This window comes from Streptomyces sp. NPDC127108, assembly GCF_042677545.1.
In the GTDB taxonomy this organism is placed as follows: domain Bacteria; phylum Actinomycetota; class Actinomycetes; order Streptomycetales; family Streptomycetaceae; genus Streptomyces.
In genome coordinates, this window is record NZ_JBHXTE010000023.1 from 1 (window position 1) to 113,234 (window position 113,234).

The 113,234-nt window shown below is 72.1% G+C and carries 96 protein-coding genes, 4 tRNA genes and 2 pseudogenes (1 of these 102 running past the window's edge); 28 read left to right on the top strand and 74 right to left on the bottom strand.

Annotation, left to right across the window (positions count from 1 at the left end; translation table 11 throughout):
- Window positions 1-196: 196 nt before the first annotated feature.
- The 11 genes from ACFVHO_RS20520 to ACFVHO_RS20570 form a co-directional block, all read right to left on the bottom strand.
- Window positions 197-688 (bottom strand): excalibur calcium-binding domain-containing protein, encoded by a 492-nt coding sequence (locus ACFVHO_RS20520; protein ID WP_385716321.1) that lies wholly within the window; start codon window positions 686-688, stop codon window positions 197-199.
- A 192-nt stretch (window positions 689-880) separates the two neighbouring features.
- Window positions 881-1,897 carry an AAA family ATPase gene (locus ACFVHO_RS20525; RefSeq protein WP_385716323.1) on the bottom strand — a complete coding sequence of 339 codons (1,017 nt, stop codon included), beginning with the start codon at window positions 1,895-1,897 and terminating at the stop codon, window positions 881-883.
- A 160-nt stretch (window positions 1,898-2,057) separates the two neighbouring features.
- On the bottom strand, window positions 2,058-3,149 hold the full coding sequence (aroB, locus tag ACFVHO_RS20530) for a 3-dehydroquinate synthase (protein ID WP_385716326.1): 1,092 nt from the start codon (window positions 3,147-3,149) through the stop codon (window positions 2,058-2,060).
- Complete coding sequence (locus ACFVHO_RS20535; RefSeq protein ID WP_385716633.1) at window positions 3,146-3,628, bottom strand: shikimate kinase; 483 nt, start codon at window positions 3,626-3,628, stop codon at window positions 3,146-3,148. Before ACFVHO_RS20535 ends, aroB begins: the two co-directional genes overlap by 4 nt.
- An 89-nt stretch (window positions 3,629-3,717) precedes the next feature.
- Window positions 3,718-4,902 (bottom strand): chorismate synthase, encoded by a 1,185-nt coding sequence (aroC, locus tag ACFVHO_RS20540; protein ID WP_385716329.1) that lies wholly within the window; start codon window positions 4,900-4,902, stop codon window positions 3,718-3,720.
- Window positions 4,903-5,076: 174 nt separating this feature from the next.
- Entirely contained in the window at window positions 5,077-5,907 is an 831-nt protein-coding gene (locus ACFVHO_RS20545) for a shikimate dehydrogenase (RefSeq protein ID WP_385716332.1), read from the bottom strand.
- The gene (gene mltG, locus ACFVHO_RS20550) at window positions 5,904-7,715 is read right to left on the bottom strand and encodes an endolytic transglycosylase MltG (RefSeq protein ID WP_385716335.1); all 1,812 of its coding nucleotides are present in this window, start codon (window positions 7,713-7,715) and stop codon (window positions 5,904-5,906) included. Before mltG ends, ACFVHO_RS20545 begins: the two co-directional genes overlap by 4 nt.
- A gap of 125 nt (window positions 7,716-7,840) precedes the next feature.
- Window positions 7,841-8,305, bottom strand: coding sequence for a Holliday junction resolvase RuvX (ruvX, locus tag ACFVHO_RS20555; protein WP_385716636.1), 465 nt, complete (start codon window positions 8,303-8,305; stop codon window positions 7,841-7,843).
- A 23-nt stretch (window positions 8,306-8,328) separates the two neighbouring features.
- Window positions 8,329-10,998, bottom strand: a complete 2,670-nt coding sequence (gene alaS, locus ACFVHO_RS20560; RefSeq protein ID WP_385716338.1) for an alanine--tRNA ligase — start codon at window positions 10,996-10,998, stop codon at window positions 8,329-8,331.
- A complete protein-coding gene (locus ACFVHO_RS20565; protein WP_385716341.1) occupies window positions 10,998-11,351 on the bottom strand; it encodes a DUF6167 family protein in 354 nt (117 codons plus the stop codon). The genes alaS and ACFVHO_RS20565 overlap by 1 nt, the downstream gene beginning before the upstream one ends.
- Before the next feature lie 7 nt (window positions 11,352-11,358).
- Window positions 11,359-11,787, bottom strand: coding sequence for a DUF948 domain-containing protein (locus ACFVHO_RS20570; protein WP_030360489.1), 429 nt, complete (start codon window positions 11,785-11,787; stop codon window positions 11,359-11,361).
- Between the two features lie 205 nt (window positions 11,788-11,992).
- Here ACFVHO_RS20570 and ACFVHO_RS20575 point away from each other — a divergent pair, with 205 nt between their 5' ends.
- Entirely contained in the window at window positions 11,993-14,194 is a 2,202-nt protein-coding gene (locus ACFVHO_RS20575) for an ATP-binding protein (RefSeq protein ID WP_385716344.1), read from the top strand.
- A 22-nt stretch (window positions 14,195-14,216) separates the two neighbouring features.
- Here ACFVHO_RS20575 and rpsD read toward each other — a convergent pair whose 3' ends face one another.
- From rpsD to ACFVHO_RS20590, 3 genes are all read right to left on the bottom strand, one after another.
- The gene (gene rpsD, locus ACFVHO_RS20580; RefSeq protein ID WP_030360491.1) at window positions 14,217-14,831 is read right to left on the bottom strand and encodes a 30S ribosomal protein S4; all 615 of its coding nucleotides are present in this window, start codon (window positions 14,829-14,831) and stop codon (window positions 14,217-14,219) included.
- 385 nt (window positions 14,832-15,216) lie between these two features.
- Window positions 15,217-16,569 (bottom strand): replication-associated recombination protein A, encoded by a 1,353-nt coding sequence (locus ACFVHO_RS20585; protein WP_385716347.1) that lies wholly within the window; start codon window positions 16,567-16,569, stop codon window positions 15,217-15,219.
- Between the two features lie 81 nt (window positions 16,570-16,650).
- On the bottom strand, window positions 16,651-17,304 hold the full coding sequence (locus ACFVHO_RS20590; protein WP_385716350.1) for a vitamin K epoxide reductase family protein: 654 nt from the start codon (window positions 17,302-17,304) through the stop codon (window positions 16,651-16,653).
- 137 nt (window positions 17,305-17,441) lie between these two features.
- On the opposite strand from ACFVHO_RS20590, the gene ACFVHO_RS20595 reads away from it, so the two are divergent.
- Genes ACFVHO_RS20595 through ACFVHO_RS20610 form a run of 4 tightly spaced genes read left to right on the top strand, consistent with a single transcriptional unit; the run spans window position 17,442 to window position 21,134 of the window.
- Window positions 17,442-18,323 carry an ABC transporter ATP-binding protein gene (locus tag ACFVHO_RS20595; RefSeq protein ID WP_385716353.1) on the top strand — a complete coding sequence of 294 codons (882 nt, stop codon included), beginning with the start codon at window positions 17,442-17,444 and terminating at the stop codon, window positions 18,321-18,323.
- Complete coding sequence (locus tag ACFVHO_RS20600; RefSeq protein WP_385716356.1) at window positions 18,320-19,207, top strand: ABC transporter permease; 888 nt, start codon at window positions 18,320-18,322, stop codon at window positions 19,205-19,207. Before ACFVHO_RS20595 ends, ACFVHO_RS20600 begins: the two co-directional genes overlap by 4 nt.
- A complete protein-coding gene (locus ACFVHO_RS20605; RefSeq protein ID WP_385716359.1) occupies window positions 19,204-20,511 on the top strand; it encodes a histidine kinase in 1,308 nt (435 codons plus the stop codon). The genes ACFVHO_RS20600 and ACFVHO_RS20605 overlap by 4 nt, the downstream gene beginning before the upstream one ends.
- Entirely contained in the window at window positions 20,508-21,134 is a 627-nt protein-coding gene (locus tag ACFVHO_RS20610; RefSeq protein ID WP_087883319.1) for a response regulator transcription factor, read from the top strand. Before ACFVHO_RS20605 ends, ACFVHO_RS20610 begins: the two co-directional genes overlap by 4 nt.
- Before the next feature lie 93 nt (window positions 21,135-21,227).
- On the opposite strand, the gene hisS is transcribed toward ACFVHO_RS20610, so the two are convergent.
- Window positions 21,228-22,490: a histidine--tRNA ligase gene (gene hisS, locus ACFVHO_RS20615; protein WP_385716362.1), complete on the bottom strand. Its 1,263-nt coding sequence runs from the start codon at window positions 22,488-22,490 to the stop codon at window positions 21,228-21,230.
- 13 nt (window positions 22,491-22,503) lie between these two features.
- Entirely contained in the window at window positions 22,504-23,208 is a 705-nt protein-coding gene (locus ACFVHO_RS20620; RefSeq protein WP_380852997.1) for an MBL fold metallo-hydrolase, read from the bottom strand.
- Between the two features lie 191 nt (window positions 23,209-23,399).
- Here ACFVHO_RS20620 and ACFVHO_RS20625 point away from each other — a divergent pair, with 191 nt between their 5' ends.
- Together ACFVHO_RS20625 and ACFVHO_RS20630 are read left to right on the top strand one after the other, a co-directional pair.
- Window positions 23,400-24,227: a peptidylprolyl isomerase gene (locus ACFVHO_RS20625; protein ID WP_385716366.1), complete on the top strand. Its 828-nt coding sequence runs from the start codon at window positions 23,400-23,402 to the stop codon at window positions 24,225-24,227.
- Between the two features lie 133 nt (window positions 24,228-24,360).
- A complete protein-coding gene (locus ACFVHO_RS20630; protein ID WP_385716369.1) occupies window positions 24,361-25,593 on the top strand; it encodes a DUF349 domain-containing protein in 1,233 nt (410 codons plus the stop codon).
- 81 nt (window positions 25,594-25,674) lie between these two features.
- On the opposite strand, the gene ACFVHO_RS20635 is transcribed toward ACFVHO_RS20630, so the two are convergent.
- The 11 genes from ACFVHO_RS20635 to pdxS form a co-directional block, all read right to left on the bottom strand.
- Window positions 25,675-28,266, bottom strand: coding sequence for a RelA/SpoT family protein (locus ACFVHO_RS20635; protein WP_385716373.1), 2,592 nt, complete (start codon window positions 28,264-28,266; stop codon window positions 25,675-25,677).
- 251 nt (window positions 28,267-28,517) lie between these two features.
- Window positions 28,518-29,066, bottom strand: a complete 549-nt coding sequence (locus ACFVHO_RS20640) for an adenine phosphoribosyltransferase (protein ID WP_385716376.1) — start codon at window positions 29,064-29,066, stop codon at window positions 28,518-28,520.
- The gene (gene secF / locus ACFVHO_RS20645) at window positions 29,063-30,211 is read right to left on the bottom strand and encodes a protein translocase subunit SecF (protein WP_385716379.1); all 1,149 of its coding nucleotides are present in this window, start codon (window positions 30,209-30,211) and stop codon (window positions 29,063-29,065) included. Before secF ends, ACFVHO_RS20640 begins: the two co-directional genes overlap by 4 nt.
- A 1-nt stretch (window position 30,212) precedes the next feature.
- On the bottom strand, window positions 30,213-32,021 hold the full coding sequence (gene secD, locus ACFVHO_RS20650; RefSeq protein WP_385716381.1) for a protein translocase subunit SecD: 1,809 nt from the start codon (window positions 32,019-32,021) through the stop codon (window positions 30,213-30,215).
- A 186-nt stretch (window positions 32,022-32,207) separates the two neighbouring features.
- Window positions 32,208-32,684 carry a preprotein translocase subunit YajC gene (yajC, locus tag ACFVHO_RS20655; RefSeq protein WP_385716384.1) on the bottom strand — a complete coding sequence of 159 codons (477 nt, stop codon included), beginning with the start codon at window positions 32,682-32,684 and terminating at the stop codon, window positions 32,208-32,210.
- Window positions 32,685-32,862: 178 nt separating this feature from the next.
- Window positions 32,863-33,936, bottom strand: a complete 1,074-nt coding sequence (ruvB, locus tag ACFVHO_RS20660) for a Holliday junction branch migration DNA helicase RuvB (protein WP_030360506.1) — start codon at window positions 33,934-33,936, stop codon at window positions 32,863-32,865.
- Window positions 33,937-33,968: 32 nt separating this feature from the next.
- The gene (gene ruvA, locus ACFVHO_RS20665) at window positions 33,969-34,577 is read right to left on the bottom strand and encodes a Holliday junction branch migration protein RuvA (RefSeq protein WP_385716387.1); all 609 of its coding nucleotides are present in this window, start codon (window positions 34,575-34,577) and stop codon (window positions 33,969-33,971) included.
- Window positions 34,574-35,194: a crossover junction endodeoxyribonuclease RuvC gene (gene ruvC, locus ACFVHO_RS20670; protein WP_385716389.1), complete on the bottom strand. Its 621-nt coding sequence runs from the start codon at window positions 35,192-35,194 to the stop codon at window positions 34,574-34,576. Before ruvC ends, ruvA begins: the two co-directional genes overlap by 4 nt.
- A 116-nt stretch (window positions 35,195-35,310) precedes the next feature.
- On the bottom strand, window positions 35,311-36,063 hold the full coding sequence (locus ACFVHO_RS20675; protein WP_385716392.1) for a YebC/PmpR family DNA-binding transcriptional regulator: 753 nt from the start codon (window positions 36,061-36,063) through the stop codon (window positions 35,311-35,313).
- 46 nt (window positions 36,064-36,109) lie between these two features.
- On the bottom strand, window positions 36,110-36,718 hold the full coding sequence (gene pdxT, locus ACFVHO_RS20680) for a pyridoxal 5'-phosphate synthase glutaminase subunit PdxT (RefSeq protein WP_385716395.1): 609 nt from the start codon (window positions 36,716-36,718) through the stop codon (window positions 36,110-36,112).
- Between the two features lie 3 nt (window positions 36,719-36,721).
- Window positions 36,722-37,645 carry a pyridoxal 5'-phosphate synthase lyase subunit PdxS gene (pdxS, locus tag ACFVHO_RS20685; protein ID WP_289953473.1) on the bottom strand — a complete coding sequence of 308 codons (924 nt, stop codon included), beginning with the start codon at window positions 37,643-37,645 and terminating at the stop codon, window positions 36,722-36,724.
- 335 nt (window positions 37,646-37,980) lie between these two features.
- Between pdxS and ACFVHO_RS20690 the strand changes: the two genes are divergently transcribed.
- Window positions 37,981-38,229, top strand: a complete 249-nt coding sequence (locus ACFVHO_RS20690) for a hypothetical protein (protein ID WP_385716399.1) — start codon at window positions 37,981-37,983, stop codon at window positions 38,227-38,229.
- 101 nt (window positions 38,230-38,330) lie between these two features.
- Here the strand turns inward: ACFVHO_RS20690 and ACFVHO_RS20695 are convergent, their stop codons facing one another.
- The 4 genes and pseudogenes from ACFVHO_RS20695 to pgsA all read right to left on the bottom strand — a co-directional run bounded on the left by ACFVHO_RS20695 (window position 38,331) and on the right by pgsA (window position 41,945).
- The gene (locus tag ACFVHO_RS20695) at window positions 38,331-38,879 is read right to left on the bottom strand and encodes a hypothetical protein (RefSeq protein ID WP_385716402.1); all 549 of its coding nucleotides are present in this window, start codon (window positions 38,877-38,879) and stop codon (window positions 38,331-38,333) included.
- A gap of 241 nt (window positions 38,880-39,120) precedes the next feature.
- The gene (locus ACFVHO_RS20700; protein WP_385716405.1) at window positions 39,121-40,287 is read right to left on the bottom strand and encodes a glycosyltransferase family 4 protein; all 1,167 of its coding nucleotides are present in this window, start codon (window positions 40,285-40,287) and stop codon (window positions 39,121-39,123) included.
- Entirely contained in the window at window positions 40,284-41,219 is a 936-nt protein-coding gene (locus ACFVHO_RS20705; RefSeq protein ID WP_385716408.1) for a phosphatidylinositol mannoside acyltransferase, read from the bottom strand. The genes ACFVHO_RS20700 and ACFVHO_RS20705 overlap by 4 nt, the downstream gene beginning before the upstream one ends.
- A pseudogene (gene pgsA / locus ACFVHO_RS20710) lies at window positions 41,216-41,945 on the bottom strand (phosphatidylinositol phosphate synthase). Before pgsA ends, ACFVHO_RS20705 begins: the two are co-directional and overlap by 4 nt.
- A 205-nt stretch (window positions 41,946-42,150) precedes the next feature.
- On the opposite strand from pgsA, the gene ACFVHO_RS20715 reads away from it, so the two are divergent.
- Window positions 42,151-44,358 carry an elongation factor G-like protein EF-G2 gene (locus tag ACFVHO_RS20715; protein WP_385716410.1) on the top strand — a complete coding sequence of 736 codons (2,208 nt, stop codon included), beginning with the start codon at window positions 42,151-42,153 and terminating at the stop codon, window positions 44,356-44,358.
- A 224-nt stretch (window positions 44,359-44,582) separates the two neighbouring features.
- On the top strand, window positions 44,583-46,238 hold the full coding sequence (locus ACFVHO_RS20720) for a hypothetical protein (RefSeq protein ID WP_385716413.1): 1,656 nt from the start codon (window positions 44,583-44,585) through the stop codon (window positions 46,236-46,238).
- 108 nt (window positions 46,239-46,346) lie between these two features.
- Here the strand turns inward: ACFVHO_RS20720 and ACFVHO_RS20725 are convergent, their stop codons facing one another.
- Window positions 46,347-46,907 (bottom strand): HIT family protein, encoded by a 561-nt coding sequence (locus ACFVHO_RS20725; RefSeq protein ID WP_385716416.1) that lies wholly within the window; start codon window positions 46,905-46,907, stop codon window positions 46,347-46,349.
- Between the two features lie 58 nt (window positions 46,908-46,965).
- Here ACFVHO_RS20725 and ACFVHO_RS20730 point away from each other — a divergent pair, with 58 nt between their 5' ends.
- Entirely contained in the window at window positions 46,966-47,661 is a 696-nt protein-coding gene (locus ACFVHO_RS20730; protein ID WP_385716419.1) for a potassium channel family protein, read from the top strand.
- Between the two features lie 16 nt (window positions 47,662-47,677).
- Here the strand turns inward: ACFVHO_RS20730 and thrS are convergent, their stop codons facing one another.
- The 3 genes from thrS to ACFVHO_RS20745 form a co-directional block, all read right to left on the bottom strand.
- Window positions 47,678-49,660, bottom strand: a complete 1,983-nt coding sequence (gene thrS, locus ACFVHO_RS20735) for a threonine--tRNA ligase (RefSeq protein WP_385716422.1) — start codon at window positions 49,658-49,660, stop codon at window positions 47,678-47,680.
- Window positions 49,661-49,831: 171 nt separating this feature from the next.
- Window positions 49,832-51,061 (bottom strand): hypothetical protein, encoded by a 1,230-nt coding sequence (locus ACFVHO_RS20740; RefSeq protein ID WP_385716638.1) that lies wholly within the window; start codon window positions 51,059-51,061, stop codon window positions 49,832-49,834.
- Entirely contained in the window at window positions 51,058-51,624 is a 567-nt protein-coding gene (locus ACFVHO_RS20745; RefSeq protein ID WP_030360522.1) for a DUF4365 domain-containing protein, read from the bottom strand. Before ACFVHO_RS20745 ends, ACFVHO_RS20740 begins: the two co-directional genes overlap by 4 nt.
- A gap of 167 nt (window positions 51,625-51,791) precedes the next feature.
- On the opposite strand from ACFVHO_RS20745, the gene ACFVHO_RS20750 reads away from it, so the two are divergent.
- Window positions 51,792-52,517 carry a 3'-5' exonuclease gene (locus ACFVHO_RS20750; RefSeq protein ID WP_385716425.1) on the top strand — a complete coding sequence of 242 codons (726 nt, stop codon included), beginning with the start codon at window positions 51,792-51,794 and terminating at the stop codon, window positions 52,515-52,517.
- Between the two features lie 73 nt (window positions 52,518-52,590).
- On the opposite strand, the gene ACFVHO_RS20755 is transcribed toward ACFVHO_RS20750, so the two are convergent.
- The 4 genes from ACFVHO_RS20755 to ACFVHO_RS20770 form a co-directional block, all read right to left on the bottom strand.
- Window positions 52,591-52,662: transfer RNA gene (locus ACFVHO_RS20755), tRNA-Val, on the bottom strand.
- 39 nt (window positions 52,663-52,701) lie between these two features.
- Window positions 52,702-53,148: an SRPBCC family protein gene (locus ACFVHO_RS20760; protein WP_385716428.1), complete on the bottom strand. Its 447-nt coding sequence runs from the start codon at window positions 53,146-53,148 to the stop codon at window positions 52,702-52,704.
- Between the two features lie 210 nt (window positions 53,149-53,358).
- Window positions 53,359-53,430 (bottom strand) — tRNA-Val (locus tag ACFVHO_RS20765).
- An 84-nt stretch (window positions 53,431-53,514) separates the two neighbouring features.
- A complete protein-coding gene (locus ACFVHO_RS20770) occupies window positions 53,515-53,961 on the bottom strand; it encodes a TIGR02611 family protein (RefSeq protein WP_385716431.1) in 447 nt (148 codons plus the stop codon).
- Between the two features lie 191 nt (window positions 53,962-54,152).
- Here ACFVHO_RS20770 and ACFVHO_RS20775 point away from each other — a divergent pair, with 191 nt between their 5' ends.
- Together ACFVHO_RS20775 and ACFVHO_RS20780 are read left to right on the top strand one after the other, a co-directional pair.
- Window positions 54,153-54,566: an SsgA family sporulation/cell division regulator gene (locus ACFVHO_RS20775; protein WP_003959770.1), complete on the top strand. Its 414-nt coding sequence runs from the start codon at window positions 54,153-54,155 to the stop codon at window positions 54,564-54,566.
- A gap of 236 nt (window positions 54,567-54,802) precedes the next feature.
- A pseudogene (locus tag ACFVHO_RS20780) lies at window positions 54,803-55,384 on the top strand (CGNR zinc finger domain-containing protein); the annotation flags it as partial.
- Between the two features lie 69 nt (window positions 55,385-55,453).
- Here the strand turns inward: ACFVHO_RS20780 and ACFVHO_RS20785 are convergent.
- The gene (locus tag ACFVHO_RS20785) at window positions 55,454-55,645 is read right to left on the bottom strand and encodes a hypothetical protein (protein WP_385716434.1); all 192 of its coding nucleotides are present in this window, start codon (window positions 55,643-55,645) and stop codon (window positions 55,454-55,456) included.
- Window positions 55,646-55,982: 337 nt separating this feature from the next.
- On the bottom strand, window positions 55,983-56,444 hold the full coding sequence (locus ACFVHO_RS20790; RefSeq protein WP_385716437.1) for a hypothetical protein: 462 nt from the start codon (window positions 56,442-56,444) through the stop codon (window positions 55,983-55,985).
- A gap of 195 nt (window positions 56,445-56,639) precedes the next feature.
- Here ACFVHO_RS20790 and ACFVHO_RS20795 point away from each other — a divergent pair, with 195 nt between their 5' ends.
- Complete coding sequence (locus tag ACFVHO_RS20795) at window positions 56,640-57,158, top strand: DsbA family protein (RefSeq protein WP_385716440.1); 519 nt, start codon at window positions 56,640-56,642, stop codon at window positions 57,156-57,158.
- 13 nt (window positions 57,159-57,171) lie between these two features.
- On the opposite strand, the gene ACFVHO_RS20800 is transcribed toward ACFVHO_RS20795, so the two are convergent.
- The 3 genes from ACFVHO_RS20800 to ACFVHO_RS20810 form a co-directional block, all read right to left on the bottom strand.
- Window positions 57,172-57,996 carry a GNAT family N-acetyltransferase gene (locus ACFVHO_RS20800; protein WP_385716443.1) on the bottom strand — a complete coding sequence of 275 codons (825 nt, stop codon included), beginning with the start codon at window positions 57,994-57,996 and terminating at the stop codon, window positions 57,172-57,174.
- A gap of 96 nt (window positions 57,997-58,092) precedes the next feature.
- Complete coding sequence (locus ACFVHO_RS20805) at window positions 58,093-58,914, bottom strand: aminotransferase class IV (RefSeq protein WP_385716446.1); 822 nt, start codon at window positions 58,912-58,914, stop codon at window positions 58,093-58,095.
- Window positions 58,911-60,047, bottom strand: a complete 1,137-nt coding sequence (locus ACFVHO_RS20810) for a chorismate-binding protein (RefSeq protein ID WP_385716450.1) — start codon at window positions 60,045-60,047, stop codon at window positions 58,911-58,913. Before ACFVHO_RS20810 ends, ACFVHO_RS20805 begins: the two co-directional genes overlap by 4 nt.
- Window positions 60,048-60,203: 156 nt before the next feature.
- Between ACFVHO_RS20810 and ACFVHO_RS20815 the strand changes: the two genes are divergently transcribed.
- Together ACFVHO_RS20815 and ACFVHO_RS20820 are read left to right on the top strand one after the other, a co-directional pair.
- A tRNA-Gly gene (locus ACFVHO_RS20815) sits at window positions 60,204-60,276 on the top strand.
- 42 nt (window positions 60,277-60,318) lie between these two features.
- Window positions 60,319-60,392, top strand: a tRNA-Cys gene (locus tag ACFVHO_RS20820).
- 143 nt (window positions 60,393-60,535) lie between these two features.
- On the opposite strand, the gene ACFVHO_RS20825 is transcribed toward ACFVHO_RS20820, so the two are convergent.
- The 4 genes from ACFVHO_RS20825 to ACFVHO_RS20840 all read right to left on the bottom strand — a co-directional run bounded on the left by ACFVHO_RS20825 (window position 60,536) and on the right by ACFVHO_RS20840 (window position 62,759).
- Complete coding sequence (locus tag ACFVHO_RS20825) at window positions 60,536-60,829, bottom strand: zf-TFIIB domain-containing protein (RefSeq protein WP_380852941.1); 294 nt, start codon at window positions 60,827-60,829, stop codon at window positions 60,536-60,538.
- 69 nt (window positions 60,830-60,898) lie between these two features.
- The gene (locus ACFVHO_RS20830; RefSeq protein ID WP_385716453.1) at window positions 60,899-61,843 is read right to left on the bottom strand and encodes a phosphotransferase family protein; all 945 of its coding nucleotides are present in this window, start codon (window positions 61,841-61,843) and stop codon (window positions 60,899-60,901) included.
- Between the two features lie 246 nt (window positions 61,844-62,089).
- Window positions 62,090-62,293, bottom strand: a complete 204-nt coding sequence (locus ACFVHO_RS20835) for a hypothetical protein (RefSeq protein ID WP_016644343.1) — start codon at window positions 62,291-62,293, stop codon at window positions 62,090-62,092.
- A 229-nt stretch (window positions 62,294-62,522) separates the two neighbouring features.
- On the bottom strand, window positions 62,523-62,759 hold the full coding sequence (locus tag ACFVHO_RS20840) for a hypothetical protein (RefSeq protein ID WP_385716456.1): 237 nt from the start codon (window positions 62,757-62,759) through the stop codon (window positions 62,523-62,525).
- Window positions 62,760-62,955: 196 nt separating this feature from the next.
- Here ACFVHO_RS20840 and ACFVHO_RS20845 point away from each other — a divergent pair, with 196 nt between their 5' ends.
- Window positions 62,956-64,389, top strand: a complete 1,434-nt coding sequence (locus ACFVHO_RS20845) for a protein kinase (protein ID WP_385716641.1) — start codon at window positions 62,956-62,958, stop codon at window positions 64,387-64,389.
- A 15-nt stretch (window positions 64,390-64,404) separates the two neighbouring features.
- Here the strand turns inward: ACFVHO_RS20845 and ACFVHO_RS20850 are convergent, their stop codons facing one another.
- The 10 genes from ACFVHO_RS20850 to ACFVHO_RS20895 all read right to left on the bottom strand — a co-directional run bounded on the left by ACFVHO_RS20850 (window position 64,405) and on the right by ACFVHO_RS20895 (window position 78,987).
- Window positions 64,405-65,223 (bottom strand): TrmH family RNA methyltransferase, encoded by an 819-nt coding sequence (locus ACFVHO_RS20850; protein ID WP_385716459.1) that lies wholly within the window; start codon window positions 65,221-65,223, stop codon window positions 64,405-64,407.
- A 112-nt stretch (window positions 65,224-65,335) separates the two neighbouring features.
- Complete coding sequence (gene cobA, locus ACFVHO_RS20855; protein ID WP_385716462.1) at window positions 65,336-66,571, bottom strand: uroporphyrinogen-III C-methyltransferase; 1,236 nt, start codon at window positions 66,569-66,571, stop codon at window positions 65,336-65,338.
- A gap of 199 nt (window positions 66,572-66,770) precedes the next feature.
- Window positions 66,771-71,507 (bottom strand): nicotinate-nucleotide--dimethylbenzimidazole phosphoribosyltransferase, encoded by a 4,737-nt coding sequence (cobT, locus tag ACFVHO_RS20860; RefSeq protein WP_385716465.1) that lies wholly within the window; start codon window positions 71,505-71,507, stop codon window positions 66,771-66,773.
- A 320-nt stretch (window positions 71,508-71,827) separates the two neighbouring features.
- A complete protein-coding gene (gene cbiE / locus ACFVHO_RS20865) occupies window positions 71,828-73,057 on the bottom strand; it encodes a precorrin-6y C5,15-methyltransferase (decarboxylating) subunit CbiE (protein WP_385716467.1) in 1,230 nt (409 codons plus the stop codon).
- A gap of 392 nt (window positions 73,058-73,449) precedes the next feature.
- Window positions 73,450-74,100, bottom strand: coding sequence for a GNAT family N-acetyltransferase (locus tag ACFVHO_RS20870; protein ID WP_385716470.1), 651 nt, complete (start codon window positions 74,098-74,100; stop codon window positions 73,450-73,452).
- 206 nt (window positions 74,101-74,306) lie between these two features.
- On the bottom strand, window positions 74,307-75,131 hold the full coding sequence (locus ACFVHO_RS20875) for a MetQ/NlpA family ABC transporter substrate-binding protein (protein ID WP_385716473.1): 825 nt from the start codon (window positions 75,129-75,131) through the stop codon (window positions 74,307-74,309).
- Window position 75,132: 1 nt separating this feature from the next.
- Window positions 75,133-75,966, bottom strand: coding sequence for a MetQ/NlpA family ABC transporter substrate-binding protein (locus ACFVHO_RS20880; RefSeq protein ID WP_385716475.1), 834 nt, complete (start codon window positions 75,964-75,966; stop codon window positions 75,133-75,135).
- 94 nt (window positions 75,967-76,060) lie between these two features.
- Window positions 76,061-76,855, bottom strand: a complete 795-nt coding sequence (locus ACFVHO_RS20885) for a methionine ABC transporter permease (protein WP_385716478.1) — start codon at window positions 76,853-76,855, stop codon at window positions 76,061-76,063.
- Window positions 76,852-77,922: a methionine ABC transporter ATP-binding protein gene (locus ACFVHO_RS20890; protein ID WP_385716480.1), complete on the bottom strand. Its 1,071-nt coding sequence runs from the start codon at window positions 77,920-77,922 to the stop codon at window positions 76,852-76,854. Before ACFVHO_RS20890 ends, ACFVHO_RS20885 begins: the two co-directional genes overlap by 4 nt.
- Window positions 77,923-78,339: 417 nt before the next feature.
- Window positions 78,340-78,987 carry an HAD family hydrolase gene (locus ACFVHO_RS20895; protein ID WP_385716482.1) on the bottom strand — a complete coding sequence of 216 codons (648 nt, stop codon included), beginning with the start codon at window positions 78,985-78,987 and terminating at the stop codon, window positions 78,340-78,342.
- Between the two features lie 90 nt (window positions 78,988-79,077).
- Here ACFVHO_RS20895 and ACFVHO_RS20900 point away from each other — a divergent pair, with 90 nt between their 5' ends.
- Both ACFVHO_RS20900 and ACFVHO_RS20905 read left to right on the top strand, forming a co-directional pair.
- Window positions 79,078-79,437: a hypothetical protein gene (locus ACFVHO_RS20900; RefSeq protein ID WP_385716485.1), complete on the top strand. Its 360-nt coding sequence runs from the start codon at window positions 79,078-79,080 to the stop codon at window positions 79,435-79,437.
- Window positions 79,418-79,945 carry a hypothetical protein gene (locus tag ACFVHO_RS20905; protein WP_385716487.1) on the top strand — a complete coding sequence of 176 codons (528 nt, stop codon included), beginning with the start codon at window positions 79,418-79,420 and terminating at the stop codon, window positions 79,943-79,945. The genes ACFVHO_RS20900 and ACFVHO_RS20905 overlap by 20 nt, the downstream gene beginning before the upstream one ends.
- On the opposite strand, the gene ACFVHO_RS20910 is transcribed toward ACFVHO_RS20905, so the two are convergent.
- The 3 genes from ACFVHO_RS20910 to ACFVHO_RS20920 all read right to left on the bottom strand — a co-directional run bounded on the left by ACFVHO_RS20910 (window position 79,942) and on the right by ACFVHO_RS20920 (window position 82,358).
- Window positions 79,942-80,445, bottom strand: coding sequence for a GNAT family N-acetyltransferase (locus tag ACFVHO_RS20910; protein WP_385716490.1), 504 nt, complete (start codon window positions 80,443-80,445; stop codon window positions 79,942-79,944). The genes ACFVHO_RS20905 and ACFVHO_RS20910 overlap by 4 nt on opposite strands.
- Window positions 80,446-80,485: 40 nt before the next feature.
- Window positions 80,486-81,043, bottom strand: a complete 558-nt coding sequence (locus ACFVHO_RS20915; protein WP_385716493.1) for a sigma-70 family RNA polymerase sigma factor — start codon at window positions 81,041-81,043, stop codon at window positions 80,486-80,488.
- Window positions 81,044-81,176: 133 nt separating this feature from the next.
- Window positions 81,177-82,358 (bottom strand): glycerophosphodiester phosphodiesterase, encoded by a 1,182-nt coding sequence (locus ACFVHO_RS20920; RefSeq protein ID WP_385716496.1) that lies wholly within the window; start codon window positions 82,356-82,358, stop codon window positions 81,177-81,179.
- Between the two features lie 423 nt (window positions 82,359-82,781).
- Between ACFVHO_RS20920 and ACFVHO_RS20925 the strand changes: the two genes are divergently transcribed.
- On the top strand, window positions 82,782-83,453 hold the full coding sequence (locus ACFVHO_RS20925) for a 1-acyl-sn-glycerol-3-phosphate acyltransferase (RefSeq protein WP_234310970.1): 672 nt from the start codon (window positions 82,782-82,784) through the stop codon (window positions 83,451-83,453).
- A 66-nt stretch (window positions 83,454-83,519) separates the two neighbouring features.
- Here the strand turns inward: ACFVHO_RS20925 and ACFVHO_RS20930 are convergent, their stop codons facing one another.
- The 5 genes from ACFVHO_RS20930 to ACFVHO_RS20950 all read right to left on the bottom strand — a co-directional run bounded on the left by ACFVHO_RS20930 (window position 83,520) and on the right by ACFVHO_RS20950 (window position 89,707).
- Complete coding sequence (locus ACFVHO_RS20930; RefSeq protein WP_385716498.1) at window positions 83,520-85,064, bottom strand: MFS transporter; 1,545 nt, start codon at window positions 85,062-85,064, stop codon at window positions 83,520-83,522.
- The gene (locus tag ACFVHO_RS20935) at window positions 85,061-85,612 is read right to left on the bottom strand and encodes a TetR/AcrR family transcriptional regulator (protein WP_385716501.1); all 552 of its coding nucleotides are present in this window, start codon (window positions 85,610-85,612) and stop codon (window positions 85,061-85,063) included. Before ACFVHO_RS20935 ends, ACFVHO_RS20930 begins: the two co-directional genes overlap by 4 nt.
- A 176-nt stretch (window positions 85,613-85,788) precedes the next feature.
- The gene (locus tag ACFVHO_RS20940) at window positions 85,789-86,757 is read right to left on the bottom strand and encodes an aldo/keto reductase (RefSeq protein ID WP_385716504.1); all 969 of its coding nucleotides are present in this window, start codon (window positions 86,755-86,757) and stop codon (window positions 85,789-85,791) included.
- A gap of 233 nt (window positions 86,758-86,990) precedes the next feature.
- Window positions 86,991-88,421 carry an argininosuccinate lyase gene (gene argH / locus ACFVHO_RS20945; protein ID WP_385716507.1) on the bottom strand — a complete coding sequence of 477 codons (1,431 nt, stop codon included), beginning with the start codon at window positions 88,419-88,421 and terminating at the stop codon, window positions 86,991-86,993.
- Between the two features lie 92 nt (window positions 88,422-88,513).
- Window positions 88,514-89,707 (bottom strand): argininosuccinate synthase, encoded by a 1,194-nt coding sequence (locus tag ACFVHO_RS20950; RefSeq protein WP_385716510.1) that lies wholly within the window; start codon window positions 89,705-89,707, stop codon window positions 88,514-88,516.
- Between the two features lie 185 nt (window positions 89,708-89,892).
- Here ACFVHO_RS20950 and ACFVHO_RS20955 point away from each other — a divergent pair, with 185 nt between their 5' ends.
- The 6 genes from ACFVHO_RS20955 to ACFVHO_RS20980 all read left to right on the top strand — a co-directional run bounded on the left by ACFVHO_RS20955 (window position 89,893) and on the right by ACFVHO_RS20980 (window position 102,881).
- Window positions 89,893-90,480 carry a pyridoxamine 5'-phosphate oxidase family protein gene (locus ACFVHO_RS20955; protein ID WP_385716513.1) on the top strand — a complete coding sequence of 196 codons (588 nt, stop codon included), beginning with the start codon at window positions 89,893-89,895 and terminating at the stop codon, window positions 90,478-90,480.
- Window positions 90,481-90,543: 63 nt separating this feature from the next.
- Entirely contained in the window at window positions 90,544-95,523 is a 4,980-nt protein-coding gene (locus ACFVHO_RS20960; RefSeq protein WP_385716515.1) for a caspase family protein, read from the top strand.
- Entirely contained in the window at window positions 95,520-95,897 is a 378-nt protein-coding gene (locus ACFVHO_RS20965) for a hypothetical protein (protein ID WP_385716518.1), read from the top strand. The genes ACFVHO_RS20960 and ACFVHO_RS20965 overlap by 4 nt, the downstream gene beginning before the upstream one ends.
- Window positions 95,894-96,562, top strand: coding sequence for a hypothetical protein (locus tag ACFVHO_RS20970; protein ID WP_385716521.1), 669 nt, complete (start codon window positions 95,894-95,896; stop codon window positions 96,560-96,562). Before ACFVHO_RS20965 ends, ACFVHO_RS20970 begins: the two co-directional genes overlap by 4 nt.
- Before the next feature lie 97 nt (window positions 96,563-96,659).
- Window positions 96,660-97,643 (top strand): bile acid:sodium symporter family protein, encoded by a 984-nt coding sequence (locus ACFVHO_RS20975; protein ID WP_385716523.1) that lies wholly within the window; start codon window positions 96,660-96,662, stop codon window positions 97,641-97,643.
- 183 nt (window positions 97,644-97,826) lie between these two features.
- Window positions 97,827-102,881 carry a caspase family protein gene (locus tag ACFVHO_RS20980; protein ID WP_385716526.1) on the top strand — a complete coding sequence of 1,685 codons (5,055 nt, stop codon included), beginning with the start codon at window positions 97,827-97,829 and terminating at the stop codon, window positions 102,879-102,881.
- A 17-nt stretch (window positions 102,882-102,898) separates the two neighbouring features.
- Here the strand turns inward: ACFVHO_RS20980 and ACFVHO_RS20985 are convergent, their stop codons facing one another.
- The 7 genes from ACFVHO_RS20985 to ACFVHO_RS21015 form a co-directional block, all read right to left on the bottom strand.
- A complete protein-coding gene (locus tag ACFVHO_RS20985; protein WP_030356315.1) occupies window positions 102,899-103,444 on the bottom strand; it encodes an arginine repressor in 546 nt (181 codons plus the stop codon).
- A gap of 7 nt (window positions 103,445-103,451) precedes the next feature.
- Window positions 103,452-104,669, bottom strand: coding sequence for an acetylornithine transaminase (locus ACFVHO_RS20990; RefSeq protein WP_385716529.1), 1,218 nt, complete (start codon window positions 104,667-104,669; stop codon window positions 103,452-103,454).
- Window positions 104,666-105,592 (bottom strand): acetylglutamate kinase, encoded by a 927-nt coding sequence (gene argB / locus ACFVHO_RS20995; protein WP_385716531.1) that lies wholly within the window; start codon window positions 105,590-105,592, stop codon window positions 104,666-104,668. Before argB ends, ACFVHO_RS20990 begins: the two co-directional genes overlap by 4 nt.
- Before the next feature lie 63 nt (window positions 105,593-105,655).
- The gene (gene argJ, locus ACFVHO_RS21000) at window positions 105,656-106,807 is read right to left on the bottom strand and encodes a bifunctional glutamate N-acetyltransferase/amino-acid acetyltransferase ArgJ (RefSeq protein ID WP_385716533.1); all 1,152 of its coding nucleotides are present in this window, start codon (window positions 106,805-106,807) and stop codon (window positions 105,656-105,658) included.
- 55 nt (window positions 106,808-106,862) lie between these two features.
- Window positions 106,863-107,891: an N-acetyl-gamma-glutamyl-phosphate reductase gene (gene argC / locus ACFVHO_RS21005; protein WP_385716536.1), complete on the bottom strand. Its 1,029-nt coding sequence runs from the start codon at window positions 107,889-107,891 to the stop codon at window positions 106,863-106,865.
- Window positions 107,892-108,234: 343 nt separating this feature from the next.
- Entirely contained in the window at window positions 108,235-110,454 is a 2,220-nt protein-coding gene (locus tag ACFVHO_RS21010) for an NADP-dependent isocitrate dehydrogenase (RefSeq protein WP_385716538.1), read from the bottom strand.
- Window positions 110,455-110,576: 122 nt separating this feature from the next.
- The gene (locus ACFVHO_RS21015) at window positions 110,577-111,032 is read right to left on the bottom strand and encodes a MerR family transcriptional regulator (protein WP_385716540.1); all 456 of its coding nucleotides are present in this window, start codon (window positions 111,030-111,032) and stop codon (window positions 110,577-110,579) included.
- Window positions 111,033-111,094: 62 nt separating this feature from the next.
- On the opposite strand from ACFVHO_RS21015, the gene ACFVHO_RS21020 reads away from it, so the two are divergent.
- Window positions 111,095-112,063, top strand: coding sequence for an SDR family NAD(P)-dependent oxidoreductase (locus ACFVHO_RS21020; RefSeq protein WP_385716543.1), 969 nt, complete (start codon window positions 111,095-111,097; stop codon window positions 112,061-112,063).
- Between the two features lie 10 nt (window positions 112,064-112,073).
- Here ACFVHO_RS21020 and ACFVHO_RS21025 read toward each other — a convergent pair whose 3' ends face one another.
- Window positions 112,074-113,234, bottom strand: partial view of an alpha/beta fold hydrolase gene (locus ACFVHO_RS21025; protein WP_385716546.1) — the 3' portion only. 501 nt of this gene lie beyond the right edge of the window; the window shows 1,161 of its 1,662 coding nt (coding positions 502-1,662); the start codon falls outside the window, past its right edge; the stop codon is at window positions 112,074-112,076.

Sequence of the window (113,234 nt, forward strand, 5' to 3'; positions counted from 1 at the left end):
CCCCGTGTGCTGCCGGGGCCGGGCCCCGTAAGGGGCGCGGGGAACTGCGCGACCAGCCACAACAAAGCCGCAGACGCGTCTGCCGGGATCTCCGCAGACGCTTCTGCGGCTTTTCGCGCGCTGAGCGCGCAGTTCCCCGCGCCCCTTACGGGGCCCGCCCCGGACGGCGGGGGCCGTCCCGAGAAGCGGCCAGCGATCACGTGTCGCAGCCGACGCCGTCCCCGTCGCGGTCGAGGTGACGGCCGTAGCCCGGCTCGCCGCGGTGCACGGGCGCCGCACCCGCCGCGCGGGCCGCGGCGCAGTTCGCGTAGTAGGCGGCACCGCCGCCGGAGCCGCTGCCCGAGCCGTCGTCGCCGGAACCGCCGGGGTCGTCGTCGCCCGAGCCGCCGCTCGGAGGCCGCACCGTGACGGTGGCCTTCACGGTCTTCGTCGTGCGCACGGTGACGGTCTCCGCCGGTTCGGGCTCGGCCTTCTCGACCTTGGCCTTGGGGGTCACCGTCGTCGTCGCGGTGACCGTGGACCGTGCGGCGGCCTGCGTGGACTTCGTGTCGCCCTCGGAGGCGTCGCCGCTGGCGCCCGCACCGATGCCGATCAGGAACGCGAGGGCGAGAGCGGGGAGCACGAAGCGCTTCCGTGCCCACTTGGGCGCGGTACGGGGCGTGGCTGGTGGTACATGCGGAGTGGTCATCTCGTCCCCCGATCTTCCGGGCTCTGATACCGCCGGGCCCCGACCGTAGCGCCGTGCCCTCGGGGGTGAAGGAGCTTCGGAGGCGGGGTGACCTACTCGTGACTCATGAGCCGCGCGGCTGAGGCGGCTGAGGCGGCTGAGGCGGCTGAGGCCACCGCTACCGTGCCGTCGGACGCCCGCGCCCCGCCGCCCCTACCACTGGGGCGGACTCGCGATCGCGCGGGCCAGGACGTCGTCCAGGAGACGGGCCGTGGCGGGGACGTCGAGCTGGGAGTTGTCGATGATCGGCAGCCCCGAGCCGTACCACCCGGCCATGCGGCCGTGGATGCGGGCCACCTCTTCGTCCGTGAGGCGACGGTTCCCGCTGCGCTGGGCGTTGCGCTCCAGGACGACTTCGAGTCCGGGCAGCAGGACGACCGGGAGCAGACCGGGGCCGACGTGCCGCTTCCAGCCGCCGAGGCCGACCACGGGCCGGTCGGGGAAGACGGCGTCGTCGAGGATGCAGGAGATGCCGTTGGCCAGGAAGTTCCGCGCGGCGAAGCCGCAGGTGCGCCGCGCCAGGCGGTACTGCGCCTCGGAGTGGTCGTTCCAGCCCGACTGGGGGTCGGCGAAGCCCGAGCGCACCCATTCGCGTACGTCGTCGAGGCTGATGTGGGACGTCGGCACGCGCCGGTGCTCGGCCCAGAACTTCGCGACGCTGGTCTTGCCCGCGCCCGCGGGGCCGATGAGGAGCACGGCGAGCGTGGTGGAGCCCGTGTCGGCGCGGGCCGTGCCGGGCGGCGGGCTCGGCATGGCGACGGGGCCGCCGGGCGGGAGCTGGATGTGGCCGGTGGTGTCACGGGCGGGCGGCGCGGGGGCGTGGTGCGCGGCGGGGCCGGTCTGGGCGTGCCCGGCGGCTGCGGGGTGCGGGGCGTGACCGGGAGCGTGCGGGGCCGGTCCGGGCGCGTGCGCCGTCGGCCCCGGAGCGTGCGGAACGCCCGGGACCGGTCCCGGGGCGTGCTGCGATCCTGGCACGTGCGGAGCCGGTGCGTGCGGCGCGCCCGGTGCGTGCGAGGCACTCGGCGTCCCGGGCACGTGCGGCGGCGGGGAACCCGGAGCGGCACCCGGCGGCGGACCGCTCGGGTGGTGTGCGGCCGGGGACCAGCCGGTGGCCGGTCCGTGCCCCGGCTGAGGGGGCGGCGGCAACGGAGACCCCACAGCGTGCTGCATCCGGTGCCACTCCGTCTCGTACGACTGCTGATGCGGGCGGCAGCCGGGGCCACCCTTACCGAACGGTACCGTCCCCGGCCGATGTTGTGTGAACGGCCGGGGCGGCCGAGAAGTGCCCATGGCTGATTTCGGTCCGCCCCGAACAGGGCGGACCACGCGGTCAGTCGGCGACTTCCCCGTACGCGGCGAGCAGCACCGCCGGGTCCGGGCCCTCCAGGACGGTGGGCTTGGCGAGACCGTCGAGGACGATGAAGCGCAGCAGGTCACCGCGGGACTTCTTGTCGACCTTCATGTTCTCCAGGAGCTTGGGCCACTGGTCGTAGCGGTAGCTCAGCGGCAGCCCCACGGACTCCAGGACGGTGCGGTGACGGTCGGCGGTCGCGTCGTCAAGGCGGCCCGCCAGGCGGCCGAGTTCGGCCGCGAAGTGCATGCCGACGGCGACGGCGGCACCGTGCCGCCACTTGTAGCGCTCGTTCTTCTCGATGGCGTGCGCCAGCGTGTGCCCGTAGTTGAGGATCTCGCGCAGGCCGGACTCCTTGAGGTCGCCGGAGACGACCTCGGCCTTGACCTTGATGGAGCGCTCGATCAGTTCGGAGGTGTGCGGCCCGGTGGGCGTACGGGCGCCCTCCGGGTCGGCCTCGATGAGGTCGAGGATCGCCGGGTCGGCGATGAAGCCCGCCTTGATGATCTCCGCGAGCCCGGAGACGTAGTCGTGCACCGGCAGCGAGTCGAGCGCCGCCAGGTCGCAGAGCACGCCCGCGGGCGGGTGGAAGGAGCCCACCAGGTTCTTGCCCTCGGCGGTGTTGATGCCGGTCTTGCCGCCGACCGCCGCGTCGACCATGGCGAGCACGGTCGTCGGCACGGCGATCCACCGCACCCCGCGCAGCCAGGTCGCGGCCACGAATCCGGCGAGGTCGGTGGTGGCACCGCCGCCGACGCCCACGATCACGTCGGTGCGCGTGAAACCGGACTGCCCGAGCGCCTTCCAGCAGTACGCGGCGACCTCGGCGGTCTTGGCCTCCTCGGCGTTGGGCACCTGCACGGCCACGGCCTCGTACCCCTGGTCGGCCAGGTCCTGGCGCAGCGCGTCGCCGGTCTCGGCCAGCGACTCGGGGTGGATGACGGCGACCCGCTTGGCGGCGTCGCCGATCAGGGCGCCGAGTTCACCGAGCAGCTGCCGCCCGACGAGCACCTCGTACGGCTCGGTGCCCGCCGTGCCGCCGACGTGGATGCGCGTCACTGCCTCGCTCATGCTTCCTTCAACTCCAGTGCGTCGAGGACCGCTTCCGCGACCTCTTCGGGGGTGCGGTCGTCCGTGGCGACGACGGCGCGGGCGACTTCTTCGTACAGATGGCGGCGCGCGTCCATCAGCTCGCGCCACTGCTTGCGCGGGTTGACCAGGAGCAGCGGCCGGGCGGTGTTGAGCCCGACCCGGCGGACCGCCTCGTCGACGTCCATCGCGAGGTAGACCACGGGCAGGCCCCGCAGCAGCGCGCGGGTGCCCTCGTCGAGGATCGCGCCGCCGCCGAGGGCGAGGACGCCGTCGTGTCCCGCGACGGCGGCCCGCACCGCCGCGCGCTCACGCTCGCGGAAGTACGGCTCGCCCTCGTCGAGGAAGAGGTCGGCGATCTCGCGGCCCTCGGCGGCCACGATGTCGGCGTCGGTGTCCCGGTAGGCCACACCGAGCCGGTCGGCCAGGAGCACGCCGACCGTGGACTTGCCCGAGCCCATCGGGCCCACGAGCACGACGCGCGGCCGGTGCGTGGACCCGGCGGCGGCGTCCGTCGACCCCTCGGCCACCGGTCCGGCCTCGCCGCCCGTCACCGGATCTGGAGGTTGTCGAGGTACGAACGGACGTTGCGGCGGGTCTCGGTCACGCTGTCACCGCCGAACTTCTCCGCGACCGCGTCCGCGAGCACCAGCGCCACCATGGCCTCGGCCACGATCCCGGCCGCGGGGACGGCGCAGACGTCGGAGCGCTGGTGGTGCGCCTTGGCCGCCTCGCCGGTGGCCACGTCGATGGTCGCGAGGGCGCGCGGCACGGTCGCGATGGGCTTCATCGCGGCGCGCACCCGCAGCAGCTCACCCGTGGAGAGGCCGCCCTCGGTGCCGCCGGACCGGCCGGTGGCGCGCTTGACGCCGTCGGCGGTGGCGATGATCTCGTCGTGCGCCTTCGAGCCCGGCACCCGCGCGAGGTCGAAGCCGTCCCCGACCTCGACGCCCTTGATTGCCTGGATGCCCATGAGGGCGCCCGCGAGCCGCGCGTCCAGGCGCCGGTCCCAGTGCACGTGCGAGCCGAGCCCCACCGGCACGTCGTACGCGAGCACCTCGACCACACCGCCCAGGGTGTCGCCGTCCTTGTGGGCCTGGTCGATCTCCGCGACCATCGCCTTCGACGCGTCGGCGTCGAGGCAGCGCACGGGGTCGGCGTCGAGCTTCTCGACGTCGGCGGGGGTCGGGTACACGCCGTACGGAGCCTTGGCCGCGGCCAGCTCCACGACGTGGCTGACGATCTCGATCCCGGCCGTCTCCTTCAGGTAGGAGCGGGCGACCGCGCCGAGGGCCACGCGGGCCGCGGTCTCGCGGGCGGAGGCGCGCTCCAGGATCGGGCGGGCCTCGTCGAAGCCGTACTTCTGCATGCCCGCGAGGTCGGCGTGGCCGGGCCGGGGCCGGGTCAGCGGGGCGTTGCGGGCCAGCTCGGCGAGGACGCCGGGGTCGACCGGGTCGGCCGACATGACCTGCTCCCACTTGGGCCACTCGGTGTTGCCCACCATGACCGCGACGGGCGAGCCCATGGTCAGTCCGTGCCGGACGCCGCCGATGAACGTGACCTCGTCGCGCTCGAACTTCATGCGGGCGCCGCGCCCATAGCCGAGGCGCCGCCGGGCGAGGTGGTCCGCCACCATGTCCGTGGTGATCGGGACGCCGGCCGGAAGGCCCTCCAGCGTCGCCACCAGTGCGGGTCCGTGGGACTCCCCCGCGGTCAGCCAGCGCAACCTGCTCAACGGTGCTCCTCATGCTCGCGCCTGGAACTGCTTGTCGGCGCGACCGGGTGCGCGGCCCTGGCCCGCCACCCCTGATCCTCCCACGTCCCGGGGCGTGACCCGGCGCCCGGTCCATCTGACGGACGCCGGGACGGACTCCGCTGCGGCACGCCCCCGTCCGCCCGCTGTCGGCCGTCAGCGCCCCGCGAGCGCCCGCTCCCCCGCCTTGCGCATCACGTCGAGGGGTCCGGGGGTCCGCCCCGTCATCTGCTCGACCTGCAGCACCGCCTGGTGCACCAGCAGGTCCAGCCCGCTGACGACGGCGCCGCCGTACGCCGACCAGCGCGCCGCGAGCGTCGTGGGCCACGGGTCGTACAGCACGTCGAAGAGCGTGGTGGGCCGCTCCGGCACGGCGTGGGACAGCTCGTCCGTGGTGCCCGCCGGGGTGGTGGCGATGACCAGCGGCGCGTGCAGGGCCCGCTCGGCGTCCGCCCAGTCGGCGGTGCGCACCGCGATGTCGAGCCGTTCGCCCCACTGCCGCATCTCGGCGGCGCGGGCCTCGCTGCGTACGTACGCGACGACCTCACCGGTGCAGATCCGGGCGAGCGCGGCGAGCGCGGAGGACGCCGTGGCGCCCGCGCCGAGGATCGCGGCGGAATCGACCTGTTCGATGCCGCGCTCCCGCAGGGCGGCGACCATGCCGGGGATGTCGGTGTTGTCGCCGGTCAGGCGCCCGTCGTCCGTCCGCACGACCGTGTTGACGGCCTCCACGGACGCGGCGGTGTCGCTGACCGAGTCGAGCAGCGGGATCACGGCGCGCTTCAGCGGCATCGTCAGGGAGAGCCCCGCCCACTCGGGCCCGAGCTGTTCGAAGAACCCGGGCAGCGCGTCCTCGTCGACCTCGAAACGGTCGTACGACCAGTCGCTCAGGCCCAGTTCCCGATATGCGGCGCGATGCAGCACCGGGGAGAGCGAATGGGCGATGGGAGAGCCGAGCACTGCCGCTCGGCGCACGTGTGCGCTCATTGACCGTTCTGTTCCTGGAGGTTCTGCTCGTACTTCTTGCGGTTCCGGTTCTGCTCTTCGTTCGTTTCCGCGAAGAGCGTCTCGTCCTCGCTGACGGAGACGAAGTAGTACCAGTTGCCCTTCGCCGGATTCAGCGCGGACTTGATCGCGACTTCGCCCGGGTTGCCGATCGGTCCGGGCGGCAGGCCCTTGATCTTGTAGGTGTTGTACGGGTCCTTCAGCTTGCGGAGTTCGTCGACGGAGCCGATGGCGAGCTTGGACTGGCCCTTCAGGTAGTTCACCGTCGAGTCGAAGTCGAGGAGGCCGTACGTCTCGGTGTTGCCGGGCTTCAGTCGGTTGTAGACGACCGTCGCGACCTTCTCGAAGTCGTGCTTGTACTTGCCTTCCGCCTGCACGAGGCTCGCCACCGTGACGACCTCGAGCGGGTTCTTCAGGCCCAGTTGCGAGGCCTGCGCCTCGACGCCCATCGAGTCGTACTTGGCGGTGGCTTCGGCCACCATCTTCCGCAGGACGTCCGCGGGCTTCTGCCCCTTGGCGACGGGGTAGCTGGAGGGGTAGAGGAAGCCTTCCAGCGGGTCCATGGCCTCACTGGACATGTTGGCCGTGGCCCACTTGGGCAGGCCGAGTTTCTTCCATTCCTTGTGGGCGATGTCCTTCGTGGTGCCCTTCTTCAGCTGCAGCCGCTCATCGATCTCGTTGTACACCCAGACATTCCGCTTGCCTTCCGGAATGATGAGGTTGTTACGGCTCTTCGGGCTGAGCATCAATTCGACGGCGGACGCGGCCGACATCTGTTTCTTCAGGGTGTAGACGCCCGCTTGGATTTTCTGTCCGTCCGGGTTCTTGCCCTGTGCGGAGACGAATGCGTCGACGCTCTTGACGACTCCGGCGGCCTTGAGGCGGTTGCCGATGTCATAGCCACCTGAACCCTTTTCGATGGTGACGGTGACATTCGACGCGGTGCCGTCGCCGGAATAGTCCGGGGCCGTGCCGAAACGATCCTGGTAGAACTGGTAGCCGAAGTAGCCGACGCCGCCGAGTACACCGGCGAAGACCACGGTCACGCCCAGGCAGGCGCAGCCGCTGCGGCGTTTCTTGGGTTTCTTGCCGCCGCGGCCCCGGCGGTCGCCGCGGCCGCCGTCGCGCCCCGGTTCGTCGTCGTCCTCGTCGGCGCCGTCCGCGAAGAAGGCGTGCTCGCCCTGGTCGGGCCCGGGGTCCCAGTCGGTCTCCGGCTCCGGTTCGGGTGCGGGGCGCCGACGTCCCGGCGGCTCGGGCGGCGGGTAGGCCTCCGAGGTGCCGTAGTAGTCGGGGCGTTCCTCGGCGTAGGGCGCCTGCTGCCCGCCGTAGGGGTCCACCGGGTCGCCGCCGTAGGGGACCTGCCCGTTCTGCCCGGTGTCCCAGCCGCCGTCGCCGGGCTGGCCGCCCCCGCCGTACTGCGCCTGGGCGGGCGCGTATCCCTGCTGGTCATAGCCCTGCTGGTCATAGCCCTGGGAGCCGTAGGCCTGGTGCTGGCCCGAGTTCCAGTCGCCGTAGGGAGCCTGCTGCTGCGGGTGCTGGGCCTGCTGGGGGTGAGCCTGCTGGTGCGGGTACTGCCCTTGCTGCGGGTGGGGCTGGTGGTGCGACTGCTGGGGGTGCTGCTGGTGCGACTGCTGGGGGTGCTGCTGGTGCGGCTGCTGGGGGTGGTACTGCTCCTGGCCGCCGTAGGGGGACGGGCCATTGCCCTGCTGTCCTCCCCATCCGCCGTCCCCGTACAACGGGTCCTCGGGATGCCACGGTTCGGAGCCTGGGCCCCGGCCATACTCAGTCATCGATCCCCTACGAGCCGCGAGGCGGGGGCCGCCGACTGGATATCAGGGCAACCGTTCCGCCTCTTGATGCTGTGCGTCGGCTGTTCGAACGCCGCCGCATCGCGCGGAACGTTACCGTATCGCGATCAGATGACCACTTCGACGCCCTCGCCGGGTGCCCTTCCTGACGCCCGTTCGGACTCCAGCGCCTGCTGCAGAATCACCACGGCCGCCGCCTGATCGATGACAGACCTGCCCTTTTTGGACTTCACGCCGGAGGCGCGCAGGCTCTGACTGGCCGTCACTGTGGTCATCCTCTCGTCCACGAGCCTCACCGGAACGGGGGCGATCCCGGCGGCGAGCTCCTGGGCGAAGCCGCGGACCTTCACGGCGGCCGGGCCCTCGCCCCCCTTGAGGGAGCGAGGGAGCCCGACGACGACCTCGATCGGCTCGTACTCCTCGACGAGTTGCTTGAGCCTGCGCTGGGCGGCCGGGACGTCACGTCCCGGCACGGTCTCCACCGGTGTGGCGAGGATCCCGTCGGGGTCGCACGAGGCGACCCCGATCCGGGCGTCCCCGACGTCGATCGCGAGCCTGCGCCCGCGACGGATGCCTTCGGTCATCGGGGCGGGCCTCAGGCCGTCTCGGTGACGAGGCGCTCGACGGCGGCGATGGCGTCACCGATGGCGGCCACGTTCTGGCCGCCGCCCTGGGCGACGTCCGGCTTGCCGCCGCCTCCGCCACCGAGGGTCTTGGCGGCGGTGCGCACCAGGTCACCGGCCTTGAGGCCGCGCTCGCGGGCGGACTCGTTGGTGGCGATGACCGTCAGCGGACGGCCGTTGGCGGTGCTGAACAGGGCCACCACGACCGGACGGTCGCTCGGGATGCGGCCGCGCACGTCGAGGACCAGCTTGCGCAGGTCGTCGGCGGTGGTGCCGTCCGGGACCTGGCCGGTGACGAGCGCGACGCCGCGCACGTCCTTGGCGCCCTGGGCGAGACCGGCGGCGGCCTGGAGGACCTTCTCCGCGCGGAACTTCTCGATCTCCTTCTCGGCGTCCTTCAGCTTGGCGAGCATGCCGGAGATCTTCTCGGGCAGCTCCTCGGGGCGGCCCTTGACCAGCTCCTGGAGCTGGGCGACGACCGTGTGCTCCTTGGCCAGGAAGTTGTACGCGTCGACGCCGACGAGGGCCTCGATGCGGCGCACGCCCGAGCCGATGGAGGACTCGCCGAGCAGCTTGACCAGGCCGAGCTGGGCGGTGTTGTGCACGTGGGTGCCGCCGCACAGCTCCTTGGAGAAGTCGCCGATGGTGACGACGCGCACGCGCTCGCCGTACTTCTCGCCGAACTCGGCGATGGCGCCCTGCTTCTTGGCGTCGTCGATCGACATGACCTCGGCCTGGACGTCGAGCTCCCGCGAGAGCACGTCGTTGATCCGCTGCTCGACGTCCGTCATCACGGTCGTGGGCACGGCGGACGGCGAGCCGAAGTCGAAGCGGAAGCGGCCGGGCTGGTTCTCCGAGCCGGCCTGGGCGGCCGTCGGGCCGAGCGCGTCGCGCAGCGCCTGGTGGGTGAGGTGCGTGGCGGAGTGGGCGCGGGCGATGGCGCGGCGGCGGTGGGAGTCGATCGAGGCCCACACCGGAGCGCCGACGGTGATCTCGCCGACCTGCACGACGCCCTTGTGGACGTGCACGCCCGGCACCGGCTTCTGGACGTCGCGGACCTCGACGACGGCGCCGCTGTCCAGGCGGATGCGGCCGGTGTCGCCGATCTGGCCGCCGCCCTCGGCGTAGAACGGGGTGCGGTCGAGGACGATCTCGACCTCGTCGCCCTCGGTGGCGGCGGGCGAGGAGACGCCGTCGACGAGGAGGCCGACGATCACGGCCTCGTTCTCGGTGGCCGTGTAGCCCGTGAAGTCGGTGGCTCCGGCGTTGTCGGCGATCTCGCGGTAGGCGCCGAGGTCGGCGTGGCCGGTCTTCTTGGCCTGGGCGTCGGCCTTGGCGCGCTCCCGCTGCTCCTTCATCAGGCGCCGGAAGCCGTCCTCGTCCACGGTCAGGCCCTGTTCGGCGGCCATCTCCAGGGTGAGGTCGATCGGGAAGCCCCAGGTGTCGTGGAGCAGGAACGCCTTGTCGCCGGGCAGCACGGTGGAACCGGCGGCCTTGGTGTCGGTGACGGCGGTGTCGAGGATGTTCGTGCCGCCCTTGAGGGCCTTGAGGAAGGCGGCCTCTTCGGCGAGGGCGACGGTCTCGATGCGCTTGCGCTCGGTGAGCAGCTCCGGGTACTGCTCGCCCATGGTCTTGATGACCGTGTCGACCAGCTCGGCGACGACCGGTCCGGAGGCGCCGAGCAGGCGCATGTTGCGGACGGCGCGGCGCATGATGCGGCGCAGGACGTAGCCGCGGCCCTCGTTGCCGGGCGTGACGCCGTCGCCGATGAGCATCACGGACGTGCGCATGTGGTCGGCGACCACGCGCAGCGAGACGTCCGAGCCGTGCTCGGCGCCGTAGCGCACGCCGGTCAGCTCGGTGGCCTTGTCCATGACGACGCGCAGGGTGTCGGTCTCGTACATGTTCTGTACGCCCTGCAGGATCATGGCGAGGCGTTCCAGGCCGAGGCCCGTGTCGATGTTCTTCGACGGCAGGTCGCCGAGGATCGGGAAGTCCTCCTTGCCCGTGCCCGCGCCGCGCTCGAACTGCATGAAGACCAGGTTCCAGATCTCCACGTAGCGCTCGTCGTTGACGGCCGGGCCGCCCTCCTCGCCGAACTCGGGGCCGCGGTCGTAGTTGATCTCCGAGCACGGGCCGCAGGGTCCGGGGACGCCCATGGACCAGAAGTTGGGGCCCATGCCCAGGCGCTGGATGCGCTCGGCGGGGACGCCGATGACGTCGCGCCAGATGCGCTCGGCCTCGTCGTCCTCCTTGTAGACCGTGATCCAGAGCTTCTCCGGGTCCAGGCCGTAGCCGCCCTTGTCCTGGGGCTCGGTGAGCAGCTCCCAGGCGAGCTTGATGGCGCCTTCCTTGAAGTAGTCGCCGAAGGAGAAGTTGCCGCACATCTGGAAGAACGTGCCGTGCCGGGTGGTCTTGCCGACCTCTTCGATGTCGGGCGTGCGCACGCACTTCTGCACGCTGGTGACACGAGGGGCGGGCGGCTTGGCCTCGCCCAGGAAGTAGGGCTTGAAGGGGACCATGCCCGCGGGGACGAGGAGCAGCGTCGGGTCGTCTGCGATCAGCGACGCCGACGGCACGACCTTGTGCCCACGCTCCTCGAAGAAGCTCAGCCAGCGGCGGCGGATTTCAGCCGACTCCATCAGTGGTCCTCATTCCGGTTGTACGAGTACATCGTGTCCGTCGACTTCGCGAGGGACTTGGGGGTCTTCTTGGTGGCGGGCTCGACGAGCGCGAAGCGACGCTGTGCGGGCAGTTCGGGGTCGACCGGGGCGTTCACGCCGAGGGCGTCGCCCAGCTCGGCCTCGCGCTCGGCCATGCCGTCGCGGACGTCGAGCGCGAAGTCCTTGAGCCGGTGGCCCGCTTCGAGCGCCTTGTCGGCGGCCCTGGCGGCGAGGCTCTCCGGCGTCAGCTGCTTCAGCTTGCGGTTGACCTTGGTGGTGGCCCAGACGCCGGCGGCCGCGCCCGCGGTGAACCAGAACGTACGTCGGAACATCGCTGCGTCAGTCCTTCTTCCGCTTGCCCCGCCGTGCGGACGGGAGGGTGCGGCCCACGATCACCGTACGACGCGACGGCTTGGCGGGCACTTCCTTACGACTGAGGGCCCGGCGCACTCCGTAGCCGAACGCCGCCACCTTGACCAGCGGGCCGCCGAAGGTGGAGGCCACGGTCGTGGACAGCGCCGACGCGTTCGACGTGACTTCCTGGACATCCGTGGCGATGGCGTCCACGCGGTCGATCTGGGTCTGCGCGGAGCGCACGGCCGTCGAGGCGTCGGCGAGCAGGGGCACTGCCTGCTCGGTCACGTCCGCGACGAGCTTGGTGGTCGCCCTGAGCGTCTGCGCCAGCCTTGCCAGCGCCACGGCCAGGAAGGACACCAGAATCGCCCAGAAGACGGCCACCAGGATCCCGGCCACCTCGCCACCGGACACCGCTCACCGCTCCCTGAGACATCGCCCTGGATTCGCTGTGGATCCCAAGGTCGTCGAACGTCGAAAAGTCGTCCTCCGACCCTATCGCGCCGGGGCCCCGGCTCCGTACCGCATTACCGCATGCGGCACTTGGGCGCGGCAGTACGCGCGAGCTCGGGCCAACTGATTGTACGGAACGCTTACGTCTGAGTACGCTCCGTACCCCATGCGACGCTCTCAGCGCCCCGACGACCGTCGGAGCGACTCCGCCGGCTCCCGCGGCTGCCCGCCCGCCATGGGGAACCTCCCGGCCGAGCTGACCGCCTTCGTCGGGCGCACCGCCGAACTGGCGGCCCTGCCCGCGGCCCTGGCCTCCGCGCGTCTGGTGACCGTGACGGGCGTCGGCGGCGTGGGCAAGTCACGGCTCGCGGTGCGGGTGGCGGCGGCGGGCGGGCCGCGGGACGGGGCCTGGCTGGTGGAGCTCGCGGGGGTGCGTGACCCGCAGCTCGTGGAGCACGCCGTGGCCAGTGCCCTGGAGCTGACGGACCACACGAGGCGCTCGCCGCGGCAGGTGCTGCTCGACCGGCTCGCGGGGCGTGAACTGCTCCTCGTCGTCGACGGGTTCGAGCACCTGGTGGACGCGACGGCGTCGCTGGTGCGGGATCTGCTGCTGCGCTGCCCGGGCCTTCGGGTGCTCGCGGCGGGCCGCAGGCCGCTCGGCACGGCCGGTGAGCGGGTGCTTCCGCTCGCGCCGATGCCGGAGGCGGACGCGGCCGCGCTGTTCACGGACCGGGCGGCGGCGTGCCTGCCGGGCTTCGCGCCGGACGAGCGCGACCTCGCCGACGTGCGGGAGCTGTGCCGCCGTCTCGACGGCATCCCGCTCGCCCTGGAACTGGCGGCGGGTCGGCTGCGGGTGCTCTCCCCCGGGCAGCTCCTGACCCGCCTCGACGACCGGTTCCGGCTGCTCGCCGGTACGCGCCGGGACGTGCCGCCGCGGCATCAGACGCTGCGGACGGCGATCGGCTGGAGCCATGAGCTGTGCACGGCGCGGGAGCGGCTCCTGTGGGCGCGGCTCTCCGTCTTCTCCGGGCCGTTCGACCTGGAGTCGGTCGAGTACGTGTGCAGCGGCGACGGGCTGCACGCGGACGACGTCCTGGACGTGCTCGACGAGCTGCTCGCGCAGTCCGTGGTCTCCCGCGAGGAGAGCCCGACGGGGGTGCGCTACCGGATGCTCGACACGGTCCGCGCGTACGGCGCGGAGTGGCTGGAGGCGGCCGGCGACGCGGCCCGGATGCGGCGCAGGCACCGCGACTGGTACATGGGACTCGCCACGTGGTGCGAGCTGGACTGGTTCTCGCCCCGGCAGGCCGAGGTGGCCACGCTCGTCGAGTGCGAGCTGCCCAATCTGCGCACCGCCCTGGAGTTCTGTCTGACCGAGCCGGACGAGACGCACCTGGGCCAGTATCTGGCGGGCACGCTCTGGTTCTGCTGGGTCGGCTGCGGGCGCCTCGCGGAGGGCAGGCACTGGCTGGAGCGGGCCGTCGAACTGGACGGCGCGCACGAGGAGTCGCGGCTCAAGGCGCTATGGGTCCTCGGGTACGTGGCGATCCTCCAGGGCGACACGGTGCCCGCGCTGTGCGCGCTCCAGGAGTGCCAGGACACGGCCGAGCGCACCGGCAGCGCCGTCGCGGCGGCGTACGCGGTGCACCGCCTGGGCTGTCTGGCGCTGGTCACGGACGACATGCCGCGCGCGGAGCGGCTGCTGCGCACGGCGCTCGACCAGTACCGGCGGATCGGGGAGCTGAACAGCAACGTCCTGATGGGCCAGGTCGAGCTGGCGATGGCGCTGGCCTTCCAGGGGTCGCTCGGGGACGCGGTGGAGCTGTGCGAGGACGCCCGGCAGGTCTGCGAGGACCACGGGGAGCGCTGGGCACTGGCCTACGCCCTGTACGTCCTCGGCTACGCGGCCTGGACGCACGGCGAGCACGGGCGGGCGCGGGACCTGGTCACCCGGTGTCTGGACCTGGACCACGCCTTCCACGACCTGCTCGGCACGGCGCTCGCCGTCGAGCTGCTCGCCCTGTTCACGGTGGCGGAGGGCGACGCGGCGGAGGCGGCGGTGCTGCAGGGTGCCGCGGCGCGGATCTGGCCGTCGGTGGGGCTGCCGCTCTTCGGCTCGGAGCACTTCGGCGGGCCGCACGCCCTGTGCGAGGCGCAGGCCCGGGAACGGCTCGGCGACGAGCGGTACGAGGCGTGTGTGCGGGCGGGCACCGAGCTGAGCCCCGATGTGGCGGTCTCGCGGGCGCTGGGCCGACGCGCGGAGGTGACCGGGGAGCGCCGCCCGGGCCGTGGTGAGGCGCCGGTGCCGCCGGAAAAGCGCGAACCCGCCGTCTCCCCGACCACGTGGGGCGGGGAGACGGCGGGCTGAAGCAGGTGAGGCTACGTCCGGGTCAGCGGGCGTAGTACTCGACGACGAGCTGCTCGTCGCAGATCACGGGGATCTCCTTGCGGTTCGGCTCGCGGTCCAGGCGGAAGGCCAGGGCCTTCAGGTTCACCTGGAGGTAGCGCGGGGTCTCGCCGTCGGCGGCGAAGCCACCCTCGCGCGCGACCTCGAACAGCGGCTTCTGGCGGCTGCGCTCGCGGACCATGACGACGTCGTCCGGCTTCACGCGGAAGGACGGCTTGTCGACCTTCTGGCCGTTGACCTCGATGTGGCCGTGGACGACCATCTGGCGGGCCTGGTAGATGGTGCGGGCGATGCCCGAACGCAGAACCAGGGCGTCGAGACGACGCTCCAGCTCGATGACCAGGGCCTCACCGGTCTTGCCCTGGGTCTTCGCGGCACGCTCGTAGGCGCGGACGAGCTGACGCTCGGACACGTCGTACTGCGCGCGCAGCCGCTGCTTCTCGAGCAGACGGACCTTGTAGTCCGAGTTCTGCTTGCGGCCACGGCCGTGCTCGCCCGGCGGGTAGGGGCGGGCCTCGAAGTACTTGACGGCCTTCGGGGTCAGCGCGATGCCGAGGGCACGCGACTTCTTGACCTTGGGGCGGGACTGGTTCGGCATGAACCAAACACCTCTGTTTTCTGTACGGAATCGGCTTCACCAGGGTTAGGGGAGGTCGCATCCGCAGCCTGGGAAACCCGGTGGGGCCGGTCGGTCGGACCCACCTGGCAGCCGTTCCCTGGTCTGGGCACTATGTGCAGCACGCGAGTGGCCCACCGACCGTGTCCCGGGATCCGGGAGGGTGGTGGGCTGCCCGCGACACCTTCGACGGTGCGCGACGCTCCTGGAACCTCCCTGCCCGGGGGCGGGGGCTCCGGCTGGATGTCCCGTTCTGGTGGTGCCGGTACGAGACCGGACACGGGACGCAGCACTCCGAGGGATTCTACAGGGCGGTCGGGACCGCTTGCGACACGGGTGGATCAGGGGCGCTTGCGGCCCAGGTGGGTCAGGACCGCTTGCGGCCGAGGTGCTTCCTCGTCCACTCGACGGCGTCCGCGTACCGTGCCTCGGCGCCGTGCCGGGTGGGGGTGTAGTACTCGCGGTCGCGCAAGGCTTCGGGGGCGTACTCCTGTGCGGCGATGCCCTCGGGCAGGTCGTGCGGATACACATAGCCCTGGGCGTGCCCCAGCTTGGCCGCGCCCTTGTAGTGGCCGTCGCGCAGGTGGGGCGGGACGGGGCCCGCGTGGCCCTTGCGGACGTCTTCGAGGGCGGCGCCTATGGCCGTGGTCGCGGCGTTCGACTTCGGGGCCAGGGCGAGGGCGATGGTGGCGTGGCTGAGGGTGAGGGCCGCCTCGGGGAAGCCGATCATGGCGACGGCCTGGGCGGCGGCGACGGCGGTGGGCAGGGCCGTCGGGTCGGCGAGGCCGATGTCCTCGCTGGCCGAGATCATCAGGCGGCGGGCGATGAACCGGGGGTCCTCGCCCGCCTCGATCATGCGGGCCAGATAGTGCAGGGCCGCGTCCACGTCGGAGCCGCGGATGGACTTGATCAGGGCGCTCGCGACGTCGTAGTGCTGGTCGCCGGCGCGGTCGTACTTGACGGCCGCGCGGTCGACGGACTCCTCCAGGGTCTGGAGCGTGATCTCCTTGTCGCCCTTGGAGAGTGCCGAGCCCGCGCCCGCCTCGAGGGCGGTGAGCGCGCGGCGGGCGTCGCCGCCCGCGATCCGCAGGAGGTGCTCCTCGGCGTCCTCGGGCACGGTGACGGCGCCGCCGAGGCCGCGCTCGTCGGCGAGGGCCCGCTTGAGCAGTCCGCGCAGGTCGTCGTCCGTGAGCGGTTCGAGGGTGAGCAGCAGGGAGCGGGACAGGAGCGGGGAGATCACGGAGAAGTACGGGTTCTCCGTCGTCGCGGCGATCAGCGTCACCCAGCGGTTCTCGACGGCGGGCAGCAGGGAGTCCTGCTGGGCCTTGCTGAAGCGGTGGATCTCGTCGAGGAAGAGGACGGTCTCCTTGCCGTGGCCGCCCATCGCGCGGCGGGCGCCGTCGATGACCGCGCGGACCTCCTTGACGCCCGCGGTGATCGCGGAGAGCTCCACGAAGCGCTTGTTCGTCGCCTTGGAGACCACGTACGCCAGGGTCGTCTTGCCGATGCCGGGCGGGCCCCAGAGGAACACCGACGACGGTCCGGCGGGGCCGCCGCTGCCCTCGACGAGTCGGCGCAGCGGCGATCCGGGCCGGAGCAGATGCTGCTGTCCGACGACTTCGTCGAGGGTGCGCGGGCGCATCCGGACGGCCAGGGGACTGCTGGACGGGTCCTTCTCCTGGCGGTCTTCGGCTGCGGCGGTGAACAGGTCGGGCTCCACGTCGAAAACCCTATGTCACCCCACTGACAACCGGCCCCCGCCGCCTCGGATCCAGCCTCGGATCCGGCCTCGGACCGGGCCTCAGATCCAGAGGTCGGAGCCCCAGCGCGTGAGGATCAGCATCGCGATGATCCCGACGTGCACGACCGGCAGGGCCCAGGAGAAGTCCTCGAAGAAGGTCTTCAGCCAGCCCGGCGCGGGCAGGAAGCCCTGGCGGACGTTGAAGGCCGTGACGTACCAGAACATCACGATCGTGGCGACCCAGGCCAGGCAGCACCACAGGCACAGCGCGTTGATGCGGTACAGCGACTGGAACTGCAGCCAGGTGCAGAAGCCGACGCCGAAGAGCGTGCCCGCGTTGAACGTCAGCCAGTACCAGCGCGGGAAGCGGGCGCGGCCGAGCAGGCTCATGCCGACACCGATCACGACGGCGTACGCGGCGAGGCCCAGCATCGGGTTCGGGAAGCCGAAGGCCTCCGCCTGGTCGCTCTTCATGATGCTGCCGCAGGCAACGACCGGGTTGATGCTGCAGCCCGGCTGGAAGTTCGGGTCCTTCAGCAGCTCGAACTTGTCGAGCGTGATGACCCAGGAGGCGAGCAGCCCGGCGGCTCCGGTGATCACCAGGAGCAGCGCGAGCGCCCTGCTGCCGCCGACGGCCCCCGGCGCGTCCTCGTGGTCCTGGCCGGCCGCGGCGCCGTCCTTCACTGGCTGCTTCACCGAGGTGGGTTTACTCATCACGCCGTTCCGTCGCTCGTGGTGGCCTGCGGGCAGGGACATTGTGCCGTACGTAGCTGTGTGTCCACCGATCGGTGGACACAAGCAGATACGTATGGGGGTCCCGCCGTGTTCGCTCCGACGGGAGGCTCGATGTCATGACAACGCATCAACTAGCCGTCGACGTCCGTGGGCTGCGCAAGAGGTACGGACCCGTGGCCGCCGTGGACGGCATCGACCTGGCCGTGGGGCACGGCGAGGTCTTCGGCATCCTCGGTCCGAACGGCGCGGGCAAGTCCACGACCGTCGAGATCCTCCAGGGGCACCGCACGCGCGACGCGGGCGAGGTGTCCGTCCTGGGCGCCGACCCGGCGACGGCGAGCCGAGCCCTGCGGGCCCGCGTGGGCATCGTCTGGCAGGACGAGTCGGCGCCCGCCGAGCTGACGGTGCGCGAGACGGTGAGCCACTTCGCGCGGTACTACCCACGACCCCGCCGGCCGCAGGACGTGCTGGACCTCGTCGGCCTCCAGGAGAAGGCGGACAGCCGCGTCAAGGCGCTCTCGGGCGGCCAGCGCCGTCGGCTCGACGTGGCACTCGGCATCATCGGCGACCCGCGCCTGCTGCTGCTCGACGAGCCGACGACGGGCTTCGACCCGGCCGCCCGCCGCCAGTTCTGGGGCGTCATCCGGACCCTGGCGGACGAGGGCACCACCGTCGTCCTCACCACGCACTACCTCCAGGAGGCCGAGGCCCTCGCCGACCGCATCGCGGTGATCGCCCGGGGCCGGGTCGTGGCCGAGGGCGAGCCCGCGGCCCTCCGCCGGGAGTACGGCAGCGAGGCCGTCGTCTCGTGGACCGAGCCCGACGGCGACCCCCGCGACCTCCGCACCGCGACCCCGACCCGGACCGTCGCCGAGCTGATGAGCCGCTTCGACGGCGAGATCCCCGGCCTGCGCATCAGCCGCCCCAGCCTGGAGGACGTGTATCTGCGCCTGATCGGACAGGAAGACGGGCCGAAGTCCGAGGAGGACGAGCGATGACCACGACGACCTCGCGCGGCACACCCGGGGCTCCGCGGACCCCGCGCCTCCCTGGGCTCACCCGGGCCGCGTCCGGCGCCGAGCGGCTTCCCGGGGCCTGGTGGCTGGGACTGCACCAGGGCGCGCTGGAGCTCAAGCAGTTCTTCCGCCAGCGCGAACAGGGCGTGTTCACGTTCGCGTTCCCGGTGGTGCTGCTCTTCCTGTTCGCGTCGATTTTCAAGGACGACGTGGCGGACGCGGGCATCACGGCGTCACAGCTGTACGTCGCGGCGATGATCGGCGCCGGCATCATGTCCATCAGCTTCCAGTCGCTCGGCATCGCCATCGCGATGGAGCGCGACGAGCATGTGCTGCGGCGCCTGCGCGGAACCCCGATGCCCCCGGTCTCGTACTTCCTCGGGAAGGTCTGGCTCGTCCTGGTCACCGGCATCCTGGAGACCCTGCTGCTGCTCGTCGTCGGCGCGACGATGTTCGACCTGGACCTGCCGACGTCCCCGGAGAAGTGGCTCACCTTCGCCTGGATCTTCGTCCTCGGTCTGACGGGCTGCGCGCTGCTCGGCGTCGCCATCAGCAGCGTCCCGCGGTCCGGCCGCAGCGCCTCGTCCGTGGTCGTCCTGCCGTTCCTGGTGCTGCAGTTCATCTCCGGTGTCTATATAGCCATCGACACGGTCCCGGACTGGATGCTCACGCTCGGCGCCCTGTTCCCGCTCAAGTGGATGTGCCAGGGATTCCGCGGGGTGTTCCTGCCCGAGTCCGCTCAGGTCCTGGAGCAGGCGGGGAGTTGGGAGTACGGGCGCATCGCGCTGGTGCTCACGGCCTGGTGCGTCGGAGGATTGGCGCTGTGTCTGTTGACCTTCCGTTGGAAGAGCCGCCGGGACGGGTGAGCACGGAGCCCGGTCCCCGGGACAGTGACCAGTGGGACCGCGGCTTCCTGCTCTGGGACTGCTACTTCGCCGTCGTGTGGGTCGGCACGCTGGTCCTGGCGTTCAGCGTCGAGGGGCCCGGCGGCGCCGCCCGCCCGGCGTCGGCCGCGCTGGTCGTGCTGCTCCTCGTCTGGTACGTGGTCAGCGGCCGACCGGTGCTGCTCACCGAGGGCGCCGACCAGCGTCGGGCGGTGCGCTATCTCACGGTGGCCACGGCCCTGTTCGTGGCCACCGGCGTCCTCATCACCGAGACCCGGCTGCTGACCTTCGCCCTGGTGCCGCAGTGCTTCATCGCGCTGCGGATCCGCCGTGCCATGGTCACCCTCGCCGTGATCAACGTCGCGCCGGTGGCGGGCTGGGCGCTGCTGTGGCGGCCGGACGCGCAGGACGTCTTCCTCAACTCGGTGGGCGCAGCCGTGTCCCTGGTGTTCGGCGCGGCGCTCGGGACCTGGATCATCCACATCATCGCCCAGAGCCAGGAACGCGCGGACCTCATCGCGGAGTTGGAGGCGAGCCGTGGGGAGGTGGCCCGTCTTTCCGCCGAGCGCGGCGCCCTCGCCGAGCGCGAGCGCATGTCCCGCGAGATCCACGACACCCTCGCCCAGGGCTTCACCAGCCTGCTGATGCTCGTCCAGGCCGTCGACGCGGAGCTGGACCGCGACGTGGCGGCGGCCCGCCGCCACCTGGAGCTGATGCAGGCCACGGCCCGGCAGAACCTCGCGGAGGCCCGGTCCCTCGTGGCCGGACGCGCGCCGGACGACCTGCGCGGCGGCTCCCTCCCGGACGCCCTGCGCCGCGTCGCCGCCCGCCACGGCGCCGCCGTCACGGTCACCGGCACCGCCCGGCCGCTGCCCCCGGGCCTGGAGGTCGTCGCCCTGCGCTCCTGCCAGGAGGCGCTGGCCAACACGGCGAAGCACGCGGGCCCCGACGCCGAGGTGCGGGTCGCCCTCGGCTACCGGCCGGGTGCGCTCACGCTGACGGTCAGCGACTCGGGACGCGGTTTCGACACCGGCGCCCACCACGAGGGCTTCGGGCTGCGCGGGCTGCGGACGCGGGCGGCCGAGGTCAGCGGCACGGCCAAGGTGGTCAGCGCTCCTGGTCGGGGCACGACGGTCACGGTCCGCCTGCCGCTCCCGGAACCGGACGGCACGCCTGAGCCCCACGGCCCGCCGGAGCTCCACGGCACGCCTGAGCCCCACGACCTGCCGGAGCCCAGCGCCACCCCCGATCCGCCCCACCACTCCCCCGAAAGGACCGCGCCGTGATCCGTGTCCTGCTCGCCGACGACCACCCCGTCGTCCGCGAAGGCCTGCGCGCCATGCTCAGCGCCGAGCCCGACCTGGACGTCGTCGCCGAGGCGGCCAATGGACCGCAGGCCGAGGCGCTCGCCGCCCGGCTGCGCCCCGACATCGTCCTGATGGACCTGCGGATGCCCGGCGGCGACGGCGCGGACGCGATCGTACGGATGACGGAGGCGGGACTCCCGTGCCGGATCATCGTCCTGACCACGTACGAGACGGACCGGGACATCCTGCGCGCCGTCGAGGCGGGCGCGGCGGGCTACCTCCTCAAGGACCTGGCCCGCGGTGAACTCGCGGACGCGGTGAGGGCGGCGGCCCGCGGGGAGACCGTCCTCGCCCCGTCCGTGGCGGCCCGCCTCGTGGACCAGTTGCGCGCCAGGCCGGAGCGGCCGCGTCTTTCGGAGCGCGAGACGGCCGTCCTGCGGCTCGTCGCGGAAGGCTGCACCAACGCCGAGATCGGCCGTCGGCTGCACATCGGCGAGTCGACGGTGAAGACACATCTGCTGCGCGTCTTCGGCAAGTTGGAGGTGGCCGACAGGACGGCGGCGGTGACGAGTGCGATGCGGCACGGGCTCCTGGAGGGCTGACCCGGAAGGCCGACCGGGAGGGCTGGGTCCGCGCCTCCGGGAAACGGCTGGGCCCCGGGCGCGCATCCGCACCCGGGGCCCAGCCCACAAGCATCAGACCAGCTTGCTCTTCACCACGGCCACGATCTCGTCCACCGCGACCGCCGTCTGCTCTCCGGACTCCATGTCCTTGAGCTGGACGACGCCCTCGGCGAGATCACGCTCACCGGCGACGACGGTGAAGCGGGCGCCCGAGCGGTTGGCGTTCTTCATGGCGCCCTTGAGCCCCTTCCCGCCGTACGAGAAGTCGGCGGCGACCCCGGCCCGGCGCAGCTCCGTCACCTTGGCGAAGAGCACCCGCCGCGCCTCCTCGCCGAGCGGCACCGCGAACACGCTGGTGGCCGCGGGCAGGTCGAGGGCGACGCCCTCCGCCTCCAGGGCGAGCACCGTGCGGTCCACGCCGAGCGCCCAGCCCACGGACGGCAGCGCGGGACCGCCGATCATCTCGGACAGGCCGTCGTAGCGCCCGCCGCCACCGACCGCGGACTGCGAGCCGAGGCCGTCGTGGACGAACTCGAAGGTGGTGCGCGTGTAGTAGTCGAGCCCGCGGACCAGCTTCGGGTCGTCCTCGTAGGCGACGCCCGCCGCGGTCAGGAGCTCCCGCACCTGCTCGTGGTACGCCTTGCAGGCGTCGCACAGGTAGTCGGCGAGCATCGGCGCGCCCACGAGCTGCTTCTGCACGTCGGCGCGCTTGTCGTCCAGGACGCGGAGGGGGTTGATGTCGATACGTCGACGTGTCTCCTCGTCCAGGTCGAGCTCGCGCAGGAAGTCCTGGAGGGCGGCGCGGTAGACGGGACGGCACTCCTTGTCGCCGAGGGAGTTCAGCAGGATGCGGAACTCCCTCAGGCCGAGCGAGCGGTAGGCCTGGTCGGCCAGGATGATCAGCTCGGCGTCGAGCGCCGGGTCCTCCGCGCCGATCGCCTCGGCGCCGACCTGGGAGAAGTGGCGGTAGCGGCCCTTCTGCGGGCGCTCGTAGCGGTAGTACGAGCCCGAGTACCAGAGCTTGACCGGGAGGTTGCCCGCCTTGTGCAGGTTGCCCTCAAGGGCGGCGCGCAGCACGGAGGCGGTGCCTTCGGGGCGCAGCGCGAGCTTGTCGCCGCCCTTGGTCTCGAAGGCGTACATCTCCTTGGTCACGATGTCGGTCGACTCACCGACACCGCGCGCGAACAGCTCGACGTTCTCGAAGCCGGGCGTCTCGACATAGCCGTACCCGGAGTTGCGCAGCGGTGCGGCGATGGCCTCGCGGACGGCGAGGTAGGTCGCGGAAACCGGCGGCAGCAGGTCGTACGTGCCCTTGGGGGCCTGGAAGGTACTCACGGGTTTTCTCTCGTCACATTCCTCGTCGGGGAGCGTCGGCTCCCAGGCCGGCGGCCACCTGGCGCAGATACGGGTTGGTGGCGCGCTCACGGCCGATGGTCGTGTGCTCGTTGTGGCCGGGCAGGACCACGGTCGAGTCGTCGAGCGGCAGGCACACGCGTGCCAGCGACTCGAGTATGTCGGCGTGCGATCCGCCGGGCAGGTCGGTGCGTCCGATGGAGCCGGCGAACAGCAGGTCGCCCGAGAAGAACACCGAGGGGACCTCGGCGGACTCGGGCAGCCGGAAGGTCACCGACCCCTTCGTATGCCCCGGCGCGTGCGCGACGGAGAAGTCGAGCCCGGCGAGCTTCAGCTCCTCGCCGTCGGCCAGCTCCCTGAGGTCGGAGGGCTCGCCCACGGTCAGCTCGCCGAGCAGCTGCGCGCCGAAGGACCGGCCGATGGCCTTCTCCGGGTCGCTCATCATGTACCGGTCGTCGGGGTGGATCCAGGCGGGCACGTCGTGCGCGCCGCAGACCGGGACGACCGACGCGACATGGTCGATGTGGCCATGGGTGAGGATGACGGCGACGGGCTTGAGCCGATGCTTCCGGAGCGCTTCCTCGACTCCTTCGGTGGCCTGGTGCCCCGGGTCGATGATCACGCATTCCTCGCCTGCGGCGGGGGCGACCAGGTAGCAGTTGGTCCCCCAGGCCCCGGCGGGAAACCCGGCAATGAGCACGATCGTCCTTCGTTTCGTCGTCCGGCGGAGGTGGCAGCGGAGATTGCGGCAGTTCAGAGCCTACCGGCGCTGCCGATTCCACAGCTAACCCATATACGGTACGGGGCACACGCGGCCGGTCGCGCCGCGCGACGACGACCCAGGCGACGTACGACAGACGCGCCGACCGAGACGTACAGGGAGTGCACCCGGTGGTCAGCCAGGAACAGCGGCGCAAGCAGCTCGCGCGGGAGAAGTTCTTGCGGCAGCAGCAGCGGCGGGAGGCCGCGCGACGTCGGCGGCGGATGCGCAACGCGGTGATCGCCGGTGTGGTCGCCCTGGTGGTGGCGGGGGGTGCGGTCTCGTACGCGGCGGGCGCCTTCGACGACGGTGGCTCGACGAAGGACGACGCGGCTCCGTCGCCGACGCCCAGCAAGCCGGAGGACCCGTGCGGCAAGGCCGCGCCGGGCAAGATCAAGCCGCTCTCCTTCAAGAAGGAGCCGGCGCTCACTGTCGACAAGTCGGCCTCGTACCAGATGAAGCTGGCCACGACGTGCGGCGACATAGGCATCGACATGGACGCGGCGAAGGCCCCGCACACCGTGAACTCGTTCAAGTTCCTGGCCGACAAGGGGTACTTGGACCACACGCGGTGCCACCGCCTCACCGCGGGCAACGTCAACGTTCTGCAGTGCGGCGACCCGAAGGGCACCGGCGAGGGCGACCCCGGCTACACCATTCCGGACGAGAATCTGAAGGACAAGCGGCTCAAGGGCGGTGTGTACCCGGCGGGCACGGTCGCCATGGCGAACAAGTACAAGCCGGACACGAAGAAGGGCCGCGACACCGGTGGCAGCCAGTTCTTCCTGGTCTACCAGGACAGCCAGTTGCCGCCCGACTACACACCGTTCGGGACCGTCTCCGACGCCGGCATAAAGGTCCTCAAGAAGATCGCCGCGGCCGGTGAGGGCAGCGGTCAGGGCGACGGCGCACCGAACGCGACGGTCGTCATCGACAAGGCCACCGTACGTAAATCCTGACCACCGGCGGGCGAATTTCGCTCGCGCTGGATGCGGACAGCCGCCCCGCCGGTCGCCTATGTTGGCGGTGACGAAACTGTGGACGATGCCGGGGGCCCGTGGCCTTGTGCAGGCATCATGTGGAGGAGGCGCTGTGAGCAGCGACCCGTGGGGCCGCGTCGACGAGACGGGGACCGTGTACGTGCGTACGGCCGACGGCGGCGAGCGAGTGGTCGGATCGTGGCAGGCAGGATCTCCCGAGGAGGCCCTGGCCTATTTCGAGCGCAAGTACGACGGTCTGGTCGTCGAGATCGGACTTCTCGAGCGCCGGGTGAAGACGACCGACCTGTCGGCCAAGGACGCGACGACCGCCATCGACCACCTGCGCCAGCAGGTCGACGAGGCACACGCCGTCGGCGACCTGGACGCGCTCGGCAAGCGGCTCGACAAGCTGGTCGAGACCGTCGAGGCGCGCCGTGAGGAGCGCAAGGCCCAGAAGGCCAAGCAGTCGGACGAGGCGCGGCACTCCAAGGAGGCGCTGGTCGCGGAGGCCGAGGAGCTGGCCCAGAGCGAGCAGTGGCGTGCGGCCGGTGAGCGCCTGCGGGCCCTGGTGGACACCTGGAAGGGGCTGCCCCGCCTCGACCGCAAGTCCGACGACGAGCTGTGGCACCGCTTCTCGCACGCCCGCTCGGCGTTCTCCAAGCGCCGCAAGGCCCACTTCGCGTCCCTGGACGCGCAGCGCGAGGACGCCCGCAAGGCCAAGGAGAAGCTGGTCGCGGAGGCCGAGTCGCTGTCGGGCTCGACGGACTGGGGCCCGACGGCCGCGCGCTACCGCGAGCTGATGGCCGACTGGAAGGCGGCGGGCCGCGCCCAGCGCGAGCACGAGGACGACCTGTGGAACCGCTTCCGCGGCGCCCAGGACGTGTTCTTCGCGGCGCGCAGCGCGGTCTTCGCGGAGCGCGACGCCGAGCAGGGCGAGAACCTCAAGCTCAAGGAGGAGCTGGCCGACGAGGCCGAGAAGCTCGTCCCGGTGACGGACCTGAAGGCGGCCCGCGCGGCCTTCCGGTCCATCAACGAGCGCTGGGAGGCCATCGGCCACGTCCCGCGCGACGCCCGGCCGAAGGTCGAGGGCCGGATGCACGCGGTCGAGCGGGCGCTGCAGGAGTCCGAGGAGGCCGAGTGGCGCCGGACGAACCCGGAGGCGCGTGCCCGCGCCGAGGGCCTGACCGGTCAGCTCCAGGCCGCCGTCGACAAGCTCAGGGGCCAGATCGAGACGGCGCGCACGGCGGGCAACAACGCCAAGGCCGACAAGCTCCAGAAGGAGCTCGACGGCCGTCAGGCGCTCCTCGACCAGGCGCTCAAGGGCCTGCAGGAGTTCGGCGGCTGAGCAGTTGTCCGTGCTCTACGTAGAGGGGCTCCCGTACATCACGTACGGGAGCCCCTCTACGTAGTACACCGGTCGCTGGTGCTACGGCCTGCGTGCCGACGTCACGCGGTACACGTCGTAGACGCCCTCGACTCCCCTGACCGCCTTGAGCACGTGGCCCAGGTGCTTGGGGTCGCCCATCTCGAAGGTGAAGCGGGAGGTGGCGACCCGGTCGCGGGAGGTCTGCACGGCCGCGGACAGGATGTTGACGTGCTGGTCGGAGAGGATGCGCGTGACATCCGAGAGCAGCCGGGAGCGGTCCAGGGCCTCCACCTGGATGGCCACCAGGAAGACCGACGACTGCGTGGGCGCCCACTCGACCTCGAGGATGCGCTCCGGCTCCCGGGACAGCGAGTCCACGTTCACGCAGTCGCTGCGGTGAACCGATACGCCACTGCCGCGTGTGACGAACCCGATGATGGGGTCGCCCGGCACCGGCGTGCAGCAGCGGGCCAGCTTGACCCACACGTCGTCGACGCCCTTGACGACGACCCCGGGGTCGGCGTTGGAGCGGCGCTTGGACCGGCTGCGCGAGGGCGGCGCGCTCTCGGCGATGTCCTCGTTGGCGGCCTCCTCGCCGCCGAGCGCCTGGACGAGCTTCTGCACGACGCTCTGCGCGGTGACGTGGCCCTCGCCGATCGCCGCGTACAGCGAGGAGATGTCGGGGTAGCGCATCTCGTGCGCGAGGGTGACCAGGGAGTCGCCGGTGAGGATGCGCTGGATCGGCAGGTTCTGCTTGCGCATGGCGCGCGCGATGGCGTCCTTGCCCTGCTCGATGGCCTCCTCGCGGCGCTCCTTGGAGAACCAGGCGCGGATCTTGTTGCGGGCCCGCGGCGACTTGACGAAGCCGAGCCAGTCCCGGGAGGGGCCCGCGCCCGCGGCCTTGGAGGTGAAGACCTCCACCAGGTCGCCGTTGTCCAGGGTCGATTCGAGCGGTACGAGCCGTCCGTTGACCCGGGCGCCTATGGTGCGGTGGCCGACCTCGGTGTGCACCGCGTACGAGAAGTCGACCGGGGTCGCGCCCGCGGGGAGCGCGATGACGTCGCCCTTCGGCGTGAAGACGAAGACCTCGTTGCGCGACAGGTCGAAGCGCAGGGACTCCAGGAACTCGCTGGGGTCCTCGGTCTCCTTCTGCCAGTCCAGGAGCTGACGCAGCCACGCCATGTCGTTGAGGTGGTCGTCCTTGCCGGTCTTCTTCGGCACGTCCGTGCGCACCTTGGAGGCGCCGGCGACGGCCTCCTGCTTGTACTTCCAGTGCGCGGCGATGCCGTACTCGGCGCGGCGGTGCATGTCGAACGTGCGGATCTGCAGCTCGACGGGCTTGCCGTTGGGGCCGATGACCGTCGTGTGCAGCGACTGGTACATGTTGAACTTGGGCATCGCGATGTAGTCCTTGAACCGGCCGGGGACCGGGTTCCATCGCGCGTGGACGGTGCCGAGGGCCGCGTAGCAGTCGCGGACGGTGTCCACGAGGACGCGGATGCCCACCAGGTCGTAGATCTCCGCGAAGTCACGGCCGCGGACGATCATCTTCTGGTAGACGCTGTAGTAGTGCTTCGGGCGACCGGTGACGGTGGCCTTGATGCGGGCGGCGCGCAGGTCGGCCTGGACCTCGTCGGTCACTATGGCCAGGTACTCGTCGCGCTTGGGGGCGCGCTCGGCCACCAGACGCACGATCTCGTCGTACATCTTGGGGTAGAGGATCGCGAAGGCGAGGTCCTCCAGCTCCCACTTGATGGTGTTCATGCCCAGGCGATGCGCGAGCGGAGCGTAGATCTCCAGCGTCTCGCGGGCCTTCTTCTCCTGCTTCTCGCGCTTGAGATAGCGCATCGTGCGCATGTTGTGCAGGCGGTCGGCGAGCTTGATGACCAGGACGCGGGGGTCCTTGGCCATGGCGACGACCATCTTGCGCACGGTCTCGGCCTGCGCGGCCTCGCCGAACTTGACCTTGTCGAGCTTGGTGACGCCGTCGACGAGCAGGGCGACCTGGTCGCCGAAGTCGCGGCGCAGGGTGTCGAGGCCGTACTCGGTGTCCTCGACGGTGTCGTGCAGCAGGCCCGCCATCAGCGTCGCGGGGTCCATGCCCAGCTCGGCGAGGATGGTGGTGACGGCGAGGGGGTGCGTGATGTACGGGTCGCCGCTCTTGCGCTTCTGGCCGCGGTGCCAGCGCTCGGCGACCTGGTAGGCGCGCTCGATCTGGCGCAGCGTGGCGGTCTCGATCTTCGGGTCGTTGCTGCGCACTATGCGGAGCAGCGGTTCCAGGACCGGGTTGTACGGGTTGGAGCGCTGGACGCCGAGGCGGGCGAGGCGGGCGCGCACGCGGTTGGAGGAGCCGGAGCGCTCGGCCTTGCCGCTGACGGGGGGCTTGCTCGGGGCGGGGGTCCGGCCGGGGGCCGGGCGGACCGGCGGGGCGGCGGGCACCGGCGGGGCGGGCTGCGGCTCGGTCGGCGGCTTGGGGCGGGTCTGCTCGGCCGACCGCGTCTCGGCCGGTCGCGACGCACCCTGCTCGCCCTGTGCGGACGTCCCGCCGGGCGCGCTCGGTGCCTTCTTCGCGGGCGCGACAGCGGGCGCCGCGGCCCGCTCGGCCTGCTGGGCGGACTTGGCGGCGGCAAGTGGCTGGGACTCGTCTGGCAAGAGCGCTCCCTGTGCGCGATCGGGTCCCCCGGTGAGGTCCCGAAGTGCCCATGGTATCGATCCTGGGCCGACGGCTCGCCCTCGGCCGGTGAGACGGCTCTGTACTGGAGAAACACCAGAGGCGGGCGCCGGATTCCGCCGGGCCCGCCTCTGTCGCCGCTGGGGTGGTGCTCGAGTGTCCCAAGCCGGCCGCCACGGCCGGGCACTCCCTTCAGGGCCTCTTGTGCCTTCTCCTGCCCTCTCCTGGGGCCTCAGACGGTGAGCAGCGCCTCCAGGGGCGCGCCGTCCAGAGCGGGATTCAGCCGCTCGCGGCCGTTGAGGAAGCCCAGCTCCATCAGGACCGCCACACCGGCCACCTCGGCCCCGGCACGGCGGATGAGCCGCAGCGAGGCCTCGGCGGTGCCGCCGGTGGCGAGGACGTCGTCGATGACCATGACGCGGTCGTCGGGCTTGAGGTCCTCGGCGTGCACCTCGATCTCCGCGCTGCCGTACTCCAGGTCGTACCGCTGGCTGAGGGTCGCCCCGGGGAGCTTGCCCGCCTTGCGTACGGGAATGAAGCCGACCCCGGCGCGCAGGGCGACAGGAGCGCCCAGGATGAACCCGCGTGCCTCGAGCCCCACGACCTTGGTGGCGCCGTGCCGCACGCTCAGGTCGGCGAGGGCGCCGGTCAGAGCGGTGAACGCGGCCGGGTCCGCGAGCAGCGGCGTGATGTCCTTGAACAGCACGCCGGGCTCGGGGTAGTCCGGCACGTCACGGATGCGGCTCAGGAGCAGCGCGTTGACGTCGGTGAGCTCGGTCATCGGCGCTTCCCCGACGGGCGGCCGCGGCCGCGGTTGCGGGTGGGCTGCGCACGGGGGCCCGAGCGCGGGCCGACCACGGCGGGGGCCGAGTCGGCGGAGTCCTCGTCGGGCTCCGCGTCGCCGTCGTCGGGGTTCGCGTCCGCGGACACCGGGGTCTCGGCGGACTCGCCCTTCGCGGCGGCCGCCCTGCGCTTGGCGAGCACCCGCTTCTTGAGCGCCTTCATCTGCGGCTCGGTCTCCTTGAAATCGGCGACCAGCGGGGTCGCGATGAAGATCGAGGAGTACGCGCCCGCGGCGAGGCCGACGAACAGCGACAGCGAGATGTCGTTCAGCATGCCCGCGCCGAGGAAGCCGCCGCCGATGAACAGCAGACCGGCGACCGGCAGGAGCGCCACCACCGTGGTGTTGATGGAGCGCACCAGCGTGCTGTTGATCGAGCGGTTGGCGACCTCGCTGTAGGTGAAGCGGGTCTGCTTGGCGAGGTCCTTCGACTGTTCCTTGAGGCTGTCGAAGACCACGACCGTGTCGTACAGCGAATAACCGAGGATGGTCAGCAGACCGATCACCGTGCCCGGTGTGACCTCGAAGCCCACGAGGGCGTACACACCCACGGTGATGGTGATGTCGTGGATGAGGGCGATGAGGGCGGCGAGCGCCATGCGCCATTCGAAGGCGATCGCCAGATAGATCACGACGAGGACCATGAAGATCGCCAGGCCTTGCCAGGCCTTGTTGGCGATCTGTTCGCCCCAGCTCGGGCCCACGAGGTCGGCGTTGATGTCGTCGGCCTTCATGTCGAGCTCCTTGGCGAGCTCGACCTTGATCTGGTCCGACTTGTCGGTGTCCACACCGGCGATCTGGATGCGCAGGGTGTCGTTGCCGAGCTTCTGCACGAGCGCGTCGTGGCCGGAGGCCTCTTCCGCGATCTCTTCGGCCTTGGCGACCGACACGCTGGTCTTCGGGGTGTTGAAGACGGCGCCGCCCTCGAACTCGATGCCCATGTTCAGGCCGCGCACCGCCAGGCCGACGATGGCCGTGATGGTGATCAGGATCGAGATGCCGTACCAGATCTTGCGCTTGCCGACGAAGTCGTAGCCGACCTCGCCGCGGTAGAGCTTGGCGCCGAGATCTCCGAGTTTCGACATCTCACGCCTCCTTCGGGGTCGAGTCGGCGGGGGCGGCGGTCGCGGCGGCGCGCGAGCGGCGCAGCGGCGGCTTGGCACCGAGACGCTTCGGGTCGAGGCCGGACCACTTGCCGCCGCCCGCGAAGAACTTCTTGCGGGCCATGATCGTCATCAGTGGCTTGGTGAAGAAGAACACCACGACGACGTCGAGCAGCGTGGTCAGACCCAGCGTGAACGCGAAGCCCTGGACCTTGCCCACGGTGACGACGAAGAGCACCGCGGCGGCGAGGAAGGACACGAAGTCGGACACCAGGATGGTGCGCCGGGCCCGCGGCCAGGCGCGCTCGACGGCGGGCCGCAGCGTGCGGCCCTCGCGGACCTCGTCCCTTATGCGTTCGAAGTAGACGATGAAGGAGTCGGCGGTGATACCGATGGCGACGATGGCGCCACAGACCGCGGGCAGGTTCAGCGCGAACTTAATCGTCGGGCCGAGCAGCGTCATGATCGTGTACGTCAGCGCCGCCGAGACCCCGAGGCTCGCGATGGCGATGAGGGCCAGACCGCGGTAGTACGCGACCAGGTAGATGATGACGAGCGCGAGGCCGATGGCGCCGGCGATCAGACCGGCGCGCAGCTGCTCGCCGCCGAGGGCCGCGCTGACGGTCTGGACGCTCTGCTCCTTGAAGGTCAGCGGGAGCGCGCCGTACGACAGGATGTTGGCCAGGTCCTTGGCCTCGTCCTGGGTGAAGCTGCCGGAGATCTCGGCCTCGCCGGACGTCAGCGCCTGCCGCACGTACGGAGCGGAGACGACCTCGCCGTCCATCACGATGCCGAACTCGTTCTGCGGCGGCTGCTTGCTGGCGAGCTTGCCCGTGATGTCACCGAACTGCTTCGTGCCCTTGCCGGTGAACTTCATCGTGACCTTCCAGCCAGCGGCACCCTGGGTGTCGTAGACGGCCTTCGCGTCATCGACCTCCTTGCCGTTGACCTCGGAGGGTCCGAGGATGAACTTGTCCCAGCCCTTGCCGTCGCCGCTCTTGCCGCAGGCCACGACCGGGTCGGTGGGCTTGACGCCCTCCTTGACCTTCAGGCGGGCCTTCTCGTCGGTGCAGTCGAGCTTGGTGAACTGGTCCTGGAGCTTGGCGGTGGGGTCGGGCGGCGGCGGGGCCTTCACGCCCTTGCCCTTGTCGGCATCGTCCTTGGCGTCGCCCGTGGGCGTCCCGGACGGGGTGGGCTCGTCCTTCAGGCCGTCGGTGACGGAACGGCCCTGGGTCGTCGGTGTCCCGCTCGGCGAGGTCGCCTTGTCCTGGGGCTTCTCGCTCTCCTTGGACTTGTCGCCCTTGTCGCCGTCCGTTCCCTTGTCACCCTTGTCGCCCTTTTCGGAGGACGACGGCTTCGGCTTCGGCTTCTCGGCCGGGCCGGTGCTGGGCTGCTGGGCGAGGACAGGACGGAAGTACAGCTGAGCGGTCGTGCCGACCTGCTCCCGTGCCTGCTTGGCGTTGGTGCCCTTGGGGATGTTGACGATGATGTTCCGGTCGCCCTGGGTCTGCACCTCGGCTTCGGAGACACCCAGACCGTTGACACGGTTGTTGATGATGTCAACAGCCGTGTTCAGGTTGGTCTGGTTGATCGCGTTCTTCTGGCCCGGCTCGTTCTTCGCCTCGAGCGTGATGCTCGTACCCCCGGCGAGGTCGATGCCCAGGCGGGGGGTGGTGTGCCCGGAGAGGAACATCCCTCCGGTGAGCGCCACCAGGGCGATCATGATCAGGACCAGGGTGCGGCCCGGTTTCCCCTGGGCGGCCTGCCTACGGCCCTTCTTGGGTGCTGCCACCTTCTCGTTCTCCCTGTCCAACCGTCCGGCCTGCGGGGTGCCTCCTCGTCACCTGCGCTGAGCGGAGGCCTGAGCGGAAGGGGCCCCGGGCGGGCGGCCATGAAGTTGTGTCGAGACGCGGCGCGAAATCACCTGGGGCGGGGGCCGCGATGCGCGAGCGGGCGCACGACGGACCCCCGGCCGTGACTACTTCGCGCCGGACTCGCCGTCGGTCTTCTTCGGCTCTGCGTCCGCTGCCTCGGGGGCCTCGTCGGCCGTGTCCCGCTTGCCGAGGTCGATGCGCGAGTCGTCCGAAGCGTCCGCGGCCTCGTCGGTCTCGGTGAGGGAGGAGGCGTCGTCGGGCACCACGGGGGCGTCGTCGGACTTCAGGTCGTCGTCCTCGGTGCCGTGAACGATGCGGTTGTACTCGTCGTCGTCGAGGACGGCGCCGATGGAGTTCTTCGCGTACACCGCGTGGACGCCGGGGGCCACCTCGAGGAGGACCGCGTCGTCGTGGACCTCCTTGACGGTGGCGTACATGCCTCCGATCGTGCGGATGCCGGTGCCAGGCGTCATCTCGTTGCGCATCTGGGCGGCCGCCTGCTGCTTCCGCTTGGCGGACCGGGTCATCAGGAACATGGCCCCGATGAGCACGATGAAGGGGAGGAGGGTCACGATATTCACGGGACGGAGTTTCCTTCGCACGACCGCGTTCTTGGGCGGCCTGATGGATGGGGGTGGGCGGCGCCGCCCACAAGGGCGGCATCGGCGGAGTCTAAGCGAGTCCGCACCATACGAACAACGCTCAGCATGGCACCGCAGTTCCGGATGGTGCGACTCTCCGCGCCGCCTCTTGTTCAGGTCACGACCCGAACAAGTCCTGTTGTCCAGTTCCCGCTCCCTGCCGGGGCGGCACCAGACCCAGATGGGCCCATGCCGCGGGCGTCCCCACCCGGCCCCGGGGCGTCCGCGCGAGCAGCCCCTCCCGGACGAGGAAGGGCTCGGCCACCTCCTCGACGGTCTCCCGCTCCTCCCCCACCGCGACGGCGAGGGTGGACAGGCCGACGGGGCCGCCGCCGAACAGCTTCAGGAGGGCTTCGAGGACCGCGCGGTCCAGGCGGTCGAGGCCGCGGGCGTCGACCTCGTACACGCTCAGGGCCGCGCCCGCGATCTCGCGGTTGATCACGCCGTCGGCCTTGACCTGCGCGTAGTCACGGACTCGGCGCAGCAGACGGTTGGCGATCCGGGGCGTGCCACGGGAGCGGCCCGCGATCTCGGCGGCGCCGTCGGTGTCGATGGCCACGTCGAGCAGGTTCGCCGAACGGTGGATCACACGCTCCAGCTCGGCCGGTTCGTAGAACTCCATGTGGGCCGTGAAGCCGAAGCGGTCGCGCAGGGGCGGTGGGAGCAGGCCCGCGCGCGTGGTGGCGCCGACGAGCGTGAAGGGCGGCAGTTCGAGCGGGATGGCGGTGGCTCCGGGGCCCTTGCCGACGATCACGTCGACCCGGAAGTCCTCCATGGCCATGTACAGCATTTCCTCGGCGGGCCGCGACATGCGGTGGATCTCGTCGAGGAAGAGGACCTCGCCCTCCTGGAGGGAGGACAGGATGGCGGCGAGGTCGCCCGCGTGCTGGATGGCCGGGCCGCTGGTGATGCGGATCGGGGCGCCCATCTCGGCGGCGATGATCATCGAGAGGGTGGTCTTGCCGAGGCCGGGGGCGCCGGAGAGCAGCACGTGGTCGGCGGTGGCGCCGCGCGCGCGGGCGGCGCGCAGGACCAGGTCGAGCTGCTCCCTGACCTTCTCCTGGCCGATGAACTCGCCCAGGTCCTTGGGGCGCAGGGCGGCCTCGACGGCCTGGTCCTCGCCGTCGGCCGACGCACCGACCAGCCGCTCGGCCGCACCGGCGGCGTCGTCGGTCGTGTCGTCCCAGTTCATGCGGTGTGCCTCGCGATGCGGTTCGGGGGTGGCTAGCGGGTGCGGTTCAGGGTCTGGAGCGCGGCCTTCAGGAGCTGGCCCACCTGCGGCGACTCCATGGCCTCGGCCTGCGGGGCGACGGCGGTGACGGCCTCGTCGGCCTCACGCGTGGCGTACCCGAGGCCGATCAGGGCGGCGTGCAGCTGGTCGCGCCAGCCCTGGGTGACGGGGGCGCCGATGGCGGGGCCGCCGGTGCCGAGCGGCTCGCCGAGGCGGTCCTTCAGCTCAAGGAGCAGCTTCTGGGCGCCCTTCTTGCCGATGCCGGGCACGGCGGTGAGGGACTTCTCGTCGCCCGTGGAGACCGCGCGGCGCAGGGCGTCCGGGCTGTGCACGGCCAGCATCGCCTGGGCGAGCCGGGGGCCGACGCCGCTCGCGGTCTGGAGCAGCTCGAAGGTCTGGCGCTCGTCGTCGTCCGCGAAGCCGTACAGCGTGAGGGAGTCCTCGCGCACGACCAGGGACGTGGCGAGCTTGGCCTGCTGGCCGAGGCGGAGCGTGGAGAGGGTGTTCGGCGTGCACTGGACGGCCATGCCGACGCCCCCCACTTCGACCACGGCGGCGTCCGGGGCGAGGGCGGCCACCGGGCCGCTGACGAAGGCGATCATGGCGTACGGCCTTTCGGTGCTTGCTGGGCTCGCTGGGCTTGGTGCGGCTGCTGGGCGGTGCCGACCCGCTGGGTCTGCTGGGCGTGGCGGGCGGTCGCCTGCTGGAGGCGGTTCTGGGCCACGGCCTGCTGGAGGCGGTTCTGCGCGGGGGCGCGCCAGATGTGGCAGATGGCGAGGGCGAGGGCGTCGGCCGCGTCGGCGGGCTTGGGCGGCGCGTCGAGGCGCAGGAGGCGGGTCACCATCGCGCCGACCTGGGCCTTGTCCGCGCGGCCGCTGCCGGTGACGGCGGCCTTGACCTCGCTGGGGGTGTGCAGGGCGACGGGGATGCCGCGGCGCGAGGCGCACAGCATGGCGACGGCGCTGGCCTGGGCGGTGCCCATGACTGTGCGGACGTTGTGCTGGCTGAACACGCGCTCCACGGCGAGGACTTCGGGCTGGTGCCGGTCGAGCCACTGCTCGATGCCCTGCTCGATGGCGACGAGGCGATGGCCGAGCTCGGCGTCCGCGGGGGTGCGCACGACGCCGACACCGCGCATGGTCAGGGGCCGCCCCGCGACTCCCTCGACCACCCCCACGCCGCACCGGGTCAGTCCCGGGTCAACGCCAAGTACCCGCACGCAATGCCCCCCTCTTCGATCGCCTGTTTGTGCAGGCTATCGGGTGCCACTGACAAAGCGACGGGCCGACGGGGTGTGTCCCGTCGGCCCGTTCGCCCGTTGCCGTGGTGTGCCGCTCAGGCGTCGACCTTCGCCATGACGTCGTCGGAGACGTCGAAGTTGGCGAAGACGTTCTGCACGTCGTCGCTGTCCTCCAGGGCGTCGATGAGCTTGAAGATCTTGCGGGCGCCCTCCTCGTCCAGCTCGACCTGCATGGTCGGGACGAAGTTGGCCTCGGCGGAGTCGTAGTCGATGCCGGCCTCCTGGAGCGCGGTGCGCACCGCGACCAGGTCGGTGGCCTCGCTCAGCACCTCGAACGACTCACCGAGGTCGTTGACCTCCTCGGCGCCCGCGTCGAGCACAGCGCCCAGGACGTCGTCCTCGGTGAGCTCACCCTTGGCGACGATGACGACGCCCTTGCGGTTGAAGAGGTACGACACGGAGCCCGGGTCGGCCATCGAGCCGCCGTTGCGGGTCATCGCGACGCGCACGTCGGAGGCCGCGCGGTTGCGGTTGTCGGTCAGACACTCGATGAGCACCGCGACGCCGTTGGGGCCGTAGCCCTCGTACATGATCGTCTCGTAGTCGGCGCCACCGGCTTCGAGACCGGCACCGCGCTTGACCGCGGAGTCGATGTTCTTGTTCGGAACCGAGCTCTTCTTGGCCTTCTGGATGGCGTCGAAGAGGGTCGGGTTGCCGGACACGTCGGCGCCGCCCGTGCGGGCCGCGACCTCGATGTTCTTGATCATCTTCGCGAAGAGCTTGCCGCGCTTGGCGTCGATCACGGCCTTCTTGTGCTTCGTCGTAGCCCATTTAGAGTGGCCGGACATCTGCCTGTCTCCTTCGCGTAACCAACCAGTACGAACGCCAGAGATCCTACAAGGACCGCGGCGCCTGCTTCGCCCGCACCATGTCGACGAACAAGGCGTGCACCCTGTGGTCGCCCGTCAGCTCGGGGTGGAAGGACGTGGCGAGCACGTCGCCCTGGCGTACGGCGACGATGTGGCCCTCGTGCTCGGCGAGCACGTCGACGTCGGCGCCGACCGACTCCACCCAAGGGGCGCGGATGAAGACGCCCTCCACAGGGTCCCCCGCGACGCCCTTGATGTCGACGGCCGCCTCGAAGGACTCGTTCTGCCGGCCGAAGGCGTTGCGGCGCACGATCATGTCGATGCCGCCGACCGTCTCCTGCCCCGACCGCGGGTCCAGGATCTTGTCGGCGAGCATGATCATGCCCGCGCAGGTGCCGTAGACCGGCATGCCCTCACGCACGCGCGCGCGAAGAGGTTCCAGCAGGCCGAACAGCGCCGCCAGCTTGGAGATGGTGGTCGACTCGCCGCCGGGGATGACCAGGCCGTCCACCTCGGCGAGTTCTTCGGGGCGCCGCACCGGCCTGGCCACGGCGTCCGCCGTGGCCAGGGCGACGAGGTGCTCCCGGACGTCGCCCTGAAGGGCCAGGACGCCGATCACGGGGGTGTCGTTCATGGGTTACCAGCCGCGGTTGGCGTAGCGCTCGGCCTCGGGCAGGGTGTCGCAGTTGATGCCGACCATGGCCTCGCCGAGGTTGCGGGACGCGTCCGCGATGATCTTCGGGTCGTCGAAGAAGGTGGTGGCCTTCACGATGGCGGCGGCGCGCTTGGCCGGGTCGCCGGACTTGAAGATGCCGGAGCCCACGAAGACGCCCTCGGCGCCGAGCTGGCGCATCAGCGCGGCGTCGGCGGGGGTCGCGACACCACCGGCGGAGAAGAGGACCACCGGCAGCTTGCCCAGCTCGGAGACCTCCTTGACCAGCTCGTACGGGGCGCGCAGCTCCTTGGCGGCGGCGTACAGCTCGTTGTTGTCGAAGCCGCGCAGCTTGGCGATCTCGTTCTTGATCTGGCGCAGGTGGCGGACGGCCTCGACGACGTTGCCGGTGCCGGCCTCGCCCTTGGAGCGGATCATGGCGGCGCCCTCGGCGATGCGGCGCAGGGCCTCGCCCAGGTTGGTGGCGCCGCAGACGAACGGCGTGGTGAAGGCGAACTTGTCCGAGTGGTTGACCTCGTCGGCCGGGGTCAGGACCTCGGACTCGTCGATGTAGTCGACGCCGAGGGACTGCAGCACCTGGGCCTCGACGAAGTGGCCGATGCGGGACTTGGCCATGACCGGGATCGAGACGGCCTCGATGATCTCTTCGATCATGTTGGGGTCGGACATCCGGGCCACGCCGCCGTCCTTGCGGATGTCGGCGGGCACCCGCTCCAGGGCCATGACGGCGACCGCGCCCGCGTCCTCGGCGATCTTCGCCTGCTCGGCGTTGACCACGTCCATGATCACGCCGCCCTTGAGCTGCTCGGCCATGCCGCGCTTCACGCGGGCGGTGCCGGTCGCGGGGGTGGCATCGGCCTGGTTGGTGCTGGGGAGCGTGCTGGACACGGGTGACCTCACTCGGGAAAGAAGGCTGTGGCTTGAGAAGCCGGGGCTTGAGGGAGCCGCGGCTTCGGGAAGCTGTGGCCCGGGCACGCGGAAGGGCGGCTTCCCGCCTTCTTCCGTTCCGGCCCGTACCGGCTTCCGTCGCGTTTCCGCTGTACCGAGGAAACGTCCCCGGACCAGGCCACAGCAAGGGCCAATGGTGAGGCCGTGGATCGTTTTCGGTACGTCACGGGGGTGATTCGGTGCGTCACCCGCCCGTTTCCGGGGTGGCCGGAACCCGCTCGCTCCGGGGGTACCGACCACTCCCCATCGGCCCTCGGGACCCTCATCCTGGTGCCATGCGGGAAGTCGGGAGCGGGGTGCGGGCGGTCGCGCGGCTCGTCGTGAACCCGGTGCGACGCGCGAACCGGTGGTGGGACGAGCACCGTGCGCTGACGGATCTGGCCTTCCTGGCCTTCGTCGGCTGGCTCGTCATGGAGTTCTGGTTCCGCTGGTGGCTGGTCCTGGTCCTGCCGATCGGGGTGGCGGCGCTGGTGGTGTGGGGGGCGGCGGTCGCGCGGGTGCTCGGACGCCCGCGGCGGGGCTGAGGCCGGGCCTGTCTTGGCGCGGCCGGTACCGCTCGGCCCGCCTTTCGGGGCTGGGTCCGGCCCTGGGCCCCGTCTGCCGCCCTGCGCGGCCGGAGCGCGCCCTACGACGCCCCCGGCCGGTCCGCCAGCGCCTCCGGGGCCACGTCGTCCATCTCGAAGGCCATGGGGAACGGGGCGTGTCCGGCGAGCCGGAACCAGCGGACCTTGCGGTGCCGCCGCAGGGCGCGGGCGGCGCGCACGGCGTCGTTGTGGAAGCGGCGGGCCATGGGGACCCGGCGGACGGCCTGGGCCAGCTCGACCGCCGCCCCCTCGCCACCCGGGGCCTCCCGGACCGCCTCGACCTGGCCCGCGTCCTCGAACACCGCCCGCAGGGCCTGGCTCAGCTCGCTCTCGGCGACCTCCCGGTGCTCCTCCTCGGCCTGCCGGGCCGCGTGCGCCGCCTCGTACAGGACGATGGACGCCGCCGGGTCGAGCACTCCGGAGGTGGCCACCTCCTGGGTCACCGAGGCGCGGCGCAGCAACTGCGCGTCGAGGGCGGCGCGGGCCGCGTCGATGCGCGCGTGCAGGCGGTCGAGGCGTCCCGCGGTCCAGCTCAGGTAGAGGCCGATCGCGAAGAGGCCGACGGCGATCCAGATCAACGTGGAGGTCACGGCCGCAAAGGTACCCGGCGGGGGCGCTGGGGACGGCGGGGGCTGGTCGGCCTCCGCCTCGGGGTGGCCCCGAGGTGCCCGTCGGCCGGGGGCGCCGCTGATCGGCCTCCGGCCTCGTCCTCAAGCGCCGGACCGGCTGATTCGTCCCCGTCCGCCGGTGGGAGGCTGTCGGCCTCCGGCCTCGTCCTCAAACGCCGGACCGGCTGAAAGTGCCTCCCCCGACCAGGCACTCGCCCCCCGGCTACAACTTGTCCTTCGCCAAGCCGAAGCGTGCTCGCAGGCCCGTGCGTTCGTCCGTCGCCACCGCTGCCGCGCCGTCCGTGACGGTCTCGTAGACGGAGAGGATGTCGGCGCCGACCGTCGACCAGTCGAAGCGGCGTACGTGCTTGGTGCCACGGTCGCGGAGCTCTTCGCGGCGTTCGGGGTCGCGCAGGAGGCGGATGGCCGCGTTGGAGAGGGAGTAGGCGTCCTCGTTGGCGAAGAGGTCGCCCGCGGCGCCCTGGTCGAGGACCTGGGCGAAGGCGTCGAGGTCGCTGGCCAGGACGGGGGCGCCCGCCGACATCGCCTCGACGAGGATGATGCCGAAGCTCTCGCCGCCGGTGTTCGGGGCGACGTACACATCGACGCTGCGCAGCAGCCGCGCCTTGTCCTCGTCGCTGACCATGCCGAGGAACTCCACGCGGGAGCGCAGCTCGGCGGGCAGGGAGGCGACGGCCTCCTCCTCGTCGCCGCGGCCGGCCACCAGGAGGCGCGCGTCGGGGCGGGCCGCGAAGATCCGGGGCAGCGCCCGCATCAGCACCGGCAGGCCCTTGCGGGGCTCGTCGATGCGTCCGATGAAGCCGATCGTCTGGCCCTGCCACTCGGGCTTGGGCTCGGCGCGGGCGAAGAAGTCGACGTCGACGCCGTTGGGGATGACCACCGCGTCGCCGCCCAGGTGCTCCACGAGCGTGCGGCGCGCGTACTCGCTGACCGCGATGCGCGCGCTGATCTTCTCCAAGGCGGGCTGGAGGATCGGATACGCGGCGATCATGGCCCGCGAGCGCGGGTTGGAGGTGTGGAACGTGGCGACGATCGGCCCCTGCGCCGCCCAGCACGTGAGCAGCCCGAGCGACGGCGAGGTCGGCTCGTGGATGTGGATCACGTCAAAGGTGCCGTCGTGCAGCCAGCGGCGTACCCGCGCGGCCGAGATGAATCCGAAGTTCAGCCGCGCCACGGAGCCGTTGTACGGAACCGGAACGGCCCGGCCCGCCGACACCACGTACGGCGGCAGGGGGGTCTCGTCGTCGGCAGGGGCGAGGACGGAGACCTCGTGTCCCAGGCGGATGAGGTGCTCCGCCAGATCGCGGATGTGGAACTGGACGCCGCCCGGCACGTCCCACGAGTAGGGGCAGACGATGCCGACCTTCACGGCGCCCCCTCGGCCGCCCGGCCGTCCGGCGCCTTGGCCGGGTCCAGATCGGCGAGCCACAGGCGCTGGAGCATGTGCCAGTCCTCCGGGTGGTCGGCGATGCCGGTGGCGAAGGCGTCGGCGAGGGCCTGCGTCATGGCGGCCGTCTTCTCGCCGCGCGTCCCCGTCTCGGGCACGTCGACCGGCGGGTGGACGCGGCCGCGCATGATCGGCGAATCGTCGTACCAGAGCGTCACCGGGAGCAGCAGCGCGCCGGTCTGCTGGGCGAGCGCGGCGGGGCCGGCCGGCATCCGCGCGCTCTCGCCGAAGAACTTCACCTCGACGCCGGACGCCGACAGATCGCGGTCGGCGACCAGGCAGACGAGGCCGCCCGCGCGCAGGCGGCGCGCCAGCGTCCCGAAGGCGGAGCCGCCGGTGTGCGGCAGGACCTCCATGCCGAGGCCGCTGCGGTAGGCGACGAAGCGGTCGTACAGGGACTCGGGCTTCTGCCGCTCCTGCACGGTCGTGAACGGCGTCTCGAGCTTCGTGGTGACCCAGGCGCCCGCCAGGTCCCAGTTGCCGAGGTGCGGCAGCGCGAGGATCACGCCCCGGCCCGAGGCCAGGCCGTCGGTGAGGTGGTGCAGATCGTCGGGGACGAAGCCGTTCCTGATGCGGTCCTTGCTCCAGGCGGGCAGCCGGAAGGACTCCATCCAGTACCGCATGTACGACCGCATGCCCGCCTTGGACAGCTCGGCGAGCCGTGCCGGGGACGCGTCGGGCACCACGCGCGCGTAGTTCGCCTCCAGGCGCAGGACGCCCTTGCCGCGCCGCTTCCAGGCGAGGTCGGCGATGGCGCGGCCGAGGCGCACGGCGGCGGGCTCGGGAAGCTTCTTGACCGTGCTCCAGCCGAGGCCGTACAGCGCGTCCGTGAGCTTCTCCGTGGTGGGGCTCATGAAGCCGTCTCGCTCTCCTGGGGCGTCTCGCTGGCGGCCTCCTGGTCCGCCTCCTCCGCCTCGCGGCGCACGGTCACCACGCGCTGCACCAGCGTGACAAGGCTGCCGACGGCGACGATCCACAGGGCGACGGGAAGCAGCACGTCGATGCCGGGAACCCCGAACTTGTGCAGTCCGGCGAAGCCCGCGGCGACCAGCGAGATCACAAGCCGCTCGGCCCGCTCGACCAGGCCGTTGACGGCGACGGGCAGCCCGATCGCCTCGCCGCGCGCCTTCGTGTACGACACGACCTGGCCGCTGGCCAGGCAGAAGATGGAGACCGCGCACAGCACGTTGTCGTCGCCGGACCCCGCGTACCAGAGCGCGAAGCCACCGAAGATCGCGCCGTCCGCGACCCGGTCGAGCGTGGAGTCGAGGAACGCCCCCCACCGGCTGGAGCGGCCGAGCTGGCGCGCCATGTTGCCGTCGACCAGGTCCGAGAACACGAACAGCGTGATGACGACCGTGCCCCAGAAGAACTCTCCCCGGGGGTAGAAGACCAGCGCTCCCGCCACGACACCGGCCGTGCCGATGAACGTCACCGTGTCGGGGCTGACCCCGCGGCGGATGAGAAACGCGGCGAACGGTGTGAGGACACGCGTGAAGAATGCACGCGCGTACTTGTTCAGCATGGCCTTCCCGAGGGTCGGTGCCCATGGCGGCCCCGTTGGCCACCGGCTGGCCCATCGTAGTCACGCCCGCGACACACCGGCTCGCCCCCTCACGATCGCGTACGACGTATGGACGCACCGTGACACGAGTGCAAAGCTCGAAAGCACCGCGGGCGTCGCCGGAGCCGCCTCCGCACGCGGGTCCCGTGTGTCCGCGCACAGCCAGCATCCCTGAGGGGGCTGAGCCTCCTCATCCATGCGCGTAACCGGGAGGCCAAGGCATGGGCGACAAGGCGAATGCACACCCCGGAGCCGCCGGCAGGGCAGCGACGGCCGACCATCCCGCGTCCGTACGGAATGTGGTGCTGGTCGGCCACAGCGGATCGGGCAAGACGACTCTGGTGGAAGCCCTCGCGCTGACCGCGGGGGCGGTGAACCGGGCGGGCCGGGTGGAGGACGGCACCTCGGTCTCGGACTACGACGACATCGAGCACCGCCAGCAACGCTCCGTACAGCTGTCCCTCGTCCCCGTCGAATGGGGCGGCTACAAGATCAACATCCTGGACACACCGGGATACGCCGACTTCGTCGGTGAACTGAGGGCCGGTCTGCGCGCCGCGGACGCGGCCCTTTTCGTCGTCTCGGCGGCGGAGGGCGCGGAAGGCATCACCGGCGCGACCCGCATGGTGTGGGAGGAGTGCGCCGCGGTCGGCATGCCGCGGGCCATCGTGGTCACGCACCTGGAGGCGGCGCGCGCCGACTTCACGGACATGACGCGGGCCTGCGCCGAGGCCTTCGGCGCCGACGACCCCGACGCCGTACTGCCGCTGTACCTGCCGCTCCACGGCGAGCAGGGCCCAGACGGGCACGCGCCCGTCACCGGCCTGGTCGGACTGCTCTCGCAGCGGGTCTTCGACTACGCGTCGGGCGAACGCAAGGAGTCCGAACCGGGCGCCGACCAGCTACCGGTGATCGAGGAGGCGCGCAACAAGCTCATCGAGGGGATCATCGCCGAGAGCGAGGACGAGTCCCTGATGGACCGCTATCTCAGCGGTGAGGACATCGACTACGAGACCCTCGTCCAGGACCTGGAACGAGCCGTCGCGCGCGGCATCTTCCACCCGGTGCTAGCCGCCGCCCCCGCCGCCGAGGGCGCCCGCCAGGGCATCGGCACCGTCGAACTCCTGGAGCTGATCACCGGCGGCTTCCCCACCCCTCTGGAGCACCCGGCCCCAGCGGTCACCACCCCCGCGGGAAAGCCCCGCCCGGCCCTCACCTGTGACCCCGAGGGACCCCTCGCCGCCGAAGTGGTCAAGACCGCGTCCGACCCCTACGTCGGCCGGATCTCGCTGGTCCGCGTCTTCTCCGGGACCCTGCGTCCCGACGAGACCGTGCACGTGTCAGGTCACGGCCTCGCCGACCGGGGCCACGAGGACCACGACGTCGACGAGCGCGTGGGCGCCCTGTCCTCGCCGTTCGGCAAGCAGCAGCGCACGCTCAGCCAGGCCATCGCGGGCGATCTGGCCTGCGTCGCCAAGCTCGGCCGCGCCGAGACCGGCGACACCCTCTCCGCCAAGGACGACCCGCTCCTGATGGAGCCCTGGGACATGCCCGACCCGCTGCTCCCGCTCGCCATCGAGGCACACAGCAAGCCCGACGAGGACAAGCTCTCCCAGGGTCTGTCCCGCCTCGTCGCCGAGGACCCGACGATGCGGCTCGAACAGAACCAGGACACCCACCAGGTGGTCCTGTGGTGTCTGGGCGAGGCCCACGCGGACGTCGCCCTGGAGCGGCTGCGCCACCGCTACGGCGTGCAGGTCGACCTCGTACCGCACAAGGTGTCCCTGCGGGAGACGTTCGGGGGCAAGGCCTCCGGGCGCGGCCGCCATGTGAAGCAGTCGGGCGGCCACGGGCAGTTCGCGATCTGCGAGATAGAGGTGGAGCCGCTGCCCGGCGGCAGCGGCATCGAGTTCGTCGACAAGGTCGTCGGCGGCGCGGTGCCCCGGCAGTTCATCCCGTCCGTGGAGAAGGGCGCGCGGGCTCAGGCGGCCAAGGGGGTCGCGGCCGGCTATCCGCTCATCGACGTGCGCATCACCCTGCTCGACGGCAAGGCGCACTCGGTGGACTCCTCCGACGCCGCGTTCCAGACGGCGGGCGCGCTGGCGCTGCGGGAGGCGGCCGCGGACGCCACCATCCATCTGCTCGAACCCGTCGCCGAGGTGCGCGTCCTCGTCGGCGACGAGCACGTGGGCTCGGTCATGAGCGATCTGTCCGGGCGGCGCGGCCGCGTCGTGGGCACCGAACAGGCTCCGGGCGGCCGCACCCTGGTCCGGGCCGAGGTGCCCGAGATCGAGATCGGCCGGTACGCGGTGGACCTGCGCTCCCTGTCCCAGGGCACCGCGCGCTTCAGCCGGTCCTACGCCCGGCACGAACCGATGCCCGCCCAGCTGTCCCAGAGGATCCGTGAACAGGCCGAGAACGGCGTCTAGTTGACCCGACCGGCCGCGATGCCGCCCGCCCGGAGCCCGTCCGGCGGGCGGCATTTCACGGCCCCCTGCCGGATGTCAGTGCGCACCGATACGCTGATGACCTGATCAAAAGCTGTACCGGCGAGGTCAACAGGTGTGCCGGGCAACGCAGTCGGGAATCTCGGGAAACAACGCAGTCGGGAAGAGCCGTGGCGCCAGGGGCGGTGCGGCGTTGGGGGCGGCAGGTGGCGGACGACGTATTCGACTTCAGGCCAGGGGCCCAGGTCCCGCTGTCGGGCGCCGCAGGGCAGACCGCGGCGACCCATGCCCTGGCGTCGGCGGCGTATCGCGACGGCGAGGTCGACGACATCCTCAAGGCCAACAGCGACTGGCACAAATCCGTGGTCAAGCCCGGACTGTGGTCGCTGTGCAAGCCCAGCCTCGGCGAGGCCTTCTCGCGGACCGTGCAGGTGCGGATGCTCGGCGGCGCCCGCGCGGCGCTCATCCAGTCGTTCGGCACCGAACCGCAGGCGGTCGTCGAGCACTGCCTGGCGGCCAACCGCATCCGCAGGCAGCGCGACAGCTGGCTCACGGCCGTCATGGCGCTCTGCGGGCTGCTCTTCCTGCCGGGCCTGCTCGCCTGGCTCCTGGTGTTCACCGCCCGCCGGTGGATCTCCAAGCAGAAGGACAAGCGCACGCAGGCCATCGCCACGGCCATCCTCGTCGCCCTCGGCGTCCTCGTCGTGCTGCTCCTGATCAAGCTGCCCTTCGGCGGCTTCTGGGCCTGGTATCTGCGGATCTGCCCCATCGTGCCCGTGCTCGGCTGGTTCTGGGCCAAGCATGTCGCCGAGGGCACCGCCAAGGACCTGCGGGACCGCTGGAGCAGCCTGCTCGCGGGCGGCGGCATCGGCGCCAAGATCCCCGAGGCGGTCCCCGGCAGTCCCGGCGAGACCGCGGCCGAGCGGCTGCGCCAGGGCCTCGCCCGGCTCTCCGCCGAGCAGCAGTCCAACTCCGTCTTCTACGCCGGGCCCAAGGGAATACTGGGCATGGGCACGCGCTGGGGCAGCTGGCAGCTCGCCGAGGAGCTGACCCCCCGCGAAGAGGGCAAGGAGATCAACCCGTTCCGCAGCTGGGACGTCATACGCGCGGTGCACGACCAGCTCCGCATGCTGGAGCGCGGCCCCCTGCACACCGGCGGCTTCCCCAAGCCGTCGATAAAGCACTGGGTCGTCACCCCCATCGGCGAGAACGCGGGATCGGTCTCCCGCCCCTCCGGCACCGACGTGGACGCCTTCCAGATCAAGGGCCACGAGATACAGCGCATCTGCAACGAGCAGCAGTTCGGCAGCGGTGACCGGCACTATCTGGGCGTCCAGTTCACCCTCTGGGACGGCCAGTTGGTGATCACCATGCTGATCACGGTCACCGTGCTGCACGAGACCCTGCGCATCGAGGTCACCGGGCACGCCCTCGGCCCGGTGCACTCGCTGTTCACCAGCAAGCCCTCCCCCAAGACCAAGACGGTCAGCAAGACCGTGAAGTTCTGGGAGACCAAGACCCAGCAACTGCCGCTCGTGGACGCCCAGGAGGTGGTGCGCCTCGCCGTGCGCGCCCCCTTCACCTGGTATCCGCCGATGCTGGACTACCTGGGCGGCAAGCTCGTCCTGCCCGAGCCGTTCGGCCTCCGCCACGCCTGGGCCGACAAGCCGTGGCGGCACCGCTTCATGGCCGACGACGCGCTGCGCGCGGCCACGCCGGTGCTGCGCGTCGTGCACTCGGCGGCCATCAAGGTCCTGGAGGAGAACGGCGTGAACACCGACCGCTTCAGCGGCCGCGCCACGTTCCTCAGCGGGGCGGTGCAGGACCCCATGCCGCGCAACGCCGACGTGTACGGCGCCTAGACCCGGCCACGGAAGGAGGGGCGGCGCGATCGGATCGCGCCGCCCCTCCTTCCGTGCATCCGGGCACTGGCCGTACCTCCGGGCACTGGGCCGCGGGCCATCCGGGCGTCACGCCACGGGCCACGCCTCCGCCAGCATCTTGCGGGTGTCGGCGAGCAGTTGGGGCAGCACCTTGGTGTGGCCGACGACCGGCATGAAGTTGGTGTCGCCGCCCCAGCGCGGCACGATGTGCTGGTGCAGATGGGCGGCGATGCCGGCGCCCGCGACGGTGCCCTGGTTCATGCCGATGTTGAAGCCGTGCGCCCCGGAGGCGGTGCGCAGCGCCGTCATCGCCTGCTTGGTCAGCTCGCCGAGCTCGACGGTCTCCGGGCCGGTCAGCTCCGTGTAGTCGGCGACGTGGCGGTAGGGCACCACCATCAGGTGGCCGCCGTTGTACGGGTAGAGGTTCAGCACCGCGTAGACCTGCTCGCCGCGGGCGACCACCAGCCCGTCCTCGTCCGATTTCGCCGGGATCGAGCAGAAGGGGCAGCCGTCGTCCGCCCCTGGACCGGTGGGCTTGTTCTCGCCCTGGATGTACGCCATCCGGTGAGGCGTCCACAGGCGCTGGAACGCGTCCTGCGTCCCCACTCCGATCTGCTGCTCCGGCTCAATCGTCATGCTGTGCAGCATATGACTTCGCCCGTTCGCAGCGTGTCGCCGGGGCGGACCCCGGGGTCAGACTGGGGCGATGACCCCAAACAGCGCCCGGCCGGCGCCGGAGCAGGCGGTGGCCCGCTGGGAGCGCCGGGCCGAGGTCCCGCTGGCCGTGGCGTCCCTGGTCTTCCTCGTCGCGTACGCGGTGCGGGTCCTCGCCCAGGACCTGCCGCCGGCCTGGCGCGCGGCCTGCCTCTCGCTCGCGCTGGCCGCGTGGGCGGTCTTCGCGGTCGACTACGCGGTGCGCTGGCGCCTGAGCGGACAGGGACTCGGCTTCGCGCACACCCATCTGCTCGACACCGTGGTGCTCCTGCTGCCCCTGCTGCGGCCGCTGCGCGTCGTGCGGATCTACGACGCGGTGCGCCGCCGCCACGCCCGCCCGCGCCTCGCGCTCTACGCCCGGGTGATGTTCTACGCGGGCCTGTCCGTGCTCCTGCTCGGCTTCGCCGGGGCGCTCGCGGTCTACGACCTGGAGCACGCGACGCCGGACGCCACGATCCGCACCTTCGGGGACGCGGTGTGGTGGACGTGCGCGACGCTCGCCACGGTCGGGTACGGGGATGTGGCGCCGGTGACGCCGCTCGGCAGGCTCGTCGCGGTCGGCCTGATGGGGTGCGGGCTCGCGCTGCTCGGGGCCGTGACGGGATCGTTCTCGTCGTGGCTGCTCCAGGTCTTCGCGCGCGAGGACGACGGGAGGCCCCCGGGGAGTTCGTCCCCGGGGGCCTCCTGAGGCGTCGTGCGCGGCGTCAGACCTGGACGCGCTCCTCGACGACCTTCACGATCTTCGCGATGGCCTCGTCGACCGGGATGCCGTTCTCCTGCGAGCCGTCGCGGTAGCGGAAGGACACGGCGCCGTGCTCCATGTCCTCGTCGCCCGCGATGACCATGAAGGGCACCTTGGCCTTCTGCTGGTTGCGGATCTTCTTCTGCATGCGGTCCGAGGAGGCGTCCACCTCGACCCGCAGGCCCTGGGCGCGCGCCTTCTCGGCGAACTCGCGCAGGTAGGGGATGTGGGCGTCGCCGATCGGGATGCCGACGGCCTGCACCGGGGCCAGCCAGGCCGGGAACGCGCCCGCGTAGTGCTCGAGGAGCACGCCGAAGAACCGCTCGATGGAGCCGAACAGGGCGCGGTGCAGCATGACGGGCTGCTGACGCGAGCCGTCCGCCGCGGTGTACTCGAGGCCGAACCGCTTGGGCTGGTTGAAGTCGACCTGGAGGGTCGACATCTGCCAGGAGCGGCCGATCGCGTCCTTCGCCTGGACGGAGATCTTCGGGCCGTAGTAGGCGGCGCCGCCCGGGTCGGGCACCAGCGGAAGGCCCTGCTTCTCGGCGGCCAGGCGCAGCGCCTCGGTGGCCTCCGCCCAGTCCTCGTCGGAGCCGATGAACTTGTCGGACTCCGGGTCGCGGGTGGACAGCTCCAGCTCGAACTCGTTCAGGCCGTAGTCGCGCAGCAGGTCGAGGACGAAGGTGAGGAGCTTGTCCAGCTCGTCCGCCATCTGCTCCTTGGTGCAGTAGATGTGCGAGTCGTCCTGGGTGAAGCCGCGCGAGCGGGTCAGGCCGTGCACGACGCCCGACTTCTCGTAGCGGTACACGGTGCCGAACTCGAAGAGGCGCAGCGGCAGTTCGCGGTAGGACCGCCCGCGCGACTTGAAGATCAGGTTGTGCATCGGGCAGTTCATGGCCTTGAGGCGGTAGTTCTGCCCGTCGAACTCGATGGGCGGGAACATGCCCTCGGCGTAGTGCGGCAGGTGCCCCGAGGTCTCGAAGAGGTGCTCCTTCGAGATGTGCGGGGTGTTCACGAACTCGTAGCCGGTCTCCTCGTGGCGGCGCCGCGAGTAGTCCTCCATCACCTTGCGGACCACGCCGCCCTTGGGGTGGAAGACCGCGAGGCCGGGGCCGAGCTCCTCCGGGAAGGAGAACAGGTCCAGCTCCGCGCCGAGCTTGCGGTGGTCGCGCTTCTCGGCCTCGGCGAGGAACTCCAGGTGCGCCTTCAGCTCGTCCTTGGACGGCCACGCGGTGCCGTAGATGCGCTGGAGCTGGGGGTTCTTCTCGCTGCCTCGCCAGTAGGCGGCGGCGGAGCGCATCAGCTTGAACGCCGGGATGTTGCGGGTGGTGGGCAGGTGCGGACCGCGGCAGAGGTCCTTCCAGCACAGCTCGCCGGTCTTGGCGTCGATGTTGTCGTAGATGGTCAGCTCGCCGGCGCCCACCTCGGCGTCCGCGCCGTCGGCGGCGTTCGCGGCGTTGCCCTTGAGGCCGATGAGCTCCAGCTTGTACGGCTCGTCGGCGAGCTCGACGCGGGCGTCGTCGTCGTTGGTGACGCGGCGCGCGAAGCGCTGGCCGCGCTTCTGGATCTCCTGCATCTTCTTCTCGACGCGCTTGAGGTCCTCCGGGGTGAAGGGCTCGGCGACGTCGAAGTCGTAGTAGAAGCCGTCACGGATGGGCGGGCCGATGCCGAGCTTGGCCTCCGGGAAGAGCTCCTGCACGGCCTGCGCCATCACGTGCGCGGTGGAGTGCCGGAGGATGTTCAGGCCGTCCTCGGAGGAGATCTCGACGGGCTCGACGACCTCGCCGTCGGCGACCGCGTACGCCAGGTCCTTCAGCTCGCCGCCCACGCGGGCCGCGACGACGGTGCGCTCGCCGTCGAACAGGTCGGCGGCCGTGGTGCCCGTGGTCACCACGCGTTCTTCCCGCTCGGAATCGCGTTGGATGATCACACGGACGTCTGACACCGGTTTCTCCTGCCTGAAGGGGGCTGCCCTGCTGGAAGCGGGCCGCACAGATCTGCTCCTGCGCGCGCAACGAATCGTACCGAGCCCCCGGGGCCCATCGCGAAACGGATAACCGCGCCGCCCGCCCGTCCGGGCTCCGCCGCGCCCTCCGGAACGCCCGGCCCGCGCCCCTCAGTCCCCGCTGCACGCCTCCTCGAAGAAGTCCAGGTTCTCCTGGAGCGACTTCATCAGGCGGTCCCGCTCGGCCTCGTCGACCTGCACCGGCACCACCTCGGCCGCCTCCGTGAGCCTGCGGAAACCGCCCCTGCTCTCGAGCCGCCCCTGCACCCGGATCGGCAGCCCGACCAGATGCGCCTGCCCCGCGATGCGGTAGTCCTCCTCGTCGAGCGCCATCCGCACATGCGGGACCTCCGCGCCCGCGAGCACCCGCACCCGCACCGTCCCCGCCCCTCGCGGCCCCGAGCGCCGCATGCGCACCACGGCCCCGGTGATCCGCACCGGAATCGACGGCTCCGCACGCAGGTAGCGGGCGCTTGCCTCGCGCAGCACGGGCAGGTCCCCGGGCGAGAACTCGACGGGCCCGGCGGCCGCGGCACAGCCGTCGGGCACCCCGGCGGCGGGCGACCAGGACACTTCGACCCGGGCGCCCTCGGTGCCGCGGACCAGGGCGACGACGGCCTCGACCAGTTCATGGCTGACGCCCGCGGCGACGGCGCCGTCGAAGGCGTCCATGCCGCCGGTGGCCCGCCGGTAGTCGACGGCCTCGCGGGCGGCGTACAGCGCCTGGTGCAGCCGCACGGCGAGCGGCCGCCCGGCGGCGACCGGGACGAACGCGGTCAGGCGCCGCCCGCCGGGAGCGGGCCCGACGAGGATGTCCTCCAGGAGGGCGGTGGCGGTGCGGCGGTGGCGCGCGCCGTAGTACCCGGCCCGGGCCCGCGCGGCGAGCGCCCCGGCGAGCAGCATCTGGCGCGCGGCGGCGCGCAGGCGTTCCTCGACGGTCCAGGACGCGGTGTCGGCGGGCCCGCTCGGCACGTCGCGCCACCAGCGGATCTCGTCGCTCGGCACGGTGAGCGAGACCAGGACGTCCCGGGCGGACGGCGAGGAGCTGCGGGCGAGCGCTGTCAGGGCCTCGCCGATCAGGTCCTCGCAGTCGGGGAAGGAGCGGCTCTCCGGCACGAGCAGGCTGGTGCCGCCGCTGCCGGGTCCCGGTGGGGTCCAGCGGGAGTAGCGGCCGGCGGCGCCGCCGCGGCGGCGCCAGCCGTGCCGGTCGAGCAGCGCGCCGAGCACGGCCGGGTCGATCTGGCCGGGTGCGGGCGGCCCGGACCAGAGGCCGGGGGCGTGGACGGGGTGGGGCCGGGGGCCGCGTGGCGGCGCGGGCTCGTCGATCGGGCGGTGCATCAGGGTCTCCCTCCCGTCCCGACCCGCGTCATGATCTCGCAGAGCGCGCGGTCGTCGAAGATCCGCGAGGTCGGGACACGGACGGTGGTCCTTCGCCTGCCCGTCACCGGGTGTCCGGCGAGGTTGGTCCAGTAGCAGCAGTGCCGCAGGTCGAGCCGGTCGTGTCCGGCGCGCAGCCAGTCGTCGCGGGAGCGGGGCACGATCATCACGACCAGGATCTTGTGCACCGACACGGGGGTGCGGGCGAGCTTCTCCAGGTGCGCGTTGTCCAGGGTGAAGGAGAAGGCGGGGCCCGCCGGCCGGGGCGGTATCTGGTACGTGCACTTGAGCTGCACCTTGATGGTGACTTCGTCGTCGACCGTGTGCCCGGGGGCGCTGTGGCTGACGTGCCAGTCGATGCCGTTGTCCGGAAAGGGCTGGGAGAGCGAGCACCCCGCCGCCGCGGCGACGGCGTGCAGATAGCCCACCTGAAGGGTCTCCATACAGGCGGTGGTGGCGAGTGTGCCGCGCGGCGGTGCGATCCGCTCGGGCAGCAGCCCGCCCTGTTCGGGCTGCGCGAGCGCCATGTTCAACAAGCCTTCCGAACCAGACGTTTCCCCGCTCGGGCCGGTCGATGTCCTGGCCCTGTACCTGTGTTGTCTCCGGGCCGGGTTCGGCGCAAACGGCCCGGGTATCACCAGCGTGGGCAGTTACGCAGGTCAACTGCCGGAGCTGAACGAGGAGTTGCGTCAGGATGACGTGCTGGTACGAGGGGCCATTGGCCGCATTCGACACAGAGACCACGGGTGTCGACGTCGAGACCGACCGAATCGTGTCGGCCGCCGTCGTCGTTCAGAACGGCGCGGGGGCCCGGCCCCGTGTCACCCGATGGCTGGTGAACCCGGGCGTTCCGGTGCCCGCCGCCGCGACCGCGGTGCACGGGCTCACCCAGGAGCATCTGGAGCGCAACGGCCGCTGGCCGGCTCCGGTGATGGAGGAGATAGGGCGCGAGCTGGCGGAGCAGGGCGCGGCGGGCCGGCCCCTTGTGGTCATGAACGCTCCGTTCGATCTGACGCTGTTCGACCGGGAGTTGCGCAGGCATCGCGCCTCGTCGCTCGCGCGGTATCTGGAGAGCCGTCCGCTGTGCGTGCTGGATCCGCGGGTCCTGGACCGCCATCTGGACCGCTATCGCAAGGGCCGCCGCACGCTGTCGGACCTGTGCGAGCACTACGAGGTGGAGCTGACGGGCGCACACGACGCGGCGGCCGACGCGCAGGCCGCACTGGATGTCGTCCGTGCGGTGGGACGCCGTTTCTCGGCCCGCCTCGACCGCCTGTCCCCCGCCGAGCTGCACACGTTGCAGGCGGTGTGGCACGCGGCCCAGGCGCGCGGGCTGCAGGCGTGGTTCGCGCGCAGTGGTACGCCGGAGACGGTCGATCCCGCGTGGCCGCTGCGGCCCGAACTGCCCGCCGCCGCCTGAGCGTCGGGGTGCCGCCCGCCGGGTGCGGGCATGAAAAAACCGGTCCGTCTGGGACGGACCGGGATTCTCCGGGTGGGCGATACTGGGTTCGAACCAGTGACCTCTTCGGTGTGAACGAAGCGCTCTCCCACTGAGCTAATCGCCCGGGAACGCACTGAACAATACAGGTCCGGGCGCCGTTGGTTCAAACCGCTTCCAGGTACGCGACGAGCCCCCGCCGCCCCGACCGCATCATCAGGGCGTGGTTGACGAGGAACAGGGGTCGGCCGGGTATGGCGAGGCGTCGCATCAGGGCCTTGCGGACGTCGACCTCCTGGTCGTAGCGCGCCCTGGTGCCGCCGTCGGCCGCGGCGATCGTCCAGCGCGCCCAGCCGTCGAGGTCGCCGGTCATGGCGATCTCCAGGACGCCCCGGTCCGGGTCGCGGCGGCTCTCCTCGGCGGTGACGACGATGTCGTACGGGAGCAGCGAGCGCAGGCGCGCGGTGCCGGTGCGGTCGTCGAGGGGGGTCACGGCGCGCACCTGTGGCCACCAGCGCGGGTAGTCCTCCGCCTGCTCCAGGACGGCGTACACCGTCTCGGGTGCGGCGGGCAGATTCCATACGCTGCGGAAGCGGTAATGGCACCAGTCCATGGGACCAGTCTGGGGCCGGGTCGATTTCCGCGCGACCGAGCCGACGGATCGTCAACTCGCAGAAATAGGAACGAGTTATTCCGGAAGGCTCGCACGGGGTGTGAATTCCATGAAAGGCCGTCACATACGGCCACGCATACGACCGGTATGCGGTCGGACATACGACAGTGGCCCGGAGGCTGTTTCCAGCCTCCGGGCCACAATCCCGGGTGGGCGATACTGGGTTCGAACCAGTGACCTCTTCGGTGTGAACGAAGCGCTCTCCCACTGAGCTAATCGCCCGGGCGCAGAGAGAACATTACCCCATGTCAGAGGGTGCCCCCGACCACCCCGAGCGGGGCGGTGCGCACCCCGACGGGGCCCGCCTCACTGATCGTTGATCTTCCAGGGCATCTGGATGCCGAACTTCCACAGATAGATCCCGCCGAGGGCCCCGACGATCACGAGGGCGATGCTCGTGAGGATGATGTTGCGGCGCCGGACGCGGGGGTCGAGGGCGCGCTGCGCGGCCTCGGTGACCTTCCGCTTCGTCCAGCGGAGCACCAGCTGGGCCCAGACGAACTCGGTCGCCCAGATCGCCATGCCGCCGAAGATCACGACCCAGCCCGGTCCCGGCAGGGGCAGCATGATGATGCCGGCGACGACCACCGCCAGACCCACGATGAAGACGCCGACCTGCCAGCTCAGGTGCAGCGTCCGGCGGGCCTTGATGAACTCCGGCGCCTTGGACCCGAAGGGCTTCTCGGCTTTGACCTGCTCGGCCACGTCGTCGATGGCGTCGGCCACCTTCGACTCGTCACTCCCCGTATTCATGCCGCCAAACCTTACCGGACAGAAACCCGTCACCGGAATGGCCGTACGAACCAATCGGACAGTCCGCCATACGAGCCACCTAAAGACACCCAAAACTCCCAGAGGGGTTTACAACGGCACCGTAGGTGGCATGTCGATTTCGCCGACGTGCGAATCCCCGAGCGCACACTGAGCGAAAGGCCCTGGCGCTTATGAACACCACGGTCAGCTGCGAGCTGCACCTGCGCCTCGTTGTGTCGAGCGAGTCCTCACTGCCTGTACCCGCAGGACTGCGGTATGACACGGCCGATCCCTATGCCGTGCACGCCACCTTCCACACCGGAGCCGAGGAAACAGTCGAATGGGTGTTTGCCCGCGACCTCCTCGCCGAGGGCCTGCACCGGCCCACCGGCACCGGCGACGTCCGCGTCTGGCCGTCCCGCAGCCACGGTCAGGGCGTCGTCTGCATCGCCCTGAGCTCCCCCGAGGGTGAGGCTCTGCTCGAGGCCCCGGCGCGGGCCCTGGAATCGTTTCTGAAGCGTACCGACGCGGCCGTGCCGCCCGGCACCGAACACCGCCACTTCGATCTCGACACGGAGCTCTCGCACATTTTGGCCGAAAGCTAGTCCGGCCACGGTCCGGGAGCGCAGGGCGCCGTCCGACTCGGGGCGACGGCGCGGGTACGACAACGACATATCGGCAGGCAGCAGGCACCGGCGCCGGTGTCGCGGATTTCCGCGGCGCCGGCGCCGTGGCGTGCGCGGCGCGAGCCGCTAGCATCGGCCAGCACCGGGCGGGCGCCCGTCCCCGCGCTCTTCATGAGCAGGGGAGAGCCCGCCACCCACAGGCCAGGGAGCGAATCGTGCTGATCACCCACGACACCCGGTGCGCGCTCGACGCCGTGGTCGATCTGGTGAACTCCGCGCCAGACGAAGAGGGCGCCGCGACCCCGGAGAGCGGCGCGGCCGTCGACGGGCTCGCGGACGTCGCGGCTCTGAACGAGTTCGTGAAGCGCAACGCGATCAGCGACGTCGGCGTGCTCACGGAACGGGACCTGGCGGGTGTGCACCACATCCGCGGCCGTTTCGCCGAGGTCTTCGCGGCCGCCGAGCCGCATGTGGCGGCGACCCTGATCAACGAGCTGATCGCGGCCGCGGGCACCACGCCGCGCCTGACCGACCACGACGGCTACGACTGGCACGTGCACTACTTCGCGCCTGGCGCCTCCGTCGCCGACCACCTGGCGGCCGACTGCGGGATGGCGCTGGCCTTCTTCGTCGTCGCGGGCGAACAGGAACGGCTGCGCCGGTGCGAGGCGCCGGACTGCCGCCGGGCCTTCATCGACCTCTCCCGCAACCGTTCGCGCCGCTACTGCGACAGCCGCACCTGCGGGAACCGGCTGCACGTGGCCGCGTACCGGGCCCGTCGCAGGGAGGCCGCGGGCCTCGAACAGGACGGGCAGGAGCCCCCAGAGCCCGCACCACCCGCGTCGCCGTCGCCGTCGCCGTCGCCGCTAGAGCAGCAGCAGGTCGTGCAGTGAGGCCATGAGCAGCAGGCCCCCGATCACCGCCAGGAAGATCATCAGCGGTGGCTGGGAGAGCGCGAAGAGACAGCCTCGCGGTTCGTCGGCGCTCGCGCGCCGCTCGGCGGCGGTTTCCCGCTCGTCGAGCGGGGCGGGATCGCTCTGTGGGGTGGTGTCCAGCATCTCGCGGTGATGATGACGCAGCGCGGAGGGCGCCGCTTACAACACGCGCGGATCGTGGGGGAGTTCGCCGCATTCCGTGACCTTGGCGGGCCTGTCGTGGCGCACCTGCGAACGGTGTCCGTGGATACGCTCGAACGAGGTCCCGGAATGTGGAACGCGGGGTGGAGCGCGCGCCGCGAGCCATGCTCCGGAAGTGCTCCCGTCGTCGCTCCGTCAGTGCCCCGCCCGCGCTCCGGTCGCCGCTCCGTCAGCGCTCCGAACAGACGGCTCCGTCAGCGCTCCGGACGGGGCGGGACAGGGCGGGACGAGGCGCGCTCCGTCAGCGCTCTGCGACGCCTCAGATGCCGTGCTTCTTCAAGATGGCCTCGATGTCGCTGAAGTCCTCGCCGCCCGCGGCCTTCTTCTGCTTCTGCTTGGCGGCGGGGGCGACCTGCGGGCGCCCGGACGCCCCGGACGGGCCCAGGGACGGGGCGGAAGCGGCGGGGGCGACGGCCTCGCGCTGGGCGGCCTTCGCCGCGGCCCTGCGCTCCTTGCGGGTGCCGCCGGAGCGGCGCTCCGCGGCGCGGGTGGCCAGGAACAGCAGCCAGGCCGCGCCGAGGACGCCGAAGCCCGTCCAGGCGACCGGGCTGAAGGCCGTCTCGGCGGCCCACTCCACGGCCCCGGTCATGACCAGACCGAGAGGGACCAGGGAGTACGCGGCCAGGCGTGCGGCGGCGAGGAAACGCTTGCGGTAGGCCGTGACGGCCGCGATGCCGAGGCCGGCCGCGGCTACGGCGGAGCAGATGGTCTCGGCAATCATCCCGGTCCTCCAGGCGTGCGGGCGCGGTGCGGTGTCGCTGGTGTCCCCTCCATCCTGCACCTGGTGGGGCGCCGGAAGCCATCGTCACCGAGGACATCAGGGAGATATCCGGGTCACGGCTCCTCCCCAGGTGCCGGTGGGCGGCACCCCGGGTCCCGGTTGGGGCCCGCCACCACGGACTGGGACACTGTGACCATGAGCGACTCCTCCCCCACGGCCCCCGCCGTCCCCCTCGTCATCGACGTCTGGTGCGAACTGCAGTGCCCCGACTGCCGCACCGCCCTGGACGACGTGAGCGCCCTGCGCGCCCGCTACGGCGACCGTGCCGAGCTGCGCCTTCGCCACTTCCCCCTGGAGAAGCACAAGCACGCCTTCGCCGCCGCGCAGGCCGCCGAGGAGGCCCTGGCGCAGGGGAAGGGCTGGGAGTACGTCGAGGCGGTCCTGGACCGGGTCGAGGACCTGGACCGTACGGGCGAACCCCTCCTGGTCGAGGTGGCGCGCGAACTCGGTCTGGACGCCGAGGAGTTCGACACCGCGCTGATCGACGGCCGGCACATCCTGATCGTCGACGCCGACCAGGCCGAGGGCAAGGCGATCGGCGTCACCGGGACGCCGACGTACGTCGTGGGCGGGGAGCGTATGGACGGCGGCAAGAGCCAGGACGGCCTGCGCGAGCGCGTCGAGGAGATCGCCGACCGCCTCCTCGCCGGATAGCGGCCGCCCGCGCCTAGAGCAGCTGCTTGTACACGGAGTACGCCGTCGCCTCGTAGCCGAGGGACTCGTACAGGCTCAGGGCCGGGGTGTTCCCCGCGAAGACGTTCAGGCCGACGCGGTCCTTGCCCGCCTCCAGGCACTGCCGTTCGGCGAGGAGCATCAGGGCGCGGCCGTATCCCCGGCCGCGGTGCTCGCCGCGGACCTCGATGTCGTACACGTAGATCTCACTGCCGCGCTCCGCGATCCACAGGGTGCCGACGATCTCGTCCGCGTGGAGCAGGACGCTGAGCCGGGCCCCGGGGGTCGCGAGGCCGTCGGCCAGGGAACTACTCATGTCCGCATCGGCCTTGGCGTGCGCCTGCGCCGCCGGTACGCCCCGGTCGATCCAGTCCTGCGCGTAGGCCTCCTTGGAGTGCGCGAACCACGCCGCGTACTCCTCCTCCGTCATGGCGCGTGCCGTCGTGCCCTCCGGCAGCTCGGGCGGGCTCAGGGGCAGCGGCTTGGCCAGCTGGCGGTTGCGCTCCACATAGCCGAGTGCCGTGGCCAGGGCGAGGGCGCCGGGGGCTCCCGCGGGCACGGACGCCTCGATCCGGCGGCAGCCCCAGCCGCGCGCGACCTCCTCGGCGGCGAGCGCCGCCACCGTGGCGCGGCCCCGCCTGCGGTCGGGGGTCTCGATGCGCAGGTCCAGGATCTCAGCGACGTCCGGTCCGAAGACGGCGCTCGTGGCCAGCTTTATCCGGCCGACGGGGCGGCTGTTCACGCACACGTCGTAGTCGCGCGACTTGGCGCCCTTGGAGCTCTCGTGGAGCGGCCCGGACGGCCGCAGGGTCGTGGTCATCACGGGAGTTGTACCCACTGAGCGCCGCCGCGTCATCCGGTTTTACGCCCCACGCGCCCACAGCGCCGTCCGCCCCTGCCCACGGGCGCTCGTCCCCTACGGGTCGAGGTCGTTCCCCGCGCGCTCGTCGAAGACCCGCATCGCCTTGGCCGTCACCGTCCCTGGCGCGCCCGGCAGTTGGCGGTCGTCGACGCGGTGCACACCCTGCACGTCGCGCAGCGTCGAGGTCAGGAAGACCTCGTCGGCGCGGTCGAGGACGTCCAGCGGCAGATCGGTCTCGTGCGCGCCGGTCCACTCCACGGCCAGCGCGCGGGTGATCCCGGCGAGACAACCGGAGGACACCGGCGGCGTGTGGATCTCGCCGTCGAGCACGACGAAGACGTTCGACCCGGTGCCCTCGCACAGCTGCCCCACCGTGTTGGCGAACAGCGCCTCCGTGGCGCCCTGTTCGGTGGCACGGGCGAGGGCGACGACGTTCTCGGCGTACGAGGTGGTCTTCAGGCCGGTCAGGGCGCCGCGTTCGTTGCGGGTCCAGGGGACGGTGATCACTGCGGTGGAGTCGGGGCGGCGCACGGCCTCGCCGAGGGCGACGACGAGCGTGGGGCCCTGGTCGCCGCGGTCGGAGCCGAGCGGCGAGAGGCCTCCGGTGTACGTGATGCGCAGCCGCCCGAGCGCCATCGGGTTGGCGTCGAGGACGGCGGCGCAGGCACGGCGCACCTCGTCCAGATCCGGCTCGGGCAGGCCGAGGCCGCGGGCGGAGCGGGCGAGCCGGTCCAGGTGGCGGGTCAGCGCGAACGGCCGTCCGGCGACCGCCTTCACGGTCTCGAAGATGCCGTCGCCGACGGTGAGACCGTGGTCGAACACGGAGACCCGCGCGGAGTCGAGGTCCTGCAGACCGCCGTTGAGCCAAATCTTCACTGCGTCTCACCTTGCGATGTCGTTCCGTGTGCCCCGTCCTGCCCGCTTGCCCGGCCGGGGGTCCGGGGGTTGTCCCCCGGAGAAGCACAGCACGAGGGGGACCCTTCACTGGATGCGTACGTGCCCGAGGCTACCTTCAGGAGCCGCTCGGCCTTCAGCTCCGTCTCGCGCCACTCGCCCTCCGGATCCGAGCCCCAGGTGATCCCCGCCCCCGTACCGAACCGCAGCACGCCCTCGCCCCGGTCGATCCAGAACGTCCGGATCCCGACGGCGAGCTCGCCGGTGCGCCGGTCCGCGTCGACCCAGCCGATGCCGCCGCAGTAGGGGCCGCGCGGCGCCGTCTCCAAGGCGTCGATGACGCGCAGGGCGCTGGACTTCGGGGCGCCGGTGACGGAGCCGGGCGGGAAGGTCGCGGCGAGCAGGCCGGGCCAGCCGGCGTCGGGGCGCAGTTCGCCGCGGACGGTGGAGACGAGGTGGACGAGGCCCGGGTGCTTCTCGACGACGCACAGGTCAGGGACGGTGACCGTGCCGGTCTCGCAGACGCGGCCCAGGTCGTTGCGGACCAGGTCGACGATCATGACGTTCTCGGCGTAGTCCTTCTCCAGGAGGTCCGCCTCGGTGCGCCCGGTGCCCTTGATCGGTCCCGACTCGACGACACGGCCCGTGCGGCGCAGGAACAGCTCGGGCGACGCGGTGGCTGTCTCCACGCCGTGATCGGGCAGGCGGATCGTTCCGGCGTACGGGGCGGGGTTCCCGCGCGCGAGGAGCGCCGTGAGGGCGTCCACGTCGGCGCCCTCGGCGACCGGCGCGGAAAGCACGCGGCAGAGGTTCGCCTGGTACACGTCCCCGGCCGCGATGTGCTCGCGGACGCGGCGCACGCCCGCTGTGTACGCGACGCGGTCGAGCGACGACTTCCAGTCACCGGCGGCCGGGCCGCGCCAGGCGCCGGGGACCGGCGCGGGGACGGGTTCCTCGCGCACCCGCCCGAAGCGCGCGCACACCAGACGGCCCTCGAAGTCCGCGGACACCGCCCAGAAGCCGGTGGAGTCCAGGGCGGAAGGGTCGCTGGTCACGTCCAGGAGATCGGTCGCGACGAGGCCGCCGAAGCGCGCCAGAGGAGACAGGTCGTGCACGGCTGCGAGTCTATGGCCGGTGTCCCGAGCGCGCCTCGGGCCTCGGCGAGGAGGTGACCAGCGCAGCACGCTGCGCAAACGCGTTTTTGTACTGGCCCAGGAATCCGCTAGAGTTCAACACGTCGCCGGGACGCGGAAGCGGACCGGGAAAGACAAGCGGACGTAGCTCAGTTGGTAGAGCGCAACCTTGCCAAGGTTGAGGTCGCCAGTTCGAACCTGGTCGTCCGCTCGCAGGAACCGCGGGGGATCTTCCCGAACCCCCGTAACTCCTGGTGGAGTGGCCGAGAGGCGAGGCAACGGCCTGCAAAGCCGTCTACACGGGTTCAAATCCCGTCTCCACCTCCAAGGACGATTAGCTCAGCGGGAGAGCGCTTCCCTGACACGGAAGAGGTCACTGGTTCAATCCCAGTATCGCGCACCAGCTTCACGAAGCCCCCGGCCGTCTCCACGGCCGGGGGCTTCGTCGTGTGCGCTCTCGTCGTACGCGCTCAGGAGGAGAAGAGCATGTGCCCGAAGCTCTTGTGCCGCTTGTGGCCGTGGTGACCGTGGCCGTGGTGGCTGCCGTGCGGGGCGCCCCAGGCGGGCGCGGGCGCCGCCGGGTAGGCCGGGGCCGCCGGTGGGGCCTGCGGTGGCTGATGACCGCTCCACTGGCTCTCGAGCCGGGTCAGCGCCTCGAGCTCGCCGTAGTCGAGGAAAATCCCGCGGCAACCGCTGCACTGCTCGATCTGGACGCCATTGCGGTTGTACGTGTGCATCGGTGCGTGGCACTTGGGACACTGCATGGTCGGCTCAACTCCTCGCCGGTCGTGACCGCTTCGCCGGATGTCTGCCCGGCTGTGGTGCAGTGCACCCTACTTCGCGCAGGTCGGCGCCAAGTCGGGCGGGACGGCGGCCATCCGGCGGCAGGCGTCCACGAGGGTCTCCTCGACCTCGTCGAGGGCCCGCTCCCCCGCCACCGCCTTGGCGATCGCCAGCGCCGCCGTCTGCACGGTCAGCGCGCGGGCCGGCACGTCCAGGGCGGGCCAGGGGTCCGCGCCGTCGGCGGGCACGGCGGGGCCGCCCGCCGCGCGGTAGGCGTTCAGGAACGACGTCCACTCCTCGGGCAGCAGCAGCCCGCAGGCGTACCAGGCCGCCGGGCGGGCCAGGTCCCAGGCCGGGTTGCCGGTGCCCAGGTCGTCGATGTCGATGAGCAGCCACCGGCCCTCGTGCGTACGGACGAGCTGGCCGAGGTGCAGATCGCCGTGGCACAGGTGCGGCGGGCCCGGGTAGGGGGCCTCGTCGCGGGCCCAGGCCGGCAGGACCGCCCACGCCCGCTCCACCGGCGACGCGGCGGGGTGCGGGGCCGCGGCGCGCATGCGGGCCACGGCACGGGCCGCCTTCTCGGGGCCGCGCATCGGCGGGAGCCCGGCCTGGAACCGGGCGGGCGGGGTGCGGTGCAGGCGGGCCAGGAGGGCGGCCGCCGCCTCCCAGGGGGCCGCGTCCGGGTCGTCGCGGTCCACCGGGGTGCCGTGCGGCCACAGGGTGACCAGGCGGTCGTGGAGGCGGTCGGGCCACGGCGACAGCGGGGCGAGGAGGGTGTCCGCGAGGTCGGGGTGGGCGGCCGCGGCGAGCCTGGCCGTCAGGGTGGGTTCGGGGGTGCCGGGGGCGTGCGCCTTCGCCACGACCTGGGCGTGCCGGACGACGGTGGCGTCGGGACGGTCGGCGAGGACGCCGTGCGGGTCGCTGCAGGCGCAGTCGTCGCTGTGGCGGGCCCTGAGTCTGGCCTGGGCGGTCAGGGCGGGCAGCAGGGCGGTCACGGGTCCCCCGGGGTGTGGCTGTACGTCTCGCGTGAGAGTACGGGACTCCGGCGGGGTGGACGGCCCGGTCCGGTGCCGCGCCTCGCCCGCTGCCCCGCAGGGCAGTCGCCCGGGCCGGGAAAAGAAACAGCCCGCGCAGCTCCCCAGCTGCGCGGGCTGTTGTGCCGTCCGCCGCACCCCCGTCCCCACGGGGTTTCATGGCCGGATGTCCCCGCCCGGACCGCTCTTCCGGGCCTGGGGCGCCGCTCAGCGCCCCAGCATCACGCCCACGGACGACGCTTGTGTGACCACTGCCTCCCAGCCGCCGAAGGCGACCGTGAGCAGGGCTGCCAGGGGGAGGACCATGAGCGTGGCCACCAACGGGTGGCGCGTTCCGGAAGGCCGCACGCCCAAGGTGGAGAGCTTCCGCCCCTGGGTGCGGATCATCGTCCGCGGCGCGGTGTCAGCCATGGTTCTCTCCCTTCCTGACCTGGTGGTGAAGCTGGCAGCGGCGGGTGTCTGACCTCGGGGGACGAGTGCTGCACCCGCCGCTTGACCTCAAATCTAGGTCCAACCGGAGCGTCGGGCGTCATGCCCTCGTACCGATTGGCTGGCCTCCCGGAGGATGACCGGTCGTCACACAAGTACTCCCGTGGGTGGAGACGGGGACCTAGGTCTCAGGGTCTTCCCGGAGGGGGCGTCAGGGCCGCTCGGAGCTGTCCTCCCTCGGAACGGGCTGCTCCACGAGAGCCAGGACACGGGTCGCCATGAACCGTGCGGTACGGACCACCGACCCGCTGCGAGTGACTTCGCTCACTTCCACCACTCCCCTGCGGACGGCCGTCTCGACCCTGCGTCCCGCCCGGCTCGCCACCACTTCGTACGTACGCGTCGTGTCGCCGGCGTCCACCACTATCTCCACGCGGTCACCCTTCACGCGATCAATCCCCCTTCAGCGACGGCTGGTTGGGCGGTCGGGCGGCGGCGAGAGCCCGGTGCGCCGCGGTACCTGACCACTTTTCAAGTTTCCCACCAGGCACTGACAATCGGTCGGCCCGCGAGGGCGCGGCCTCTGCACGTGCCCGGCCGCGGAAACGTAAGCTGTGGCTCGTCAGACGGACCGGGCAGCGGGGATGAACATGGCGATGATGCGCCTGAGGCGCGAGGACCCGCGTGTCGTCGGCTCGTTCAGGCTGCACAGGCGGCTGGGTGCCGGCGGGATGGGCGTGGTCTATCTGGGCTCCGACCGCCGCGGCCAGCGCGTCGCCCTGAAGGTCATCCGGCCGGATCTGGCGGAGGATCAGGAGTTCCGGTCCCGCTTCGCCCGTGAGGTCTCGGCCGCCCGGCGGATCCGCGGCGGCTGCACCGCCCGGCTCGTCGCCGCCGACCTGGAGGCCGACCGGCCCTGGTTCGCGACGCAGTACGTCCCCGGGCCCTCCCTGCACGACAAGGTCGCCGCCGAGGGCCCGCTGGCCGCGGCCGAGGTCGCCGTCGTCGGCTCCGCGCTGTCCGAGGGGCTCGTCGCCGTGCACGAGGCCGGTGTCGTGCACCGTGACCTCAAGCCGTCCAACATCCTGCTGTCCCCGAAGGGGCCGCGGATCATCGACTTCGGGATCGCCTGGGCGACGGGGGCCTCGACCCTGACCCACGTCGGCACGGCCGTCGGCTCGCCCGGCTTCCTCGCCCCCGAGCAGGTGCGCGGCGCCGCCGTCACGCCTGCCACCGACGTGTTCGCGCTCGGTGCCACCCTCGCGTACGCCTCGATGGCCGACTCGCCCTTCGGGCACGGCAGTTCCGAAGTGATGCTGTACCGGGTCGTGCACGAGGAGGCCCAGCTCCAGGGGGTGCCGGACGCGCTCGCTCCGCTCCTTCGGGCCTGTCTTGCCAAGGCCCCGGAGGAACGTCCCAGCACGCTCCAACTGTCGCTGCGGCTCAAGGAGATCGCGGCCCGCGAGGCGCAGGGCCTCAGCGATGTGCGGCCGCCCGCGCCCCGCCAGGACCAGGACCGGCCGACGCTCACCGACGCGTACGGCGAGTACGGCGGTGTCGACACGGAGCACGGGGAGTTCGGGACCGGCTCCTCGCGCCCCGGCGGCCCGCGCACCGGAGGCTCGCGGACCGGCGGCTCCCGCACGGGTGGGCCCCGCACGGGCGACCCGCGCACGGGCGGCTCCCGGACGGGTGGCTCCCGCACCGGCGGGTCCCGTACGGGCGGTCCGCAGTCCGGCTCGCGGCCCTCGGCGCCGCGTGACACCTCGCGTCCGGGCGGCAGGCCCGCGCCCCGCAGCGGCACCGGGCGGCAGGGGCCGCGCGGCACGGGCACGGGGCTGCGGCCCGCCAATCCGCGGCTGCTGCGGCAGCGGCTCTTCGTGTTCGTGGTCGTGACGCTGCTGGTCGCGCTGGGGATCGCCGCGGCGCAGGGATGCCAGGGGCCCGCGCGCGGGCTCGGTGTCGAACGTGACGGGCACGGCGGCGTGAGCGTCGTGGTCGTACCGGAGCGGGGGCAGCACCCGGAGCGGGCGGACGGAACCGCGCCGGACCGGGCCGAGGGCGGGCCCCGGGCCTGACCCGGCCGCCCCGGCTCAGACCCCCGGGCGTCCCGTCGCCACCGCGTAGAAGGCGACCGCCGCGGCCGCGCCCACGTTGAGGGAGTCCACGCCGTGCGCCATCGGGATGCGGACCCATTCGTCGGCGGCGACCAGGGCCTGCCTGGACAAGCCGTCGCCCTCCGCGCCGAGCATCAGGGCGACCCGGTCCATGCGGTGGGGCGCCGCCTCGTCGAGGGTCTTCGCCTTCTCGTCCGGGGTGAGGGCGAGCAGGTTGAAGCCCGCCTCGCGGACGCCTTCGAGGCCCTTGGGCCAGGAGTCGAGGCGAGCGTAGGGCACCGAGAAGACCGCGCCCATGGAGACCTTCACCGAACGGCGGTAGAGCGGGTCGGCGCAGTCCGGTGAGAGCAGCACGGCGTCCATGCCGAGGGCGGCGGCGGAGCGGAAGATCGCGCCGATGTTCGTGTGGTCGTTGACCGCCTCCATCACCACCACACGGCGGTGCGGCTGGAGGAGTTCCTCGGCCGTGGGCAGCGGCTTGCGCTGCATGGAGGCGAGGGCGCCGCGGTGCACGTGGTAGCCGGTGACCCGCTCGGCGAGGTCGGGGCTGACCGCGTACACGGGGGCCGGGACCTCGTCGATGACGTCGCGCATGACGTCGACCCACTTGGCGGAGAGCAGCATCGAGCGCATCTCGTAGCCCGCGAGCTTGGCGCGCCGGATCACCTTCTCGCCCTCGGCGATGAACAGGCCCTCGGCGGGCTCGCGCTTGCGGCGCAGCTCGACGTCGGTCAGGCCCGTGTAGTCGCTCAGGCGGGGGTCGTCGGGGTCGTCGATGGTGAGGAGATCGGCCACAGGGTGATACTGCCTTGTCCGGGGTGAGGTGCCAACGGCTGGGAACCAGTTCCGTTACCGGTGGTTACGTTGGTGTGGTCGGGGTGGTCGGGGGTCCGGTCCTGGACCTCGGTCAGGCGGGCCGGGTGGGGTCGATCGCGGCCACCTCGCCGATCACGATGACCGCGGGGGGCCGTACCTCGTGGGTGCGCACGGCGTCGGCGACCGTCGCGAGGGTGGCGTCGACGCGGCGCTGGGAGGCCGTCGTGCCCTCCTGGATCAGGGCGACCGGGGTGTCCTGCGGCTTGCCGTGGGCGGTGAGGGTCTCGGCGATGCGGCCGATCTTGTCGACGCCCATGAGGACCACCAGGGTGCCGCGGAGCCTGGCGAGCGCCGCCCAGTCCACCAGGGACCGCTCGTCGTCGGGGGCCACATGGCCGCTGACCACGGTGAACTCATGGGCCACACCCCGGTGGGTCACGGGGATGCCCGCGGCGCCCGGCACCGAGATCGAGCTGGAGATGCCCGGTACGACCGTGCAGGCGATGCCGGCCTCGGCGAGTGCCTGGGCCTCCTCCATGCCGCGGCCGAAGACGAACGGGTCGCCGCCCTTGAGTCGCACCACCGCCTTGCCCTGCTTCGCGTGCTCGATCAGGGCGTTGTTGATGGCCTCCTGCGCCATGAAGCGGCCGTACGGGATCTTCGCCGCGTCGATCACCTCGACGTGCGGCGGGAGTTCGTCGAGGAGGTCGCGCGGGCCGAGCCGGTCGGCGATGACGACGTCCGCCCCGGCGAGCAGGCGGCGGCCGCGGACCGTGATCAGGTCCGGGTCGCCGGGGCCGCCGCCGACGAGGGCGACGCCGGGGGTGCGGGTGCGGTGGTGCGGGGCGACGAGGGTGCCGTCGCGCAGGCCCTCCACCACCGCGTCGCGGATGGCGGCCGTGTGGCGCGGGTCGCGGCCCTTGGCCTCGGTGGTGAGGACGGCCACGGTGACGCCCTCGCTGTGGCCGGTGGCCGGGGTCCAGGCGGTCGCCGCGTCGGCGTCGTCGGAGCGTACGCACCAGACGCGGCGGCGGTCGGCCTCGGCGGACGCGGCGGCGTTCGCGGCGGGGTCGCTGGTGGCGATCAGGGCGTACCAGGCGTCGGCGAGGTCGCCGTCCGCGTAGGTCCTGCGCTCCCAGGTGATCTCGCCCGTGTCGGCCATCGCCTCGACCGAGGGGGTCGCCTCCGGCGATACGAGGATGAGGTCGGCGCCCGCCGCGATCAGGGCCGGGAGGCGGCGCTGGGCCACCTGGCCGCCGCCCAGGACGACTACGCGGCGGCCGGTGAGGCGGAGGCCTACGGGGTAGGCGGGGTGTTCTGCGGCCATGGGGGCTCCTTGTGCGCCATTCCTGGGGGGCGGGGGGTGTGGGCTGGTGGGGTGGGGGCCTGGGTGGGTGCCCCCCCACCCCACCCGGCCCCTAACGGGGGGGATCTGCCCCCAGACCCCCCTATCGGCCTGGACGGCCTCGTCCTCAAACGCCGGACGGACTGAATCGGGCGGGTGGGACAGGGACCCGCCGTACTGCCTACTTCTCCGTCACGCCCGCCGAGTCGAACGTCGCCACCTCGTGCATCGCCCTTGCCGCGCTCTGCACCACCGGCAGGGCGAGGAGGGCGCCGGTGCCTTCGCCGAGGCGGAGGTCCAGGTCGACCAGGGGGCGCAGGCCGAGCTTGTTGAGGGCGGCCACGTGGCCCGGTTCGGCGCTGCGGTGGCCGGCGATGCAGGCCGCGAGGACCTCGGGGGCGATGGCGCGGGCGACCAGGGCCGCCGCGCCCGCGCTGACGCCGTCGAGGATGACGGGGGTGCGCAGGGAGGCGCCGCCGAGGAGGAGGCCGACCATCGCCGCGTGTTCGAGGCCGCCGATGGCCGCGAGGACGCCGATGGGGTCGGCCGGGTCCGGCTGGTGCAGGTCCAGGGCGCGGCGGACGACCTCGACCTTGCGGGCGTGCATCTCGTCGTTGATGCCCGTGCCGCGGCCGGTGACCTCGGCGGGGTCGGTGTCGGTGTAGACCGAGATCAGGGCGGCGGACGCGGTGGTGTTCGCGATGCCCATCTCGCCGGTGAGCAGGGCCTTGTTGCCCGCCGCGACCAGGTCGCGGGCCGTCTCGACGCCGACCTCGATGGCGGCCTTGACCTCGTCGCGGGTGAGCGCGGGGCCCGTGGTCATGTCGGCCGTACCGGCGCGGATCTTGCGGGGCAGCAGGCCCGGCGTGGCGGGCAGTTCGCTGGCGACGCCCACGTCGATGACGCAGACCTCGGCGCCGACCTGGTTGGCGAAGGCGTTGCAGACGGCGCCGCCGCCGAGGAAGTTGGCGACCATCTGGGCCGTCACTTCCTGGGGCCAGGACGTGACGCCCTGGGCGTGCACGCCGTGGTCACCGGCGAAGATCGCGACGGCCGCGGGCTCCGGGATCGGCGGCGGGCACATCCGGGACAGGCCGCTGAGCTGCGCGGAGATGATCTCCAGCATGCCGAGGGCGCCCGCGGGCTTCGTCATGCGTTTCTGGCGTTCCCACGCCTCGCCGAGCGCCTTGGCGTCCAGCGGACGGATGTTGCCGACGGTCTCGGCGAGCAGGTCGTGCGGGTCCTCGCCGGGCAGCGCGCGGCGGCCGTACGTCTCCTCGTGCACGACCCAGGACAGCGGGCGCCGCTTGGACCAGCCCGCCTGCATCAGCTCCGGCTCCTCCGGGAACTCGTCCACGTACCCGACACACAGGTACGCGACGACTTCGAGGTGCTCCGGCAGGCCGAGCGCCCGGACCATCTCGCGCTCGTCGAAGAAGCTGACCCAGCCGACGCCGAGGCCTTCGGCGCGGGCGGCGAGCCACAGGTTCTCGACGGCGAGCGCCGAGGAGTACGGGGCCATCTGCGGCTGGGTGTGCCGGCCGAGGGTGTGGCGGCCGCCGCGGGTGGGGTCGGCGGTGACGACGATGTTCACCGGGGTGTCGAGGATGGCCTCGATCTTCAGTTCCTTGAACTGCTTGGCGCGGCCCTTGGGCAGGGACTTCGCGTACGCCTCGCGCTGGCGCTGCGCCAGTTCGTGCATGGTGCGCCGGGTCTCGGCGGACTTGATGACGACGAAGTCCCAGGGCTGGGAGTGGCCGACCGACGGGGCCGTGTGCGCGGCCTCCAGGACGCGGAGCAGCACCTCGTGCGGGATGGGGTCGCCGCGGAAGCCGTTGCGGATGTCGCGGCGCTCGCGCATCACGCGCAGCACGGCCTCGCGCTCGGCGTCGGCGTAGCCCGGCGCGGGCGGCTCCACCGCGGTGTCGGCTGCGGGCGCGAGGGGCTCGGCGAGGTCGGAGTCGCCGTCGGTGTCGGCGGCGTCCTCCGGGCCTTCCGTGAGCAGCAGGGGCTGCGGGGCGCCGTCCTGGTCCGCCTGCTCGGCGGGCGAGGACAGGTCCTCGGGCGCGTCGGCGTCGACGGGGACGGCCGGGGCGGGCTGCTCGGGGTGGTTTGCGGGGTCGGTCGGTCCGGCCGGGTGAGGTGCGTGCATCGGCTCGTCGGGGTCGGTCGTCTCAGGGGCGGACGGGAAGGGGGTGCCGTCCTCCGCCGCGTCGACGGGTGCGGGTGCCTCGGTCCCGGCGGCGGGCTCGGCGGTGGGCCGGGCTCCGTCGCGGGGTGCGGGCACGGTGGCTACGGGCTGCTGCCCGGTTTCGGGGGGCGTGCCGGGCGCGGGTTCCGCTTCCGGCTCGGTGCCCGGGGTGGTGTCGGCCCGCTCCGGGGTGACGTCCGCCGGAGCGGACTCGGCCGCGGGGGCGCCGGTCTCGTCCGACGGCTGCGGCGTGGAGTGCTCCGGCGGTACGGAGAGGGAGCGCGGCGGGGTCGGCGCGAGGTGCGGAGTGGTCGGCACCAGGCCGTCGACCGGCACGAACTGGCCGATCGGCGCGGCCTCTTGGACCTCGACGAACGGCTGCGCGGAGCCGTCGCCGCCCGGCATCCAGGTGGCCCCGGCGATGTGGGGTCCCTGCCCGGCCTGCGCGTCCGGCCACGGCTGGGCGGCGTCGGGCGCCTGCGGGGCGACGGCCGCGGGCGCCGCCACGGCGTGCGGGGCGACGAAGAGCTGGTCCTCAGCGGGCGAGCCGGGCGAGCCGAGGGTACCGACGGGGGTCGGGGTGCCCGGGTGGGCTCCGAGTGCGGCGGCTTCCCCGGGGGGTGCGGCCTGCGGGAGCGGGGTCGCGTCGGACGCGGGGTCGGGTGCGGTCAGCAGCTCGGGGCCTTCGGGCGCGGTCGGGGGCTCCGGGGCGGAGGGGGTCGCCACGGCGTCCTGAGCTGCGCTGCCGATACCGGAAGCATCCGCTCCGGTATGTGGCTCGGCCGGGGGCACGGACGAGGGTGTCGGCTCCGTCGACGGCAGCGGCTCGGCCGGGGTGGCCGAGGCGGCCGGGGTCGCCGAGGTGTCGGCGGTGAGGTCGGCCGCGACCTGGGCGTCCGCCGGTGCGGCGGGGTCGGCCGGGGCGGCGGCGAGGGCTTCGGCCGGGACGACTTCCGCTGCGGCCGGAGCGGTTGCGGGCGCGAGCGCTTGGGAGACGTGCGTGACCGCGTCAGCGGGGTGCAGGGCGGCCGACGGTCCCGACGCGCCGGGGACGCCGGGCGCGGGCGTGGCGCCAGGGGCGTGCGCCGACTGCGGGGGGTGCGCCTCGGCGCCGACCTGCGCTTCCGGGGTCGCCTGCGGGGCGCCGCCCGCGTCGAGTGCACCCGGTGCCTCCATCACGCCGGGGGCGTGCGGAGAGGGCGCGGGGGTGGAGGTGCCCGTGGGGCCTGCGATGTCTGCCGGGACCCCGGTCTGCGCCGGGCCGTCGGGCGTGGCCGGGTCCGCGGACGCAAGCTGGTCGGCCGTCAGCTCGGGGGCCACGGGTGCCGAGGAGGCGTCGACCGGGGCGGGAGCTCCCGCCGGGGTGGAGCCGTCGGCCGGGACAGAGCCGTCCCCCGGAACGGAGTTGTCGGCCGCGACAGGGCCACCAGGCTGCGCGACGCCGTCCACAGGGACCGTGCTGTCCACGGGGACCGTGCCGTCCAACGGAACCAAACCGTCCGCCGGAACCCCACCGTCCACCTGGGCCGCACCGTCCGCCGAAGCGCCACCGCCCACGGGGACGACGCCCAACGGAGCACCGCCGTCCGCCGGGACGGAGCCGGCCACCGGAACAGAGCCACTTATCGGGCCCGAGCCGTCCACCGGCACCGCGCTGTCCATCGGAACCAGGCCGTCCATCGGCCCGCCACCGTCGCTCGCCACCGACGCGTCGGCCGGGACCGGAGCGACGCCGTGCCCTCCAGATACATCGGGTACAGCAGATACACCGGATGCATCGGATACAGATGTGACGTCTGGGGCACCAGAGTTCCCTGCGGCACCGGAGTCGCCCGAGACCACGGAGGCCCCCGAGGCCCCCGCGCCCACCGGGACGACCGTTTCTGCTGCCACCCCCTGGGGGGTCTGCGGCTGCGGTGTCCACGGCGCGGCCGCCTGCGGCGGGATCTCGCCGAGCTGCGGCCCGGGCAGCGCGCCCGCGTCGTCGCGCGGGATGTCGAGGTATTCGGGACCGGCGGTCGGCGGGCCCGCGTGTCGGACGGGCATCGGGTGCGGCGTACCGCCCGCGGGGCCGCGGTCGGCCAGTGAGCGCACGGGGCTCCCGGCGCCGTCGGGCACGGCGGGCGCGGCCGGGCCGCGGTGCAGCGGGCGCCGCGTCGGGCTGTGCTGCGCGGCGGGGGCGGCGCCGTGGGAGGCGTGCAGGGGGACGCCGGTGAGGTCGACGGATCCGCTGTCGCGGCCCGACGTCTCGTGCGGTCCGGGCTGGTGGGCGAAGGCCGGACGGCCGGTGCCCGCGACGCCGTTCTGGCCGCTCTGCGCGTCGGCGGTCACGGCCTGGCCGACGGCGGCCTGGGCCGCGTACGCCTGACCGGCGGTCGCGTCGGCGTACGGCTGGGCGGTGGCCTGCTGGGGGGTGGCCTGCTGGGTCCCGGCCCCCGGCCCGAAGGCCGCCTGCGCGACCGGTTCCTGGGGGAGCCGCGCCGCCTCGGGCCCGGGCTGCGCGTGCGCGCCCTGGACCGTCCCCGGCTGCCCGCCACCCGGCTGCGCGGTCTGCGCCTCGCTCCACGCGCCCTGGGCACCCGGCATCAGCAGCAGGTCGTCGTCCTCGGCGGGGTTCTCGGAGGGGTCGGCGAAGGTGTACGCCGCCGGGGCTGGCACGCCCGGCTGCTCCACCCTGCCTGCGCTCTCCGGCAGTCCCTCGCCCGGGACCTGGCCGGTGTCGGTCATGCGTACCCCTCGCCCATCGGTTAGTCCTTCTTTGACCGCCCGTCATCAACAACGAGCGCACGTGCCGCGCGGCACGCATCGCGTACGGTCCACAGGCATTGTCGCGGTAGCACCGCCGCCGTGGCAGCTTGATCGGCCACGGTCCGCTGTGGACTGCGCCACGTCGCGCGCCCCGCGGTCCGCCGTACCACACGCGCCCCCCAAAACGGGCGAGCTTTCCGGACTTTGACGGACACAGACCAACGAATCGCCGGGCGTCCAGGTGCGGTACAACGATCGGCCAGCCTACCGCGCACGGCGCCGCGACAGGGTCGCCAGGGTCACGGGGTTCGGTCGAGCAGCAGTGCGGAGACCAGGAAGACGACGGTCCGCTTCCGCTCCGTCCAGGCGCGGGTGTCGAGTTCGACGGACTGCAGGAGCGCGCACTCGACGGCGTAGCCGTGCTCCGTCAGGTCGCGGCCGAGGAGTTCGGCGTCGTCGCGGGTCGCGGCGTGCGTGACGATGCGCTCGGGGCGGCGGTCGGCGACGGCGGAGACGACGGCCACTCCCCCGCCGCCGACGCGGACGACGTCGGGCTCGGGCAGGTCCTCCAGGATGTGCGGCGCGGTGCCGTGCACGACCTGGGCGTGCACTCCGTAGCGGCGTACGACGGCGGTGGTGCGGGCGCAGGAGTCCGCGTCGCGGTCGACGGCGATGACGGCGGCGCCGAAGCGGGCGGCCTCCGCGGCGAAGGCGCCGGTGCCGCAGCCGATGTCCCAGACGAGGTCGCCCACGCGGGGGCCGAGGCGGGCGAGTTGGGCGGCGCGGATGCGGTCGCTCTCGCCCTCGCCGAGTTCCTGCTCGCCGCCGTAGCTCGCCGCGGGCAGCGCCCAGCCGCGCGGGTCAGTGCCCGGTTCGCGGCCCGCGATCCAGCCGATGTCGTGGACGACGGGGCCGCCGGCGCCACCGGGGCCGCCGATGACGATGACGACGTTCGGGTCGCGCCAGGAGTGGTCGGCGGCCTTGTCGGAGGTGACGACGGTGACCTGTTCGCGCTCGGTGCCGAGTTCCTCGCAGATCACGAAGGTGCGGTGGACGCCTTCGAGGAGCAGGCCGAGTTCGGCGGGGCCCGCGCCGGGCGAGGTGAGCACGGCGACCTTGCTGTGCGCGCGGCAGACGTTCACGGCGCGGCGCAGGGTGCGGCGGTGGGCGACCACGATCGCGGCGTCGTCCCAGGGCATCCCGGCGCGGGCGAAGGCCTGGGCGACGGCCGAGACGGCGGGCACCACCTCGACCTCCAGGCCGAATTCGGGGGCGCGCAGGGTGCGTACGACGCCGAAGAAGCCGGGGTCGCCGTCCGCGAGGACGACCGCCGTGCCGCGGTGGGCGGCGATGCGGCGGGCCGCGAGGGCGACGCTGCCGAGGCGGACGCGTTCGGCGGTGGGCGGGACCTCGGGCAGGGCGAGGTGGTGGGCGGCGCCTGCGACGAGGGTCGCGGCGCTCAGGGCGGAGCGTGCCGCGGCGGTCAGCGGCGAGCCGTCCCAGCCGATCACCGTGACCCGGTCGGCCATGGTCGTCTGTCTCCTGGGGTCTCGGGTCCTGCGGTGCGGGGGCCGCCGCGTGCGGCCACGAGGGAGCGTACCTGGTGCCCTGCCGGGAGGCCCCCAGGCCCACCCCTTCCCCGAAACCATGGGCTCCGCCCCTGGACCCCAGGGGGGTGGGTGTCCCCTTCGGGTGGGACGGGCCGCCCCCGAATCGGCGCTCCGCGCCTCGTCCTCAATCGCCGGACGGGCTGAAAACAACTTCGCCGATGTGGGCTGAAGGTGCATCGAGGCGGGCTGAAGGTGCCGGGCTGTTGCTCAGCCGGTGCAAGTTCGGGCGGGTGGGTGGGAGAAAGCCCGTCCGGCGTCTGAGGACGAGGCCCGCAGGGCCGTGGACGCCGGTCAAGGCGCCCCCGCCAGCGTCAGTTCCAGTCCGAGAACGACGTGAAGCCGCTCTCCGCCAGCGGGTCCGAGACGCCCTCCAGGTCCTCGGGGAGGAGGCTCCAGACGATGAGGTCGGTGCGCTGGTCGATCCAGCCGCCGAGGGGGTCGCCGCCGTTTCTGACCCGTGCTATCCAGGCGCCGCGCAGGACGCCCTCGCTGATGCAGCCGATCTTCTGGGCCACCTGCTGGGCGGCGGTGTTGTCGGCGGCCGTACGCAGTTCGATGCGCTCGAACTTCTGGTCGTGGAAGAGCCACTGGGCGGTGGCGAGCGCGGCCTCGGAGGCATAGCCCTCGCCGCGGGCCCAGGGCGCGGTCACATAGCTCAGTTCGCTGGCGCGCACCCGCCAGTCGGTGTGGCGCAGCCGCACGGACCCGACCAGGCGCTGGGTGAGGAACTCGGTCACGGCGAGGACGATCCCGCGGCCCTCGGCGCGTTCGGCGGGGGCGACCTCGGTGATGTAGGCGCGGGCGTCGGCCTCGGTGTACGGCTGGGGCGCGGCGGTCCAGGCGGTGACGAGCTCGTCGTTCATCATCTCCGCGTACGCCGTGATGTCCGCCTCGTCGAACGGGCGCAGCACCAGCCGCTCCGTGCTGATGGAGATGTCGGGGAACCCCGAGGCTGTAGTCATGCGCCGCTCCGTAAGCTTCATGGGCCTGTCGCTCTGTGAATTCTCGAACCGTCGAGCCGTCGAACTGTCGAATCGTCAAGGACCTCAAGGACCTTCAGGCCTGCCGAAGTGCCCAGCATGCAGCATGGCGGCGCGAGGACGCACCACGGGGTCCGCTCCGGTCGGTGGAGCGGACCCCGTGGGTGGGGACAGGGCACAGATGTGCGTCAGCCCGCCGTGACCGGCAGGACCGACCCCTTGTACTTGTCCTCGATGAACTTCTTGACCTCGGGCGAAGTCAGCAGCTCGGCCAGCTTCTTGACCTTCGGGTCGTCCTCGTCGCCCTTCTTGACGGCGAGGACGTTGTTGTACGGGTTGTCCTTCGCGGACTCCAGGAGGACGGCGTCCTCCTTGGGGCTCAGGCCCGCGTCGAGCGCGTAGTTGTTGTTGATGACGGCCGCGTCGACGTCCTTGAGGGAGCGCGGCAGCTGCGCGGGCTCCAGGGCCTTGATGGTGAGCTTCTTGGGGTTGGCCGCGATGTCCTCGGGGGTGGCGTTCGCGCCCGTGCCCTTCTTGAGCTCGATCACGCCCTTGGAGGCGAGCAGTTGGAGCGCCCGGCCCTCGTTGGTGGTGTCGTTGGGCACGGCGACGGTCGCGCCGGAGCGCAACCCCGTCACGTCCTTCAGCTTCTCGCTGTCGGTGTACACCCCCATGGGCGGCAGGTACACCTCGGTCACCGGCACCAGGTCCGTCTTCTTGGACTTGTTGAAGTCGTCGAGGTACGGGGTGTGCTGGTAGAGGTTGGCGTCGAGGGAGCCCTCCTGGAGCGCGGTGTTGGGGGTCACGTAGTCCGTGAACTCCTTCACCTCCAGGTCGAGGCCCGCCTTCTTCGCCAGGTTCTGCTGGATGTACGCGAGGACCTCACCGGCCGGGGTCGGGGTGGCACCGACGACGAGCTTGTCGCCGTCGGAGCCGGAGCCCGAGCCGCAGGCGGTCAGGCCGAGGGACAGGGCCAGGGCCCCGGCCGCCGCGGCGATGACAGGCCGGCGCATGTCAGAAGGCCGCGACGATGGAGCCGTCGTACTTGTCGTCGATGAACTTCTTGACCTCGGGCGAGGTGAGGAGCTTGGCGAGCTTCTTCACGCGCGGGTCGTTCTCGTCGCCCTTCTTGACGGCGAGGAAGTTGCCGTACGGGTTGCCCTTGGCCTTCTCGGCGACGATGGCGTCCTTCGCGGGGCTGAGGTCGGCCTCCAGCGCGTAGTTGCCGTTGATCACCGCGGCGTCGACGTCGTCGATGGAGCGCGGCAGCTGGGCCGCCTCCAGCTCCTTGAACTTGAGGTTCAGCGGGTTCGACACGACGTCCTTGGGGGTGGCCGCGAAGCCCACGCCCGCCTTGAGCTTGAGGACGCCGTTGTCGGCGAGGAGCTTGAGGGCGCGGGCCTCGTTCGTGGTGTCGTTCGGGACGGCGACCGTCGCGCCCTTCTTGAGGTCGTCGAGCTTCTTGATCTTCTTGGAGTAGACGCCCAGCGGCTCCAGGTGCACCGTCGCGCCCGGGACGGGGACGATGTCCGTCTTGTTCTTCTTGTTGAAGTCGTCCAGGTACGGCTTGTGCTGGAAGTAGTTCGCGAAGACCTCGCCCTGCTGCACGGCGGTGTTGGGGGTCACGTAGTCCGTGAACTCCTTCACCTCCAGGTCGAGGCCCGCCTTCTTCGCCAGGTTCTTCTTGACGTAGTCGAGGATCGCGCCCTGCGGGGTGGGGGTGGCGGCGACGACCAGCGGGCCGTCCTTGTCGCCCGCGGAACCCTTTTCGGAGCCGCAGGCGGTGAGGCCGAGGGTGAGGGCTCCGGTGGCGAGGACAGCAGCGGTGATCTTGGTGGTGTTACGCACGAAAAGTGCCTTTCTCCATGGGTGGTACACCCCCGCGGTGGTGGTGCGGGGTGGTGCTGGGTGTGAACTCGGAGGGCCGAGAGGTCGGCGGGGCTCAGGAGACCTTGACCGGCTCGCGGTCGGCCTCGGGCTCGGCGTCGGCGACGACCGGCCCGGTGACCGTCGCCGTCGTGGCCGTCGCGGGCGCCTTGCCGCGCAGGAACTTGAGCCGCGGCGCGGCTCCCGAGTGACCGCCGCGCCGGTGCAGGCTGCGCGCGGCGTAGTCGCCGACGAACTGGATGATCGAGATGACCACGGCGAGGACGCCGACGGTGATCCACATCAGCTCGGTCTCGAAACGCTGGTAGCCGTAGCGGACCGCGAGGTCGCCGAGGCCGCCGGCGCCGACGGTGCCGGTGATCGCCGAGTAGCCGATGAGGGCGACGACGGTCGTGGTGGCGCTGGAGATCAGCGACGGAAGCGACTCGGGTACGAGGACCTTGCGGACCACGGTCCAGGTGTTGCCGCCCATCGACTGCACGGCCTCGACCAGGCCGTGGTCGACCTCGCGGACGGCCGTCTCGACCAGGCGCGCGAAGAACGGGATGGCGCTGATCGCGAGCGGCACGATCGCTGCGTCACGGCCGATGGAGGTGCCGACGATGGAGCGGGTGAAGCCCATCAGGGCGACCATGAGGATGATGAACGGCATCGAGCGGCCGATGTTGACGACCTGCCCGATCACCTTGTTCAGGATCGTGTTCTGCAGCAGCCCGCCGCGGTCGGTGAGGACCAGCAGGATGCCGAGCGGCAGACCGACGGCGACCGCGATGAGCGCCGACCAGCCGACCATGTAGAGGGTGTCCCAACAGGCCTGCTCCAGCAGGGGCTGCATCTCCGACCAGGTCACTTGGCACCTTCCTTGACCAGCGTGGCGGCGGTCGCGGACGCGTCCGGCACCGGGAACCCGGCGGGCGCGTCGGCGACGTCGACCTGGAGGCCCTGCTCGCGCAGGAAGCCGATCGGGACGACGTTCTCCTCGAAGCGGCCCGGCAGCTCGATGCGCATCCGGCCGACCTGCTTGCCCGCGACGGTGTCCATCGCGGCGCCGAGGATCGAGATGTCGATGTTGTACGTGCGCGACAGCTGGGAGATGACCGGCTGGGTGGCGGCCTCGCCGTGGAAGGTCACGTCGACGACGGTGCGGTCGGCGCCGGTGGCGTCGCCGCTGACCGGGAAGAGGGCGGCGGCGAGCTGGGAGCCCGGGGTGGCGAGGAGTTCGTTGACGGTGCCGGACTCGACGATCCGGCCCCGCTCCATCAGGGCGGCCGAGTCGCAGACCGTCTTCACGACCTCCATCTCGTGCGTGATCAGCAGGACGGTCAGGCCGAGCTGCTGGTTGAGGTCGCGCAGGAGCTGGAGGATGGAGCGGGTGGTCTCCGGGTCGAGGGCGCTGGTGGCCTCGTCGGAGAGGAGCACCTTCGGCTCGCCGGCCAGGGCGCGGGCGATGCCGACGCGCTGCTTCTGGCCGCCGGAGAGCTGTGCCGGGTAGGCCTTGGCCTTGTCGGCGAGGCCGACCAGGTCCAGGAGTTCGAGCGCCTTGCGGGAGCGCTCCTTGCCGGACAGGCCGAGGATCTCGAGCGGCAGCTCGATGTTCGCCTGGACGGTCCGCGAGGACAGCAGGTTGAAGTGCTGGAAGACCATGCCGATGCGGTTGCGGGCGGCGCGCAGTTCCTTGCCGGCGCGCGGGCCGCGGCCCGCGAGCGCGGTGAGGTCCTGGCCGTCCACGGTCACGGTGCCGGAGGTGGGGCGCTCCAGGAGGTTCACGCAGCGGATCAACGAGGATTTACCGGCACCGGACTGGCCGATGACGCCGTACACCTCGCCTTCGCGCACATGGAGATCGACTCCGTCGATGGCGGTTACTTCACGACCGCGTGAGCGGTAGACCTTGGTCAGGCCGGAAGTGGTGATCACTGGGTTTCCGTCACTGTCGAGTGCGCGGCGCGGTGACGCCGGGCACGGGGCATTCGTTCGGAACGCGGCACGGTTCTCGCGGTGGCGATGGAACCGGAGGACGTGTGCGCGGGGCCGGCTCGCTCCCTGCCCGCGTACGTGACTGCTAGGGGTACGTACGTGGCGTAGTGGCGCGGCACAGCGGCTTCGCTTCGGGGCGCGAGGCTCTCAGTGGTGCGGGGGCCCTCAGAAGGCGCACATTCGACACATACAACGAGCACCGGGCGTCGTGATCGCCTCGGTCGCAAGGGTGCGGCTGCTCGTCGTGGTCATGCGGACCAGTAAAACACGCGTGCGGGCGCGTCCCGCCACCGCTGTCCGAATAGCGGACAAACATTGGTCGACAGGAGAGACGCCAAGGCGCGACCCACACCCCGTTCAGACGCCGGTGACGATCTCCACGCCACCCGCCGTGGCCTGCACGGACACCGCCGACAGGTCCTTGACGACGACGTCGGCGGACAACTCCGCCACCTGGTGCGTTGTGGTCAACGCCACGGTGGTCATCCCGGCCGCCCGGCCCGCGGTGAGACCCGCGGGGGCGTCCTCGAAGACCACGCAGCGGGCCGGGTCCACGCCGAGGACGCGGGCCGCGAGCAGGAAGGGCTCGGGGTCGGGCTTGCCGCGGGTGATGTCGTCGGCGGCTATCAGCGTCTTGGGGCCGATGCCGACCTCGGCGAGCCGGGCCTCGGCCAGGCGGCGGGTCGCGGAGGTGACGACGGCCCAGCGCTCGGGCGGAAGGGCGGCGAGCAGGTCGAGGGTGCCGGGCAGGGCGAGCACGCCGCCCGCGACGTCGGACACCTCCAGCTCCTCGATCCGGGCCACGGCCCCGGCGACCCGCTCGGCGGGCAGCAGGTCGGCGACGATCTCGACGGCCGGGCGGCCGTGCAGCTCGACCCTGGCGAAGTCCTCGGCGGTGATGCCGTACTCCCCCGCCCACCGCGTCCAGCAGCGGCGGACGGACTCCATCGAGGAGATGAGGGTGCCGTCGTTGTCGAACAGGAGGGCTTCAGCCTGGATCTTCATGCTCTCGACCCTACGTGGGGGCCGTCGGCGGATCCCCGGGCCCCAGGGGCCGAGGACACCGGGTCTTTTGGCCCGTAATAGGGTCTCGGCATGCTTGTTGCCCTGACCGTCGCGACCTCCGTGGCCGCGCTCGCGCTCGCGGCCTGGTGCGGTTTCGCCGCCTACCGGGACCAGCCGACGAAGGACTGGCACTTCATCGGCATGGGTGTGGTCACCCTGCTGACGCTGGTCCAGCTGATCGTCGGCATCGTGCAGCTGGCGCGGGGCGAGGATCCCGAGCAGGGCACGACGATCTTCGTGGCCTATCTGATCGGCTCGTTCGCGTGCGTTCCCGCGGCGGGCTTCATGTCGCTCGCCGAGCGCACCCGCTGGGGCTCGGTGACCGTCGCCGCGGGCGGCGTGGTCCTCGCCGTGCTCGAGGTGCGGCTCCATGACATCTGGGGAGGCTGAGGTGGCGGTGACGGACGACGAGCCCCGCGCGCGGCAGCAGAAGCAGCCGAAGCCGGAACAGCAGAAGCAGCCCAAGCCCGAGCGGCAGAAGCTGATCACCGGCCCCGGCATCCTGCTGGTGTGGCTGTACGGCGTGATGGTCGTGGGCGCCGTGTCGCGTTCGGCGGTCCAGATCTCGACGGACTTCCACAAGGCCCCGCTCGCGTACACGCTGTCGGCGCTCGCCGGTGTCGTCTACGGCTTCATCACGTACTCGCTCGTACGCGGCGGGGAGACGGCCCGCAAGGCGGCGCTGGTGTGCTGCGCCGCCGAGCTGGCCGGTGTGCTCGCCGTCGGGGCCTGGACCCTCGCGGAGCCCTCCGCGTTCCCGGACGCCACGGTCTGGTCGGACTTCGGCATGGGCTATCTGTTCATTCCCGTGCTGCTGCCGGTGACCGCGGTGTTCTGGCTGCGGAAGTCCCGCGAGCACACCCGGCCCGCGGGGGCCGGGGGTCCCGAAGAGGCCTAGGCGCTCGCCACGTAGGCCTCGGCCTGCGCGTCCTTGGAGAGGGTCACCACCGTCAGGCGGTCGTCCACGCGCTGCGTGCTCACCGGCGCGTAGCCGTGCTTGCGGTAGAGCTGGAGGTTGCTCTCGCTGCGGTGCCCGCTGAACAGCTCGAAGCGCTTGGCGACGCCGCCATCGGAGAGCCGGCGCTCGATGGCCTCCAGGAGCCGCCCGCCCAGGCCGTGCCGCTGCATCCGCGGGTGCACGATGAGCTTGCCGATGCGGGCCGTGGCCGCCGCGTCCACCGTGCCCCGCACGGACGCCACGACCTCGCTGCCGAGCCGCGCCACCAGGACGCTGCCCGCGGCCAGCTCGGCCTTGATGGAGTCGAGGGTCTGCGTCAGCGGCTCGATGGAGTAGTCGCCGTACAGCTCGGCCTCGCTCTGGTAGCAGAGGTACTGCAGTTTGAGGATCTGTTCGGCGTCCGTGTCGGACGCCTCCGAGATGGTCACGCTCATGCCCATGTGTGCATGCCTCCCGCTCACCTGCTCCGCCGGTTGTCCTTCACTCCTTTCCCCACGGGTCCGGAGTCCCAACCTCCTGCGCGAGCATTCTGCGCAGGCATCCCAGGCATCGGGAACGTTCCGGCCCCAAAGATCCTTGTGACATTCCCAACTCCCCTGCGATTTCGCGGTAAGTCAGGTCCTTCGGCGACAGAAGTGCAGCCATGAGACGAGGACAGCGTCCGGGCAGTTTCCGGACGGCGGCGTACAGGGTGCGGTGCCGGTCGGCAAGCAGCAGCCGCTGTTCGGGGCCGCCGCGCGGGTCGGCGGGCTCGGCGGCGTAGGGCCGCTCCCGCCGGGCGGTGCTGCGGGTGCGGTGCGCCTCGTCGCGGACGGCGGCGCGCAGCCAGGCGACGGGGTCGGCGGGCGGTCCCCCGGCGTTCAGATGTTCGAGCAGGCGCAGCCAGACGGCCTGCTCGATGTCGCCGGGGTCGGCGGCGCAGCCGTGCGCCTCGGCCGACGCCTCGGCGGCGAGCAGCGGGCGCAGGGTGGTGACCAGGTCGTACGAGAGCGACGGCCGCGCGGAGGGGGACGGGGCCGACGGGGGCGTAGGGGTCATGCCGACGGGGACGCGGCCATTCCGGTTATCGGTTTCCGGAACGGCCGCGCCTCACCCCAACCGGGGCTTCACGCACCGTCGTTGACGCGGCCCTTCGGGTGCCGGCGGGCCCGGTCGGCGGCGGGGAGACCCGTCAGTCGTCGTTGAAGTCCGCGGCGGCGAGCAGCGCCGTGTCCGGGTTGTCGGAGAAGATCCCGTCGATGCCGGTGGCGAAGTACGCCTTGAACGCGCCGAAGGCGTCGCCGTACGCGTTCGGGTCCGTGCCCTTCTTGAAGTCGGCGGGCAGGAAGGTGTTCTCGTTGCGCATCGTGTACGGGTGCAGGACCAGGCCCTCGGCGTGCGCGTCGCGGACCAGGGTGGTCGGCTCCAGGAGCTTGCCGTCGGGGCCCTTGGGGATGACCAGGTCGAGCGTCGGGCCGATGCCCTTGGCGTACGAGGCGATCCACTCCAGGCCCTCGGGCTTGATGAGGTCCGCGACGGTGCGCGGGTCGCCCGCCTCGACGAAGTCCCACGGGCGCGACGAGGCCGTGGAGAGCAGGACCACGCCGGGCGCGTCGACGAGCTTGCGCAGGCGCTGGATGCTGCTCGGCTCGAAGGACTGCAGGAAGTTCGGGGAGTTCCTGCGGTGGCGGTTGTAGCGGCGCAGGAGCTTGGCGAGCGGCTCCTCGAGGCCGAGGCCCAGCTTGCGGAAGTACGTGGGGTGCTTGGTCTCGATGTGCAGCCAGACGCGCTCGCCGCGCTTGCGCCCCTCCTTCTCCGCCCACCGGAACACCTCTTCGAGGGTGGGGACGTCCCAGCGGCCGTCGTAGAGGGTGTTGCGCTGGCGGGTGCCCGGGATGCGCTCCTTGGCGCGCAGCGTCTTCAGCTCGGCGAGCGTGAAGTCCTCGGTGAACCAGCCGGTCAGGCTGACCCCGTCGACGCTCTTGGTCGTCTTGCGGCCCGCGAACTCGGGGTGTGCGGCGACGTCCGTCGTCCCGGTGATGTCGTTCTCGTGACGGCATACGAGATGGCCGTCCTTGGTGGGCACCACGTCCTGCTCGATGACGTGCGCGCCCATGTCCAGGGCGAGTTGGTACGAGCCGAGTGTGTGCTCGGGCCGGTAGCCGCTGGTGCCGCGGTGCGCGACCACGGTCGGCACCGGCAGGTCGCGGTAGCCGCCGCCCCCGTGGCCCCCGTGGCCGTGGCGCGCGTCGGCTCTCGCCACGCCGGGCGCGCCCACGACGGCCGCGCCCGCCCCGAGCACCGCGGCCCCGAGCAGCGCGCGCCGCCCCGGGCTCGTCCCCGTCTCCTGCCGCCCCGATTCCTGCGTCGCCATTGAGCGCTCCCTCCCTGTGTACCGCCGTGTAGCGCCTTGCACCTGACAAAGCGGCACCGATCGTAGGTGGCGTTGCGTGACGGGTGGGAGACCCGGGGCCGAACGGGTGGCTGACGCCGGGTGTCGAGTACGGCTCGCGGCCCCTTGGGCGAAGGCGACCGGCGCGTGCGCCCGGGCTCGTGGGCGCCGGGACAGTTCCGGCCGTGAGATGCGTCGCGCGTGAGAAGCACCACTCGGACAAGCCACGCAGTTCGCACAGCGCTACGGTCGTCTCGGTGAGGTTCTCTCGGGGGCAACTGCAGGCAAAATCAGGTCAACTCTGCGTATCGGTCACATGAACCCGATGTGCAATCAACGGGGACCCGCGAGTATGGTCCTCACCTGCACAGACTCGTCGTCGACCCGTTGACACCGGAGGACCCGTTGTCCCGTCTAGCGCTCATCAAGGCAGTGCTCGGACCGTTCCTGCGCCTGATGTTCCGCCCCCGGGTGGAAGGCGCGGAGAACATCCCCGGGACCGGTCCCGTCATTCTGGCCGGAAACCACCTGACGTTCATCGACTCGATGATCCTGCCCCTGGTGTGCGACCGGCCCGTCTTCTTCATCGGCAAGGACGAGTACGTCACCGGCAAGGGTTTCAAGGGCCGTCTGATGGCCTGGTTCTTCACCGGCGTCGGCATGATCCCGGTGGCGCGTGACGGCGGCCGGGGCGGGGTGGCCGCGCTGATGACCGGCAAGCGCGTCCTGGACGAGGGCAAGATCTTCGGCATCTACCCCGAGGGCACCCGCTCCCCCGACGGCCGCCTCTACCGCGGTCGCACCGGCATCGCGCGGCTGACCCTGATGACGGGCGCGCCGGTGGTGCCGTTCGCGATGATCGGCACCGACAAGCTGCAGCCCGGCGGCAAGGGCCTGCCCCACCCGGGCAAGGTGACCGTCCGCTTCGGCGAGGCGATGGAGTTCTCGCGCTACGACGGCATGGACCGCGACCGCTATGTGCTGCGTGCGGTGACGGACTCCGTGATGACGGAGGTCATGCTGCTGTCCGGCCAGGAGTACGTGGACATGTACGCCACGAAGGCCAAGGCAGCCTGACGGTACGGAACGTGCACGAAGGGCCGCACCCCCACAAGCGGGGTGCGGCCCTTCGGCGTTCCGCGGCTACGGGTGCTCGACGCCGTCCTCCAGCTTCTGGCCCTTCAGGAGGTACCAGGCCGCCACCGCCGTCGCGAGGAGGACCGCCGCGCCCACGCCCGCGGCGAGGCGCAGGCCGTCCACGAAGGCCTCCTGGGCCGCCGAGAGCAGGGGCTCGGCCGTGTGCGCCGGCAGCCCCGAGCCCGCCTCGACCGCGCCGCCGAGCGAGTCGTGCGCGGCCGCCGCGGCGTCGGCCGGGGTGCCCGCCGGGGCCGTGAAGTTCTGGTACACGCCGGTCACGATGGAGCCGAGCAGGGCGATGCCGAGGGCCGCGCCCAGTTCGTAGGCCGTCTCCGAGACCGCGGACGCCGAGCCCGCCTGTTCCTTCGGCACGCTGGAGAGGATCACGTCGGCGGTCACGGTGAAGGAGAAGCCCGCGCCGACGCCGACGACCAGGAGTGCCGCGCCGAGCAGCGGATAGCCCGTCTCCTGGCTCAGCACGGTCAGCGAGGCGAGCGCGAGGCCCACCGCCGCGAGTCCGCCCGCGACCACCGCCCGCACCGAGTACCGGCGCGCCACCGTACCCGCGATCAGGCCCGCCGTGACCGCGCCCACCGCCGCGGGCAGTTCGGCGAGACCGGCCTCGAAGGGCTGCCTGCCCTGGACCAGTTGGAGGAACTGGGAGAGGAAGAAGACGAGCCCGGACAGGCCGAGGATGGTCAGCAGGTCGGCGAGGACGGCCGCCGAGAACCCGCGGTTGCGGAAAAGGCGCATGTCGAGCAGCGGTGCGGGCAGGGTGAACTGTCGACGCACGAACCAGGTGAGCGCGGCCACGCCGATCACGGCCGAGCCCCCGACGCCCCAGCTCAAGCCGTGTGCCGCCGCTTCCTTGACGGCGTACACGACAGCGATCATGCCGATGAGCGACAGCGCGACGCTGATCAGGTCCCAGGGGCCCGGCGACGGGTTCTTCGACTCGGGGATCATCTTGACGCCGACCACGACCAGGACCGCCATCACCGGCAGGTTGATCAGGAAGACCGAGCCCCACCAGAAGTGTTCGAGCAGGAAGCCGCCGACGACCGGGCCGACCGCCGCGCCCGCCGACGCCATCGCGCCCCACACGCCGACGGCGATGCTCCGCTCGCGCGGGTCGTGGAAGATGTTCCGGATCAGCGCCAGCGTGGACGGCATCAGGGTCGCGCCCGCGACACCGAGCAGCGCGCGGGCCAGGATCATCAACTCGGGCGTGGTGGCGTAGGAGTTGAGCACGGACACCGCGCCGAACGCGACGGCTCCGGTGAGCAGCAGCTTCTTGCGGCCGATGCGGTCGCCGAGGCTGCCCATGGACACCAGCAGACCGGCGATCACGAACGAGTAGACGTCGCCGATCCACAGCAGCTGGTTGCCGGACGGCTTCAGGTCCTCACTGATGTACGGCGTCGCCAGACCGAGGACGGTCGCGTCCACCGCGACGAGCAGCACGGCCAGCGCGAGCACGGCGAGGGCGAGCCAGCGGCCGGGGTGCCGCTCCACCTCCGCGGGCCGTACGCGCTGTTCGGTGCTTGTCATGATTCCACTCTCCGTTGTGCGCCGCCGATCAGCAGTTCGGCGATCATGTATGAGAAGTCCTTGGCCGCCACGCGGCCGTCGAGCACGGCCCAGGCGGCGGAGCCGATGAGGCCGTAGAGGGCGTCGGTGAGCCAGGCCGTGCTCAGGTCGATGCGGAACTCCCCGCTCTCCTGGCCGCGCCGGAACAGCTCCGCCATCCGGTCGTCGATCCGGGACCAGCCCTCGTGCCGGTCCTCGCCCTCGAACAGCTGGTTCTCGGTGACGAGGAACGCGAGCAGACCGGCGGCGGGTTCGATCTCCCTGATCAGGCGCCGCAGCGCGTCCTGCGCGCTGTCCTCGCCGAGCCGCGCGGCGTCGAGAGCCGTCTCGCACTCCTGGAGGCCCAGATCCTCGAGCGCGCGGATGAGCGCGTCGCGCCCGGCGAAGTGCCGGTGCAGGGTGGCGCGGCTGATACCGGCGGCCCTGGCCACTTCGTCCAGGGTCGAGGAGCCCTTGCGGGTGAGCTGGGCGGCGGCGCTGCGGAGCACCTGGTCGCGATCGACTGACATGAGACAACCATAGACCACGTGAGACAAATATGTCTCACGCGAGGCGTGTGGCGCTCACGGAACGGGGTTTGGGTGACGCGCGGGGTTCGGTGGGTTCGGCGGCTTCGGCGGGTTCGGCGGCTTCGGCGGGTCCGGTGGCTTCAGCGAGTCCGGTGGCTCGGCTGCGCCTCAGTACCTCAGTGCCAGGGCAGTCCGGCCCGCGTGCGCCAGTACGCGGCGGGCTCCTCCGCGAGGTCCGCCAGGCGGTCCAGGTGCTCGGCGTCCAGGTCGACGGCCGTCGCGTGCAGGTTCGACACGAGCTGTACGGAGGTGGCGGCGCCGGAGAGGACGACGCCCGCCCACGGCCGGCGAAGGACGAGGGCGAGGGCCACGGCGTCGCAGCCCAGGCCGGTGGCCTCGGCGGCGGCGCGCAGGGCCGCAGGAGCCTGCGGTCCGGCCAGGCGGCCGTTGGCCATGCCCTCCTTGACCAGGACGGTCAGGCCCGCGTCGTGGGCCTCGGCGAGCGCGGGTCCGGCGGAGGTCTCCAGGGCGTTGTACGTCGCCTGGACCGTCTGGAACAGCCGCTCGCCGCCCACGGTGACCTCGACGGCGGCGCGGATCGCGGCCGCCTGGTCGGGGCCGCTCACCGAGAGGCCGACGGTGACGCCGCTCGCGGCCAGGTCGGCGAGGCGGGCGTGCAGCTCCGTGTCGGTGAGGGCGGGGCTCTCCGGGGTCACCGAGTGGATCTGGTAGAGGTCGAGCCGGTCGCCGAGGATGCCGGCGGTCTCGGCGCGCTGACGGTCGTACGCGGCGACGCTGTGGTCCTTGACCTCGTGCGCGTCGGCGTCGGTGCGCCAGTCGGCGGTGTACGTGTAGCCCCACTTGCTGCCCACGACGACGTCCCGGACGTCGGGGCGGGCGCGCAGCCAGTCGGCCAGGAACTCCTCGGAGCGGCCGTAGGAGCGGGCCACGTCGAGGTAGCGCACGCCGAGTGCGTAGGCGGCGTCGAGGAGTTCGAAGGCGCGCTCGCGCAGGGCCTCGACGCTGCGGGCGGGCAGGTCCTCCTCGCGGCCCAGCGTGATGTAGCCGGGCCTGCCGACGGCTGCGAGGCCCACGCCCAGGTGGGCGGTGGGGGTGGTCGCGGTGGCGAGGCGGGCGAATGGCATGTGGGGCTCCACGCTGCGAAGGGGTGCACGCGGGTCGCGTGCACCCCTTCAACGTAGCTCGCGGGCGGTGGTGCGGGTGGGGTGGGGCCTCGCGGTGCGCCCCAGGCCCGCCCCTTCTCCGAAACCGGGGCTCCGCCCCTGGACCCCAGGGGTGGGTGCCCCCCTCAGGTGGGACGGTCCGCCCCCGATCGGCCTTCGGCCTCGTCCTCAACCGCCGGACGGGCTGTGATGCGCTAGCCCCTCCGTGCCGTCGCCCACTCCCGCTGCGCCACCACGTCCGCCTTGATCTCCGCCAGTTGTGCCGCCACCGCCGACGGTGCCGTGCCGCCCCTGCCGTCGCGGGAGGCCAGGGCCCCCTGGACGTTCAGGACGGTGCGGACCTCGGGGGTCAGGTGGGGGCTGATCTTCGCGAACTGTTCGTCGGTGAGCTGGTCCAGTTCGATGCCCGCGGCCTCGCACTCCTTGACGCACTCGCCCGCGACCTCGTGGGCAACCCGGAACGGCACACCCTGCTTGACCAGCCACTCGGCGATGTCCGTGGCGAGCGAGAAACCGGCCGGGGCCAGCTCCTCCATGCGCTCGCGGTGGACCGTGAGCGTCGCCATCATGCCGGTGAAAGCGGGCAGCAGGACCTCCAGCTGGTCACAGGAGTCGAAGACGGGCTCCTTGTCCTCCTGGAGGTCGCGGTTGTACGCGAGGGGCAGTGCCTTCAGGGTCGCAAGCAGGCCGGTCAGGTTGCCGATGAGGCGGCCGGACTTGCCGCGCGCCAGCTCCGCGATGTCCGGGTTCTTCTTCTGCGGCATGATCGACGAGCCGGTCGAGAACGCGTCGTGGAGGGTGACGAAGGAGAACTCCTTCGTGTTCCAGATGATGACCTCCTCGGCGATCCGGGAGAGGTTCACACCGATCATCGCCGTGATGAAGGCGAACTCGGCGACGAAGTCCCGCGAGGCGGTGCCGTCGATGGAGTTGGCGGCGGAGCCGTGCTCGAAGCCGAGGTCCGCGGCGACGGCCTGCGGGTCGAGGCCGAGCGACGAGCCCGCGAGCGCCCCCGAGCCGTACGGCGAGACGGCCGTCCGCGTGTCCCACTGCCGCAGCCGCTCGGCGTCCCGGGACAGGGACTGGACGTGCGCCAGGACGTGGTGCGCGAAGAGGACGGGCTGGGCGTGCTGGAGGTGGGTGCGGCCGGGCATGGCGACGTCCGGGTGCGCCTCCGCGAGGCCGATCAGGGCCTCCTGGAGCTCGGCGACGAGGCCGCCGATGATCCGGGCGTGGTCGCGCAGGTACATCTTGAAGAGCGTCGCCACCTGGTCGTTGCGGGACCGGCCTGCGCGCAGCTTGCCGCCGAGGTCCGGGCCGAGCCGCTCCAGGAGGCCGCGCTCCAGGGCGGTGTGCACGTCCTCGTCGGCGACGGTGCCGGTGAACGAGCCGTCGGCCACGTCCGCTTCGAGCTGGTCGAGCCCGGCCAGCATGCGGGTCAGCTCGTCAGCGGTGAGCAGGCCCGCCGTGTGCAGCACGCGGGCGTGGGCGCGGGAGCCGGCGATGTCGTACGGCGCCAGACGCCAGTCGAAGTGAACCGAGGCCGAAAGCTGGGCCAGGGCCTCTGCCGGGCCGTCGGCGAACCGTCCGCCCCAGAGCCGGACGTCACCGCTGTTGCTGCTCACTGCACGCGCTCCTAGAAGAAAGGGGGATGTGCGACCGCCTCCCCGGCGCCGCGCGCTGCGGGGAGGCGGACCTCACGCTACTGCTCGGGCCCTCAGGCCAGGTCCCGCTTCGCGGCGATCTTCGACGAAAGCCCGAAGATGTCGATGAAGCCCTGCGCCTTGGACTGGTCGAAGGTGTCGCCCGAGTCGTACGTCGCGAGGTTGAAGTCGTACAGGGACTGGTCGGACTTCCGGCCGGTGACGACGGCGCGGCCGCCGTGCAGGGTCATCCGGATGTCGCCGCTGACGTGCTGGTTGGCCTCGTTGATGAAGCCGTCCAGGGCCCGCTTGAGCGGGGAGAACCACAGGCCGTCGTAGACCAGCTCGCCCCAGCGCTGCTCGACCTGCCGCTTGTACCGGGCGAGCTCCCGCTCGACCGTGACGTTCTCCAGCTCCTGGTGGGCGGTGATCAGGGCGATGGCGCCCGGGGCCTCGTACACCTCACGGGACTTGATGCCCACGAGCCGGTCCTCGACCATGTCGATCCGGCCGATGCCCTGGGCGCCCGCCCGCTCGTTGAGCTGCTGGATCGCCTGCAGGACCGTGACCGGCCTGCCGTCGATGGCGACCGGCACGCCCTCCTTGAAGCTGATGACGACCTCGTCGGCCTCGCGGGGCGTCGCGGGGTTCGACGTGTATTCGTAGACGTCCTCGATCGGGGCGTTCCAGATGTCCTCGAGGAAGCCCGTCTCGACGGCCCGTCCGAAGACGTTCTGGTCGATGGAGTACGGCGACTTCTTGGTGGTCGCGATCGGCAGGCCCTTGTCCTCGCAGAAGGCGATGGCCTTGTCCCGGGTCATCGCGTAGTCCCGGACGGGCGCGATGCACTTCAGGTCGGGGCCGAGGGCCTGGATGCCGGCCTCGAACCGCACCTGGTCGTTGCCCTTGCCGGTGCAGCCGTGGGCCACGATGCCGGCGCCGTGCTTGTTCGCGGCGGCGACGAGGTGCTTGACGATGGTCGGCCGGGACAGGGCCGAGACCAGCGGATACCGGTCCATGTACAGGGCGTTGGCCTTGATCGCCGGGAGGCAGTAGCCCTCGGCGAACTCGTCCTTGGCGTCGGCGACCTCCGCCTCCACGGCACCGCAGGCGAGCGCGCGCTTGCGGATGACGTCCAGGTCCTCGCCGCCCTGGCCGACGTCCACGGCAACGGCGATGACCTCGGCGCCCGTCTCCTCGGCGATCCAGCCGATGGCGACGGAGGTGTCCAGGCCGCCCGAGTAGGCGAGTACGACGCGCTCGGTCACGGGTTTCTCCTCACAGTGCATTCGCTCGCTCAGTGCAGTGCAGTCACTGACATGCATGAGTATGCATTGCTCTGCATGCTTCGTCAATCCAGCCCCGGAGTGAAGCGGAGGGCACCCCCTTCACAAGGCGGGCGGCACTCGAAGTAGTTAGACAGGCGAACTAAAGGAGTCCATAATCCTTGGCCATGGGAAAGACCTATGAGCGCATCGACGGCAGACTCCGCACCTTCATCGAGTCCCAGCCGATCTTCTTCACCGCCACGTCCCCCCTCGCCGCGGACGGCACCATCAACCTCTCCCCCAAGGGCGTCACCGGCTCCTTCGCCGTCCTGGACGACCTCACCCTCGCCTACCTGGACTTCGCGGGCAGCAACGCGGAGACCGTCGCCCACCTGCGGGAGAACGGCCGCATCACGCTCATGTGGTGCGCTTTCCAGGGCCCGCCGAACATCGTCCGCGTGCACGGCCGCGGCGAGCCCGTCTTCCGCGACGACCCGCGCTTCCCCGACCTCCTCGCCCGCTTCCCCGACGTCGACACGTCACTGCACGGCCTGCGCGCGATCGTCGTCGTGCACGCCGAGCTGATCCGCGACACCTGTGGCTACGCGGTGCCCTTCATGACGTACGACGAGGACCGCGATCTGCACGCCAAGCGGTTCGCGCGCGAGGACGACGCTTCGCTGGACGCCTACTTCACGAAGAAGGAGCATGTGGCGACGAGCATCGACGGACTGCCGGGGCTCCCGCTGCCGTTGCCTCCGACGCCCGCCTGAGGGGGCTCGCTCGGTGCCATCATGGTGCCCCGGCCCGCTGAACGGGCCGGTGGGAGGGGCACCATGGCACCGGCGCGCACGGCGCTGCTGATCGGGGTCGGGCACGTGCCCGCGGCGGACGGGCTCCTTGAGCCCCTCGACGACGCGGTGGACGCCGACCTGCGGCTGATGAACTCCGCGTTGCGGGCGGCACGTTACGACGTCACGACCCTGCACAACGCCGGGATCAACCAGATCAGGGCGCGCATCCACGAGACCGCGCGCGCCGCCGACGAGGGCGGGACGCTGCTGCTGTACTTCAGCGGCCACGGCGTCCGCGTGCGCGGCATCGACTACCTGGTGCCGTTCGACGCCGTGCCGCCGCCCGACGGCGACTGGCAGGAGCCGTACCTGGACTCCCTGCTGCCCACCGCCATCAGCCCCTGGCTGAAGCCGTCCAGGGCGGGCACCGTGCTGTGGGCCATCGACGCCTGCCGCACCGAACTGCCCGCCGACGACGTGCCGTTCGGCAACAGCGTCGACAACGGCCCGCCCGGCGGCGGCTTCGCCGTCCTGATGGGCTGCAAGCAGGGCGAGCGCAGCGGCTACACCGGCGAGGGCAGCTTCTTCACCCGCGGCCTCGCCGAGGCCCTCGGCCCGCTGGCGCCCGCCCGCTCCGTCGAGGACGTGTTCGCCAAGGCCGCCGCGCGGGCCAAGGCGGTCGCGCACCGGCAGGGCCATACGCAGAACGCGCACATCCACTACGGCACCAACTTCGAGGAACGCACCAAGGCCACCGAGATCTGCGAGGGGCGGCCGCTCCTGGAGGCCTGGCAGGACGCCGTGCGCAACACACCCCTGTGGGAGCGGGTGGAGCCCCGCGACGACAACGGCGTCCGGCGCTTCCAGGACTGCCTGAGCGCGTTCGTGGAGCGCTGCGCCCACACCCTGCACCTCGCCCAGAGCCGCCTTCCGTTCGAGGACCCGTGGGCCGACGACACCTACCCGGTGCGGCTGCTCTGCGACCGGCTGCCGTCCCTGCTGCCGGACGGGGCGAAGCTGTCCGTGGTGGAGGTGGCAGCGCTCGTGGCGGCGCCGTTCCTGCGCGAGGCGGCCTGGGCCGAGCGGCTCAGCCAGGCGGCCGAGTTCGGCCCCGAGTCGCTGGAGCGCGTGCCCGGCGCGGATGCCCACCGCAGGCACTACGAACAGGTCGGCGACCAGTACGCGCGCGTGGCGCGGAAGGTCGCGGAGTGCCACGCCCGCCAGCGGCCCCAGGACGCCGTCGCCGTCACGATGTGGCTGGTGCACCGCTGGGTGGCCGACCGGTTCGAGACGGACGACGAGGCGGTGCCCGCCCCGTGCGCGGACGCCCTCGCCACCACCCTGCTCGGCGGCGCCACGCCCGCGCAGGACCGGGTCGCCGAACTGTCCGGCCTGATGCGGACGGCCGCCGCGGGCATCGGCCTCGACGAGCCGCTCGACGACTCCGGCACCCCGCGCGACGCCGAGCGCGCCCCGGCGAAGGTCCTGCTGCCGGGCGGCTACCAGCCCCTGCGGATGCGCCCGCTGGCCGCGCTCCTGCGGCTCGCGGGCGTGCTGTCCCTGGACGTGCGGACTTTCCCGGAGGTCGTGGCCGAGCATCTGGCGGTGTCCGACCCGGTCCTGCCGCAGGAGATCGTCGGCCTCGTCTCGCACCCCGATCTGCTCAGTTGGCAGCCCGAGGGCACCGCGCTGCACCTGGATGTGCCCTGCCCGCACCAGGCGGTGCACGCCGCGCTCGTCGAAGTGGCGCACCAGGCCGACCAGTTGGCCGCGCAGGTCGCCGACCTCGCGAGCACGCTGCCCGAGGCGGAGGCCTGCCTCCTGTCCGCCGTGCCCACGCGGGTGACCGACCGCGACCTGAGGGCGAGCCAGCGCGGCGGCCAGGCCACGTACGAGGTGCCCCTGCTGCGCTTCCACCTGGCGCAGACCGAGGTCCGCGAACTGCTCATGGGCGAGCAGCTGTACGGCGGCGAACCCCACCTGGCACTGCGGGAGCTGTACCAGAACGCCATGGACGCCTGCCGGTACCGGCAGATGCGCTGGGACTACCTGGACAGCGCGGGTCCGCAGCCCGCGCCCTGGCGCGGCCGGATCTCGATCACCATGGGTGAGGACGCGCGCGGCCGGTACGTGGAGTGCCGCGACAACGGCGTCGGCATGAGCGCCGAGCAGCTGAAGTACACCTTCACCCGGGCCGGCAGCCGGTTCGAGCAGTCCAAGGCGTTCCGGCGCGAGCAGTCCCGCTGGCTGCGGCACGACCAGAAGCTGCGCCTGTTCCCCAACAGCCGCTTCGGCATCGGCGTGTTCAGCTACTTCATGCTCGCCGACGAGATGACGATCGTGACGCGGCAGGTCAGCCCGGACGGCATTCCGGCCGCGCAGGCGCTCAGCGTCGAGATCCCGAGCAGCGGCAGCCTGTTCCGCATCCAGCGGCACGAGGGCGCGGGCGACGGCCTCCCGGAGGGCGGCACGCGCGTCCGCCTCTACCTGCGGGCGGACGGCACGGCCGACGGCCTCTCCTGCGTGGGCACGCTCCGGCCGCTGGTGCGGGTCAGCGAGTTCGAACTTGAGGTGCGGGACCTGGCGGGGGCCGTGCACGAGTGGCAGCCGGGGGTGCTGCAGTCGGGGGTCGGCCTCGACCTCATCGAACCGCTGGAGGCCGTGCCCGGGGTGCTGTGGTGGGTGGGCGAGAAGGGGGGTGTGCTGTGCGACGGCATCGCCACGGACGTGGCGCCCTACGGCTACGTACTGAACCTGACGGGCCTGCACGCGGGCCAGCTGAGCGTCAGCCGCAAGGAGTTGCAGACGTACGACCGGACGTGGGAGGTGCACAACTGGCGCGCGGGCGCCGTGCCGCTGGCCCAGTGGCCGGGGCTTTCGATGGAGTGGCTCTGGGAGCTGGAGCGGCAGAACCTGCCGGTGGCGCGAGTGCTGTGGGAGGAGTGGCGGGGCAGGGGTGTCACTCCGGTGCGTGACGTGGACGGGCGGCACTGGCTGGACTCCGAGGGCTGGTTCTACCCGGACCAGGGCATCGCGACCCGCAAGAACTACAGCTCCGACACCGGGCACATCGCCCCCTGGCGGGCCGCCGCTCTGCGCCTGGCACACACCCAGCACACGGCGTCCTCCCCCAAGAGCCTCGTGGGCCATCCCGTGCCCGAACCGGGAGACGCGGCGCTGCACGGCTCCAACAGGAGCTGGTGGTACGCCGTCGACCAGGCCGCCACGCTGGGCATGCCAGTGACCGAGGCGTTGCGACGCAAGCGGCGGCTGCGCATCGCGCACCCCTCCGGAGCTCCCGCGGCCGTGCGCGAGGGAAATCTCGACCTGGTGCCCGACGCCCTGGACCGGAACCTGGCGCTGGTCCTTGCAGGCTCCGGCCGATTCATCCCGGTGGAGGGCAACGGCAAGGTCAGTCACGGCCTCGGCAGCCTGGTCCTGGCATCCCAGGCATTCGCCGAACCGCTCGGTGTCATCCTCGACCGCTACGCGCGCTGGACGCCCCTCCACGGCGAGTCCCTGCCCCTCGTCCCCCCGCACCACCAGCACTACGTGTGTACGCAGGAGGACATCGAGGTGCTCTTCCTCCGCTCCAACAACGTGTACGAGGACAAGCTCAGGCCCGTGACGGACCCGTCGCAGATACTCCAGGTGCAGCGGAACACCGGCAGGGAACCGGCGGACGTCCTGCGCGTGCTGGCCGACTTCGCCTGGCTCGGCTGGACGGCACTCGCTGCCGACGTGGTCCAGGCCTGGGCGGACCTCGACTCCGAACTCCGCCGCGTTCTGGCCGAGTTCGCTCCGCCGGCCCCGGACGGCAGCCGGACGCTGCGCTGGGGTGCGACCGTGGCCATGGCCGCGCACTGGGAGACCGATCTCGCGGACGCGTCGGAGCGCCTGGCACGCACGGCCGCGGCGACGGGACTCTCGTACGAACGGCGGTACGCGGACGGGGACAGCCGCGTCGTGCCCTGCTCCGACACCGACGCTATCGTGCTCGAGCTGAACCGAGTCGGCGCCCGCCTCGAGGACGGCATCGGGTACGAGGCACTGGGGCGGGCCGCCAAGGGTCTGCAGCACCGGGCTGACATCGTCCAGGTCGCGGCCGACCTGCGGGCCGCCGGGGTGCGCCTGCCCGACCGAGTGGACCTCGTCGCCGAGTGGCCCACGCTGCCGCTGCGCAGCCGCTTCGCGCTCTCGGGCAAGGAGGCCGTCTACAGCACGGAGGACGACCCCGCCGACGAACTGACCTCCTCCGGGCTCTACTACACCGCGGAGCGCCTCCACGAGACCCTGGCCGACATGTGGGCGCTCGCCCACCAGGACGCCGACCGGTTCGGTCTGACGGTGCCGCCCCTGCCCGACGACCTCACCTCCCACCGGCCCGGTTCACGCGAGGTCTCCGCCCTCGTCGAACAGCGCGTCGTCGACTTCTCCCACGAGCCCGACATCGAGGCGCAGTACTCTGCCGCCATCTGGAAACGCCTGACGCCCTCCGCCCTGGCGGAGTACGCCGACAGACTGGAGATCACCCCCGCCACCGCCTACGCCGAACTCGCCGCCCTGCGCCCCCTCGGCGCCCTGGTCCCCGAACTCCCCGAGGCCGCCCTGGAGTCCCTCCCCACCACCCCCCTCTCCGCCCGCGACCTGGTGGCCCTCGACGGAGGCCAGTGGCTGTCGCCGACCGACAAGGCCTTCGGCCCCCTCGACCTCGTGAGCATCGCGGGCCGCCTGGGCGAGCCCGTGCCCCGCACGCTCGCCCGCGTCGCCCCCTTCCTGCCCCTGCTGCCCGAATCCCCGCCCCTGCCCACCCCGCCGGACACCGTCCCCCTCTGGCAGGACCTGGCGATCCTCTCCACGGGCCTCGACGGCCGGCTCCCCGCCCTCTCCGGCAAGGTGGACGCCCGGCACGTCGCGCGGGCCGCCGACGCCACCGGCGAGTCCGAGGCCTGGGTCACCGAACGCCTGCGCCTGTACGCCACCCTTTTCGCCCTCGACCTCGACTTGGACGACGCCTCATGACCCAGCCCCCGCCGCCCTCCCACCAGTTCGACACGGCCTACGCGGACGCGGACCTGGGCGAGGTGAGCGACACGTTCACGGTGAGTCCCTCGCCCGAGGGGCACACCCTGGTGCGGGGGCACTGTCCGCGCTGCCACGGCCGGACGACCACCGAGTACCGGCACGGTGTGCCCGGGACCGGGACGGGCGCGGGGACCAAGGGGCCACTGACCGAGGACGCCGCGCTGCTCGCGCAGGAGCGGCACTTCTGCGAGTGCGGGCACCCGCATCCGGAACTCCCGGCGAACGCCGTGTTCGTCGGGTGCGGAGCCAGCTGGCGCGTCCAGGCCCTGGTGACGCCCGCCCCGAGCGGCGCGCCGAACGGCACGCCGTGACGGCCCAGTCCGACCGCCGCTGGGCGGAGCTCGCGCGTGAGCTGGAGTTCACGCAGCTCGACGAGTTGCGGCGGCAGGCGGAGGGCTGGCGCACGGGTCTGACCGGTCTGACGGCACTCCTCGCCGTCCTGGTCGTCCTCAAGGGCCGCGACGATCTGAACGGCCTCCCGGACACCGCACGCCTGGTGGCGTCCGGGCTGGTCGCGGGCGCGTTCCTGCTGCTCGTGGCCGGGTCGGTGCTCGCCGTGCGGGCGGCGCACGGGCGGCTCGGCGAACGTACCCTGCTCGCCGGTCAGGCGCTGCGGCGCTGGACGGAGGACGAGGTACGGCGCGTCGTCAGGTCGCTGCGGTTCGCGTCGGTGTGCTGCGTGCTCGGCGTCGTGTGCGCCGCCGGGGCCGTCGGGGTCGCCTGGGTCATGACGGAGTCCCCGAAGGACCATCTGGTGCGGGTGAGCACGACGTCCGGGGAGCGGTGCGGGGAGTTCCTGGGGTCGGGGCGGGACGGGGTGTCGCTGCGGACCGGGGACGCCGGGGACACCGAGAAGGGGGATGGGAAGGGGGATGGGAAGGGCGACGGGGGCGGTGCGAAGGAGAAGCGGGTGACGTTGCCCGCTCGTACCGTCATCTCCATTACACCGGTGGGGAGTTGCGAAGCCGCCAAGTGAGGACGGTGCCCCGGCCCCGCACTCCCCGCAACACATGTAGCGACCACATATCGAGACGAGGTTGCGTGCCCGCCGCACCGGCACGTTGCATCGCCGGGTGCAGACCGAACCGACAAGTCCCGGCCCGACGGCGGCCACCGGGCCCGTGAGCGCCGCCGACCGCGCCGCCCGCCGCGCCGTCACCGTCTTCCCCGTGCTCGTCCTCGCCGCGGGCGCCGTCGGCCTCGCTACGCCCGGCACCTTCGGGGGCTGGAAGGAGAGCGTGCCGTACCTGCTCGGCGTGGTCATGTTCTGCATGGGCCTGACGATGACGCCGCAGGACTTCCAGGGCGTCGCGCGCCGCCCGTGGGCCGTGGCGCTCGGGCTCGTCGCCCACTATGTGATCATGCCGGGGCTCGGCTGGCTGATCGCCCACGCCCTGGACCTCTCGCCCCAGTTGGCCGCCGGAGTGATCCTCGTCGGGTGCGCGCCGAGCGGCACCGCCTCCAACGTCGTCACCTATCTCGCGCGCGGCGACGTGGCCCTGTCCGTGTCCGTCGCCACCGTGTCGACCGTGCTCGCGCCGCTCGTGACGCCGCCGCTCACGCTGCTGCTCGCCGGTGAGTACCTGCCGGTGGACGCGGGCTCGATGGTGACGGACATCCTCAAGACCGTGCTCCTGCCCGTCGTCGGCGGCCTCGCCGTGCGACTGCTCTTCGGACGGTACGTCGACCGTGTGCTCGGCGCGCTGCCGTGGCTGTCGGCCGTGACGATCGCCGTCATCGTGGCCGTGGTCGTCGCGGGCAGCGCGGCGGCCATCAAGTCGGCGGCCGCGCTCGTGCTCGTCGCGGTCGTCCTGCACAACGGGCTCGGGCTCGCGCTCGGCTACGGCGCGGGGAAGCTGGCCCGGCTCGGCCCGCCCGCGTCCCGCGCGATGGCCTTCGAGGTCGGCATGCAGAACTCCGGACTCGCCGCGTCCCTCGCGACGGCGCACTTCAGTCCGCTGGCCGCGCTGCCCGCCGCCGTGTTCTCCGTGTGGCACAACGTGTCGGGGGCGGTGGTGGCGGCGTGGATGGCGCACCGGGCGCGGCGGGCGGAGTGACGGGGGCAGGGGTCGGTGGAGTGACGAGGTCAAGGGTCGGCGGGGTGGAGGGGTGACGGTGGCGGGACGGGGCCGAGGGGCCTGATGTCAAGTCCGGCCGCCGCCCGCCCCGTTCACCGGCGGGATTCCGTCGTCGCCCTCGCCCGGAGGTGCGACGATGAGCGCCGCACAGGGGGAGAGGGCATGGCACAGGGACGTACCGCACTGCTCATCGGCGTCGGTGACACACCGGACGCCGCACACCGCTTCGACTCGCTCGACACACCGGTCACCGCCGACCTGCGGGCCCTCGGCGCCTCGCTCAAGGCCGCCGGTTACGACGTGCGGACGGTGCCGGGGGCCAGCCGGGCCCAGATCATCACGACCGTCGACGAGGTGTCGCGGGCCGTCCCGGAGGACGGGACCCTCCTGATCCACTTCACCGGGCACGGCATCCGCGTCGGCGACACCGACCACCTGGTCCCGGCCGACGCGCGCGCCCCGCACGGCCCCGACGGCGAGTGGACCCAGCCGTACCTGGACACGCTCGTGCCCGCCGACATCAGCCCGTACCTCACCCACTGCAAGGCAGGCACCGTGCTGTGGCTGATCGACGCCTGCCGGGGCGACGCGGCCGACGGGGTGTTCGGCAGCAGCGTCCTGAAGGGGCAGCCCTCGGGGCGGTTCGCGCTGATGACGGCCTGCGCGGCCGGGCAGCGGTCGGGGTACTCGGCGGAGGGCAGCTTCTTCACGCTCGGACTCGCGGAGGCTTTCCGGCCGTTGACGCGGGCGCGGACCGTGCAGGAGGTCTTCGAGACGGCGCGGCAGCACACCCTGCGCGCCGCCCGCCTGCACGGCGCGGCGGCGCAGGAACCGAGGCTCCACTGCGGCGCGGAGCTCGACGCCGAGGCCCGGGCGGCGGTCGTGTGCGAGGGGCGTCGGCTCCTGGAGGCCTGGCGGGAGGCTGTCGCGGACACCGCCCTGTGGGAGCGCGTCGCCGAGGAGGACACCGGGAGCGTGCCCCGGCTGCGGGACTGCCTCGGGGACCTGGTCGAGACGTGCGCGCAGGTCGTGCACCTGGCCCAGGAGCGGATGCCCGACCCGTGGGCCGACGACGACTTCCTGGTCCGGGTCGTACGCGACCAGTTGCCGCGCCTCGTCCCCAAGACGCAGACCCTGTCCGCCCTTGAAGCCGCCGCGCTCGTCGCCGCGCCGCTGCTGCACGAGGCCGCGTGGGCGCGGCGGCTGAGCCACGCCCGCGACATCAGGCCGTACACCGTCCGGCACCGGGAGGACGGCGACGCGTGGCGCCGCCACTACGAACAGGTCGCCGAGCACCACCCGCACATCAAGAAAAAGCTCGCGGACTGCTGGCGCACCGCGCGCCCCGACGAGGCGCGCGGGGTCGCCCTGTGGCTCGTGCACCGGTGGATCGCGGAGCGGTTCGTGACGGACGAGCAGCCGGTGCCGGAGGCCGAGTCGACGGCGCTCGCGGACGCGCTGTGCCCGGGGCCGCGCGCCCGCGAGCTGTCGGCCGCGCTGGCCGCCCTCACCGCGGGCATCACGCTCGGCCCGCCCGCTCAGGACCGCGGCCCGCGCCCCGACCTCGCCTTCCCCCTGCCCGGCGGCGCCCGACAGCCCCTGCGCGCCGACGAGTTGGCGGGCGTCCTGCACCTCGCCTGCGTACTCGCCCTGGACGTCCGTACGCTCCCCGACGTCCTCGCCGAGCACCTCGCCGTCCGCGACGCGCTGCTCCCCCAGGACGCCGTCAACGCGGTGCGCGACGCGGACTGGCACGCCGCCGACGGTGAGCTCCACCTGGACGCGGCCTGCCCGCACCCCGCGCTGCACGCCGCGTTCGCGGGCGTCGTGGAGCAGGCCGACGAACTCGCGGGCACGCTCCGGGACGCGGCCCGCAGGCTGCCCGCGCCCCGGGCGGCCCTGCTCGCGGGCCTGCCCGCCCGCGTGACCGACCGCGGCCTGCGCCCGGTCGAGGACGGCGGCCGCAGGGCGTACGACGTGCCGCTGCTGCGCTTCCAGCTCTCCCAGACCGAGGTCCGCGACCTGCTCATGGGCGAGCGCATCTACGACGGCGAGCCGGAACTGGCGCTGCGCGAGCTGTACCAGAACGCGATGGACGCGTGCCGCCACCGCGCGATGCGCCACCGCTACCTGGAGAGCCGGGGCGCGCGTCCCGCGCCCTGGTCGGGCCGGATCACCTTCGTCGAGGGCGAGGACGACCGCGGCCGCTACGTCGAGTGCCGCGACAACGGCGTCGGCATGGGCCTCGACCAGCTCAAGAACACCTTCACCAAGGCGGGCCGCCGCTTCGAGCAGTCCCGTGCCTTCCGCCAGGAACAGGCGACCTGGCACCGCCACGACCCGGCCCTGCGCCTGTTCCCCAACAGCCGTTTCGGCATCGGCGTGTTCAGCTACTTCATGCTGGCCGAGGAGATGACGGTGGTGACCCGCCCCGTCGGCACCGACGGCATCCCGGCGCGGTCGGCGCTGCGCGTGGACATCCCGGGCAGCGCGAACCTGTTCCGCGTCCAGGAGCACGACGACGCGTGCGCGGAGGACGGGGACGGGCTCCTGGAGGGCGGGACCCGGGTGCGGCTGTATCTGCGGGACTCGACGGCCGTGTCCGGGATCTCGGCGGTGGAGACGCTGGACCGTCTGGTCATGGTGAGCGAGTTCGCGGTTCAGGTGCGGGACGCGGCGGGGAGGGGGCGTCAGTGGGAGCCGGGGGTGCTGCGCTACGCGGCACCGGAGACCGCGCGTCCAAGCTGCGTCGAGGCCGTGCCGGGGGTCCTGTGGTGGGTGGCCGGGCCGGGCGCGATCCTGTGCGACGGCATCGGGACCGACAAGCAGCCCTTCGGCTACGTACTCAATCTGACGGGCCCGCAGGCGGGCACGCTCAGCCTCAACCGCAAGAAGCTCCAGTCGTACGACGCGAAGTGGGAGGCGGAGCAGTGGGCGCGGGGCGCGGGGGTGCTTGCCGCGTGGCCGGGCCTGGACATGGCATGGCTGTGGCGTCTGGAGCGCGAGAACCTGGCTGCGGCCCGTGCGGTGTGGGGCCGGTGGCGCGGCCGTGGCGTGGCGGTGCGCGACACCAGGCGCTGGCACACGGCACTGGATCTCGACTCCGCGGGCTGGTTCCGCTGGGACGAGTTGGTCGAGGAACGCGGGTCCCGGGGCGGCTTCACGCAGGACTGGCCCGAGGTCGTACGTCCTTGGCGGACCGCGGTGCTCGGCACGCCGTCGCCCCGTGAGGCGCTGCCCGCGTCGACCGCCGGGCACCCGGTGCCCGAGCCGGGCTGGGCGGCCATCGCCCACGGGGTGCCCTCGGGCTGGGACAGCGGAGTCTCGGTCGACCGGAGTCCGCTCGACTGGCGGGTGATCGTGGCGCTCGCGAGCGAGACGGGCATGACGGTCCGCGACGTGGTGCGCGCGACGCGGGCGCTCCGGCTCGTCCACCCGGTCCTGAAGCCGCCCCAGGTCCTGCGGGATCCCGCGGGAGACGGCCTGGACTGGACACCGGACTGGCGCGACGTGAGCATCGTCCGCGGCCTGCTGCCTCGCCGCACGCGCCGGGCCTGGGGGAAGCCGGCCGAGGAGGAGAGCGACTACGAGCACGCGCCGGACGACCTCGGCGGCCTGGTCCGCGCCTCGCGTACGCTGCGGGAGCCGCTGGGCCGCCTGGCCGAGAGGTGCGTCCGGTACGCGCCGTTCCTCGCCTCCGCGCCGCCCACCGCGCCCGATCACCACGCCGACCACGTGTGTGACGTTGCGGATCTTTCACTGCTCTACCGGAAGGGCTCGCGGGGCTGGCGCCGCGTCCAGTGGCCGTGGGACGTCGTTGCCGTCGCGGACGCGCAGGGGCTCCCGCCCGAGGAGGTGCGGCAACGGCTCGCGCGGTTCGCGTGGCTCGGCTGGTCGGCCCCGGACGCGGAGTCCGTGCGCCGGTGGACCGACGTGCCGTGGGACATCTCCGGGGTGCTGCAGAACTTCTGCGCGCCGGGCCCGGACGGCCGCCTCGCGCTCCCCTGGGCGGCCGCGTTCGACCTCGCCGCCGAGTGGGACATCTCGCTGCGCAAGGCGGAGAAGGTGCTGACGCGGTGGGCGGACCACCTCGGCGTCGCGTACGCCCGGCACCACCGGGAGAAGTCGGCGGCCGGCCGGGTCGTCCCGATTCCGGAGACCGCGAGCGTGCTCGCCTCCGCGCACGCGCAGGGGTTCGCCCTCGAGGACGGTCTGACACTGCGCGACCTCGCGTTCGTCCGGCCGCACGAGGTCTCCTGGGACGACCTCGCCTGCGTCGTGGAGGACCTGCGGGAGGCCGGGGCGGACGTGCCCGCGGCGAGCGAGCTGCTGCGGGCGTGGGAGGAGTTGCCGGTGCCGAGCCGGTACGCGTTCTCCGGCACCGACCCTTCATGGGTCACTGACCACTACCCGGTCCTGCCGACGGCCGACATCCTCTTCGCGTCGAGCATCGAGCTCAAGACGCCCCTGTCGACCACGTGGAAGACGGCCCGCCGCGAGGCGAAGCGCGTGGGCCTGACGGTGTCCGAACTCCCGGCCGCGCTGGCCGGGTTCCGCCCCGAACGCGAGGAGGGCCGGGCGCTGCTCGACTGGGGCGACGACGAGCAGCACTACGACGAGTGGCTCGAGTCCCCCTGTTGGACCGCACTGACCCCCGCGCGCCTTGTCGCGTACGCCCGCAGCCGCCACATCGGCGCCCGCTCGGCCTACGAGCGCCTCGCGCCCCTCCGGCAGCTGGGCGCCCTGATCCCCGAGCTGAGCCCGGCCGACCTCGCGAACCTGCCCGCCGACGAACCCGACCCGTGGGACGCCGTAGCCGTAGGCACCGACCACCGCGTCTCCACCCCCGGCACCCCGCTCTGCCCCCTGGACCTCCTGAGCCTCGCCGGGCGCCTGGGCGAGCCGGTCGTCCGCACCTGGACGCGCATCGTCCCGTACCTCCCCCTGGAGGCCGCGGCTCCGGCCCTCGACCCGGCCGCCGTTCCGGACGAGCTGCCCCTCTGGCAGGACCTGATCGTCCTGTCCGTCCACGCGGACGGCGCGCTCCCAGCGCTCGCCGGGCGGGTCACCCCCGAGCAGGTCCGGTTCGCCGCCGACGCGGTGGGTGAGAGCGCGGAGTGGGTCGAGGACCGCCTCGGACGCTACGCGGCCTTGTTCGGCCTGGAGCTGGCCGAGGATTCGTACGACCTGGAACTCCCCGGGGAACCGTCCCCCTGAGCGCCCGCCGCCACGGACTAGTGCTCGTTGGAGGCCAGCCGCAGCAGGTGGTCCGCAAGGGCCTGTCCCCCGCTCGGCTCCCTGCTGATCAGCATCACCGTGTCGTCACCGGCGATCGTCCCGAGGATGTCGTGGAGCTCGGCCTGGTCGATGGCGGAGGCGAGGAACTGAGCGGCGCCGGGCGGGGTGCGCAGGACGACGAGGTTGGCCGAGGCCTCCGCGGAGATGAGGAGTTCCACGGAGAGGCGCCGCATGCGCTGCTCCTTGGCCGACTCGCCGAGCGGCGCCCGCGGGGTGCGGAAGCCGCCCTCGCTGGGCACGGCGTAGATCAGGTCGCCCTCGGTGTTGCGGATCTTGACGGCGTTCAGCTCGTCGAGGTCCCGGGAGAGGGTGGCCTGGGTGACGGTCAGACCGTCGTCGGCCAGGAGCTTGGCCAGCTGGCTCTGCGAGCGCACCGGCTGCCGGTTGAGGATGTCCACGATCCGGCGGTGGCGTGCGGTGCGGGTCTGCGGCACGGCGGGTCCCGCGTGCTCGGCCGGCCCGTTGTCCTGCGCGTGGCTCATCGTCGTCTCATTCCCCGGATCGTCCGTCCCCGTTGGCCGCGCCTGCCGCGACAGCCTGGTCGAGGACGCCGGGCAGGGCCCGGAGGAAGGCGTCCACCTCGTTGTCGCGCACGTTCAGCGGCGGCATCAGCCGTACGACATCGGGGGCGGGCGCGTTGACCAGGAAGCCGGCGTCCTGAGCCGCCTGCTGCACGTGGACAGCCAGCGGCTCGGTGAGCACGATACCCAGCAGCAGGCCCGCACCCCTGACATGGTCGACCAACGCGTGCCCTGCTGACTCGATTCCGTCCCGCAGCTTCTCCCCGGCGCGCTTGGTGTTCTCGAGCAGGCCCTCGGCCACGACGGTGTCGATGACGGCGAGTCCGGCGGCGCAGGCGACGGGGTTGCCGCCGAACGTCGTGCCGTGGTGGCCGGGCTTCAGGAGTTCGGCCGTCGGGCCGAACGCCACGGTCGCGCCGAGCGGCAGGCCGCCGCCGATGCCCTTGGCGAGCGTGACGACGTCCGGGTCCACGCCCTCCTGGGCGAGGTGTGCGAACCAATGGCCGGTACGGCCGATTCCGGTCTGCACCTCGTCGAGGACGAGCAGCGTCCCGGTGGCGCGGGTGATCTCGCGGGCCGCCTTCAGATAGCCGGCGGGCGGGACGACGGCGCCGTTCTCGCCCTGGACCGGCTCGATGATCACGAAGGCGGTGTCCTCGGTGACGGCGGCGCGCAGGGCTTCCACGTCGCCGTACGGGACGTGGGTGACGTCGCCGGGCAGCGGCAGGAACGGCTCCTGCTTGCCGGGCTGGCCGGTGAGGGCGAGGGCGCCCATGGTGCGGCCGTGGAAGCCGCCGTCGGTGGCGACCATGTGCGGGCGGCCGGTGAGGCGGCCGATCTTGAACGCGCCCTCGTTGGCCTCCGCGCCCGAGTTGCAGAAGAACACCCGGCCGTCGCGGCCGAAGAGGTCGAGCAGCCGCTCGGCGAGCGCGACGGGCGGCTCGGCGACGAACAGGTTGGAGACGTGGCCGAGCGCGGCGATCTGCCGGGACACGGCCTCCACGACCGCGGGGTGGCCGTGGCCGAGCGCGTTCACGGCGATGCCGCCGACGAAGTCGGTGTACTTCTTGCCCTCGGCGTCCCACAGCGTGCTGCCCGCGCCGCGCACCAGCGGGATGCGGGGCGTGCCGTAGTTGTCCATCAGCGCGCCCTGCCAGCGCCGGGTCAGCTCCTGGTTGGTGGTCATACCGGGTCCCCCTCGTGCGGCTCGCTCAGTTCGTCCGGCACGACCATCGTGCCGATTCCCTCGTCGGTGAAGATCTCCAGCAGGATCGAGTGCTGGACGCGCCCGTCGATGACGCGCGCGGTGTGCACGCCGTTGCGCACGGCGTGCAGGCAGCCCTGCATCTTCGGCACCATGCCGCTGGACAGCTCGGGGATGAGCTTCTCCAGCTCGGTGGCGGTCAGGCGGCTGATGACGTCGTCGCTGTGCGGCCAGTCCTCGTACAGGCCCTCCACATCGGTGAGCACCATCAGCGTCTCGGCACCAAGCGCCGCAGCGAGTGCCGCAGCCGCCGTATCAGCATTGACGTTGTAGACATGCCCCTTGCCGCCTTCGTCCTGGGAGCGGGCGATCGAGGAGACGACCGGGATGCGGCCGTCCGCGAGCAGCGCCTCGATGGCGCCGGTGTCGATCTCGGTGACCTCGCCGACCTGGCCGATGTCGACCAGCTCGCCCTCGATCAGCGGCCGGTGCCGGGTCGCGGTGATGGTGTGCGCGTCCTCGCCGGTGAGGCCCACGGCGAGGGGTCCGTGTTCGTTGAGCAGCCCCACGAGCTCGCGCTGCACCTGCCCGGCGAGGACCATCCGGACGACGTCCATGGCCTCGGGCGTGGTCACGCGCAGGCCCGCCTTGAACTCGCTGACCAGGCCCTGTTTGTCGAGCTGGGCGCTGATCTGCGGGCCGCCGCCGTGCACCACGACGGGGCGCAGTCCGGCGTGGTGCAGGAACACGACGTCCTGGGCGAACGCGGCCTTGAGGTCCTTGTCCACCATGGCGTTGCCGCCGAACTTGATGACGACGGTCTTGCCGCGGTGACGGGTCAGCCAGGGCAGCGCCTCGATCAGGATCTGTGCCTTGGGCAGTGCGGTGTGCTTGCGGGTGTTCATGGGGCTTTCCAGGTGGGGAGGGCGTACCGCGCGGGGCAGGGGACGAGCGGGGTGCGGTACGCGCTACGAGGAGTACGCGCTGTTCTCGTGGACGTAGTCGGCGGTGAGGTCGTTGGCCCAGATGACGGCGGACGCGGACCCGGCGGCGAGGTCGGCGGTGATCCGCACCTCGCGGTAGCGCATGTCCACCAGGTCGCGGTCCTCGCCCACCGAGCCGTTCCTGCAGACCCACACGTCGTTGATGGCGACGTTCAGGCGGTCCGGCTCGAAGGCGGCGGACGTGGTGCCGATGGCGGAGAGGACGCGGCCCCAGTTGGGGTCCTCGCCGTGGATGGCGCACTTGAGGAGGTTGTTGCGGGCGATGGAGCGGCCCACCTCGACGGCGTCGTCCTCGTCGGCGGCGCCGATGACCTCGATGCGGATGTCCTTGCTCGCGCCCTCGGCGTCGCCGATGAGCTGGCGCGCCAGGTCGTCGCAGACGGTGCGGACGGCGTCGGCGAACTCCGCGTACGCCGGGGTCACTCCGGCGGCGCCGGAGGCGAGCAGGAGCACCGTGTCGTTGGTGGACATGCAGCCGTCGGAGTCGACCCGGTCGAAGGTGAGCCGGGTCGCCTCGCGCAGGGCCTTGTCGAGGTCGGGGGCCGGGATGTCCGCGTCGGTGGTGAGGACGACGAGCATCGTGGCGAGGCCGGGGGCGAGCATGCCCGCGCCCTTGGCCATGCCGCCGACCGTCCAGCCGTCGCCCTCGGCCACGGCCGTCTTGTGCACGCTGTCGGTGGTCTTGATGGCGATGGCGGCCTTCTCGCCGCCGTGCGCGGACAGGGCCGCGGCCGCCGTCTCGACGCCCGGCAGGAGCTTGTCCATGGGGAGCGTCACGCCGATGAGTCCGGTGGACGCGACGGCGACCTCGCCCGCGTTCAGGCCGAGCGTGCCGGCGACCTTCTCGGCCGTGGCGTGCGTGTCCTGGAAGCCCCGCGGGCCCGTGCAGGCGTTGGCGCCGCCGGAGTTGAGGACGACCGCGGAGACCTGCCCGCCCTTGACGACCTGCTCGGACCACAGGACCGGCGCGGCCTTCACGCGGTTGGACGTGAAGACGCCCGCGGCGGCCAGGCGGGGACCCTCGTTGACCACGAGGGCCAGGTCCGGGTTGCCGCTCTCCTTGATTCCGGCGGCGATGCCCGCCGCCCGGAATCCCTTGGCTGCCGTGACACTCACTGCGTCTCCTTGTCGGCGGTCGTCGGATGCGGCCCGGCGGCCGCGGTCGCGCCGCTCACGGCGCGACTCCGATGGTGGGCAGCCCCAGCTCCTCCGGGAGGCCCAGGGCGATGTTCATGCTCTGCACCGCGCCACCGGCGGTGCCCTTGGCGAGGTTGTCGATGGCGCTGATGACGATCACGCGGCCGGACGCCGGGTCGTGGGCGGCCTGGACGTGCACGGCGTTGGAGCCGTACACCGACGCGGTGGCGGGCCACTGGCCCTCGGGGAGCAGGTGCACGAACGGTTCTTCGGCGAAGGCCTTCTCGTACGCCGCGCGGACGCTCTCCGCGGTCACGCCCGGCTTGGCCTTGGCGCTGCACGTGGCGAGGATGCCGCGCGGCATGGGGGCCAGCGTCGGGGTGAAGGAGACCGTGACGCGGGTGCCCGCGGCGGCGCTCAGGTTCTGGATCATCTCCGGCGTGTGCCGGTGCGCCCCGCCCACGCCGTACGGCGACATGGAGCCCATGACCTCGGAGCCGAGCAGGTGCGGCTTGGCCGCCTTGCCCGCGCCCGAGGTGCCGGACGCCGCGACGATCACCGCTTCGTCCTCGACGAGCCCGGCGGCGTACGCGGGGAAGAGCGCGAGCGAGACGGCCGTGGGGTAGCACCCCGGGACCGCGACGCGCTTGCTGCCCGCGAGGGCGGCGCGGGCGCCGGGCAGCTCGGGCAGTCCGTACGGCCAGGTGCCCGCGTGGGGGCTGCCGTAGTACTTCTCCCAGTCGGCCGCGTCCTCGAGGCGGAAGTCCGCGCCCATGTCGACGACGAGCACGTCCGGGCCGAGCTGTTCGGCGACGGCGGCGGACTGGCCGTGCGGCAGGGCGAGGAAGACGACGTCGTGGCCCGCCAGGCTCGCGGCGGTGGTCGGCGCGAGGACGCGGTCGGCGAGCGGGGCCAGGTGCGGCTGGAGCGTGCCCAGGCGCTCGCCCGCGTTCGAGTGGGCGGTGAGGGTGCCGATCTCGACCTCGGGGTGCACGGCGAGGAGCCTCAGCAGCTCGCCGCCCGCGTATCCGCTCGCTCCCGCGACCGCTGCGCGTACCGTCATGGATTCCTCCTGCGTGGATGGCATGAATATACATTGCGCCGCACTTTTATACAATGGGGATCCGCGCCGCCCGCTGACACCGACTCGTCGGTGAGGCGCCGCCCGGGCCCGGCTGCCGGGCCGCGTCCCGTCCCCCAAGGTGATCGGCGCCCGCCCATCATGGCACCGGGGCGGCGCGGACCGGCAGGAACGGCTGACAGTTCAGATGCCTGAAGGAACAGGGCGGGCAGGGCGGGCGCGGCAGCTCCCCCGCGTCGACGCACACGCACGACCGCCCCGGTCGGCGGCTGCCGACCGGGGCGGTGCACACGCGGTGCGTCGGGCGCTCGGGGCGCCGGGCGCGTCAGACGAGCGAGGCGATCGCCTGGTTGAAGGTGGCCGACGGACGCATGACCGCCGAGGCCTTGGCCGGGTCGGGCTGGTAGTAGCCGCCGATGTCGGCCGGCTTGCCCTGGGCGGCGATCAGCTCGTCGACGATCGTCTGCTCCTGCTCGGTCAGCGTCTTGGCGAGCGGGCCGAACGCCTCGGCGAGCTGGGCGTCATCGGTCTGCTTGGCCAGCTCCTGGGCCCAGTACAGGGACAGGTAGAAGTGGCTGCCGCGGTTGTCGATGCCACCCAGCTTGCGGCTCGGCGACTTGTTCTCCTCAAGGAAGGAGGCCGTCGCGCGGTCCAGGGTGTCCGCGAGGATCTGGGCGCGCGCGTTGCCCGTGGTCTGCGCGAGGTGCTCGAAGGACACCGCGAGCGCGAGGAACTCGCCGAGGCTGTCCCAGCGCAGGTAGTCCTCCTTGACCAGCTGCTGCACGTGCTTGGGCGCGGAGCCGCCGGCGCCGGTCTCGAACAGGCCGCCGCCGTTCATCAGCGGGACCACCGAGAGCATCTTGGCGCTGGTGCCGAGCTCCAGGATCGGGAACAGGTCGGTCAGGTAGTCACGCAGGACGTTGCCGGTGACGGAGATCGTGTTGAGGCCCTCGCGGATGCGCTCCACGGACAGCTTGGTGGCCTCGACCGGGGACAGGACCTTGATGTCCAGGCCCTGGGTGTCGAACTCCGGCAGGTACGCCTCGACCTTGGCGATCAGATTGGCGTCGTGGGCGCGGGTCGCGTCCAGCCAGAAGACGGCCGGGTCGCCGGTGGCGCGGGCGCGGCTGACGGCCAGCTTCACCCAGTCCTTGATCGGCGCGTCCTTGGTCTGGCAGGCGCGGAAGATGTCGCCCTCGGAGACCGGCTGCTCGATGAGGGCGTTGCCCTCGGCGTCGACGAGGCGGACCGTGCCGGCGGTGGCGATCTCGAAGGTCTTGTCGTGGGAGCCGTACTCCTCGGCCTTCTGCGCCATCAGACCGACGTTCGGGACCGAGCCCATCGTGGACGGGTCGTAGGCGCCGTTGGCCCGGCAGTCGTCGATGACGACCTGGTAGACGCCCGCGTAGGACGAGTCCGGGATGACCGCGAGGGTGTCGGCCTCGCCGCCGTTCTTGTCCCACATGTGGCCGGAGGTGCGGATCATGGCCGGCATGGAGGCGTCGACGATGACATCGGACGGCACGTGCAGGTTGGTGATGCCCTTGTCGGAGTCGACCATGGCCAGCTCGGGGCCCTCGGCCAGCTCGGCCTCGAAGGACGCCTTGATCTCGGCGCCGTTCGCCAGCGCCTCCAGGCCCTTGTAGATGCCGCCGAGGCCGTCGTTCGGGGTGAGGCCGGCCGCGGCGAGGTCGGCGCCGAAGGCCGCGAACGTCTTCGGGAAGAAGGCGCGTACGACGTGGCCGAAGACGATCGGGTCGGAGACCTTCATCATCGTCGCCTTGAGGTGCACCGAGAACAGCACGCCGTCGGCCTTGGCCTGGGCGACCTGGGCGGTGAGGAACTCGCGCAGGGCGGCGACGCGCATCACGGAGGCGTCGACGACCTCACCGGCGAGGACCGGCACGGACTCGCGCAGGACGGTGGTGGTGCCGTCGGCGGCGACCAGCTCGATCTTGAGGGCGCCGTCCTTCTCGATCACGACGGACTTCTCCGTCGAGCGGAAGTCGTTCTCACCCATGGTGGCGACGTTCGTCTTCGACTCGCCGGTCCAGGCGCCCATGCGGTGCGGGTGCGCCTTGGCGTAGTTCTTGACCGACGCGGGGGCGCGGCGGTCGGAGTTGCCCTCGCGCAGGACCGGGTTGACCGCGGAGCCCTTGACCTTGTCGTAGCGGGCGCGGACGTCGCGCTCCTCGTCGGTCTTCGGGTCGTCCGGGTAGTCCGGCAGCGCGTAGCCCTGCTCCTGCAGCTCGGCGACGGCGGCCTTCAGCTGCGGGATGGACGCCGAGATGTTCGGCAGCTTGATGATGTTCGCCTGCGGCGTCTTGGCCAGCTCACCCAGCTCGGCGAGCGCGTCGTCGATGCGCTGGCCCGCCTCCAGGTGCTCCGGGAAGCTCGCGATGATCCGGCCCGCCAGGGAGATGTCACGGGTCTCGACGCTCACACCGGCGGTCGAGGCGTACGCCTGGATCACCGGCAGGAAGGAATGCGTCGCGAGGGCGGGGGCCTCGTCAGTGTGCGTGTAGATGATGGTCGAGTCAGTCACCGGGTGCTCCGCTCCACGTCTGCAACATTGCTCGACATCAAGATATCTCGTGCGGGCGGGGGTGCTGACAGGGCCCTCGTCCGAGTTCCGGACACGGTGCGCAGCCACGGCGCGGCGTCCGGTCACCGGGACGCCGTGGGCGCCCACACCCCCGCCGCCGTGCCCTCGCGCACATGCTTCTCGTACGCGACGACCTTGCCGTGGATGATCTCCAGACAGGCGCCGAGGTCGGCGATCCGCGCGCGGACGGCCCGCTCGTGCTCCTGGAGCAGGGCCAGCCGTTCGGCCTCGTTCCCCGGACCCGAGCGGACAAGTCCGGCGAATCGCTTCAGTTCGGCGATCGGCATGCCGGACTCCCGCAGCCGGTTGCACAGGGCGAGCCACTCCACGTCGGCGGGCTCGTACACGCGCCGCCCGCCGCCGGTCCGGGGGATCGGCCGCAGGAACAGCTCCTCGCGCTCGAAGAAGCGCAGGGCGTGCACGCTGAGGCCGGTGGCGTCGGCCACCTCGCCGATGGACAGCCCGGAAGGCCCTCCGACGAGCTCGCCGCCGGGCCCGTTCTCGTCCGTGTCGGCCATCCGCACATCCCTTCCGAGCCGAGCTTGATCTAGATCGCAGTCTAGGTTCTAGCGTCCTCGGCATGACGAGAAGCACGACTGCCCAGCTCCCCCTCGGCTCCGGCCACGACGCCCGCAGCACCGCCGACGACGTACTGAAGGGCATCGACCTGACCGGCAGGACCGCCGTGATCACCGGTGGCTACTCCGGGCTCGGCCTCGAGGCCACCCGCGCCCTCGCCCGCGCCGGGGCCCACGTGATCGTCCCGGCCCGCAGGCCGGAGACGGCGGCGGCCGCCCTGCGCGACGCCCCCGGCACCGAGGTCGCCGCGCTCGACCTCGCGGACCTCGACAGCGTCCGCGCCTTCGCCGACGGCGTCCTCGCGAGCGGCCGCGCCGTCGAGATCCTCATCGCGGGCGCGGGCATCATGGCCTGCCCCGAGACCCGCGTGGGCCCCGGCTGGGAGGCCCACTTCGCGGTGAACCACCTCGGCCACCACGCCCTGGTCAACCGCCTCGCCCCGGCCCTGACCCCCGGCCGCGCCCGCGTCGTCTCGGTCGCCTCCTCCGGCCACTTCCTCTCCGACATCCGCTGGGACGACCCGCACTTCCACCGCTCCCCCTACGACCCGTGGCTCGCCTACGCCCAGTCCAAGACGGCGAACGCCCTGTTCGCCCGGCACCTGGACGCCCTCGCCGGCGACCGGGGCCCGCGTGCCTTCGCCGTGCACCCGGGCAGCATCCTCACCCCGCTCCAGCGCCACGTCCCGCGCGAGCAGCAGATCGCGCAGGGCTGGATGGACCGCGACGGCAGGCCCGCCGACGGCTTCAAGTCCCCGGCGCAGGGCGCGGCGACGGCCGTGTGGGCGGCGACGTCCCCCCTCTTGGAGGGCCACGGCGGCGCCTACTGCCAGGACTGCGACATCGCGGGGCCCGCCACGACCGACGACATGCTGATCGGCGGCGTCAAGCCCTGGGCGGTGGACCCGGTCGCGGCGGCGCGGCTGTGGGAGCTGTCCGCCGGACTCACCGGGCTCGACGCCTTCGCGTGACCCGGCGCGGTCAGCCGACGCGTGGAGCCGGGCACTCCCGGTCGCGGTCGGGCAGCTCGCCGCCTCCGAGGTAGTCGTTGACGGCGCGCTCGGCGCACGGCACGGGGGTCAGACCGTCGACCTCGCGGGCGTACACGCCGTGGCCTCGGATATCGGTGGCCACCAGGCGGGAGCCGCGCAGCGCGCGGTGCATGGCGAGCGCGTCCGCGAAGCGCGTGTGGTCGCGTCTGGCCTGGAGCATCAGCACGGGCACGTCGTTGTCGACGGTCACGGCGGGCTCGCGCGGCGGCTTCTCGAAGAACGGGCACGGTGCCGTGACGCCGTTCACGAAGGGGCCGAAGACGGGCTCCGTGGCACGGCTGCGCTGGCTGTTGCGCCAGTATGTCTCCGTGGCCATGGGCCAGCCCCCGGCGGGCCAGCCGCCGTCGCCGCACATGAAGAACATGCCGCCGAGCATGCTGTCCGCGGCCTCGGGCGAGTTCAGCATCTTCAGCATCTCGGCGAGTTCGGGGCCAGGGTCGGTCAGTTCGCCGCGGTCGGCGGCGACGAGGTCGCGTACCAGCGAGGCCACCGTCGCGTCGTTCTCGCCCTGCGTCAGCGGCTGTTTGAGGATCATCCGCAGCAGCGGCGCGGTCAGGCGCTGCCCGGCCACGGGCAGGGGCCGCCGCTCGGCGTGGGCGAGCACTTCCTCGACGTGTGCGCGCACGCGGTCGGCGCCGCGGCCGAGCCGGTACGTCGTGTGGTGCCGTGCCGTCCAGGCGGCCCACTCGTCCAGGGCCCGCTCGGCGGGCGCCCCCGAGCGCTGGAACTGCTCGTACTGCGTGGCGGCCGGGTCGGTGACGGAGTCGATGACGAAGCGGTCGACGCGGCCGGGGAACAGCTGCGCGTACGTGGCGCCCAGGTCGGCGCCGTAGGACACGCCGTAGTACGAGAGGGTGCGCTGCCCGAGGGCGGCCCGGATCACGTCCATGTCGCGGGCCACGTTGCGCGACGAGGCGTACGGGAGGAGGGCGGCGTTGTCGCCGCGCGCGTGGCAGCGGCGCGCGTCCTCGCGGCCGTCGCGCACCGCCGCGTCGAAGTCCGCGCGCGGGCTCGTCGTCGCGGGCGGTGCGGGCTTGCGGGCGGGGTCGCAGATGATCGGGCTGCTCTCGCCGAGGAAGCGCGGGTCGAA

Excerpts from the sequence above, each read along its gene's own strand:
- ACFVHO_RS20520 (WP_385716321.1), bottom strand. The coding sequence starts at position 688 with ATGACCACTCCGCATGTACCACCAGCCACGCCCCGTACCGCGCCCAAG.
- ACFVHO_RS20525 (WP_385716323.1), bottom strand. The coding sequence starts at position 1,897 with ATGCAGCACGCTGTGGGGTCTCCGTTGCCGCCGCCCCCTCAGCCGGGG.
- aroB (WP_385716326.1), bottom strand. The coding sequence starts at position 3,149 with ATGAGCGAGGCAGTGACGCGCATCCACGTCGGCGGCACGGCGGGCACC.
- ACFVHO_RS20535 (WP_385716633.1), bottom strand. The coding sequence starts at position 3,628 with ATGGGCTCGGGCAAGTCCACGGTCGGCGTGCTCCTGGCCGACCGGCTC.
- ACFVHO_RS20545 (WP_385716332.1), bottom strand. The coding sequence starts at position 5,907 with ATGAGCGCACACGTGCGCCGAGCGGCAGTGCTCGGCTCTCCCATCGCC.
- mltG (WP_385716335.1), bottom strand. The coding sequence starts at position 7,715 with ATGACTGAGTATGGCCGGGGCCCAGGCTCCGAACCGTGGCATCCCGAG.
- alaS (WP_385716338.1), bottom strand. The coding sequence starts at position 10,998 with ATGGAGTCGGCTGAAATCCGCCGCCGCTGGCTGAGCTTCTTCGAGGAG.
- ACFVHO_RS20565 (WP_385716341.1), bottom strand. The coding sequence starts at position 11,351 with ATGTTCCGACGTACGTTCTGGTTCACCGCGGGCGCGGCCGCCGGCGTC.
- ACFVHO_RS20575 (WP_385716344.1), top strand. The coding sequence starts at position 11,993 with ATGCGACGCTCTCAGCGCCCCGACGACCGTCGGAGCGACTCCGCCGGC.
- rpsD (WP_030360491.1), bottom strand. The coding sequence starts at position 14,831 with ATGCCGAACCAGTCCCGCCCCAAGGTCAAGAAGTCGCGTGCCCTCGGC.
- ACFVHO_RS20590 (WP_385716350.1), bottom strand. The coding sequence starts at position 17,304 with ATGAGTAAACCCACCTCGGTGAAGCAGCCAGTGAAGGACGGCGCCGCG.
- ACFVHO_RS20595 (WP_385716353.1), top strand. The coding sequence starts at position 17,442 with ATGACAACGCATCAACTAGCCGTCGACGTCCGTGGGCTGCGCAAGAGG.
- ACFVHO_RS20600 (WP_385716356.1), top strand. The coding sequence starts at position 18,320 with ATGACCACGACGACCTCGCGCGGCACACCCGGGGCTCCGCGGACCCCG.
- ACFVHO_RS20640 (WP_385716376.1), bottom strand. The coding sequence starts at position 29,066 with ATGACCGAGCTCACCGACGTCAACGCGCTGCTCCTGAGCCGCATCCGT.
- secF (WP_385716379.1), bottom strand. The coding sequence starts at position 30,211 with ATGTCGAAACTCGGAGATCTCGGCGCCAAGCTCTACCGCGGCGAGGTC.
- ruvB (WP_030360506.1), bottom strand. The coding sequence starts at position 33,936 with ATGAACTGGGACGACACGACCGACGACGCCGCCGGTGCGGCCGAGCGG.
- ruvA (WP_385716387.1), bottom strand. The coding sequence starts at position 34,577 with ATGATCGCCTTCGTCAGCGGCCCGGTGGCCGCCCTCGCCCCGGACGCC.
- ACFVHO_RS20675 (WP_385716392.1), bottom strand. The coding sequence starts at position 36,063 with ATGTCCGGCCACTCTAAATGGGCTACGACGAAGCACAAGAAGGCCGTG.
- pdxT (WP_385716395.1), bottom strand. The coding sequence starts at position 36,718 with ATGAACGACACCCCCGTGATCGGCGTCCTGGCCCTTCAGGGCGACGTC.
- ACFVHO_RS20690 (WP_385716399.1), top strand. The coding sequence starts at position 37,981 with ATGCGGGAAGTCGGGAGCGGGGTGCGGGCGGTCGCGCGGCTCGTCGTG.
- ACFVHO_RS20705 (WP_385716408.1), bottom strand. The coding sequence starts at position 41,219 with ATGAGCCCCACCACGGAGAAGCTCACGGACGCGCTGTACGGCCTCGGC.
- ACFVHO_RS20715 (WP_385716410.1), top strand. The coding sequence starts at position 42,151 with ATGGGCGACAAGGCGAATGCACACCCCGGAGCCGCCGGCAGGGCAGCG.
- ACFVHO_RS20725 (WP_385716416.1), bottom strand. The coding sequence starts at position 46,907 with ATGCTGCACAGCATGACGATTGAGCCGGAGCAGCAGATCGGAGTGGGG.
- ACFVHO_RS20730 (WP_385716419.1), top strand. The coding sequence starts at position 46,966 with ATGACCCCAAACAGCGCCCGGCCGGCGCCGGAGCAGGCGGTGGCCCGC.
- ACFVHO_RS20745 (WP_030360522.1), bottom strand. The coding sequence starts at position 51,624 with ATGGCGCTCGCGCAGCCCGAACAGGGCGGGCTGCTGCCCGAGCGGATC.
- ACFVHO_RS20750 (WP_385716425.1), top strand. The coding sequence starts at position 51,792 with ATGACGTGCTGGTACGAGGGGCCATTGGCCGCATTCGACACAGAGACC.
- ACFVHO_RS20760 (WP_385716428.1), bottom strand. The coding sequence starts at position 53,148 with ATGGACTGGTGCCATTACCGCTTCCGCAGCGTATGGAATCTGCCCGCC.
- ACFVHO_RS20770 (WP_385716431.1), bottom strand. The coding sequence starts at position 53,961 with ATGAATACGGGGAGTGACGAGTCGAAGGTGGCCGACGCCATCGACGAC.
- ACFVHO_RS20775 (WP_003959770.1), top strand. The coding sequence starts at position 54,153 with ATGAACACCACGGTCAGCTGCGAGCTGCACCTGCGCCTCGTTGTGTCG.
- ACFVHO_RS20785 (WP_385716434.1), bottom strand. The coding sequence starts at position 55,645 with ATGCTGGACACCACCCCACAGAGCGATCCCGCCCCGCTCGACGAGCGG.
- ACFVHO_RS20790 (WP_385716437.1), bottom strand. The coding sequence starts at position 56,444 with ATGATTGCCGAGACCATCTGCTCCGCCGTAGCCGCGGCCGGCCTCGGC.
- ACFVHO_RS20795 (WP_385716440.1), top strand. The coding sequence starts at position 56,640 with ATGAGCGACTCCTCCCCCACGGCCCCCGCCGTCCCCCTCGTCATCGAC.
- ACFVHO_RS20800 (WP_385716443.1), bottom strand. The coding sequence starts at position 57,996 with ATGACCACGACCCTGCGGCCGTCCGGGCCGCTCCACGAGAGCTCCAAG.
- ACFVHO_RS20825 (WP_380852941.1), bottom strand. The coding sequence starts at position 60,829 with ATGCAGTGTCCCAAGTGCCACGCACCGATGCACACGTACAACCGCAAT.
- ACFVHO_RS20835 (WP_016644343.1), bottom strand. The coding sequence starts at position 62,293 with ATGGCTGACACCGCGCCGCGGACGATGATCCGCACCCAGGGGCGGAAG.
- ACFVHO_RS20845 (WP_385716641.1), top strand. The coding sequence starts at position 62,956 with ATGAACATGGCGATGATGCGCCTGAGGCGCGAGGACCCGCGTGTCGTC.
- cobA (WP_385716462.1), bottom strand. The coding sequence starts at position 66,571 with ATGGCCGCAGAACACCCCGCCTACCCCGTAGGCCTCCGCCTCACCGGC.
- cobT (WP_385716465.1), bottom strand. The coding sequence starts at position 71,507 with ATGACCGACACCGGCCAGGTCCCGGGCGAGGGACTGCCGGAGAGCGCA.
- cbiE (WP_385716467.1), bottom strand. The coding sequence starts at position 73,057 with ATGGCCGACCGGGTCACGGTGATCGGCTGGGACGGCTCGCCGCTGACC.
- ACFVHO_RS20870 (WP_385716470.1), bottom strand. The coding sequence starts at position 74,100 with ATGACTACAGCCTCGGGGTTCCCCGACATCTCCATCAGCACGGAGCGG.
- ACFVHO_RS20875 (WP_385716473.1), bottom strand. The coding sequence starts at position 75,131 with ATGCGCCGGCCTGTCATCGCCGCGGCGGCCGGGGCCCTGGCCCTGTCC.
- ACFVHO_RS20895 (WP_385716482.1), bottom strand. The coding sequence starts at position 78,987 with ATGAAGATCCAGGCTGAAGCCCTCCTGTTCGACAACGACGGCACCCTC.
- ACFVHO_RS20900 (WP_385716485.1), top strand. The coding sequence starts at position 79,078 with ATGCTTGTTGCCCTGACCGTCGCGACCTCCGTGGCCGCGCTCGCGCTC.
- ACFVHO_RS20905 (WP_385716487.1), top strand. The coding sequence starts at position 79,418 with ATGACATCTGGGGAGGCTGAGGTGGCGGTGACGGACGACGAGCCCCGC.
- ACFVHO_RS20910 (WP_385716490.1), bottom strand. The coding sequence starts at position 80,445 with ATGGGCATGAGCGTGACCATCTCGGAGGCGTCCGACACGGACGCCGAA.
- ACFVHO_RS20915 (WP_385716493.1), bottom strand. The coding sequence starts at position 81,043 with ATGACCCCTACGCCCCCGTCGGCCCCGTCCCCCTCCGCGCGGCCGTCG.
- ACFVHO_RS20920 (WP_385716496.1), bottom strand. The coding sequence starts at position 82,358 with ATGGCGACGCAGGAATCGGGGCGGCAGGAGACGGGGACGAGCCCGGGG.
- ACFVHO_RS20930 (WP_385716498.1), bottom strand. The coding sequence starts at position 85,064 with ATGACAAGCACCGAACAGCGCGTACGGCCCGCGGAGGTGGAGCGGCAC.
- ACFVHO_RS20935 (WP_385716501.1), bottom strand. The coding sequence starts at position 85,612 with ATGTCAGTCGATCGCGACCAGGTGCTCCGCAGCGCCGCCGCCCAGCTC.
- ACFVHO_RS20940 (WP_385716504.1), bottom strand. The coding sequence starts at position 86,757 with ATGCCATTCGCCCGCCTCGCCACCGCGACCACCCCCACCGCCCACCTG.
- ACFVHO_RS20955 (WP_385716513.1), top strand. The coding sequence starts at position 89,893 with ATGGGAAAGACCTATGAGCGCATCGACGGCAGACTCCGCACCTTCATC.
- ACFVHO_RS20960 (WP_385716515.1), top strand. The coding sequence starts at position 90,544 with ATGGCACCGGCGCGCACGGCGCTGCTGATCGGGGTCGGGCACGTGCCC.
- ACFVHO_RS20965 (WP_385716518.1), top strand. The coding sequence starts at position 95,520 with ATGACCCAGCCCCCGCCGCCCTCCCACCAGTTCGACACGGCCTACGCG.
- ACFVHO_RS20980 (WP_385716526.1), top strand. The coding sequence starts at position 97,827 with ATGGCACAGGGACGTACCGCACTGCTCATCGGCGTCGGTGACACACCG.
- ACFVHO_RS20985 (WP_030356315.1), bottom strand. The coding sequence starts at position 103,444 with ATGAGCCACGCGCAGGACAACGGGCCGGCCGAGCACGCGGGACCCGCC.
- ACFVHO_RS20990 (WP_385716529.1), bottom strand. The coding sequence starts at position 104,669 with ATGACCACCAACCAGGAGCTGACCCGGCGCTGGCAGGGCGCGCTGATG.
- argB (WP_385716531.1), bottom strand. The coding sequence starts at position 105,592 with ATGAACACCCGCAAGCACACCGCACTGCCCAAGGCACAGATCCTGATC.
- argC (WP_385716536.1), bottom strand. The coding sequence starts at position 107,891 with ATGACGGTACGCGCAGCGGTCGCGGGAGCGAGCGGATACGCGGGCGGC.
- ACFVHO_RS21015 (WP_385716540.1), bottom strand. The coding sequence starts at position 111,032 with ATGGCCGACACGGACGAGAACGGGCCCGGCGGCGAGCTCGTCGGAGGG.
- ACFVHO_RS21020 (WP_385716543.1), top strand. The coding sequence starts at position 111,095 with ATGACGAGAAGCACGACTGCCCAGCTCCCCCTCGGCTCCGGCCACGAC.